This window comes from Micromonospora sp. NPDC057141, from assembly GCF_042670805.1.
Lineage (GTDB): Bacteria > Actinomycetota > Actinomycetes > Mycobacteriales > Micromonosporaceae > Micromonospora.
The window spans coordinates 1-105,731 of the sequence record NZ_JBHUVA010000014.1 but is presented as its reverse complement, the minus strand read 5'-3'; the positions used below and the strand labels follow the sequence as shown (position 1 = coordinate 105,731).

The following is a 105,731-nucleotide window of genomic DNA, read 5'->3' as shown; positions in this document are numbered from 1 at the left end:
CCGGAAGCTAAGCCCTTCAGCGCCGATGGTACTGCACTCGGGAGGGTGTGGGAGAGTAGGACACCGCCGGACATTCTTTCGTTCAGGGCCACCCCGTGAGGGGTGGCCCTGAACCGTTTCCAGGGCGGGATCAGGAGCGCGTCTGGATCTCCTCGCGAATCTGGCGCAGCAGGTCACCGGCGGAATCCACCGGCCGGCTCGGGAACATCGCCATCGCCACGCTGCCGTGGTCCGCCCAGCCGCAGATCGCGAAGTCGCCGCCCTCGCCGCTGGTCGTGCCGCACTTCATCACCCCGCCGAACCGGCCGGGGGAGACCTCCCGCAGGCCGGTGACCTTCCCGGTCTCGTCCGTCAGCAGGCGGAAGAGGGTGTCCAGGTCGCGTTCCGGCTGCCAGAGCAGGGTCGTACCGCCGAAGATGAGCACCGTCCGCTTCTCGTCCGCCGGATCCCGGTAGACGGTGCCGAAGCTGCGGTCCAGGTCGATGTCGGCGGACAGCCCGTCGCGCAGGTACTCGGCGGTGCTGCGGGCGCGTTCGCTGTCGTCCCGCCGCAGCCCGGCAACCGTCTCGGGGCTGGACAACTCGGTGTCCTTCTGCTGCGCCACCCGCCAGCCGGCGACGCCGAGCGCGCCCACCCCCGCGAGGCCGGCCGCCAGCACCACCGCGAGCGCGATCCGCCGGCGCCGGGACCGGGGACCGCGCCCGGGGACGTCCTCCGGGCCCTGGTTGCCCAGCCGGATCGGTTCCTCGGTGAGGTCGATCGGTTCGGGCTCGCGGGCGAGGGAACGCTCGGTGAGATGCGCGTCGGACATAGCCGACACCGTACGCGAACAAACAGGTGGCGCACGTCGGGTCCGCGGAAGCGCTCCGTAGACTTTGAGGGTGACCGAGAGACTGGATGCCCGACGCCCCGACGCCCCGACCCTCTCCGCCCAGTACCAGCCGGGCGAGGTGGAGCAGCGACGGTACGAGCAGTGGGTAGCCGGCGGCCGGTTCCGGGCGTCGACCCAGAGCGACAAGCCCCCGTTCACCGTGGTCATCCCCCCGCCGAACGTCACCGGTTCGCTGCACATGGGCCACGCGTTCGAGCACACGCTGATGGACGCGCTGACCCGGCGCAAGCGGATGCAGGGCTTCGAGGCGCTCTGGCTGCCGGGCATGGACCACGCCGGCATCGCCACCCAGAACCTGGTGGAGCGGCAGCTGGCGGGGGAGGGCCAGTCCCGCCACGACCTGGGCCGCGCGAAGTTCGTCGAGCGGGTGTGGCAGTGGAAGGCCGAGTCCGGCGGCGCGATCCTGGGTCAGATGCGCCGCCTCGGCGACGCCGTCGACTGGGACCGGGAGCGCTTCACCATGGACGCCGGCCTCTCCCGGGCCGTGCAGACCATGTTCAAGAAGCTCTTCGACGACGGCCTGATCTACCGCGCCAACCGGATCATCAACTGGTGCCCGCGCTGCCTCACGGCCCTGTCCGACATCGAGGTCGAGCACACCGACGACGACGGTGAGCTGGTCTCGATCCGATACTCCGCCGACGTGGTGGTCGCCACCACCCGCGCCGAGACGATGCTCGGCGACACCGCCGTGGCGGTGCACCCGGGCGACGAGCGCTACCAGCACCTGATCGGCACCGAGGTCGAGGTGCCGCTGACCGGCCGGCGGATCCCGATCGTGGCCGACGAGCACGTCGACCCGAGCTTCGGCACGGGCATGGTGAAGGTGACCCCGGCGCACGACCCGAACGACTTCGAGATCGGCCAGCGGCACGACCTGCCGGCCCTGACGATCATGGACGAGCGCGGGGTGATCACCGCCCACGGCCCGTTCCAGGGCCTGGACCGCTACGAGGCGCGGCCGGCGATCGTGGCCGCGCTGCGCGAGCAGGGCCTGATCGTGGCCGAGAAGCGGCCGTACGTGCACGCCGTCGGCCACTGCTCCCGGTGCAAGACCACCGTCGAGCCTCGGCTGTCGTTGCAGTGGTTCGTCAACACCGGCCCGCTGGCCAAGGCGGCCGGCGACGCGGTGCGCGACGGCCGCGTGAAGATCGAGCCGGCCGAGCTGGCGAAGCGGTACTTCGCCTGGGTCGACAACATGCACGACTGGTGTATCTCCCGCCAGCTGTGGTGGGGTCACCGCATCCCCGTCTGGTACGGGCCGGACGGCGAGATCGTCTGCGTGGGCCCCGACGACGAGCCGCCGACCGGCGCGGGCTGGCACCAGGACGAGGACGTGCTGGACACCTGGTTCTCCAGCGGCCTGTGGCCGTTCTCCACCCTCGGCTGGCCCGAGCAGACGCCGGACCTGGCGAAGTTCTACCCGACCAGCGTGCTGGTCACCGGCTACGACATCCTGTTCTTCTGGGTCGCCCGGATGATGATGTTCGGCCTGTACGCGATGGACGGCCGGCCGCCGTTCGACGTCGTCGCCCTGCACGGCATGGTGCGCGACGAGCACGGCAAGAAGATGTCGAAGTCGTTCGGCAACGTGGTCGACCCGCTGGACTGGATCGACCGGTTCGGCGCCGACGCGACCCGGTTCACCCTCGCCCGGGGCGCCAACCCTGGCCAGGACGTCCCGGTCAGCGAGGACTGGTGCCAGGGCTCGCGCAACTTCTGCAACAAGCTCTGGAACGCCACCCGCTTCGCGCTGATGAACGGCGCGCACGTCGACGGCCCGCTGCCCGAGGCCGGCACGCTGTCGACCGTCGACCGGTGGATCCTGTCCCGGCTGGCGCACGTCACCGCCGAGGTGGACGAGCAGTTCGAGGCGTACGAGTTCGCGAAGGTCTGCGACCTGCTCTACCACTTCGCGTGGGACGACGTCTGTGACTGGTACGTGGAGCTGAGCAAGCCGGTGCTCGCCGAGGGCGGGCCGGGTGCCGACGCCACCCGCCGGGTGCTCGGGCACGTGCTCGACCAGCTGCTGCGGCTGCTGCACCCGGTGATCCCGTTCGTCACCGAGGAGCTGTGGACCGCGCTCACCGGCGGGGAGACCGTCATGACGGCCGCCTGGCCGGCTGCCGACCGTACCGGAATCGACGATGCCGCGGAGGGCGAGGTCGGCACGGTCCAGCGGGTGGTGACCGAGATCCGGCGCTTCCGGTCCGACCAGGGCCTGCGGCCCACCCAGCGGGTCGTCGCGCGGCTCGACGGCCTGGCCGGCGCGGGTATCGCCGGCCACGAACGGCTGATCCGGTCGCTGGTCCGGCTCGACCCGCCCGCCGACGACTTCCAGGCCAGCGCCACCCTCGCCATGCCCGGCGAGGTGAGCGTCGCGCTGGACACCCGGGGGTCGATCGACGTGGCCGCCGAACGGGCCCGGCTCACCAAGGACCGCGCGGCGGCCGAGAAGGAGGTCGCCCAGGCCCGGGCCAAGCTCGACAACCCGGCGTTCGTGGGGAAGGCCCCGGAGCCGGTGGTCGCCAAGATCCGGGATCGGCTGGCCACCGCCGAGGCCGACCTGGTCCGCATCGACGCCGCTCTGGAGGCGCTACCCTCGTGACCGACCGCACCGACCGCACCGACCGCGCCCGTGGGGGCGACGGCATCGGCCGCACCGAGTTCGCCGAGGTGGAGGCCGCGCTCAACGGGCGCGGCTTCACCCGCATGCACTTCGAGCTGGACCGCATCGAGACGCTGCTCGACCTGCTCGGCAGCCCGCAGCGGGCGTACCCGTCGATCCACCTCACCGGGACCAACGGCAAGACCTCGACCGCCCGGATGATCGACTCGCTGTTGCGGGCGTTCGGGCTGCACACCGGCCGCTACACCAGCCCGCACCTGGAGAGCGTCCGGGAACGGATCAGCCTCGACGGGGAGCCGGTCGGCGAGGACCGCTTCGTGGCCACGTACCGCGAGGTTGCCCCCCTGGCCGAGCTGGTCGACCAGCGCTCCGCCGAGCCGCTGACCTACTTCGACCTGACGACGGCCCTGGCGTTCGCGACGTTCGCCGACGCCCCGGTGGACGTCGCGGTGGTCGAGGTGGGGCTCGGCGGCGCGGAGGACGCCACGAACGTGCTCCAGGCCGGGGTGGCGGTGCTCACCCCGATCGGGCTCGACCACACCGAATGGCTGGGCGACACGCTCCAGGACATCGCCCTGCACAAGGCCGGGATCATCCACAAGGGGGCCACGGTCGTCTGCGCGGCGCAGGAGGAGGAGGCCGCGCGGCCGATCCTGGAGCGCTGCGCCGAGGTCGGCGCGACCGTCGCCCGCGAGGGGTCCGAGTTCGGCGTGCTGCGCCGGTCGGTCGCCGTCGGCGGCCAGGTGCTGAACATCCAAGGGCTCGGCGGGGTGTACGAGGAGGTGTTCGTCCCGCTGCACGGCGCGCACCAGGCGCAGAACGCGGCGGTGGCGCTGGCCGCTGTGGAGGCGTTCCTCGGGGCCGGGGCGAAGCGGCAGCTGGACGTCGAGACCGTACGGGAGGGCTTCGCCACCGCCAGCTCGCCCGGCCGGCTGGAGAAGGTGCGCACGGCCCCGACGGTCCTGCTCGACGGCGCGCACAACCCGCACGGGATGGCCGCCACGGTCACCGCGTTGCAGGAGGAGTTCGCGTTCAGCAAGCTCGTCGGCGTGCTCGCCGTCCTCGGCGACAAGGACGCTGCGGGTCTGCTGGAGCTGCTGGAACCGGTGCTCGACCACCTGGTGGTCACCGGCAACTCCTCGCCCCGGGCGATGCCGGCGGAGGAGCTGGCCGAGCTGGCCCGGGAGGTCTTCGGGCCGGACCGGGTGGAGGTGGCCGAGGAGATGCCCGACGCGATCGAGACGGCGGTGGCCCAGGCCGAGTCCGACGTACCCGGCGAACTGGCCGGCGTCGGCGTGCTCGTCACCGGCTCGGTGGTGACCGTGGCCGACGCCCGCCGGCTGCTCAAGCGATGACGTCCCCCGAGGAGCGGCCCTCGTCGCCGGGCGGTCCGGGGACACGGCGGTCCGGGCTGCGCAACCCCGAGGGTGCCGTGCGTGGCCTGGGCGCGGGGACGCTGGGCCTGGAGGCGCTGGTGCTGCTGCTGGCCATCCAGCCGATCCGGGTGGTCGGCGGCGAGCTCAGCGGCGCGGCCATCGCGGTGATCGTGGCGTTGGCCGTGGCGGCGGTGGTGCTGGCCGGCGTGATGCGCCGCCCGTGGGCGTGGCACGCCGGCACCGTGCTGCAGGGGGCGCTGATGCTCGCCGGGCTGCTGCACTGGTCGCTGCTGGCGCTGGGGATCATCTTCGCGCTGGTCTGGGGGTATGCCCTGCACGTGCGCCGGGTGATCCTCGGCCGCTGAGCCGCACCATCGCCACGGCGGGACGGGTGTCAGGAAGGGCCCCCTGCTCTGCCGAAAGCGTTAACAGGGGCCCTTCCTTGCGCCTCAGGCGTCGGCGCGGGTGCGCCACTGGGTGAGGGCCACTCCGTGGCCGTCCGGGTCGCGGAACGCCGCCGCCCACACCTCCAGCTTGGTGCCCCGGTTCACCACCCGGGGGGCGTAGGTGAAGCGGACGCCGGAGTCGCGCATCCGCTCGTACGCGCCCTGGATGTCGTCGACCTCCAGGTTGACGTGGACGAGGCGGCGGCTCATGGGGGCCGCGCCGGCGACCTCGCGCAGCACCAGCCGGGTTGCCCCGGAGGCGAGCACCGCGTTGCCGGAGCCCCGGTCGACCTCGGTGAAGCCGAGGGTGTCCCGGTAGAAATCCAGCGAGCGGCCCAGGTCGGTGACCAGCAGGGTGATGCCGACGCCGCTGATCGGGGCGGCGGCGTCGGCCGGCCCGGCCTCCGGGTCGTAGCCGAAGATCGCCTCGTCCAGTTCGGCCTGGTCCAGGGGCGCCGACCGGGTGCCCGGGGCGTCCAGCGGCACGTCGATCGGGTCGGCGGACGGGCCCGCGTCGGCGGGGTCGGCGGGCGGTGGGCCCGCGTCGATGGTCTCCACCGGCACGGTCGGGTCGAACCGCTCATCGGCCGTGGCGAACTGTTTCTCGGCCGGGGCGAACCGCTCCTCGGCCGGGGTGCGGGGAGCCGGGGTGGCCCGGCGGGGCAGCTGGCCGGCGGTCGGCTCCACCAGCGTCCCCTCCAGCACGACCGGGCCGCCGGGGCGGTGGTGCACCACGACGGGCTCCCGGTCCTCCGGCAGCGGGCCGAGGTCGTCGCGCAGGGGACGGAGGTCGTCGCGCAGGGGGGCGGGTGCCGGCGCGTCGCGCGGGTCGTCGTGGAAGTCGTCGTCCGGGGCTCGGTCGGCCCACGGCGGCGCCTCCTGCCCGATGAGCACCTCGTCGACGGGGTCGGGCCCGGCGAACTCGGGCGGCAGATCGGCGACCGCCGCGGCGGCGGTCTCCGCGTGGGTGGGCACGTCGTCCCAGAGGACCCGGACGTGGCGCTGGTCGTCCAGGGCCACCCGGATCGGCAGGGACTGGCCGATCGACGGCCACTTCGCCACCGGCACCCGCGGCTCGATGATCTTCTTGGACCGGGGCGGCATCCCGGGTGCGTCGATGACCAGTTGCAGCTCGCACCGGCCGAACGCGTACGTCGTGGGGGGCTCGGAGGCGCTGTGCACGTGCCCGACGCCGACGACCCAGGTGCGCCCGCCGCCGCGCACGGTGGCCAGCGCGATCGCCAGCACCACCAGCGCCACGCCCAACGCCACGATCGCCCAGCTGGTCATGCCCAGCCCGAACAGGACCACGAAGGTCGCCACGGTGCCGAGCACCGCGGCGATGAGCTTGCGTACCGGCGCGATGGGTCGGTTCCCGTTAGCCACAGTGGACCTCCCTGGAGTCAAGGGCCAGGCTAGGCCGGATCGGCGACCCAGGGAAAGAGCAGCCGCCGCGCCGGTGCCGGGACCGGGTCGCTAGGCTGACCGTACCCAGCCGAGCCGTCTTCCGCGCACAGGAGGAACCCAGCGTGTCCAGCAGCAGCCCGGACGAGCGCACCCTCGTCCTGATCAAGCCCGACGCGGTCCGCCGTGGCCTGGTCGGCGAGATCCTCTCCCGCTTCGAGCGCAAGGGCCTGCGGATCGACGCCATGGTGTCCCGGACGATGGACGGCGACTTCGCCGACCAGCACTACGCCGAGCACGTCGACAAGCCGTTCTATCCGCCGCTGAAGGGCTTCATGACCGGCGGGCCCCTGGTCGCCCTCGTGCTCGCCGGCGACCAGGCCGTCGAGGTCGTGCGCGGCATGATCGGCAGCACCGACGGTCGCCGGGCCGCCGCCGGCACCATCCGCGGCGACTTCTCCCTGTCGAACCGGGAGAACCTGGTGCACGCCTCCGACTCGGTCGACAGCGCCAGGCGCGAGATCGCGCTCTGGTTCCCCGAGTTGGCCTGACCACGTCCTCGGCGTCGTGCAGGCTGCCGAGCAGCCGGTACGCCAGCCCGAGCAGCATCGGCCGGTGCGCGTCGAGCGCGCCAGCCGCCCCGGCCGCGTCGGCTGTCGTCGCCCCGGCCGGCTCCGTCACCGGGACCGGCGTTCGGCCCGGGCCAGCCGCGCCCCCGCCGCCGTCACTCGTCCGTTGACGGCCGGCGTCGGGTGGCCGCCACGACCCGGTTCCACACGTTGATGGTGGCGATCGCGACCGTCAGGTCCGCCAGCTCCTTCTCCGACCAGACCTTCGCGGCGGCGTCCCACACGTCGTCGGGCACCCCGTGCTCGCCGAGGCGGGTGAGCGCGTCGGTGAGCGCGAGCGCGGCGCGTTCCCGCTCGTCGAAGAAGGGCGCCTCCCGCCAGGCGGCCACGGCGAACAGCCGCCGGCTGGACTCGCCCGCCGCGAGGGCGTCCCGGCTGTGCATGTCCACGCAGAACGCGCAGCCGTTCAGCATGGACGCGCGGAGCTTCACCAGCTCCAGCACGGTGTGCTCGACGTTGTCCCGGGCGTAGCGCTCCAGCCCGGACACCGCGCGGTACGCGTCCGGCGCCACCGCCATCAGGTCGATCCGGCTCGTCGTGTCCTCCTGTCGTCGAGAGCATGCACCTGTCACGACGGCTGGCGGGGGCCGGATGTGACGGCTCGCGGTGTGACGCGCGTCATCCCGGCGGCGGGCGGGTGCGGCGGTGCCGCGCACGGATGCCGATCCCCAGGCGGGGCCCCGACTGGTCAGCCGGGCTTTCCCCGCCAGCCATCCGGGCCGCCGGAACAGCACACCTGCCCCCGGTACACCACTGGTGACCAACTTTCCGTGGAGGGGACAGATGACTTCTCTCGACCGACGTACCCTGCTGCGCGCCGGCCTCGCGACCGGGGCGGGCCTGGCCGGCGGCGCGCTGTTCGGCGCGGCCGGCGCCCAGGCCACCGGCGCCCAGGCGGCCCCGCCGGCCGGCGCGCCCGCCTGGCGGCCCTCCGGCCGGCCCGTGCTCACCCACGGCGTGCAGAGCGGCGACGTCACGGCCGACTCGGCGCTGGTGTGGACCCGCGCCGACCGGCCGGGCCGGATGTGGGTGGAGGTGAGCCACCGGCCCGACCTGCGCGGCGCGCGGCTGCTGCGCGGCCCGGTGCTCGACCCGTCCGCCGACCTCACCGGCCGGGTGCGGCTGCGCGGCCTGCCGTGCGGCGAGCGGCTGCACTACCGGGTGTCGGTGGAGAGCCTGGACCGGCACGGGGTACGCAGCGCGCCGCTGGTCGGCTCGTTCGCCACCGCGCCCGGCGCGCACGGCCGGCGGGGCGTGCGGTTCGTCTGGACCGGCGACATCGCCGGGCAGGGCTGGGGCATCGCCCCGGACTTCGGCGGGATGCGGATCTTCCAGGCGATGCGGGCCGTCCGTCCGGACTTCTTCCTGTGCAGCGGCGACACCGTGTACGCCGACGGGCCGCTCGCCGAGACGGTGACGCTGCCCGACGGCCGGATCTGGCGCAACCTCGTCACCCCGGAGAAGAGCAAGGTCGCCGAGACCCTCGCCGAGTACCGGGGGCAGTTCGCGTACAACCTGCTCGACGAGCACCTGCGGGCGTTCGTCGCCGAGGTGCCGCAGGTCAACCAGTGGGACGACCACGAGGTGACCAACAACTGGTACCCCGGTGAGGTACTGGCCGACGCCCGGTACACCGAGCAGCGGGTGGACGTGCTCGCCGCGCGGGCCCGGCAGGCGTTCGGCGAGTGGCTGCCCGTGCCGGCGGGCGGGCCGCTGTACCGGAAGCTGTCGTACGGGCCGCTGCTGGACGTGTTCGTGCTGGACATGCGCACCTACAAGGACCCCAACGACGGCAACACGTACGCCGACCCGTTGCGCGGCCTGCTCGGCCGAAAGCAGCGGGACTGGCTGGTCCGGGAGCTGAAGCGGTCCCGGGCGACGTGGAAGGTGATCGCCAACGACCTGCCGATCGGCCTGGTGGTGCCGGACGGGGCGGCGCAGGAGGGCGTGGCGCAGGGCGACCCCGGCGCGCCCGCCGGGCGGGAGCTGGAGTTCGCCGAGGTGCTGGGGTCGGCGCACCGGGCCGGGGTGACCGGGATCGTGTTCCTCACCGCCGACGTGCACTACACGGCGGCGCACCACTACGACCCGGCGCGGGCGGCGGTGGCCGACTTCACCCCGTTCTGGGAGTTCGTCTCCGGCCCGGCGCACGCCGGCGCTTTCGGGCCGAACGCCCTGGACGGCACGTTCGGACCGAAGGCGGTCTTCGTGAACGCCCCGCCGCGGGCGAACACGTCGCCGGCCGAGGGCTTCCAGCACTTCGGCGAGGTGGCCATCGACGGGCAGTCGGGCGCGTTCACGGTGCACCTGCGCGACCGCGACGGCGCCTCGCTCTGGACCATCACCCTGCCCGCCCCGGGCCGCTGACCTGATCTTGGACAGTTGTCGTTCGGCGCGGACGGCAACTGTCCAAGGTCGGGAGGGCGGGGGAGGGGCAGGGCGGGCCCCGATTAGTCGGCGGCGGGCGACGCCGGGGATCGCGTATCCTTGACCCTCGTAAGGCGACGACCCGGCCATCACCGGTGAGCCTCCGGAAGAACGGCCGGCGCAACCCGGCCCAGTAGAACCGGACGGGTCCGGCCCGTCACAGCCGGCAACGAGCGGGCGGTCGATCCTGACCGCCAAGCGGGGTGGTACCGCGGGCCTGCCCCGGGGCGCCGGTGACGGCGTACCGGAGAAGGCTCGTCCTCGCAGACCACACGACCACGTGAGCTGCGCGAGGAGAGCGACCCCCGATGGCCTATCCGTTGCACGACCCGACCGCCGCCGGCGTCCCGGCGAGCCCCGACCTGCCCGCGGTCGAGCGCCGGGTGCTGGAGCACTGGGCGGCCGACAAGACCTTCGAGGCGTCCGTCGAGGCCAGGCCGACCGGCGTCGACGGCAAGAACGAGTACGTCTTCTACGACGGCCCGCCGTTCGCCAACGGCCTGCCGCACTACGGCCACCTGTTCACCGGATACGTCAAGGACGCGGTGCCCCGCTACCAGACCATGCGCGGCCGGCACGTCGAGCGGCGCTTCGGCTGGGACTGCCACGGCCTGCCCGCCGAGGTCGTCGCCGAGAAGCAGCTCGGCATCACCAGCAAGGCGGAGATCCTCGACCTCGGCGTGGCCCGGTTCAACGAGGCGTGCCGCGCCTCGGTGCTGGAGTTTACCCACGACTGGGAGCGGTACGTCACCCGGCAGGCCCGCTGGGTCGACTTCGCCAACGACTACAAGACCCTCGACCTGGACTACATGGAAAGCGTCATGTGGGCCTTCAAGACCCTGCACGACAAGGGCCTGGTCTACGAGGGCTTCCGGGTGCTGGCGTACTGCTGGCGGTGCGAGACCCCGCTGTCGAACACCGAGACCCGGATGGACGACGTCTACCGGGACCGGCACGACCCGACGCTCACGGTGTGGTTCGAGCTGACCGCCGAGGCGTCCGCGCCGGAGCTGCTGCGCGGGCCGGTCAGGCTGGGCGTGTGGACCACCACGCCCTGGACGCTGCCGTCGAATCTGGCGCTCGCCGTCGGCCCCGACATCGAGTACGCGGTGCTGGAGCACCGGGGTTCCCCCGACAGCGCGCGCGACGGCTCCCGCTACGTGGTGGGCGCGGCGCGGCTGGGCGCGTACGCCAAGGAGCTGGAGGGATACGAGCAGGTCGGCACGGTGTACGGCCGGGACCTGGTCGGCCGCCGCTACACCCCGCTGTACGACTTCCTCGTCGACCGGGCCGGCGAGAACGCCTACCAGGTGCTCGGGGCGGAGTTCGTCACCACCGAGGACGGCACCGGGATCGTCCACCTGGCTCCGGCCTTCGGCGAGGACGACCAGAACGTCTGCAACGCCGCCGGCATCCCGACCGTCGTCACCGTCGACGACCACACCCGGTTCACCGCGTTGGTCCCGCCGTACCAGGGTGAGCAGGTCTTCGACGTCAACAAGCCGGTGATCCGGGAGCTCAAGGAGCGGGGGGTGGTGCTGCGGCAGGACACCTACACGCACTCCTACCCGCACTGCTGGCGCTGCGACACCCCGCTGGTCTACAAGGCCGTGTCGTCGTGGTTCGTCGCGGTGACGCAGTTCCGGGACCGGATGGTGGAGCTGAACCAGCAGATCAACTGGACGCCGGGGCACATCAAGGACGGCTCGTTCGGCAAGTGGCTGGCCAACGCCCGGGACTGGTCGATCAGCCGTAACCGGTTCTGGGGCTCGCCGATCCCGGCGTGGAAGTCCGACGACCCGACGTACCCGCGCCTGGACGTGTACGGCTCGCTCGACGAGATCGAGCGGGACTTCGGCGTACGGCTGACCGACCTGCACCGGCCGGCGGTCGACGACCTGGTGCGCCCCAACCCGGACGACCCGACCGGGCGCTCGATGATGCGCCGGGTGCCGGAGGTGCTGGACTGCTGGTTCGAGTCCGGCTCGATGCCGTTCGCGCAGGTGCACTACCCGTTCGAGAACCGCGACTGGTTCGAGCACCACTACCCGGGCGACTTCATCGTGGAGTACATCGGGCAGACCCGCGGCTGGTTCTACACCATGCACGTGCTGGCCACGGCGCTGTTCGACCGGCCGGCGTTCCGCAACTGCCTCAGCCACGGCATCCTGCTCGGCTCCGACGGGCGCAAGATGTCCAAGAGCCTGCGCAACTATCCGGACGTCTACCACGTCTTCGACTCGTACGGCTCCGACGCGATGCGCTGGATGCTGATGTCGTCGCCGGTGCTGCGTGGCGGGGACATGCCGGTAACAGAGGGCGCGATCCGCGACGCCGTCCGGCAGGTGCTGCTGCCGCTGTGGAACGTCTGGTACTTCTTCTCGCTCTACGCCAACGCCGACGGGTACACCGCGAAGCGGCGGGTGGACTCCACCCACCTGCTCGACCGGTACGTGCTGGCGAAGACGAACGAGCTGGTCGCCACGGCGCAGGCGCAGCTCGACGCGTACGACATCTCGGGGGCCTGCGCGACGGTCCGGTCGTTCCTGGACGCGCTGACCAACTGGTACGTCCGCCGGTCCCGCGACCGGTTCTGGTCCGGCGACGCCGACGCGTTCGACACGCTCTGGACGGTGCTGGAGACGCTGTGCCGGGTGGTGGCGCCGCTGGCCCCGCTGACCGCCGAGGAGATCTGGCGCGGCCTCACCGGCGAGCGGTCGGTGCACCTGACCGACTGGCCGGCAGCCGCGGAGTTCCCCGCCGACCACGACCTCGTCGCGGCGATGGACGCCGTCCGGGACGTCTGCTCGGCGGCGCTGTCGCTGCGCAAGGCCAAGGGGCTGCGGGTGCGGCTGCCGCTGTCGAAGCTGACCGTGGCCTCGCCGGTGGCGGCGCAGCTGCGCCCGTTCGCCGACCTGGTCGCCGACGAGGTCAACGTGAAGGTCGTGGAGTTCTCCGAGGAGGTCACCAGCTACTGCCAGCAGGTGCTGACCGTGGTGCCCCGGGCGCTCGGGCCCCGCGTCGGCAAGCAGGTGCAGCAGGTGATCAAGGCGGTCAAGGCGGGGGAGTGGGAGCTGCACGACGGCGCCCCCGTCGCCGCCGGGGTCACCCTCGCCGAGGGCGAGTACGAGCTGCGCCTGGTCGCCGCCGACGCCGAGCACTCCGCGCCGCTGCCCGGCGGCGAGGGCGTGGTCGTGCTCGACACCGAGGTCACCCCGGAGCTGGCCGCCGAAGGGCTGGCCCGTGACGTGGTGCGGGTGGTGCAGCAGGCCCGCCGCGACGCCGACCTGGACGTGTCGGACCGGATCGTGCTGACACTGTCGGCCTCGGCGGAGGTCCGGGCGGCGGTGTCGGCGTACCGGGAATTCGTGGCCCGCGAGGTGCTCGCCGACTCGATCGACGTGACGGAGGAGGGCGCGGACGCCGTGGCCGTGGCCGACCGCGCCGACCGGGCCGGCTTCGCCGGTGAGGTCGGCGACGGCGACCGTGTGACGGTCGTGGTGCGCCGCGCCTGAGCTGGGTGCAAGGAGGGGCCACCTGTCAACGCTTTCTGTAGAGTGGGGGCCCCTCTCAACCGCGTCGGGCCGCGTCGGGCCGCGTCGGGCCGACCGGGGCGCGTCGGGCTGTTGTCGGGCCGGGGCGGTCGCGTCGGGGCCGGCCACGGAGCAGACGCGGCGGCGACCCGTGCGGGCGGACTCGACAGCGTCGGCTAACGTGACAACACCCGTGCCAGCACGACCGCCGGTATCGGCCCGACCGCTGGTTACGGCCACGACCGACTGCCTGTCCCAGCACGACCGCCTGTCCCAGCACGACCCCGGAGGACCAGTGCCGCTGCTCTACACCATCGGCAAGCTCACCGTGGCGCCCACGCTCCGGTTGGCGTTCCGACCGACCGTGGAGGGTCTCGAGCACATCCCGGAGACCGGCGGGGCGATCTTCGCCGGCAACCACCTCTCGGTCGCCGACGAGCTGTTCCTCGGCACGGTCGTGCCCCGGCACCTGGCGTTCTGGGCCAAGTCGGAATACTTCAAGGGCATCGGCGTGAAGGGTGCCCTCTCCAAGTTCGTGCTCACCGGTCTGGGGGCGATCCCCGTCGAGCGGGCCGGCGGCCGGGCCGCGCTGTCCGCGTTCGACGCGGCCATCCCGGCCCTGCGGGGCGGCGACCTGGTCGCCGTCTACCCGGAGGGGACCCGCTCGCCCGACGGCCGGCTCTACCGGGGACGTACCGGCGCTGCCCGGCTGGCGGTCGCGGCCGGCGTGCCGATCGTCCCGGTCGGCATGATCGGCACCGACAAGGCCCAGCCGATCGGTGCCCGGGTGCCCCTGCCCGGCAGGTCGAAGATCATCGTCCGGTTCGGCAAGCCGCTGGACTTCACCGGCCGTCCCGACGACCGGACCTCGCTGCGCGAGATGACCGACGAGCTGATGAGCGAGATCCAGAAGCTCACCGGCCAGGAGTACGTCCCGCGCTACGCCCCGCCGCGCGCCCACCCCCCGGTCGGCGGCGAGCCCTCGACCGGGGCCTGATCCGCCCGAGCGGTCCTGACACCCCGGCCGCGACATGCCGACGCTTCGGGGCCGTCACGGCGCGTCGTTGCCGCGCTGCCTCTCCTGCGCCACGACCCGGTCGACGTCCGCGAGGCGGTCCAGCTGCTTCATCGTCCGGGCCATCCGGGCGTTCGCCGGGATCCGGTCCCGGTTGCGGGCCAGGAACGCCCAGTACCCCGCCGCGTACGGGCACGCGTCCGCGCCGAGACGCGTACGCGGGTCGTACCGGCAGCCGCCGCAGTAGTCGCTCATCCGGTTGATGTACGCGCCGCCGGAGGCGTACGGCTTGGTGGTCATCCGGCCCAGGTCGGCGTACTGGCTCATGCCGACCACGTTGGCGGTCATCACCCATTCGTAGCCGTCCACGAAGCGGGTGTGGAACCACTCCACCAGTTCGGCCGGGCGCCAGCCGCGTTCAGGCAGTGCGCCTCGACCGCGTCGGCGTCCAGCTCCTGGAACCAGCGGGGCACCGGGCGGCGGGCGGCGAGCGCGTTGCTGCGCCGCCACCCGGCACCGAAGTACCAGTACAGGTTCCAGACGAAGTCCCGCCAGCCCAGGACCTGCCGCACGAAGCCCTCCACGCTGGCCAGCGGCGCACCCTGGCTCCGGTACGCCCGCTCCGCGCCCCGGACCGCGTCGAGGGGGTCGAGCAGCCCGAGGTTGAACGAGGAGGAGAGCGCGACACGCCCCGATTGTGGCCCGGGGCGGTGGCCATCCGGCCCGGAAGCGCGAAATCCGAGTGTCGGAGATCACTCGGAGATCACGCCGAACAGGCCGCTCGGCTCGCTGGGACCCGCGCGTCACGTCGCGTTGGTGCCCACCTGTTCCGGGGTGATGATCTGCTCGCGCATCTCGCCGAGCAGCCGGGCGCTGTCGTCCACCGAGAGCTGGGTGAAGATCCCGGTGGTGAGGCTGCCGTGGTCTACCGAGGTGCAGACCACCACGTCGGTGCCGTCGAGCGCGCCGACGGCACAGCGGGCGAACCGCCCCCGTACGTCGGTGTCGACCACCTGTGGATCGCCGAGCTGGTATCGCTGCTTGAGCCGGGTCAGCTCGTCGTCCGCGTCGCTCTCGGGGGTCAACCGGAAGCCCGTGCCGCCGAACACGGCGACGGGCTTGCCGGCCGACGAGGCGTACACGCCGGCGAAGGTGTCCTCGGCCAGCAGGTGCGCCTCGCGCGTCTCGGCTTCCAGCTGCTTCGCGGCGGCCTCGCTGCTGGCGTCCTCGCGCAGCGACAGGTCGGCGATCTGCGCAGGCAGTGCCGCCTTCGCCGGATACTGCTCCCACATCGGCTTCACCCAGTACGCGGGGCAGCCGCAGCAGCAGGCGATGCTCAGCAGCAGCACCCACGGCCAGCGCCGACGGCGCCGACGGGGGGCCTTCGGCGCGGGCGGGGGTGGGGCGGGCCGGCGCTGCTGCGGGGGCGGCGGCGCCGTCGGGCGAGCCACGGGCGGCGGCGAGACCTGTCGGGCCGGGGGCGGCGAGACCTGTCGGGGCGGTGACACCTGTCGGGCGGGTGCCGGCGGCACCGGCTGCGCCATGGGCGGCGGCACCGGCCGGGCGACCGGCGGCGGGCTGACGGGCCGGGCGGCGGGCGAGACGGGCCGGGCCGGCTGCGGCGGGGCCATCGGGTGGGACGCCGCCGGGGTGCCGCGACCGACGACGGGTGCCGAGCCGGCCGCCGGTCCCGGGTACTGCCGGGTGGGTGGCGTCGCGGGGTACGGCGTGGTCGGCGGCAGCGGCGGCAGCTCGGCGGCGTGCAGGTCCCAACTGCCGGTGTCGACGCCGGCCCACGGGTCCACCGGAACCTGGCTCTCCGGGGGCGGCAGCGGCCCGGGCCCGACCGGGGCGGGCGGGGGCGGAGGCGGAGGCGGGGTGAACTCGGCGGACTCGCCCCAGCTCCGCTTGCGCGGGGCCGGCGGCGGGACGGGCGCGGACCCGCTCCACCGGGGCGCGGGCGGCTCGGCGGCGGCGGGGTCGACGGTCGTCCGGTCCGGGCGCACATCGAGCCTCGTGGCGTCGGGGCGCGCGTCGAGTCCCGTGGCGTCGGGGCGCGCGTCGACCTTCGTCGGGTCCGGGGCGGGGGCCGGCCGGGTGGCCTCGGCGTGGTCCGGGGCGGGGGCCGGCGAGGGCGCGCCGGCCCGACCTCGAGCGGGCTGCGGCGGCGTGGGCTCGACCCGGGTGGGATCGAGGCCGGGTTGTGGCGGCGAAGCGGAACCGGCCGGCCGGGGCGGGGCCGTCGGTGCGGGTCGTGCCTCGTGGCCCCGGGCAGGATCGACCCGGGTGGGCTCCGGCCCCGCCGACGACCCGGACTCCGGCAGGTCGTCCGCGACCGGGACGGTCGCGTCGGCGGTCCCGCCGGTCGGGAGCGGGGTGGTTCCGGTCGCGTCGGGGGCGTCACCCGCCGCGACGGTGGTCGCCTCCGTCCCGTCGGCCGTCGCCGGGTCGGTCGTCGGCTCGCCTGCCGTGACCTGCTCGGCGTCGGCCGGCTCGGCGGAGCCGTGCGGGGCCGGCGCGACGGGCGATGGTACGGGGGAGGGGGCCGACTCTCCGGCGACCGCCGGATCATGGTCCCGGTCGACGGCCGGGGTGCCCCCGTCGGCCGGTCGATCTGCTCCCGGCTGCGGGTGCGGCATCGCGGCAATCTCCTCTCGCGCCGGTCCGAGGTTAGTACCGGCGTGCCACCGGCGGCGATCCACCCACGTCCGGCGTGGGCCGGGCGGGCGGCGGGCGCGGCGCGGCGGGCGACGGGTGGCCGCGTACCCTTGGGCATCATGAGCGTTCCGTCCACCACGCCGCGCCCCGCCGTGGAGCCGTCGATCTGGTCCCGTCTGGAGCCGTTGCTGCCCCAGGTGACCAAGCCCATCCAGTACGTCGGTGGCGAGCTGGGCGCGGTGGTCAAGAGCTGGGACGCGGCGGCCGTGCGCTGGGCGCTGATGTATCCCGACGCGTACGAGGTGGGCCTGCCCAACCAGGGCGTGCAGATCCTCTACGAGGTGCTCAACGAGCTGCCCGACGTGCTGGCCGAGCGGACGTATGCGGTCTGGCCCGACCTGGAGAAGCTGATGCGCGCCCACGGCGTGCCGCAGTTCACCGTCGACGCCCACCGCCCGGTGCGCGACTTCGACGTGTTCGGCGTCTCCTTCTCCACCGAGCTGGGCTACACCAACCTGCTCACCGCGATCGACCTGGCCGGCATTCCGCTGCTGGCGGCCGACCGCACCGACGCCGACCCGGTGATCGTGGCCGGCGGGCACGCCGCGTTCAACCCGGAGCCGATCGCCGACTTCGTCGACGCCGCCGTGCTCGGCGACGGCGAGGAGGCGGTCCTGGAGATCACCGCGATCGTCCGGGAGTGGAAGGCCGAGGGCTCGCCGGGCGGCCGGGACGAGCTGCTGCTGCGGCTGGCCCGCACGGAGAGCGTCTACGTGCCGCGCTTCTACGACGTGGACTACCTCCCCGACGGCCGGATCCAGCGGGTGGTGCCGAACCGGGCGGACGTGCCCTTCCGGGTGCACAAGCGCACGACGATGGACCTGGACGCCTGGCCGTACCCGAAGAAGCCCCTCGTCCCGCTCGCCGAGACCGTGCACGAGCGGTACGCGGTGGAGATCTTCCGGGGTTGCACCCGGGGCTGCCGGTTCTGCCAGGCCGGCATGATCACCCGGCCGGTGCGGGAGCGGTCCATCACGACGGTGGGGCAGATGGTGCAGCAGGGGCTGGAGTTCTCCGGCTTCCACGAGGTGGGCCTGCTGTCGCTGTCGTCGGCCGACCACTCGGAGATCGGCGACATGTGCTCGGGCCTGGCCGAGCAGTACGCCGGCACCAACGTGTCGCTGTCGCTGCCGTCGACCCGGGTGGACGCGTTCAACATCGACCTGGCCCAGGAGCTGTCCCGCAACGGCCGGCGCACCGGTCTGACCTTCGCCCCGGAGGGCGGGTCGGAGCGGATCCGCAAGGTCATCAACAAGATGGTGTCGAAGGAAGACCTGATCCGCACCGTCGTCACCGCGTACACCAACGGCTGGCGGCAGGTGAAGCTCTACTTCATGTGCGGGCTGCCCACCGAGACCGACGCCGACGTCCTCGAGATCGCGGACATGGCGCACGAGGTGATCCGGGCGGGCCGGGCCGCCACCGGCAGCAAGGACATCCGCTGCACGGTCTCGATCGGCGGTTTCGTGCCGAAGCCGCACACCCCGTTCCAGTGGGCCTCGATGGAGCGACCGGAGGTCATCGACCACCGGCTGCGGCTGCTCAAGCAGGCGATCAACGCCGACCGTTCGCTCGGCCGGGCGATCGGCTTCCGCTACCACGACGGCGAGCCGTCGCTGATCGAGGGCCTGCTCAGCCGGGGTGACCGCCGGGTCGGCGCGGTCATCCGGCGGGTGTGGGAGAACGGCGGCCGGTTCGACGGCTGGAGCGAGCACTTCTCATACCAGCGGTGGGTGGAGGCTGCCGCCGAGGTGCTGCCGGCCTTCGGCGTGGACCTGGACTGGTATACCACCCGCCAGCGCGACGAGCTGGAGGTCCTGCCCTGGGACCACCTGGACTCGGGCCTGGACAAGGACTGGCTCTGGCAGGACTGGCAGGACTCCCTGTCCGAGTACGAGCAGGACGACTGCCGGTGGACCCCGTGCTTCGACTGCGGGGTCTGCCCGTCGATGGACACCGAGATCCAGATCGGCCCCACGGGCAGGAAGCTGCTCCCGCTGACCCCGATCAACGGTGCCGGGCTGCGGATTCCCGCCCCCACCCCGCAGTGATCCCCCCGCGCGGGATGATCAACCGATCCGAGGAGCACGACGATCAGTAGGAAACCACAGCCGGAGGGCGGGCAGGCGCCGGTCGTCCAGCGCGTCCGCATCCGGTACGCCAAGCGTGGGCCGTTGCGGTTCACCTCGCACCGCGACTTCGCCCGCGCGTTCGAGCGGGCGTTGCGGCGGGCCGGGGTGCCGATCGCCTTCTCCCAGGGATTCACCCCGCACCCCAAGATCTCGTACGCCAGCGCGGCCCCGACCGGGGTGGCCAGCGAGGCCGAATACCTGGAGATCGGGCTGCGGGAGCCGGTCGACCCGGAGCAGCTCAGGGCGGCGCTGGACGCCGCGCTCTCGCCCGGCCTCGACGTGTTGGACGCGGTCGTCGCCGCCGGGGGCGGCCTGGCCGACCGGATCGAGGCGTCGCACTGGCGGATCGAGCTGCCGGAGGTGGAGCCGGCCGTGCTGGAGCGCGCCGTGGCCGCCTTCACCGCGGCCGGGGAGGTTCAGGTCGAGCGGATGACGAAGCAGGGGCGGCGCACCTTCGACGCCCGTGCGGCAGTTATGAAGATCGATGTGATCCGGTCGGCTGAGACGCCTTCCAAGGTCCCGGGCGTGTCGTGTGCGATACTCGAACTGGTCGTCCGGCAGGTCACCCCGTCCGTACGACCCGATGACGTCCTTTCCGGCCTGCGCGCGGTGGCCGACCTGGAGCCGCCGGTCTCCCCGAGGGTGATCCGGCTGGCGCAGGGCACGCTGACCGCACAGGGCGAGATCGTGGATCCGTTGGACGCGGATCGCGACGGGGCAGCCATCGTGTGAGCGTTGACCGACGGTCAGCGTTCTGGCAGGCAGACTTCGGCGGTCGCGCACCTCGCGTGTCCGGCGGAAACACTTTTGCGGCGACCCTGCGTGGCAGCGCTCACCCGCGCCCGGGGCAGCCAGAACTGGAGAACGTCCATGCTCGAGAACGAGCCCGAGGGCGGCGAACGGACCGGTTCACAGCCGGCCGGCGAGACCGCTGACCGCACCACCGACACCGGCCGCGCCGGCGGTGACACCGTCACCGGCACCGCGGACCTCACCGCCGCCGAGGGCGCGGCCCCGGCCGGTGGCCCCACCGCCGCGCAGGGGGAGGCCGTCGCCGAGGCGCCGGCCCCGCCGCCCCGCAAGCGGGCCACCCGTCGCCGGGCCGCCCCGCTGAACCAGCCGGAGCAGACCGAGGCACCGGTGGAGGCGTCCACCTCCGCCGGCTCGGCCAGCGGGGAGGCCCCCCAGGCCGAGGTCTTCGCCCCGGTCGCCGGTGAGCTGGAGGAGGCCCCGAAGACGCCGCGTCGGCGCCGGAAGGCGACCACCGCGAAGGCGGTGGAGGAGCCGATCGTCGCCGCCGCCGCGGAGGAGGCCGCTGCCGAGGTCGTACCCCCGGTCAAGGTCACCCGGACCCGCCGCCGCAAGGCCGCCGCGGCGGAGGTCCCGGCCACCGAGCCGGCCCTCGGCGCGGCGGAGGCCGCCGAGGAGGCGGGCACGCGGGCCGAGGCGCGCGGCGCGGAGACCGGGCCGGCACCGGCCGTGGCCGAGCCGGCCGCCGTCCAGCCGCCGGTGGGTGCGCCAGCCGTCCAGGCCGCCGCCGTCGTCGAGCCGGCCGCAGCCGGCCCTGCCGACCAGACCGTCGCCGACGAGCAGGTTGCCGCCATCGACCAGCCCGCCGTCGCCGGCAGGACGACCGCGGGCAGGACCGCCGGTCGTGGCCGCCGTCGTTCGAGCGGTGCCGAGAACCGCTCCGGGGAGGTGCCGCCCGGGGCGGCTGTCTCCGGCGCCGCCGAGCCGCCGGCCAGGGTCACCGAGCCCGCCGAGATCATCGCGCCCGCCGATGCCGCCAAGGTCAGCGAGCCAGCAGAGGTCGCCGAGCCGGTCGAAGCCGCCGAGGTCGCCGAGCCCGCAGAGCCGAGGACCCGCCGGCGGCGGACCGTCCTCTCCGCGCCGACCGTGCTCTTCATGGCCCCGCAGCCGGACGAGCTTCCGGTCGCCCGGGTCGTGGTGCCGGCCCCGGTCGAGGCCGAGGCGGAGCCGGTCGAGGAGCAGCCCGAGCCGTCCCGCCGGCGGCGCCGCGCCCGGCGCGAGGTCGAGCCGGTCGAGCAGATCGAGCCGCCGGAGGCCGAGGAGGAGCCCGCCGCCGAGGAGGAGGAGGCCGAGGCCGGCGAGGACGAGGAAGACGAGGAGGCCGCCGCCCGTCGGCGTCGTCGCCGGGGACGCCGGGGCCGGGGCCGGGGCAAGGGCGGCGCGGACGAGGCCGACGACGACGAGGCCGAGGAGGCCGCCCAGGCCGAGGAGCCCGAGGCCGAGGGCGACGAGGACGAGGGCGAGACCGACGAGGGCGGGGACGGGTTGACCCGTCGGCGCCGTCGTCGCCGCCGCCGGGGCACCGGGGACACCGACGGGGGCGCCGACGACGGCGTGCCGACCGTCGTCAAGATCCGTGAGCCGCGCAAGGCCGTCGACGAGGTGCAGGGCGTCTCCGGCTCGACCCGGCTGGAGGCCAAGCGGCAGCGTCGTCGGGACGGCCGGGAGCAGCGCCGGACCCGCCCGCCGATCCTGAGCGAGTCGGAGTTCCTGGCCCGCCGGGAGGCGGTCGACCGGGTGATGGCGGTCCGCCAGCGCGGTGACCGTACGCAGATCGCCGTCCTGGAGGACGGCGTGCTGGTCGAGCACTACGTCACCCGCAACTCCTCCGGCACGATGGCGGGCAACGTCTACCTCGGCAAGGTGCAGAACGTCCTGCCGAGCATGGAGGCGGCCTTCGTCGACATCGGGCGCGGACGCAACGCCGTCCTGTACGCGGGCGAGGTCAACTGGGACACCACCGGCCTGGAGGGGCGGGCCCGCTCGATCGAGCAGGCCCTGCGCTCCGGCGACTCGGTGCTGGTGCAGGTCACCAAGGACCCGATCGGGCACAAGGGTGCCCGGCTGACCAGCCACATCGCGCTCTCCGGCCGGCACCTGGTGTACGTCCCGAACGGCAACGCCTCCGGCATCAGCCGCAAGCTGCCGGACAACGAGCGCAAGCGGCTGCGTGACGCGCTCAAGAAGCTGGTCCCGGACGGCGCGGGCGTGATCGTCCGCACCGCCGCCGAGGGGGCGAGCGAGGACGAGCTGGCCCGCGACGTCAAGCGCCTCCAGGCCCAGTGGGAGGACATTCAGGCCAAGGCTGCCGCCGGCGGCGCCCCGGTGCTGCTCTACGAGGAGCCGGACCTGGTCATCCGGGTCGTGCGGGACCTGTTCAACGAGGACTTCCGCGAGCTCGTGATCGAGGGCGACGAGTCGTACGGGATGGTCGAGTCGTATCTCTCGCACGTCTCGCCCGACCTGGTCGACCGGGTACGCCGGCACGTCGGCACGACCGACGTGTTCGCCGCGTACCGGATCGACGAGCAGATCCTCAAGGGCCTGGACCGGAAGGTCTTCCTGCCCTCCGGCGGCTCGTTGGTGATCGACCGTACCGAGGCGATGACCGTCATCGACGTCAACACCGGCAAGTACACCGGCTCCGGCGGAAACCTGGAGGAGACGGTCACCCGGAACAACCTGGAGTCGGCCGAGGAGATCGTCCGCCAGCTCCGGTTGCGCGACATCGGCGGCATCGTCGTGATCGACTTCATCGACATGGTGCTGGAGTCGAACCGTGAGCTGGTGCTGCGTCGGCTCACCGAGTGCCTCGGCCGGGACCGCACGAAGCACCAGGTCACCGAGATCACCTCGCTCGGCCTGGTGCAGATGACCCGCAAGCGGATCGGCGCGGGGCTGCTGGAGGCGTTCAGCGAGCCCTGCGAGTGCTGCAAGGGCCGGGGCCTGGTCATCCACACCGAGCCGGTGCCGGAGAAGCCGCGCTCGGGCGGCGGCGCGGTGGAGAAGGTCAAGGCGGTCGCCTCGGCCGCCCCGGCCACCCCCACCCCCACCCCCGCCCCCGCCCCCGCCGCCGCCGCCGAGCCGACCGGCGGGGCATCGTCGCGGCGGCGGGCGCGCAAGAGCGCGGCACCGGAGCGCACAGTCGTCGAGGTGGTCGAGGCGCCGGCCGATGTCGAGACCGACTACCACGACACGATGGGCTACGACCTGTCCCGGTACGAGGCGGACACCGCTGCCGCGCCCGCCGTGGCGGACAGCCAGCAGGGCGAGTCCGCCCGGCTGGCGGGGGCCGACGACCCGGACGCGCTCGGCGACGACGAGGGCGACACCGACGGCGGCGAGGCCGGCACCGGCCGGCGGCGGTCCCGCCGGGGCGGCGCCCGGCGGCGTACCCGCCCGTGACCGGCTGCCGGCTGACCGGCCCGGCGGTCGGCGCGGCCCCGGTGCCCGGAGCTGCCGGCTGACCGGCGACGCGTTTCGCAGGACCCCTGCCCGGGTGACAGCACCGGGGCGGGGGTCCTGCCGCGTGCCGGGCCCCGGTTAGGATCGGCCACCCCCGGTCAGGAGAAGAAGAATGCGTCGTCTGCTCGCCCTCACCGTCGCCGCGGCCGTTCTGTCCGCCGCGGCGGCCTGCTCCGCCGAGCGCTCCGGCTCCGACCCCGTCGGCGGGCCGGGTGGCTCCCCGCCGGCCGCGGCCGGCGGGACCACCCCGGGCGGCGGGGGTGCGGCCCCGGGCACGCCGGGCGGAGCGCCCGCCGCGGGCGGCGCGGCCGGGGGGAACGCCCCGGAGGTCTGCGCCGCCGCCCAGCAGGCCAGCAGTGCGGCGGTCCGCACGTACGTGGCGGAGCTGGGCAAGATGATCGGGGCGGTCGGCGCGAGCGACAGCGCGACGGCGGAGGCCGCCCGCAAGCGGGCCGAGGCGGCGCTGACCGGCTGGCGCACGGCGCTGCGGGAGCAGTCGGTCCAGGCCACCGACCCCCAGCTGCGTACGCTCCTGGCCGATCTCGCCACCGAGGTCGGGATGCTCGGCACCGACGTGGACGCGATCGACGAGGAGGAGCTGGACGAGCTCCAGCAGCGCCTCGACCAGCTCTGTGCCCGCTGACCAGCTCTGTGCCCGCTGGCCGGGTCGCGCACCCCGGTTTGGGTGTCGTCCCGCCGATGGCGTACGCTATCTTGCGGCGCACTTTGGTGTGCCGAGTTCCCGCGTGCCCGCGCCGCCGCGCTTCTGCTACCCGGCGAGCCGCCGAGGGAACGACCGCCAGCAGCCTCAACGACAGGGAGTCCGCCTCCGATGTACGCGATCGTCAAGACCGGCGGCAAGCAGTACAAGGTCGCCGAGGGCGACGTGATCGAGGTCGAGAAGCTCGCCGGTGCCCCCGGCGACGCGGTGAAGCTCACCGCGGTGCTCCTCGTCGACGGTGACGACCTGGTGACCGACGCGGCAAAGCTTGCCGAGGTCGCGGTGTCCGGCGAGATCGCCGCACACACCAAGGGCCCGAAGATCAAGATTCACAAGTTCAAGAACAAGACCGGCTACCACAAGCGCCAGGGTCACCGCCAGCCGCTGACCCAGGTCAAGGTGACCGGCATCTCCAGCGGGAAGTAGGTCGTCCTCAGATGGCTCACAAAAAGGGTGCGTCCAGCTCGCGCAACGGCCGTGACTCCGCGGCCCAGCGACTCGGCGTGAAGCGCTTCGGTGGTCAGGTCGTCAGCGCGGGTGAGATCCTCATCCGGCAGCGTGGCACCAAGTTCCACCCCGGTGACCTGGTCGGCCGTGGCGGCGACGACACGCTCTTCGCGCTGGCCGCCGGCTCGGTCCAGTTCGGCACCAAGCGCGGTCGCAAGACCGTCAGCATCGTGCCGCAGCAGTAGTTTCGGCGCGTCGCGGGCCGCGGACCGGTTGGTCCCGGCCCGCTTCGCTTTTCTCGTACGCGCGGGGCGTCCACCCGCTGTAGGGCTTGTCCGCGCGGGACGTATCCCGCTGGAAGGATTGACGACGTGACGATGTTCGTGGACCGGGTCGTCCTGCACCTGCAGGCCGGCGACGGCGGGCACGGCTGTGTCTCGATCCACCGGGAGAAGTTCAAGCCGTTCGGCGGCCCGGACGGCGGCAACGGCGGGCACGGCGGCAGCGTGACCCTGGTCGTCGACCCGCAGGTGCACACGCTGCTCGACTTCCACTTCCACCCGCACGTCAAGGGCGAGAACGGCAAGGGCGGCGCGGGCTCGAACCGGGACGGCGCGAACGGGCGCGGCCTGGTGCTCAAGGTGCCCAACGGCACCGTCGTGCAGACCCCCGGTGGCGAGGTGCTGGCCGACATGGTCGGCGCCGGCACCACGTTCGAGGTGGCCCGGGGCGGCCGGGGCGGCCGGGGCAACGCCTCGCTGGCCAACGCCCGGCGGAAGGCCCCCGGCTTCGCCGAGCTGGGCGAGCCCGGTGAGCAGCTCGACGTGGTGCTGGAGCTCAAGAGCGTCGCCGACGTGGGCCTGGTCGGCTTCCCGTCGGCCGGCAAGTCGTCGCTGATCTCGGTCATCTCCGCCGCCAAGCCGAAGATTGCCGACTACCCGTTCACCACCCTCGTGCCGAACCTGGGCGTGGTCCGGGTCGACAACCACACCTTCACCGTCGCCGATGTGCCTGGCCTCATCCCGGGCGCGGCCACCGGCAAGGGCCTCGGGCTGGAGTTCCTCCGGCACGTCGAGCGCTGTGCGGTGCTGGTGCACGTGATCGACACCGCGACGCTGGAGCCGGGCCGGGACCCGCTGGCCGACATCGACGCCATCGAGTCGGAGCTGAGCCAGTACGGCGGGCTGACCGACCGGCCCCGCCTCGTCGCCCTCAACAAGATCGACGTGCCGGACGGCCGGGATCTCGCCGAGATCGTCCGCTCCGACCTGGAGGCCCGTGGCCTGCAGGTGTTCGAGGTCTCCGCGGCGACCCGCGAGGGTCTCAAGGAGCTGATGTTCGCCTTGGCGGAGCTGGTCGAGAAGGCCCGCGCCGCCGCCCCGCCGGCCGAGCCGACCCGCATCGTCATCCGCCCGAGGGCGGTCGACGACACCGGCTTCACCATCGAGGCCGAGCCGGACGGCTCGTTCACCGTCCGGGGCGACCGGCCGGAGCGCTGGGTGCGGCAGACCAACTTCGACAACGACGAGGCCGTGGGCTACCTGGCCGACCGGCTGGCCCGCCTCGGCGTCGAGGACAAGCTGGCCAAGGCCGGGGCCAAGCCCGGCGACCTGGTGCGGATCGGCGAGCGCGAGTTCGACTGGCAGCCCGCCCTCTACGCGGGCGTCGACTTCGTCCCCGGCAACCGGGGCACCGACGTGCGGCTGGAGGAGAAGTCGACCCGCGCCTCGGCCGCCGAGCGGCTCGCCGCGCGCAAGGCCCGCCGGGTGCGGTCCGCCGACGAGCTGGGGGCCGACGTCACCGACGACGAGTCGGCCGCGGACGCCGACCTCGACGACGACGAGGAGTAGGCCGGCCGGCGACCTCGGCGAGGGGCCCGCCCGGCGGCGGGTGGGCCGCCGCTGCGACCACGACCGCTCGCGGGGCCTCCGCCGCCGGGTCGCCCGCCGGAAACCTGCCGGAAAACCTCCGCGCATAGCTTGGCGGGATGCTGATCGAATCGCGGCCCACGACCGACCCGGAGATCGCCACCCTGGTCGTGGCGCAGCAGCGTGAGCTGCGCGAGGCCGACGGCGGGCTGGACGGGCAGGCGACCCTCACCCACGACGACATCCGCTACCTCGCGGTCGTCGACGCCGGCCGGGCCGTCGCGTGCGGCGGCATCCAGGAACTCGACCCGCGCACCGGCGAGCTGAAGCGGATGTACGTCCGGCCCGCGCACCGGGGGCGGGGCATCGCCCGGCAGTTGCTGGCCGCCCTGGAGGAGCTGGCCTTCCAGCAGGGGTACGCCGAGCTGCGGCTGGAGACCGGCAGCTACCTGCCGGTGGCCATCGGCCTCTACACCTCCTGCGGGTACGCCCCCATTCCGGTGTACGGGGAGTACGTCGACAACCCGTACAGCCGCTGCTTCGCCAAGCGCCTCCCCGTGGCCGTCTGACGGGCCGGGCGCACCGGCCGGTGGGCGGCCGGTCAGGGGCGGTCGATCGGGTCGTCCAGCCGGCCGCCCGTGCCCACCCGGTTGGACAGCAGCAGGCCAAGGGCGAGCATGCCGAGGCCGACCAGCAGGTGCAGGAAGTCGTCCGCGCCGTTGAGCGGGATGAAGTTGGCCGCGCCCTGCTCGTTGCCGGCGAACTTGACGAACAGCCCGTAGAGGCAGAGCCCGAGGTAGAGCGCGCCGCCGCCGGCCAGGAAGAGCCGGGCCCCGGCGACGCTGCGGGCCAGGGCCAGCCCGGCCAGTCCGAAGACCAGGTGCAGGGCGTTGTGCAGGACCGAGACCTGGAACAGCCCCAGCAGCTCGGCGCCCGAGTGGTGCCCGGCGAAGGTCAGGTCGTCGTACCCGGTGGTGATCCCGGGGATGAAGCCGAGCACGCCGAGCAGCAGAAAGAGCGCGGCCACCGCGACGGCGGCCACCTGCACCCGGGCCCGTGGGCCCTGCCGGTCACGCGCCATCGATGTCACCTCCGTGGATCAGCAGACCGCACCGATCCTCCATTGTGTGTGCGCGGCGACACGTCCCGCAGAGAAACCGGGAATCAGGTGTGGGCGGCCGGAGCGAGGGTGGGTCAAGAGACGCCGGCGGGATGAACGCCGATCAGGCCCTCCAGGCGGGTCCGGAGGTCGCGCACGCGGGCGGCGCGGTCGCGCAGACCGCCAGGGACCAGGGCCGGGAGGTCGTCGGTGCCGCCGTGCTCGGCGTGCTCGCCGGCCGGCTGGCCAAGGGCCTCTCCGCGGCGTCCGACGGCACCGGCGGCGGCCCGACCGCAGCGTACGGCCCGGAGCGCACCGCCGTCGTCCGGACCCCGCCGGCCCAGCGCGCAGTGCCGGACCAGATCCCTCGGGCGGCCACCTCGACCCGACCCCCGACTCCGGCTACCCCGGCCGGGACACGGGCCCACCCGGCGGGGGCACGACCACCGGGTACGCCGACCCGGCGGACGGCAACGGCGGTCACGCCGTCAGGGACGACACCCGATCGGCCGCGCACGAGGTGAAGGACCACGCCCGTCAGCCCCGCGAACAGGTGCGCTACTGATCGGTGGACGCGTGTCAGGAAGGGCCCCTGTGCAACAGAATGCGTTAACCGGGGGCCCTTCCTTGCACGCCGGTCAGGCGGCGCGTCGCACGTCGGCGACGACGAAGCCGCTCGGCGGCAGGGCGGGCATCCGCCGCAGGTCGATCGCGAGGTCCTGCGGCGGGACCTCGTAGCGCATGGTCGTGGTCAGGTTGGTGACCGCCCGCTTCAGCAGCTCGATGGTGATCCACTCGCCGGCGCAGCGGTGCCCGGTGAGGTGCTCGCCGCCGCCCTGCGGCACCAGCGCGTACGGGTCGCCGCGCCAGCCGGCGAAGCGCTCCGGGCGGAACCGCTCCGGCTCGGGCCAGAGCGCCTCGTGGTGGTTGGTGCCGTACAGGTCGAGCAGCACCCGTCGCCCCTGCGGGAAGTGGTGTCCCTGCCAGTCGAAGGAGCGCCGTACCCGAGCGGCGGCGACCGGGAAGAACGGGTAGTAGCGGCGCACCTCCTGCACGAAGCACTCGGTGGCGTCGTCGTCGCCGCGCACCTGGCCGCGCCACTGCGGGTGGTCGTGCAGGGCGAGGGCGGCGAAGACCACGAAGCGGTCCACGGCGACGGTGGGGCGCAGCACGTTGAGCAGCTCCACGGCGGCGATCCGGCGGCGCAGCAGCCGCCCCCGGTCGTCCCGATGCTCGGCGATCGCCCGCAGCGCGCTGCCCGGCGGGGCCGGCAGGATGCCCGCCCGGGCACGTTCGACGACCTCCCCGAGCCACTGTTGCGCGCGGCAGCGGCCGACCAGCCCCCGCCAGTGCCGGGGGCCGAGCGCGGTGGCCCCCTCGATCATCGCTTGCATCCCGGCGGTGCGCCGGGTCACCTCGGTGTCGGCCAGCGGCACGCCGGCCCAGGCGCAGACCGCCCGGGTGAGCAGCGGGGACACCTCGTCGTGCAGCACCACCCGGCCGGCGCGTTCCCAGGCCGGCACGCGGGCGCGCCATTCGTCGTCGAAGAGTTGGCCGAGCTGCCGGACCGCCGACGGCGTCATGATCGACATGAACATGGCCTTGCGGTCGTGGTGCACCGGCCCGTCGAGGCCCTGCACCCCGCCCACGCCGGTGAGGGTCCGCTGCATCCGCTTCGGCGCCGCGCCTGCCCGGACGAAGCGCTCGGGGTCGTAGAAGAGCTCCGCCGCCGATCGGCCGCGCAGGCAGATGGTCGGCTCCAGCAGCAGCCGGGCCTGGAAGATGTCCGTGCCGAGCCGGTCGCAGCGGTCACCGATGAATCGGTAGCCCTCCCGCAGCAGGGCCAGCGTGCTGTCCGGGCTGCGGTCGGCCGGGGTGCTGGCCATCGGACCCTCCTGATGCTCCCCGCCCGGCGGCACCGCGCGGTGGGGTTCGTCTACCCATCTCGCGGCGGCCGAATCACGCTGGCGCGCCGAACCCGGGCGCCGTCGGCCGCCTGCCGGGCGGCGGCGGGCTGCGCGGCCCGCGCGGCGACCGCCGGCTGGCCCCTCCCAGGGCGGCGGGAACCTGGTTGGCTGGGTGCACGGGCCGGCGGCCGGTCGGTCCGGGGGCGCCCCACCACCGGTGGCCGGGGCGTCCGGGCAGTCACGACGGGGAGGACACATGCGGGAGAACGCGTCGCGATACTGGCGGCAGCGGCGGGCGGTCGACGCGCTGGGCGCGGGCCGGCCCGGCATCGGGGGGCCGGATCGGCCGTTGCTCGCCCGGCCCCGCCGGGAGCAGCGGCCGCCGCGCTGGTTCACCGTGCATCTCGGCTTCGCCGCCGCCGGGCCCGACCTGGCCCGCGAGCTGGCCGTGGCGTACGCCGAAGGGCTGAGCGCCCTGCGCCCCGAGCTGGCCCTCGGGGCCGCCGCGTTCTCCCCGGCCGACGCCTGGCACCGGGCCGAGCGGCTGTTCTGCGGGGCGGTCGGCCCCGACGGCGAGCGCTGCGCCGACGTGGCCGGTCACCCCGGCTTCCACCATGCGCCGGGCCCCGGCGGCCTGGGCTGGGGCGACGGCGACTGACGGGCGGTTCGGTGCCGAGCCGTGATCGTCTGCCGTTCGCGGAGACGCACATCCGCATGTCGTCTCCGGTGCCGGCAGACGATCACGGCCCGGCGAGCCGCCGGTTCAGTCCAGGTCGAACTCGCCGTCCTGGGCGCCGGCGACGAACGCGTCCCACTCGGCCTGGGTGAAGACGAGCACCGGGCCGTCCGGCTCGGCGGAGTTGCGCATGCCGATCAGGTCGTCGACGAAGGCCACCTCGACCGCGCCTTCCGAGGTGTCGCCCTCGGCCCGCTGCCAGACCGCCCGGGACAGGTCGAAGTCGCCCTTGGGGTGCTGACCCATTGTTGCTTCCTCCATCGCATGCCGTGACGGGAAACGAGTGTGGTTCCCCATCGGGCAGGATAAGCGGATGCCGAGCCTGAGCCGTGTAGAGGCGACCGCGCGTGGCGCGTTGATTACCGTCGAGTCCTACCACGTGGACCTCGACCTGACCGCAGGCGACGAGCGGTTCCGCTCGCACGCCACGATCCGTTTCCGGGCGACCCCCGGGGCGGAGACCTTCGTCGAGGTGCTGCCCGCGAAGCTGCTGGGGGCGCGCCTGAACGGGCGACCCCTCGACCCGGCCACGCTCGCCGGCAACCGGCTGCCGCTGACCGGCCTCGCCGAGGCCAACACGCTGGTCGTCGAGGCCGAGATGGCCTACTCGAACACCGGAGAGGGGCTGCACCGGTTCGTCGACCCCGCAGACGACGAGACGTACCTCTACGCCATGTCCTTTTTGGACAATGCGCAGCGCATCTTCGCCGCCTTCGACCAGCCCGACCTGAAGGCTCCGGTCCGGCTCGCCGTCACCGCCCCGCCGCAGTGGACGGTCGCCGCCAACGGCGCGCTGGCCGCCACGCCCCGGCCGGGGCGCTGGGAGTTCGCCCCGACGGCCCCGCTGGCCCCCTATTTCGTCACGCTGATCGCCGGGCCGTGGCACGTGCGTCGCGCCGAGCACGACGGCATCCCGCTGGGCGTCTGGTGCCGGCGTTCCCTCGCCGCCCACCTGGACGCCGACGTCGAGGAGATCCTCACCGTCACCCGGCAGTGCCTGGACCGGTTCCACGAGCTGTTCGCCGAGCGCTACCCGTTCGGCAAGTACGACCAGGCGTTCGTGCCGGAGTTCAACGCCGGCGCGATGGAGAACCCGGGCCTGGTCACCTTCCGCGACGACCTCGTCTTCCGGTCGGCGGTCACCGACACCCAGCGCGAGCTGCGGGCCACCACCATCGCCCATGAGATGGCTCACATGTGGTTCGGCGACCTGGTCACCATGCGCTGGTGGGACGACCTGTGGCTCAACGAGTCGTTCGCCGAGTACCTCGGCACCCGGGTCACCGCCGAGGCGACCCGGTTCGACCGGGCGTGGACGACGTTCGCCCTGCGCCGCAAGGGCTGGGGGTACGCCGCCGACCAGCGCCCGTCCACCCACCCCGTCGCGCCCGAGGAGGTCGCCGACGCGGCCCTGGCGCTGCTCAACTTCGACGGCATCTCGTACGCCAAGGGCGCCAGCGTCCTGCGTCAGCTCGTCGCCTGGCTCGGCGACGACGCGTTCCTGGCCGGGCTGAACGCCCACTTCGCGGCGCACCGGTTCGGCAACGCCACCCTCGCCGACCTGCTCGGCGCACTCTCCGCCGCGGCCGGGCGGGACCTGTCGGGCTGGGCGGAGCGCTGGCTGCGCCGGGCCCAGGTGAACACCCTGCGGGTCGACGTGACGCTCGACGCCGACGGCCGGTACGCGGAGGCGGCGATCGTGCAGACCGCCCCGGCGGGCCACCCGGTGCTGCGCCCGCACCGCGTCGGCGTCGCCCGGTACGCCGCCGACGGCACGGTCACCCGCGACGAGGTCGACCTCGACCCGGACGCCGACGACGGCCGGACCGTCCTCGCCGGACTGCGCGGGCAGCCGCCCGCCCGGCTGCTGCTGCCCAACGCCGGTGACCTCACCTTCGCCAAGATCCGCCTCGATCCCGCCTCCGTCGACGCGGTGCCGCTGGTGCTGCCGGCCCTGGCCGACCCGCTGGCCCGGGCCCTGCTGTGGGGCGAGGGGCTGGACGCGGCCACCGACGGCGAGCGGCCCGTCGTCGCCCTCGTGGAGCTGGTGGCCGCAGCGCTCCCCGGCGAGACCGAGGTGATCATCGTGGAGGACGTGCTGCGCGCCGTCCGGCCGCTGGTCGACCGGTACCTCGACCCCCTCGCCCGGGACGCGGCGCTGCTCCGGCTCGCCGGGGCCTGCCAGCGGCTGCTCGCCGCCGCCGAGCCGGGCGGGTCGCGGCAGCTCGCCGCCGCCCGGGCTCTGATCGGCGCCAGCACCGACGCCGGCCTGCTCGCCGGCTGGCTGGCCGGCGAGGGCGTCCCCGCCGGGCTGGCCGTGGACACCGAGCTGCGCTGGTCGCTGCTCGGCCGGCTGGTGGTGCTCGGCGCGGCCGGGGAGGCCGAGATCGCCACCGAGGCGGCGGCCGACCCGAGCGCCACGGGCGCCGAGCGGGCCGCCCGGTGCCGGGCCGCGCTGCCCGACCCGGGCGCGAAGGCGGCGGCGTGGGAGATCGTGGTGCGCAACACCGAGCTGTCCAACCGGCTGGTCGAGGCCGCCGCGCAGGGGTTCTGGCAGCCCGAGCAGGCCGAGCTGACCCGGCCGTACGTCGAGCGGTACTTCGCCGACATGCCGGCGGCGGCGCGGAGACGTACCCCCTGGGTAGCCGACCAGGTGGCGGCCGACGCCTACCCCCGCTACGCCGTGGCGCAGCGCACCCGGGAGCTGGCCGCGGCGCTGCTGGCCCGCGACGACGTCACGCCCGGCCTGCGCCGCGTGGTCACCGACGCAGACGACGACCTGCGCCGCGCACTGGTGGCCCGCACCGCCGTGGCCGCCGCCTCGGCCTGATCCGCCCCGTTTCCGGCACCTCCCCGGCCCGGGTCGCGTCCGCGACCAGGGTCGGGGCCGGCACCGGTCGGGGCCCGCATACGATCTCCGGGTGCGGGAAGACATCCGGCGGGTCGGGATCATGGGCGGCACGTTCGACCCGATCCACCACGGTCACCTGGTCGCGGCCAGCGAGGTGGCCGACCGGTTCGGGCTGGACGAGGTCGTCTTCGTGCCGACCGGGCAGCCGTGGCAGAAGACGGACCAGCCGGTCACCCCGGCCGAGGACCGCTACCTGATGACGGTGATCGCCACCGCGTCCAACCCGCGGTTCCAGGTCAGCCGGGTCGACATCGACCGGGGCGGGCCGACCTACACCGTCGACACGCTGCGCGACCTGCACGCCGAGTACGGGCCGAAGGTGCAGCTGTACTTCATCACCGGGGCGGACGCGCTGGAGCGGATCCTGTCCTGGAAGGATCTCGGCGAGATCTTCGCGCTGGCCCACTTCATCGGCGTCACCCGCCCCGGGTTCGAGCTGACCGACGAGCACGTGCCCGCCGACACGGTGAGCCTGGTGCAGGTGCCCGCGATGGCCATCTCGTCGACGGACTGCCGCGCCCGGGTGGCCCGGGGCGAACCGGTGTGGTACCTGGTGCCCGACGGTGTGGTGCAGTACATCGCGAAACGGCGGCTCTATCAGCGGTAATCGCGCCGGATACAGGGTGTTTCGTCCCGGAAACCGGCCAGAACCGACAGGTCGTCACGTCGCCGGGTGTGAGACGCTTGGAGGGTCGCACGGTTGATCGAAGGAGAACGGTGACAGTTTCCGAACGCGCTCACGAGCTGGCGATGGCCGCCGCCCAGGCCGCGGCCGACAAGAAGGCGCAGGACATCGTCATCATCGACGTGGGTGACCAGCTCGCCATCACCGACGCGTTCCTGCTCGCCGCCGCCCCCAACGAGCGTCAGGTGCTGGCCATCGTCGACGCCATCGAGGAGCGGCTGCTGGAGCTGCCGGAGAAGGCCAAGCCGGTCCGGCGCGAGGGCGAGCGGGGCGGGCGCTGGGTGCTGCTCGACTACGTCGACATGGTGGTCCACGTCCAGCACACCGAGGAGCGCGAGTTCTACGCCCTCGACCGGCTCTGGAAGGACTGCCCGCAGATCCCGTTCGTCGACCGGGACCTGGTCGAGGCCGACGCCACCGCCGGCACCGCACCGGCCGAATGACCCGACTGATCGTCTGGCGGCACGGCAACACCGACTGGAACGCCGCGAGCCGGGTACAGGGCCAGACCGACGTACCGCTGAACGACCTCGGCCGCGAGCAGGCCGCCGCCGCCGCGCCGCTGCTCGCGGCGCTGCGCCCCGACGCGATCGTGGCCAGCGACCTGCGCCGTGCCGCTGACACCGCCGCGGCCCTCGCCGCGCTCACCGGCCTGCCGGTGCGCGCCGACGCCCGGCTGCGCGAGCGGCACTTCGGGCGGTGGCAGGGGCTGGAGCTCACCGAGGCGGCGCGGCGCCACCCCGACGAGCACGCCCGCTGGCGGGCCGGGGACCCCGACCCGGGTGCCGACATCGAGAGCCTCGACGATCTCGGCAAACGGGTCGGTGCCGCCCTGCAGGACGCGGCCGACGCCGCGCCCGGCGGGACGATCGTGGTCGCCACCCACGGCGGCGCGGCCCGGCAGGGCTGCGGACACCTGCTCGGCTGGGATCATGCGGTGCTGCGGGCGATCGGTTCCCTGCGCAACTGCCACTGGACCGAGCTGCGCGACAGCGGCGTGCGGGGCTGGCATCTGCGCGCGCACAACGTCGGCGTGCTGGGCGCACCGGCGGCGGCCGAGGCGGTCTGAGCCGGCGGCGTCCGGGGCAGTCGGGCCAGGTGGCCCCGGCGGTTCGAGCCCGCATCGGCTACGGTGCCGGAATGCCCGTCGCGGTCGTCACCGACTCCACCGCCTACCTTCCGCCCGAGCTGGTGCGTCAGCGCCGGCTCACCGTCGTCCCGCTGACCGTGGTGCTCAACGGCGCGGAGGGGCTGGAGGGCGTCGAGACGTTCCCCGACGACGCCACCCGGGCACTCAGCGGCCGGCGGGTCTCGGTCAGCACCTCCCGGCCGTCGCCGGAGCAGTTCGCGCGGACGTACCGTGAGCTGCTCGACGCCGGTGCCGACGCGGTGGTCTCGGTGCACCTGTCGGCCGAGCTGTCCGGCACCGTCGAGGCCGCCCGGCTGGCCGCCGCCGAGGTCGGCGGCGACCGGGTCGCGGTCGTCGACAGCCGCTCCACCGGCATGGGCCTCGGCTTCCCGGCGCTCGCCGCCGCCGAGGCCGCCGCCGGGGGCGCCGACCTTCCGGGGGTACGCCGCGCGGCGGCCGACGCGATCGACCGCACCACGATCTACTTCTACGTCGACACGCTGGAGTTCCTGCGCCGGGGCGGCCGGATCGGCGCGGCCGAGGCCCTGCTCGGCACCGCCCTGTCGGTGAAGCCGATCATGCACATGCCGGACGGGGCGATCGTGCTCAAGGACAAGGTGCGCACCGCCAGCCGGGGCGTGGCCCGCCTGGTCGACCTCGCCGTCGAGGCGGCCGGCGACAGCGACGTCGACCTCGCCGTGCACCACCTCGCCGCCCCGCACCGCGCCGAACAGCTCCTCGCCGCGCTCACCGACCGGCTCGGCGGCCGGGTCCGCTCGGCGTACGTCACGGAGGCCGGCGCGGTGGTCGCGGCGCACGCCGGCCCGGGGCTGGCCTGCGTCGTCGTGCACCGCCGCCCCGGCCCGGCCGAGGCGGGTCCCGGCACGGGCCGGGCCGGCGTGGGTTCGGCTGGTGAGCCGGAGGCCCGCTGATGGGCGGCTCCTTCGTGCTGACCGGCGGGGGCCAGGGGATCGGCCGGGCGATCGTCGAGCGGCTGCTCGCCCCCGGCGACACGGTGGTGGCGCTGGAACGCGACCCGGCGACGACGGAGTGGGCCCGGGCGCACCCCGCCGGGTAACGGGTGCGCGCCGTGGCCGGCGACGCCGGCGACGAGGTCGGCGCCGCGACGGCCGACCGCCGGTTCCGGGCCGCTGGCCGGGCCGGGGCGGCGCCCGGTGGACCGAGCTGTTGCCCCCTGAGGGCTCAGGAGGCGGGCCTTGGACGTTGTGGCCTCGCCGTAGCACACGGTGGGCATGATCAGGCGGTTGTCCACAGGGGTCCTCCTTGTCCACAGTCGGCGATCGGCGGGTCCCGGAAGGTCCGCGTCCCGGCCTAACCTCGCGCCGTGTCAGACGACGAGGAGACGGTCGTACGGCGGCGGCTGCGATGGTTGGCGGACGGCCCGCCGTCGGCTGGGACCCCGGTACGCCCAGCCGTGCCGGCTGCGCCGGTCGTGCCACCGGCGGTCGAGCGGCCCGAGGCGGCCGGATCGCCGCTGGGGCCGGGGCCGATGGGCGGGCGGGCCGTCGTGGTGCCGCCTGAGGACCGGTGGCCGCTCGCCGGTGAGCCGGTGGTCGAACGGCCGGTGCCCTGGCCGGGGGAGCGGCACCCCGGCTCGGGGCGACGGGTCGCCCGCGCGTCGTCTCCCGTCCCCGGTCTGCTCCCGGGCGACGGCCCGGCACGTGCTGCGCTGATCGGGGGCGACGATCCGGGGCGGGCTGCGCTGCTCGCGGGCGACGATCCGGCGCGTACCGGCGAGCCGATGCCCGGCCCCGACGGCGATCCGGGGTCCGGGTCGTGGCCGTCGCGGCTGCCGGGGCCCGGCGCGTTCGATCCCGGCCGGCGGGGAGTGCGGGCGCTGGCGGCAGTCGCCGTCGCGGTGGTGCTCGCCGCCGGCTTCTGGGCGTGGCGCTCCCGCCCGCAGGCCGAACCGGTCCGGGCCGAGCCGTCCGCCGCCGCCGGCCACGGGGTGACACCGGAGGCCGGAGCGCCGGCCGCCGGCCCGAGCCCGGGCAGCGAGTTGGTGGTGGCGGTCGCCGGCAAAGTGCGCCGCCCCGGGCTGGTCCGGGTGCCGGCGGGCGCGCGGGTCGGCGACGCGGTGCAGGCGGCCGGCGGCGCGCTGCCCGGCGTCGACGTGGCGTTGCTCAACCCGGCCCGCAAGGTCGTCGACGGCGAGCTGATCCTGGTCGGCGTCACCGCCCCGCCGGGCCAGCCCGGTGCCGCCCCGGCCGTCCCCGGGCAGCCTGCCGGCGGGGGTCCGGCGGCCCCCGCCGGGCCGATCAACCTGAACACGGCCACCCTCGCCCAGCTCGACACGCTGCCCGGGGTGGGGCCGGTGCTGGCCCAGCGCATCCTCGACCACCGCGACCGCACCGGCGGGTTCCGTTCGGTGGGCGACCTGCGCCAGGTGGAGGGCATCGGCGACTCCCGGTACGAGCAGCTCAAGGAACTGGTGACGGTGTGAGTGGGAGCGCGGGGTCGCCCGACGGGCCCGTCGACCGGATCGCCGGTGCGGTGGACGGGCCTGACCTGCGGCTGGCCGGGCTGGCCGTGGCCGCCTGGTTGGCCGCGCTGGCGAGCCTGCATCTGAGCGCCCGGTCGGCGGCGTTGCTCGCCGCCGGGGCGGCCGGGCTGGCCGCACTCGTCGCGGCGCACCTGCTCGGCCGGTTGGGGCGCCCGGCGGACTCCGTCCGGCGGCACGGGTGGATCGCCGTGGCCGTGCTGCTCGGCGTGGTGTGCGGGGCGACGGCGACAGCCGCCCGGCTCGGCGTCCGGGACGCCCCCGCCGTCCGAGCGCTCGTCGACGAACGGGCCATGGTCAGTGCCGACCTGGTCGTACGGGACGACCCGCGCCCGATCCGGGGCGTCGCGGGTCGGCCCGCGACCCTACTGGTACGGGCCGAGCTGGTCGCCCTGACCGGGCCCGACGGTGCGCGCGTCGCCGCACCGCTGCGGGTCCTGCTGCTCGCCACCGACCCGGCGTGGCGGGCACTGCTGCCCGGGCAGCGGCTCACCGCCGAGGGGCGACTCGGCGCGCCGCGCGGCGGCGATCTGACCGCCGCGGTGCTCACGGTGCGCGGCCCGCCGACGCCGAACGGGCCGCCGCCGTGGTCGCAGCGGGCCGCCGGCACCCTCCGGGCCGGCCTGCAACGCGCCTGCGAGCCGCTGCCCGACGAGCAGGGCGGGCTGCTGCCCGGCCTCGTGGTCGGCGACACCAGCCGACTGCTCCCGACCGTGGAGGAGGATTTCCGAACGACGGGAATGACCCATTTGAACGCTGTTTCGGGGAGCAACGTGGCGATTGTCGTCGGTGCGGTGCTGCTGCTGGCCCGGTGGGCCAGGGCCGGTCCCCGGCTGGCCGCCGGGCTCTGCGTACTGGCCCTGGTCGGGTTCGTCATCCTGGTCCGCCCCTCGCCGAGCGTGGTGCGCGCCGCCACCATGGGCGCGATCGGCCTCGCTGCGCTGGCCGCCGGCCGGCCCCGGGCGGCCCTGCCGGCGCTGGCCGCGGCGGTGGCCGCGCTGGTGCTGTTCGACCCGGACCTGGCCGGCGACCCGGGGTTCGCCCTGTCCGTGCTGGCCACGGCCGGGCTACTGCTGCTCGCCCCCGGGTGGCGCGACGGGCTGCGCCGGAGGGGCGTGCCGCCCGGGTTCGCGGAGGCCTTGGCCGTGCCGGCCGCCGCGCAGCTCGCCTGCGGTCCGGTGGTCGCCGGGATCTCCGGCACGGTGAGCCTGGTGGCGGTCCCGGCGAACCTGCTGGCCGTCCCGGCGATCGCGCCCGCCACGGTGCTCGGCGTGGCGGCGGCGGTGCTCTCCCCGGCCTGGCCCCCAGGTGCGGAGTTCGCGGCGTGGCTGGCGAGCTGGCCGGCCTGGTGGCTGGTCACGGTCGCCCGCTACGGTGCCCGGCTGCCTGCCGGCACGCTGCCCTGGCCGGACGGGGCGCCCGGCGCGCTGCTGCTGGCCGGGCTGACAGTGGCGCTGCTGATCGCCACCCGGCGGCCGGTGGTGCGCCGGTTGGTGGCGGTGGTCGCCGTCGCGGTGGTCGCCGGCACCCTGCCGGTCCGCCTCGTCGCCGGCGGCTGGCCGCCGGAGGGCTGGGTGGCGGTGGCGTGCGCGGTGGGCCAGGGGGACGCGCTGGTGCTGCCGGTGGCCGCCGGCCGGGCGGTGGTGGTCGATGCCGGACCGGACCCGGCGGCGGTGGACGGCTGCCTGCGGCGGCTCGGCGTACGCGAGGTGCCGCTGCTGCTGTTCAGCCACTTCCACGTCGACCACACCGGTGGGGTCGCCGGGGTGTTCCGAGGGCGCCGGGTCGCGGCGGTACGCACCCCGCAGTGGCCCGAGCCCGCCGCCGGGCGGGACCTGGTGCGGGCCGCCGCTGCGGCGGGCGGGGCGGCGGTGGCTCCGGCCGCGGCCGGGTGGGCGTACCGGGACGGCGGGGTGGAGCTGGTCGTGCTCGGGCCGCCGTACCCGCTGCGGGGCACCCGGTCCGACCCGAACAACAATTCGCTGGTGCTGCGCGCCACGGTTGCCGGGGTGCGGATCCTGCTCGCCGGGGACGCCGAGACGGAGGAACAGCGGGCGCTGCTCGACCGCATGCCGCCCGACGGCGTACGGGCCGACGTGCTGAAGGTCGCCCACCACGGGTCGGCCTACCAGGAGCCGGCGTTCCTGGACGCCGTCCGGCCGAGCGTGGCGCTGGTGCCGGTCGGGGTCGACAACTCGTACGGGCACCCGAACGAGGCCGTGCTCGCCAGGCTGGTGCGGGGCGGGGCCCGGGTGCTGCGCACGGACACCGACGGGGACGTGGCGGTGGTGCGTGGTGGCGACGACGGCATGGCCGTGGTGGTCAGAGGCGTGCCGCCCGGACGACGCCCGGGATGACCCGTAGGTATTGGTGGCATTGGTGATGGAGAGCGTTGAATGTCTAGATTTGCGTTGAGTGCGGGCTCTGCGTCACGGGGCTCGACGAGCAGGCACGCGTGGCGGAGCGGACGTGCGAACATGGGCGGCGTGACCGCGCCCGACCTCGCCCCCATTCTGCTGGTCCTCGGTGACGAGGAGCTGCTCGCCACGCGCGCGGTGACCGAAGCGGTGGCCCGGGTCCGCGCCGTCGACCCCGAGGTGGACGTCCGGGAGTACCAGGCCGGCGCACTGACCGTCGGCGAGATCGCCGAGATGCTCAGCCCGTCGCTGTTCGGCGGCCGGCGGGTGCTGGTCCTGCGCGCCGGTCAGGACGCCCGCAAGGACCTGGTCGCCGCCCTGCTGGCGTACGCGAAGAACCCCGACCCCGAGGTCCACCTCGTGGTGCTGCACCTCGGGGCGGCCAAGGGCAAGGCGTTCGCGGACGGGCTGCGCGCGACCGGCGCGACCGTGGTGCCGGCGGCGAAGCTCAAGGGGCACCGCGAGCGGGTGGCCTTCGTCCGCGACGAGGTCCGCCGGGCCGGCGGCAGGTGCACCGACGACGCGGCGGAGGCCCTCATCGCGGCGGTCGGCACCGATCTGCGTGAGCTCGCCGCCGCCTGCTCGCAACTGGTCGCCGACACCGACGGCCGGATCGGAGCCGACACCGTGGCCCGCTACTACAAGGGGCGGGTGGAGGTGAGCGGCTTCACCGTCGCGGACGCCACCATGATCGGCGACGTCCCGGCGGCGCTCGAGGCGCTGCGCTGGGCGCTGCACGTCGGCGTCGACCCGGTCCCGATCGCCGACGCGCTGGCCGACGGGGTCCGCACCGTTGCCCGGGTCGCGGCGGCGGGGCGGGGCGACCCGTACCAGCTGGCGAGCAGCCTCGGCATGCCGGCCTGGAAGATCAAGAGCGCCCAGCAGCGGGCCCGGGGCTGGACGCCGGAGGGGCTGGTACGGGCGATGCAGGCAGCCGCCGAGTGCAACGCGGCGGTCAAGGGTGGCTCGGACGACCGGGCGTACGCCCTGGAACGGGCCGTGTTCTCGGTCGCTGCGGCCCGGCAGGGCGGCACCCGGTGAACCGGCCGGTCCGGGCGTCGTGGGCGACCGTGCCCACCGAGGAGGAACGGTACCGCCCCCTCTACGCCCGGGCCCTCGGCCTGCGGTTCGTCAACCCCGGCGGGGTGCTCTGCTTCCTCTTCTTCGAGGGGGCCGTATCGCTGGCCGCCCTGCTCGCCCTGGCCGAGCTGGTGACCTGGTGGGCGGTGCTCGTCCTGCCCGCCGCCGTGGCCGTGATGGTCAAGCTCAACGACATGGTGGCCGAGGTGGTGGTCCGGACGGCCGCCCTGGTGCCCGAGCAGGAACGGGATCGCTTTCGCCGGCAGCTGGAGCCCGTTGTCGGCCGCGCCACGGTGCGGAGTGTGGCTGCCCCGTCCGGCAGTGCTGGTGCTCCGGGCCGGAGTGCCGGTGCCACTGTGCGCAGTGCCGGCGGCCACGCGGGCGCGACCGGTGCCCGGGGCCGGGTCGCCATCAGCGGCGTACGTGCCGGTGGACAGCGCGGGACGCCGGGCATGGACCCCGGCGCCCTCGTCGGCTCCGAGTTTGTCGGCTCCGAGTTCGTCGGATTTGAGTCGAAGCCCCGCGTGGAGGAGAACCGACCCGGCGGTTGATCCGGCTTCCGCCCCGGGACGCACGATCCTCGTTGGGCCGGTGGTGGCCGGGTGATCGACTCCATGTCGCCGACATGGCGCTATCAGCGGTGCCGGAAGGCCCCATGTCGCCGACATGGCAGCGCTACCCTGCGGCAGACCGGCGAGATCCGGCCACGCGAAACCAGGTCACGCGAAACCAGGTCACGCGAGATCCGACCTGGTGGAGTATCCGGGCACGCGGAAAGCCGGAAGCCCCGGGGATCCCGGGGCTTCCGGCCAGGTCTGTGTTCGCCGCGTCAGGCGGAGAGTGAGACCACGCGCTTGGCGATCGCCGACTTGCGGTTGGCCGCCTGGTTGGAGTGGATCACGCCCTTGCTGACCGCCTTGTCCAGCTTGCGCGAGGCGTCCTGCATGAGAGCGGCAGCCTTCTCGGCGTCGCCGGCCTCAGCGGCCTCGTGGAACTTCCGGATGGCGGTCTTCAGCGACGACTTGACCGACTTGTTACGCAGCCGGCGCTTCTCGTTCTGCCGGTTGCGCTTGATCTGGGACTTGATGTTCGCCACGCGACAGCCTCGTCTTGATAGCTCGGGTTGGTCTGCTTGTACGCGCGACGAGAATGCGTCGTCGCTGCGCGAAGAGCCAGGCTACCAGGTCCGCCGGGACGAGCCAAAACGGCCCTCCGCCATCCGCCGGTCCTCGACGCCGGCCGGCGAGGTCCCACGCCTGTCCGGCCGGCGAGGCCCGCCCCGGTCCCGGCGGTGCGCCCGCCCCGGTCAGGTGGCGAGGTCCCACCCCTGCCGGGCAGCGAGCCAGCCGAGGGCCTGCGCACCGCTCCAGCGCTGGTGGGCCCGCAGGTGCGGGGACGCGTCCGTGGGGCCGGAGGACGCCGAGGTGAGCAGGTATCCCGAGAGCGCGGCGAGCGTCACGTCGAGGGCGTCCAGGGGTGCCCCGCCAGCCGCCGGATGCCCCGCGAAGAGCGCGTCGGCGTCCAGGCCGCTGGCGTGGGCGGTGATCAGCAGGCTGACCAGGTCGAACCAGGCCGGCCCGTGGCAGAGCCAGTTCCAGTCGCAGAACCAGGCCCGCCCGGCCGGGTCGACGAGCACGTTGTCCAGTCGCAGGTCGCCGTGGGCTAGGCCGCCGTGTTCGGCGTACCCGGGTAGGCGGGACTCCAGCGCGACCAGCTCGGACAGCCGACTTCGCGCCCCGGGCGGCAGGTCCGGGGTCGGCTCCCGGCCGGCGGCCACCTCACCCCACCAGAGGATGTCCTCCCGGGCCAGGTCGGCCAGTCGGGGCAGGCCGAGCGCGACCAGTTCGGGCGGCGGGTCGGCGAGGGCCGCCGCCACCTCGGCGTACCCGGCCAGGGTGGCGTCGAGATCGGCGCGGGTCCAGGGCAGCGCGGGCGTCCGGCCGTCGATGGCGTCCAGGCCGATGGCGTACCAGCCGGCCGCCGCGACCGTCCAGCGCGGGCGGGGGACCGGCAGGCCGGCGGGGAGCCGGTCGAGCACGGCGGCCTCCCGGGCGTACCAGTCGACGAGGTGACGCTGCTCGGTCAGCGACGCCGCCTTGACGAACACGCGCCGGCCGTCGGCGCACTCCAGCACGGCGGCGAAGCCCCGGGTGAACCCGGCGCCGGCCACCCGGGCCACCGACACCGGCGCGCCCAGCCGGGCGATCACCGCCGCCCGCAGCGCCGCCGGTAGTTCCGCCCAGCCGGGCCGGCTGGCGGTGGCGTCGTACGACACCGGGGGTGGCGAGAACGGGGTCACCCGCCCATGCTGCCCCACTCCGCCCGCTCCCGCCGTACCGTGTCGCCCGCCGGCGTCGGACGGCTCTGCCAGACTGCGAGACCATGAGGACCGACGACTTCTGGCAGTTGATCGACCGGGCCCGGGCCGGCGGGGGCGGTGCGGCCGGCACGGTCGCCGCGCGGGCGGTCGCGCTGCTGGCCGAGCGCGACGCCGCCGACATCATCGGGTACGCGCGGCACCAGCGCCGGGTGCTGGCGGCGTCCTACCGGGCCGAGCTCTGGGGCGCCGCCTACCTGATCAACGGCGGCGCGTCCGACGACGGGTTCGAGTACTTCCGGGGTTGGCTGATCACCCAGGGTCGGCAGGTCTTCGCCCGTGCCGTGGCCGACCCGGACTCGCTGGCCGAGCTGCCGAAGATCCGTCAGGCGGCGCACACCGGCGAGGAGTTCGAGGCCGAGGCGATGCTGACGGTCGCCCAGGAGGCGTACCGGAAGGCGACCGCCGCCGAGCTGCCGCCGGTGGAGCAGGTCCCTTACCCGGAGCTGGGCGAGTTCTGGGATTTCGACGACGAGGACGAGGCCCGTCGCCAGTTGCCGAAGCTCGCCGCGCTGTTCGTCGAGGCCCCGCAGGAGTGACGGGCCCTGGGGGAGTGACAGCCCCGCAGGAGTGACGGGCGGGGGCAGGGGCCGGCGGCCGGTGGGACGCCGGGAGGAGTGATCCGACCGCCGCCGGGGCGACGTGGGAGCATAGAGGGGGCTGGCGTCCACGCCGGCCCGCTCACGTCAGCCGACCAGAACGGACCGATGTGCCACCGACGCTCGATTCCGGCGCGAACGCTCCTGGTGCCACCGACCCGGCGCGCATCCGGAACTTCTGCATCATCGCCCACATCGACCACGGGAAGTCGACCCTGGCCGACCGGATGTTGCAGCTCACCGGCGTGGTCGACCCCCGGCAGATGCGCGCGCAATACCTGGACCGGATGGACATCGAGCGCGAGCGCGGCATCACCATCAAGAGCCAGGCCGTGCGGATGCCGTGGACGATCCGGGAGGGCGACCGGGCCGGCGAGCAGGCCGTCCTCAACATGATCGACACCCCGGGTCATGTCGACTTCACGTACGAGGTGTCCCGGTCCCTGGCCGCCTGCGAGGGCGCGCTGCTGCTGGTCGACGCCGCCCAGGGCATCGAGGCGCAGACCCTGGCGAACCTCTACCTGGCGCTCGAGAACGACCTGAAGATCATCCCGGTGCTCAACAAGATCGACCTGCCGGCCGCCCAGCCCGAGAAGTACGCCGAGGAGCTGGCCCACCTGATCGGCGGCGACCCGGAGGACTGCATCAGGGTCTCCGGCAAGACCGGCGACGGCGTGCCGTACCTGCTCGACGAGATCGTGCGGCAGTTCGTCCCGCCGGTCGGCGACGCCGCCGCGCCCGCCCGCGCGATGATCTTCGACTCGGTGTACGACGTCTACCGGGGCGTGGTCACCTACGTCCGGGTGATCGACGGCCGGATCAGCGCCCGGGACCGGATCAAGATGATGTCCACCGGCGCCGTCCACGAGCTGCTGGAGATCGGCGTCATCTCCCCGGAGATGGTGAAGGCCGACGCGCTCGGCGTCGGCGAGGTGGGTTACCTGATCACCGGCGTGAAGGACGTCCGCCAGTCCCGGGTCGGTGACACCGTCACCATCAACACCCGACCCGCGACGCAGGCCCTGGGCGGCTACAAGGACCCGAAGCCGATGGTCTACTCCGGCCTCTACCCGATCGACGGGTCCGACTACCCCAACCTGCGCGAGGCGCTGGACAAGCTCAAGCTCAACGACGCCGCGCTGGACTACGAGCCGGAAACCTCGGGCGCGCTCGGGTTCGGCTTCCGCTGCGGCTTCCTCGGCCTGCTGCACCTGGAGATCATCCGGGAGCGGCTGGAGCGGGAGTACAACCTCGACCTGATCTCCACCGCGCCGAACGTGGTCTACCGGGCCATCACGGAGGAGGGCCAGGAACTGGTGGTGACCAACCCGAGCGAGTACCCCACCGGCAGGATCGCCGAGGTGTACGAGCCGGTGGTGCGGGCCACCGTCCTGACCCCGAACGACTACGTCGGCGCGGTCATGGAGCTGTGCCAGGGCCGCCGGGGCAGCCTGCTCGGCATGGACTACCTCTCCGCCGACCGGGTCGAGCTGCGCTACACCCTGCCCCTGGCCGAGATCATCTTCGACTTCTTCGACCAGCTCAAGAGCCGCACCAAGGGGTACGCCTCCCTGGACTACGAGCCCTCCGGCGAGCAGGCGTCCGACCTGGTGAAGGTGGACATTCTGCTGCACGGCGAGCCGGTGGACGCGTTCAGCGCCATCGTGCACAAGGACAAGGCGTACAACTACGGCGTCACCATCGCGGCGAAGCTGCGCAACCTGATCCCGCGTCAGCAGTTCGAGGTGCCGATCCAGGCGGCCATCGGCAGCCGGGTGATCGCCCGGGAGACCATCCGGGCGATCCGCAAGGACGTGCTCGCCAAGTGCTACGGCGGTGACATCAGCCGCAAGCGCAAGCTGCTGGAGAAGCAGAAGGAAGGCAAGAAGCGGATGAAGATGGTGGGCCGGGTCGAGGTCCCCCAGGAGGCGTTCATCGCCGCCCTCTCGTCCGACTCCGGCGACGGCAAGGCCGCCGGCAAGAAGTGAGCCACGGTCGGCTCGGCGCGGAGCGGATCCGTGCCGAGCCGACCGCGTCCGCGGGCGTACGGCAGGTGATTTCTCGTTGCGCGCCAGGGCGCGGTGCCACGCCCGGGTTTGGATTTTCGGGCCCTCGGGAACTTAGCGGTCACGACAGCTTCAACCCGCCGTTGTGACACTTCTTGAGGAGGAGGGCGACCATGGAGTTCACCGTTTGGGGCATCATCACCGCCATCGTCGTTGGTCTCATCGTCGGCGCTCTGGGCCGCCTGGTCGTCCCGGGTCGGCAGAACATGCCGATCTGGCTGCACATGCTGATCGGCGTCGGCGCCGCCCTGCTCGGCACCGTGCTCGCCCGGGCCATGGGCATCGCCACCGAGACCGCCGGCGTCGACTGGGCGGAGCTGCTGGTCCAGGTCGTGCTGGCTGCCATCGCCGTGGCCCTGGTCGCCGGTGTGGGCCGTCGCCGCAGCGTCACCCACCGGTAAGCACCCCGCAGCGTACGAACGGGCGTCCGACCTCCGCGGTCGGGCGCCCGTTCGCGTGTGTACGCCCGGTTTTGCCCTGATGTCGGGCTGCCCCCGGGTCTCTCGCCTGCGGTACGGTCGCCTCGCCCCCGTCCGACCCCTGTCGTAAAGGAATTTTTCCTACTAGGGTGCGGCAGAGAAGGTTAGTGCCAGGACGGCGCGAGGGAGATGTGGCGTGAACAGGTGGAAACGGCTGGCCCCGGTCACCGCCGTGGTGGCGTCGGCCGCGATGGTGCTTGTCGGATGTGGTGGCTCGGGCGACGACGCGGCCGCCGACAACGGCAAGCTGACGGTCTGGATGATGGGCGAGGGCAGCGAGGCGCAGACCGCGTTCCTCGACGGCGTCGAAACCGAGTTCAAGAAGAAGCACCCCGACACCGACGTCGTCGTCCAGTACATCCCCTGGCTCGAGGCGCCGAAGAAGTTCCAGGCGGCCCTCGCGGGCGGCGAAGGCCCCGACGTGACCGAGCTCGGCAACACCGAGACCCAGGGCTGGGCAGACCAGGAAGCGCTCGCCGACGTCACCGCCAAGTTCGCCGCCTGGCCCGAGGGCAAGGACATCCTGCCCGACCTCGTCCGCAACGCCCAGCTCGACGGCAAGCAGTACGGCGTGCCGTGGTACGCCGGCGTCCGCGCGCTGTACTACCGCACCGACTGGTTCGCCGAAGCCGGCGTCAAGCCGCCGACGACCTGGGACGAGCTGGTCGCCGCCGCCAAGGCCGTGCAGGCCAAGAAGCCGGGCACCTACGGCATCGCGCTGCCGGGCAACTCGGAACTGCCGTTCTACTCGTTCCTCTGGGGCGCGGGCGGCGAGATCGCCACCCAGCAGGGCGACACCTGGAAGTCCGGCTACACCACCCCGCAGGCCCAGCAGGCGGTCAAGTTCTGGACCGACCTCGTCACCGTGCACAAGGTCGCCCCGCCCGCCGCCGCCGGCTGGAACGAGATCGACGCCCGCACCCAGTTCGCCACCGGCAAGGCGGCCATGGCCTTCGCCGGCAGCTGGCAGGCCGGCGCCATCAAGAAGGACAACCCCGAGATCGAGAAGGTCTGGGGCACCTTCCCCATCCCCGGCCCGGACGGCAAACCGGCCCCGGCCTTCGCCGGCGGCTCCGACATCGCACTGTGGCAGGACAGCAAGAAGCAGGACCTCGCCTGGGACTACCTGACTGTGCTGCTGAGCAAGCAGAAGGACAAGGAGTTCGCCAGCAGCCTCGGCTTCTTCCCGGTCTACTCCGACCTCGTCGGCGGCGGCGAGTACGCCAACGACAAGATCATGGCGGCGTTCGCCACCTCGTTGCAGAACACCAGGCTGACCCCGCTCACCCCGAAGTGGGTCGAGGCCAGCCGCACCAAGACGGTGACCCAGGCCATGAACAGCTCGGTCATCAAGGGTCAGAAGACGGTCGAGCAGGCCACCGCCGACGCGGCCGCCGAGATGGAAAGCATCCTCAACGCGAAGTGACCACGCTGACCCAGGCGCCGGAGACGCCCGCCGCGCGGGAGACCCCCGCGCGGCGGCGTCGCCGGGTCGACCGCCTGCCCTACCTGCTGCTCCTGCCCTGCCTGGTGATCATCGGCGTCCTGCTGCTGTGGCCCCTCGGCCAGGTCGTGGCGATGTCCTTCTTCCGGCTCGACAACGTCCGGCAGTTGCGCGGCGACCGGGAATGGCCGTGGGTCGGGCTCGGTAACTACGCCGAGATCCTCGGCGACCCGTTCTTCCGCACGGTGCTGCGCAACACGGTGCTCTTCGCCGTGGCCAACGTCGCTCTCACGATGATCCTCGGCACACTGGTCGGGCTGCTGCTCAACCGGCTCGGCAGGCGGATGGCCACCTTCGTGGCCAGCTGCGTGATGCTGGCCTGGGCCACCCCGGCCCTGACCGGCACCATCGTGTGGAAGTGGCTGTTCGACGACACCTCGGGCCTGGTCACCTGGCTGTTCAACGCCCTGCCCGACGGGCTGTCGAACGCGCTGTTCGGCCACACCGACTGGACCGGGTACGGCTGGTTCAACTCGCCGCTGATGTTCTTCGCCATCCTCACCCTCGTGGTGGTCTGGCACTCGTTCCCGTTCATCGCGGTGAGCGTGCTGGCGGGGTTGAAGAGCGTGCCGAGCGAGCTGCACGAGGCCGCCCGGGTCGACGGGGCCGGCCCGTGGAAGGTCTTCTGGAAGATCACCTTCCCGCTGCTGCGGCCCGTCTTCGGCATCCTCGTGGTGCTCTCCACCATCTGGGACTTCAAGGTGTTCACCCAGCAGTTCGTGCTGGCCGGCGGCACCCAGGACCGGCCGACGTTCATGCTGTCGATCTACTCGTACGCCGAGGCGTTCTCCCCGCCCCCCAAGTACGGCCTGGGCGCGGCGATCGCCGTCCTCCTCACGCTGATCCTGCTGGTGGTGACCGGCCTCTACGTGCGGATGGTGCTCAAGCAGGAGGAGGAGTCGTGAAGCGCGGCGCGGTGGTGAAGCGGGTCGCCCTCAACGGCGCGGGCCTGCTGGTGGCGCTCTTCGCGGCGTTCCCCGTCTACTGGATGATCGCGACGTCGCTCAAGCCGAACCGGGAGATATTCTCGGCCACGCCCCGGCCGGTGCCGACCGCGCCGACGCTGGAGCACTACCGGGAGATCCTCACCGGCAACCTCATCCCCGGCGTGACGTTTCTGGACTTCTTCCTCAACTCCGTGCTCGTGGCGGTGTCGACCGTGGTGCTCAGCGGCCTGGTCGCGCTGCTGGCGGCGACCGCGGTGGCCCGGTTCCGGTTCAAGCTGCGCACCAGTTTCCTGATCATGCTGCTGGTCGTGCAGATGATCCCGTTGGAGGCGCTGGTCATCCCCCTGTTCCTGATGATCCAGCGGCTGGGCCTCTACAACACGCTGCCCAGCCTGATCCTGACGTACCTCGGCTTCTCGCTGCCGTTCGCGGTCTGGATGCTGCGCGGCTTCGTGGCCGCCGTGCCGAAGGAACTGGAAGAGGCTGCGGCGATCGACGGCGCGAGCCGCGCGCAGACCTTCCGCCGCATCCTGTTCCCGCTGGTCGCGCCAGGCCTGGTGGCCACCAGCATCTTCTCCTTCATCACCGCCTGGAACGAGCTGATCTTCGCGTTGACCTTCGTCAACGACCAGGACCGGTACACCTTGCCGGTGGCGATGACGTTCTTCTTCGGCCGCGACGACACCGCCTGGGGGCCGGTGATGGCGGCCTCGACGCTGTTCACCCTGCCGGTGATCATCTTCTTCCTGCTGGTGCAGCGCCGGATGGTCTCCGGCCTGGTGGCGGGCGCCGTCAAGGGCTGAGGTGTGCAAGGAGGGGCCCCTTGTTAACGCATTCTGTCGAGAAGGGGCCCCTTCTCACACCCCGTCGGGCGGAGCGGGCCGCGTCGGGCGGGGGTCGGCGGGCCTGGGTCGGGCGGGGCATTGGCGGGCCGCGATGTCGCCGTAGGCTGACGCCATGACGGGCAGGCTGGTGACGGTGAACCTCGGTGTGATGACCGAGGCGGAGTGGGCGGGCGACGCGAGCGGCCGCAGCGGGATCGACAAGCGGCCGGTGGACGGGCCGGTGCTGCTGCGCGTCGACGGGGTGGCCGGCGACTTCATCGGCGAACGGGCCCATCACGGCGGGCCCGACCAGACGGTCTACGCGTACGCCGAGGAGGACGCGGCGTGGTGGGCGGCCGAGCTGGCCCGCGACATCGGGCCGGGGGCGTTCGGCGAGAACCTGACCACGTACGCGGTGGACGTGACCGGGGCGGTCGTCGGCGAGCGGTGGCAGATCGGGTCGGCCCTGCTGGAGGTGACCAAGCCGCGCACGCCGTGCGTGACGTTCGCCGGGTTCTGGGGCGTACCGGACCTGACCAAGCGGTTCACGGCGCGGGCCGCCCCGGGGGCGTACCTGCGGGTGCTGCGGGAGGGCGAGGTCGGCGCGGGCGACCCGGTGGAGGTGGTGGAGCGGCCGGTGCACGGGGTGACCGTCGGTGAGGTGTTCCGGGCGACCACCCTGGAGCCGGAGCTGCTGCCCCGGCTGCTCGACGTCCCCGGCCTGCCCGAGCCGCTCCGGCGGAAGGTCGAGCGCCGGCTCGCCACACCGGACGCCTGACCGCCCCGGCGCCGCCGCACGTTCAGCTCGACCGCGTTCAGCTCCGCTGGGGACCGCCGCACCCGGGCGTTGAGAAGGGCCCCCTGCTATGCAGAAAGCGTTAACAGGGGGCCCTTCCTTACATCGTCAGCGGAGCCAGGGGATGCTGCGGTCGAGCAGGCCGCGCTCCTTGAGCTCCTTGCGGAGCGGGATCTCGTCGTCGACGTACCCGTTCCAGTTGATGCCCCAGTAGTTGGCGGTGTGGGTGCCCTCGCCGCAGAGTTGGCGCTGCACCGGCGTGCGGTTGGCCCACCACTCGCCCTCGGGGTCGATGTGCAGCTCGTCCAGCGGGCGGATCCACCGGTACGTGTAGCCCACGAAGAGCATCTTGCGGGTGATGTTCGACAGGTTCGTCGATCGGGAGTGCCACTGGCGGCGGTCGAAGATGAACGCGTCGCCCGGGTTCGCGGTGATCTCCACCGTGCCCTCCGGGTCCGGGTTGTGCACCGTCAGGTCCGCCGGGCGGGGCAGCGAGTTCCACAGGTGGCTGCCCGGGATCACCTTGGTGGCGCCGCGGCCGGTCTCCGACAGGTCGGAGAGCACGTACGCCACCTTCAGCGAGAACATCGGCCGGGGCAGGTTCGGGTCCATCGTCTCCGGGTCGGAGTTCTGCCGGTACCCGTCCTGGTGCCATCCCCAGTACGGCTTCTCCGGCTCCGCCGCCGGCGGGGTGACGTCGAGGTGGTTGTGGTGGGTGTAGATGTTCCACCCGGCCAGCCCCCACATGTACGGGAAGGCGATCGGGTGGGTCAGCAGCTGGCCGAAGAGCTCGTCGCGCTCCAGGAATCCCAGCAGGTGCAGGGTGCCGTCCTTGGTGGTGGTGCCCTTGGCCTTCTCCTCCGCGTACACGCGGTCGACGGCCTCTTCCAGGGCAGCCCGGTGGTCCTCCGTCAGCACGTTCCGCAGCAGGAGGAAGCCCTGCTCGTGGAACTCCTTGCGGTCGGTGTCGCTGATCGGTTCGTAGCCGGTCCGGCCGTCGTAATCGAACACCGCGTCGTACCCCTCCCCATGAGGTGAAACTATCTCTGGCACAGCCACGCCGATGCTACTGCGACCGCTCGGGCGGGTACGGAGCGCGCCCGGCAGTGTCAAGAGCCCGGTTGGCCGTTGGCAGTCGGTCGATCGCGGAGAGTGATATCAGGTGCTCTTTGCTGGGCATTTGCCGGATATAGAGGATTGCGCGGTAACTGTCGGTGGAGAGAACGAGGGCGCGAGGGCTGAGTGCCGAGGCGACTCAGGCGTCGGCGAAGACCTCGGCGAGCACCTGCTCGTCGGTCGCCGAGGCGTCGGCCACCCGGCTCCACGTGCCGCCCTTCGCGGTCCACTCCAGGCCGGCGAAGCGCACCCGCTTCACGCCGTGGTCGGAGGCGTGCGAGACCAGCCAGTGCGCGTACCGCCAGCCGTCGCGCCGGTCGTCGGCCGGCACCGCGAGGCCGGTCAGCTCCGCCGGGGACGCCGCCTCCGGCAGCCCCCAGTCCAGGCTCAGGCCCCGGGTCAGCGCGGCGGCGGCGGCCGTGCCCCGCATCGCCGGCGTCGAGCCGACCGTGCAGGCCACCGCGCCGGTCGCCTCACCGAGCAGCGCCCGGGTCAGCACCTGCGACTCGTCCGCCCACTTCTGGTACGCCTCGGGGAACGCCGAGCGCTGCACCTTCTGCGCCGCGTCGGTGACCCGCATCTTCTCCCAGCCGCGCACCCGCTTGAGCGCGGCGTAGAACTTCCTGGTCGCGTACCGGGGGTCGGCGATCTGTGTCTCGGTGCCCCAGCCCTGGCTCGGTCGCTGCTGGAACAGGCCCAGCGAGTCCCGGTCGCCGCCGGAGAGGTTGCGCAGCCCCGACTCCTGGTAGGCCGTCGCGAGGGCGACCACCACGGCCCGCTCGGGCATCTTCCGCTGGACGCCGATCGCGGCGATCGTGGCGGCGTTGGCCATCTGGTCGGCGTCCAGGCGCACCTGGCCGTCGGCCTGGACCGTGCAGGTGCGGCTGGTCAGGGACAGGGGCAGGCGCAGCTGCCCGCCGGCCTGCCGGACGACGAGCCAGATTCCCACCACGGCGACCACGGCGATGACGACACCGGCCGCGACAACTGCCCGACTTCGCACCCGCACCCCCTGTCCGACGGCGTCCGCCAAGAGTACGTCCCCTGCGCCGCCGCCCGGCTCGTCCGACCGATTCGTTCCGTTCCGTTGCGGGTCGACCGCATTGCGTGTTCGGCTGGTGAGCGGCGGCAGCGACCGACGGCAGGTGGTCGGCCAGCCGTGACCGGCTTCCCCGCGCCCGGGCCCGGAAACCGGCGGGCCTGGAAACCGGCGGGCCCGCCGACCCGGCAACCGGTCAGTCCGTCGGCACCCAGCTCGCGTCGCGCTTCTCCCGGAACGCCAGCACGCCCTCGCGCCCCTCGTCGGACAGGAAGTATCCGGTCGACAGGGCGGCCAGCTCGGCGATCCCGGCCCGCAGGTCGGCCGCCGGCGGGCGGCGCAGCAGTTCCTTCGCCCCGGCCAGCGCGTGCGGCGCCCCCCGCACCAGCGAGGCGCAGGCCCGCGCCACCGCCGCGTCGAGGCCGTCCGCCGGCACGGCCGTGGTGACCAGGCCGATCTCGGCGGCCCGCCGCCCGTCGAAAGTGTCACCGGTGAGGTACAGCTCGGCGGCGGCCCGGGGCGCCAGCCGGGGCAGCACGGTCGCCGAGATCACCGCCGGGATCACCCCGATCCGCACCTCGGTGAACGCGAACGTCGCCTCCTGCGCGCAGATCGCCAGGTCGGCCGCCGCGATCAGGCCCAGCCCGCCGGCCCGCGCCGGCCCGGCGACCCGGGCCACCACCGGCTTCGGGCATTCCCAGACCGCCGCGAGCACGTCGCCGAGCAGCCCGGCCGGGACCGTCCCGCTGGCGTACGCGGCGGCGGTCTCCTTCAGGTCCGCGCCGGAGCAGAAGACCGGGCCGGTGTGGTCGAGCACCACCACCCGGACCGTGTCGTCGGCGACCGCGGCGGCCAGCCCGGCCAGCAGCTCGGTCATCAGCGGCGTGGAGAGCGCGTTGCGGTTGTGCGGGCTGTCCAGGGTGAGGGTGGTCACCCCACGGGCCGTGGCGACCCGCACGAGCGCGGCGGTGGAGGTCATGCCGGGCACACTAGTGGCCATGCCCGGCGTCCTTCCAGAAGGCGAGCCCGTCCCGGCCGACGGCTCGCTGCCCGCCACCGCCACCCGCGCCGTCGGCGCGCGCGGCTTCGGCGTTTACGTGCACGTGCCGTTCTGCGCCAGCCGCTGCGGCTACTGCGACTTCAACACGTACACCGTCGACGAGCTGGGCGGCGGCGCGAGCCGCGAGTCGTACGCCGACACGGTGCTCGCCGAGCTGGCGCTTGCCGGCCGGGTGCTCGGCGACTTCCCGCCGCCGAGGGTCGACACCGTCTTCGTCGGCGGCGGCACCCCCACCCTGCTGCCCGCCGACGACCTGGCCCGGATCCTCGACGGCATCGACCGCACCTGGGGGTTGGCCGCCGACGCGGAGGTGACCACCGAGGCCAACCCCGAATCGGTGACGCCGGAGTCGCTGAAGACCCTGCGGGCCGCCGGGTACACCCGGATCTCGCTGGGCATGCAGTCGGCCGCGCCGGGGGTGCTGGCGATCCTCGACCGCCGGCACCGCGCCGGCCGGGCCACCGAGGCCGCCCGGGAGGCCCGCGACGCCGGGTTCGACCACGTCAACCTCGATTTGATCTACGGTACGCCGGGGGAGAGCGCCGAGGACTTCGCCGCGTCCCTGGCGCAGGTGGTGGCCGCCGGGGTGGACCACGTCAGCGCGTACGCCCTGATTGTGGAGGACGGCACCCGGCTGGCCGCGCGGATGCGGCGCGGCGAGCTGCCGTACCCCTCCGACGACGTGGCGGCGGACCGCTACCTGGCTGCGGAGGCCGCCCTCGGCGCGGCCGGTTTCTCCTGGTACGAGGTGTCCAACTGGGCCCGCACGCCGGGCGGGCGGTGCCGGCACAACCTGCTGTACTGGACGGGCGGCGACTGGTGGGGCCTCGGGCCGGGGGCGCACAGCCACGTCGGCGGGGTGCGCTGGTGGAACGTCAAGCACCCGGCCGCGTACGCGAAGCGCCTCGCGGCGGGGTGCTCGCCCGGCCTGGCCCGGGAGGTGCTCACGCCCGACGAGGCCCACACGGAGGACGTCATGCTGCGGCTGCGGCTCGCCTCGGGGCTGCCGCTGGCCGTGCTGGACGACGCGGGTCGGGCCGGCGCCCAGCGGGCGCTGGCCGGCGGCCTGCTCGACCCGGCCGGGTACGCGGCCGGCCGGGCGGTGCTCACTCTGCGCGGCCGGCTGCTGGCCGACGCGGTCGTGCGCGACCTGCTGCCCTGACGGGGTGACCCGGCCGGCCGGGGGAGCGGCCGGCCGGGGTCACTTGATCAGGTTGACGGTCATCGGGTAGCGGTAGGGGGTGCCCTCGTTCGCCTTGATGCCGGCGATGATGCCGAAGATGATCCCGATGATCATGGCGGCGAACCCGATCAGGAGGCCGACCAGGATGCAGGTCAGGATCCAGCCGATCAGGGCGATGACGGACCAGAGGAGCTGGAAGTTCAGCGCCGCCACCGCGTGGGCGCGGACCGTCGGCGACTGGCTGCCCCGGGCGACGAGCGCGATCAGCGGCGCGAGCCAGCCGAGCACGCCACCGCCGAGGAACATCCCCGCCGCGCCACCGAAGTGGGCGACCAGGACCCAGGTCTTGTCCTCGTTGTTGGCGTAGCCGCCGGAGGGCGTGCCGTACGCGCCGCCGGCCGGGTAGCCGCCGCCGGGCGGCGGATAGCCACCGGGCGGCGGGTAGCCGGCCGACGGCGGCTGGTCGCCGGTGGGTGGCGGATAGCCACCGGGCGGGGGATAGCCGCCTGCCCCGGGGGCCCCGGACAGTGGTGCGGTGGGGGGCTCGTGCCCCGGCGAGCCGTACGGTGCCGACGGGTTCGGCTCCGGCGGGTAGCCGCCGGGGTCGCCCGATCCGGGAGGGCGAGGTGGTTCAGTCATGCATGTCACGGTAGGGGCTGCGGGCAAGCGGGCACCAGAGCGACACCGGTCGGGCGTGGCGGATGATCGGTCAGCGTGCGCAGGTGGCGGCCCGCTCCGGGCGGCGGTCGACCGGCCGGCGTGCGCCCGACGGGGCTCCCGGCGCGGCGGCTGCCGCGCCCGTGGTCCGTCGTTGATCTTACCGATGACGGGGCAGCCGACGTAGACTGGCACTCGTTACAGTCGAGTGCCAGGCGTCGACGCACCGGCGGAGCGCCGGCCTGCGGTGCCGCCGCGCCGCCAGGGCCGACGTGCGACAGGAGGTGGCAGGGGTGGGTCTGGACGACCGCAAGCTCGCCGTGCTCCGCGCGATCGTCGAGGACTACGTCGCCACCCAGGAGCCGGTCGGCAGCAAGGCGTTGGTCGAGCGGCACCAACTCGGCGTCTCCCCGGCGACGGTCCGCAACGACATGGCGGTGCTGGAGGAGGAGGGCTACATCCGGCAGCCGCACACCAGCGCCGGCCGGGTCCCCACCGACCGGGGCTACCGCCTCTTCGTCGACCGGTTGTCCCGGGTCAAGCCGCTCAGCCCGGCCGAGCGCCGGGCGATCGAACGCTTCCTGGTCGGCGCGGTCGACCTCGACGACGTGGTGCACCGCACGGTGCGGCTGCTGGCCCAGCTCACCCGCCAGGTCGCCGTGGTGCAATATCCCTCGCTGGCCCGCTCCTCGGTGCGGCACCTGGAGCTGGTGCCGATCTCCACCACCCGGCTGATGCTGGTGATGATCGCCGACACCGGCCGGGTCGAGCAGCGGTTGGTCGAGCTGCCCGCGCCCGTCTCCGCCGACGACGTCACCGACCTGCGCCGGCTGGTCAACGAGAAGCTGGTGGGCAGCCGGCTGTCGGAGACCCCGCCGCTGGTGCAGGCGCTGGTGGAGGAGTCGACCCCGCACCTGCGTGGCGCGATGACCACGCTCTCCACCGTGCTGCTGGAGACGCTGGTCGAGCGGCACGAGGAGCGCATCGCACTGGCCGGCACCGCCAACCTGACCCGGGGCGGCCTGCTCGACTTCCAGGGGTCGCTGCGGCCCATCCTGGAGGCGCTGGAGGAGGAGGTGGTGATGCTCAAGCTGATCGGCGAGGCCGAGTCGACCACCACCCGCGTGCTGATCGGCGACGAGAACGAGATCGACAACCTGCGGGCCGCCTCGGTGGTGAGCACCGGGTACGGCCCGGGGGTGACCGCGCTCGGCGGGCTGGGCGTGGTCGGCCCCACCCGGATGGACTACCCCGGCACCATCGCCACCGTGCGGGCCGTGGCACGCTACGTGGGCGAGCTGCTGGCCCAGAACTGACCAGTCAGGGCCGACGGCCGGCTCCGGCCGACGACCGGCGCAACGCGACAAGAACATGAGGACACGGGACGCAGTGGCCAGGGACTACTACGGCATCCTCGGCGTGAGCCGGGAGGCCTCCGACGACGAGATCAAGCGCGCCTACCGCAAGCTGGCGCGGCAGTTCCACCCGGACGTGAATCCGGACCCGGAGGCACAGGAGAAGTTCAAGGACATCAACGCCGCGTACGAGGTCCTCTCGGACGACCGGAAACGGCAGATCGTCGACCTGGGCGGCGACCCGCTCGCCCCCGGCGGCGGGGGCATGGGCGGCCCGGGCGGGCCCGGCGGGGCCGGCCCGTTCGTCGGCTTCCAGGACATCATGGACGCCTTCTTCGGTGGCGCGGCCGGCGGCTCCCGGGGCCCGCGCCCGCGCACCCGGCCGGGCGCGGACGCGATCCTGCGCCTGGAGCTTGACCTGCACGAGACGGCGTTCGGCGTCGAGGCCCCGATCACCGTCGACACGGCCGTGCTCTGCACCACCTGCTCCGGTGCGGGCACGGCGGCCGGCACCCACCTGGCCACCTGCGAGGCGTGCGGCGGGCGGGGCGAGGTGCAGTCGGTGCAGCGGACCTTCCTCGGCCAGGTGGTCTCCGCCCGGCCGTGCACGGTCTGCCAGGGCTACGGCACCACCATCCCGCACCCCTGCCCGACCTGCACTGGCGACGGGCGGGTGCGCACCCGCCGCTCGCTGACCGTCAAGATCCCGGCCGGGGTCGAGGACGGCATGCGCATCCGGCTCGCCCAGCAGGGCGAGGTCGGTCCGGGCGGCGGCACCGCCGGCGACCTCTACGTCGAGATCCACGAGCGCCCGCACGACGTCTACTCCCGCAAGGGCGACGACCTGCACTGCCGGGTCACCGTCCCGATGACCGCCGCCGCGCTCGGCACCCGGCTGACCATCAAGACCCTCGACAGCGAGGAGACGGTCGACGTCAAGGCCGGCACCCAGCCGGGCAGCACCCTGCGGCTGCGCGCCCGGGGCGTGCCGCACCTGCGCGGCACCGGCCGGGGCGACCTCTACGTCCACCTCGACGTGCGGACCCCGACCAAGCTCGACCCCGACCAGGAGAAGATGCTGCGCGACTTCGCCAAGACCCGGGGCGAGGAGGTCGCCGAGCTGAGCAAGCAGGGCGGCTTCTTCTCCCGGATGCGCGACGCCTTCAACGGGCACGCCTGAGGTGTCGGCGCCGCTGTTCCTGGTCGACACGCTGCCCACCGGCGACGGGCTGACCCTCGGCGGCCCGGAGGGGCACCATGCCGCCACCGTGCAGCGGCTACGCGCCGGTGAGGAGCTGCTGCTGGCCGACGGCCGGGGCGGCACCGCCGCCGCCGTGGTCACCGCCGTCGGCCGGGGCACCCTCGACCTGCGGGTCACCTCCCGGGGGTACGTCGACGCGTCCGTCCCCCGGCTCGTCGTGGTGCAGGGCATCGCCAAGGGCGACCGGGGCGAGCTGGCCGTGCAGGCGATGACCGAGGTCGGGGTGGACGAGATCGTCCCGTGGGCGGCGTCCCGCTCGGTGGCGCAGTGGCGCGGCGAGCGGGGCGTGCGGGCCCGGGAGAAGTGGGCGGCGACCGCCCGGGAGGCGGCGAAGCAGGCCCGCCGGGCGTGGCTGCCGGTGGTGGCGGGTGCCCCCGACGAGTCCACCGCCACGGTGGCCCGCCGGATCGCCGGGGCCGCCGCCGCGTTCGTCCTGCACGAGGAGGCGCAGGAGCGGCTGGCCGTCGCCGAGCTGCCCGACGCGGGCGAGATCGTGCTCGTCGTCGGCCCCGAGGGCGGCATCACCGACGCGGAGCTGACCGCGTTCGTCGGGGCGGGCGCCCGCCCGGTGCGCCTCGGCCCGAACGTGTTGCGCACCTCCACCGCGGGTGTCGCCGCCCTCAGCGCCCTCTCCCCCCGCCTCTCCCGCTGGTAACCCCCTCCCACCGGTCCCCGCCCCTCCAGCCCCGCCAGCCCCTCCCGCGCCCTCTGCGCGCCGATCTTGCACTTTGGGCCCCGACGAAGGTTGTAAATCGGGTATAGCGGGGGCCGTAACTGCAAGATCGCCGGGGCCGGGGCCGGGGCCGGGGCCGGGGCCGGGGCTCGGGTCGGGGCCGGGGCGCGGGCCGGGGTCGGGGACGGCAGTCGCCCGGCAGCTGCGCGCGCAGCTGCCCGGCACGACTTACCATGCCCCGATGGGATCCGACTGCCTGTTCTGCCGCATCGTCGCCGGGGAGATCCCGGCCACCGTCGTCCGGGAGACCGCCACCACCCTCGCCTTCCGCGACATCGACCCGAAGGCCCCGGTGCACGTGCTGGTCATTCCGAAGGAGCACTACGCCGACGTGGCGACCCTGGGCCAGGGCGATCCCGCGCTGGCCGGCGAGCTGCTGGCCGCGGCCGCCGCCGTGGCCGAGGACGAGGGGCTGCTCGGCGACGGTTTCCGGCTCATGTTCAACACCGGGGCGTACGGCGGCCAGGAGGTCTTCCACGTGCACGCGCACGTGCTCGGCGGCGCGCCGCTGGGCCCGATGCTCTGCCGCTGAGATGTGAGCGCCTGCGCCGAGGTGTTAGGAGGGGCCCTTGTACAACAGAATGCGTCAACAAGGGGCCCCTCCTTACACTGCGGGAGTGAGTGGAATCGATGAGCGGTTCGGGCGGATGGTGCGGCGGGTCCAGGCCGAGGGGCGGGTGCCGGCGGTCGCGGCGGCCCTGCACCGGGCGGACCGCCCGCTCTGGACCTGCGAGGTCGGCGGCACCGGCAACGACACCGCGCTCGGCCCGCAGACGCTGTTCCGGATCGGCTCGGTGACCAAGACGTTCACCGCCGTGCTCGTCATGCAGTGCCGCGACGCCGGCCTGCTCGACCTGGACGACCCGGTCGGTGCGCACCTCGACGTGCCCGCGCACGGCGAGCTGACCGTACGCCGGCTGCTGTCGCACACCTCGGGCCTGCAACGGGAGCCGCACGGCGACGTCTGGGACACCCTGCTCGCCCCCGGGGCGGACGAGCTGCTGGCCGACCTGGCCCGCGCCGAGCGGGTGCTGCCGCCGGCCCGCCGCTTCCACTACTCCAACCTCGGCATGGCGCTGCTCGGCCAGCTCGTCGCCCGGCTGCACGGCGGCACCTGGGCCGAGGCGCTCGCCGAGCGGGTGCTCGCCCCGCTGGGCCTGACCGCCACCACCGACCGCCCGGGCCCGGCGGCGGCCACCGGGTTCCTCGTCGACGCGTACTCCGACGAGGCGCACCCGGAGCCGCCGGCCGACTTCGGCGCGGTCGGCCCGGCCGCGCAGCTCTGGAGCACCGCCGCCGACATGGCCCGCTGGGCGGCGTTCCTGGCCGATCCGGCGGCGCTCGACCCCACCGGCGCGGTGCTCGCCCCGGCGACCCTCGACGAGATGCGCTGGCCGCTGACCGTCACCGACGAGACGTCCTGGGGCGCCGGCTTCGGGCTGGGGCTGATCCTGCTGCCGCAGGGGGACCGGGTGGTGCACGTCGGGCACGACGGGGCGATGCCCGGCTTCCTCGCCGCCGTCTACGGCCGCCGGGGCGGCGACGGCACCCCTGGCGCGATGGGCGCGGCGGCGCTCGGCTCGTCCGGGACCGGCGTGCAGGTCATGGAGCTGCCGCACCGGCTGCTCGCCGCCGCCGTCGAGCACGACCCGGCCGACGTCGAGCCGTGGCGGCCGGGCCCGCCGGCCCCGGCGCACCTGCGCGGCATGCTGGGCCGGTGGTGGGGCGAGGGCTTCGCGTACGTCTTCAGCTGGCACGACGGCACGCTGCGGGCCCGCGGCGCGGACGACCCGGCGGGGAAACCCCCGGCGGTCTTCGCCCCGCTGCCGGACCGGCCGGACGTGTTCCGCACCGTCTCCGGGCGGGAGGCCGGCGAGCTGCTGCGGCTGACCCGCGACGCGGCCGGGGCGGTGGTCCGGCTGCACTGGGCGACGTACCGTTTCACCCGGGGGCAGGAGACCTTCGACGGGTACGACTTCCGGCGCTGACGCCCGCCGCGCCACCAGGCCGGCGGCCCGGGGAAATGGGCGAGGTGCCGCCGAGCGGGAAACGTTACGATGGGGGTAACGTCCGATCGCCGCGCCAGCAGGGCCCGGCGCCGAGATCGAGAGCAGGTGCGCAGGGCCCCTCGGCCCGACCCATGACCGGCACCCCACCTCCCGGCCCGCCCCGGGTGCAGACCAGGATCACCGTCCCCGACTCGAAGATCATGGTCAACCTGCTGGGCGCGGGCGACGAGATCCTGCGACTCGTCGAGCGTTCGGTCGACAGCGACGTGCACGTCCGCGGCAACGAGATCACCATCACCGGTGCTCCGACGGACAACGCCATCGCCGAGCGCCTCTTCAGCGAGCTGCTCGAACTGATCGAGAAAGGCGAGACCCTGACCACTGACGCCGTGCGGCGCACCGTCGGGATGCTGGAGCAGGGCGGCACGGAGCGGCCCGCCGAGGTCCTGACCCTCAACATCCTCTCCCGGCGCGGGCGCACCATCCGTCCCAAGACGCTCGGGCAGAAGAAGTACGTCGACGCGATCGACGCCCACACCATCGTCTTCGGCATCGGCCCCGCCGGCACCGGCAAGACCTACCTGGCGATGGCGAAGGCCGTCCAGGCGCTCCAGGCCAAGCAGGTCAGCCGGATCATCCTGACCCGGCCGGCGGTCGAGGCGGGGGAGCGGCTGGGCTTCCTGCCCGGCACGCTCAACGAGAAGATCGACCCGTACCTGCGCCCGCTCTACGACGCGCTGCACGACATGCTCGACCCGGAGACGATCCCGAAGCTGATGGCGGCGGGGACGATCGAGGTCGCGCCCCTGGCATACATGCGGGGCCGGGCGCAGCCGTACGACGCCCGGGTCCTGACCCCGGAGGGGTTCCGGCCGTTCGGGTCGCTGCGGGTCGGCGACCTGGTCATCGGCTCGAACGGCACGCCCACGCCGGTGATCGGCGTCTACCCGCAGGGGCCGAAGCAGGTCTACCGGGTCACCACCCAGGACGGCGCGTCCACCCTCGCCTGCGGCGAGCACCTGTGGACCGTCGCCACGCCCGACGACAAGCGGCGCGGGCGTCGGCGCACCCTCGAAACGCAGGAGATGATCGGCAAGGAGCGGCGGGGCCACACCCGGCGGTACGAGCTGCCGGTCGTGGCGCCCGTGCAGCTGGAGCCGCAGGACGTTCCGCTCGACCCGTACGCGCTCGGCCTGCTCCTCGGCGACGGCTCGATCTCGTGCCGCACGACGCCGGCCTTCTGCACCGCGGACCCGGAGCTCGCCGCCGCGCTCGAAGAGGCACTGCCCGACATCGCCCTCGTTCGCAAGGGTGAATACGACTACGTGCTCCGGCACGTCAACGGTCACCGGGGCGGGGTGATCGTCGCGAACCCGGTGACGGCCGTGCTGCGCGAACTGCGCCTGGCCGGGGCGACCTCGGGCACCACGTTCGTGCCCGAGGTCTACCAGAACAACAGCCTCGACGTCCGGCTGGCCGTGCTCCAGGGGCTGTTGGACACCGACGGCGGGCCGGTCGTCCAGGCGGGGCGCACCTGCCGGGTGCAATACTCGACGACGTCGCCGCGGCTGCGGGACGACGTGGTCTACCTGGTCCAGTCGCTCGGCGGGGTGGCCACCTGGCGGGTGCGGGAGGCCGACGGGCGCAAACCCGGCCTGGTCAACGGCCGCCCGGTCCCCTACCGCGCCGACGCCTACGTCGTGGAGATCAGGCTTCCTGCCGGCGTCCCGCCGTTCCGCCTGTCGCGCAAGCGGCGGCTGTACGACGAGCACGGCGGTGGCCGGCCGATGCGGTTCATCGACTCGATCATCCCGGCCGGGGTGCAGGAGACGATGTGCATCCAGGTCGCGGCGGAGGACTCGCTGTACGTGACCGACGACTTCCTGGTCACGCACAACACCCTCAACGACGCGTTCATCATCCTCGACGAGGCGCAGAACACCACGCCCGAGCAGATGAAGATGTTCCTCACCCGGCTCGGCTTCGGTTCCAAGATCGTGGTCACCGGCGACGTCACCCAGGTGGACCTTCCCGGCGGGACGACCAGCGGCCTGCGGGTGGTCCGGGAGATCCTGGAGAACGTGGAGGACGTGCACTTCGCGCAGTTGTCCAGCTCCGACGTGGTGCGCCACCGGCTGGTCGGGGAGATCGTCGACGCGTACGCCCGCTGGGACGCCGAGCGGGAGAACCAGCAGGCGCAGGGCGTGCACGCCGTGCCGGGGCACACCGCCCAGGGCGGCCGGGCCGGCCGGCGCCGACAGACCTAGGGAACCCAGTTGTCCATCGAGATCGCCAACGAGTCCGGTGTCGACGTCGACACCGACGCCGTGCTCGCCGTCGCCCGGCACGCCCTCGACGAGATGGGGGTCAATCCCCTCGCCGAGCTGTCCGTGCTGCTGGTCGACATCGACTACATGACCGAGTTGAACCATCGCTGGATGGGCGGCGACGGCCCGACCGACGTGCTCGCCTTCCCCATGGACGAGGGCAGCGTCGACCACGGGCCGGGCGAGTCGAGCGCGGCCGGCGGCGAGCCGGCGCTGCTGGGCGACATCGTGCTCTGTCCGGAGGTGGCGGCCAAGCAGGCCGCGACGGCCGGCCACTCCTCTGCCGACGAGCTGCACCTGCTCACCGTGCACGGCGTGCTGCACCTGCTCGGCTACGACCACGCCGAGCCGGAGGAGGAGCGGGAGATGTTCGAGCTCCAGGCCCGGCTGCTGGCCAGCTGGCGGTCGACCCGGTCCTCGTGATGCCCGTCCAGGTGTCGGCGGCCGGCGCGGCGGCCGGCCTGCCCGACCTGCAACTGCTCGTCTTCGCGGCCGGGCTGGTGGTGCTCGCCGGCGTGATCGCGATGACCGAGGCGGCGCTGGCCGCCGTGTCACCGGCCCGCGCGGCCGAGCTGGCTCGCGACGGGGCCCGGGGCGCGCGCACGCTCCAGGCCGTCGCCGGTGACGTGGTACGCCACCTCAACCTGTTGCTGTTGCTGCGGCTGCTGGCCGAGCTGACCGCCACGACGCTGGTCGCGCTGGTGGCGGTCGACACGTTCGGCGCGGGCTGGCGGGCGGCGCTGGTCACCGCCGGCGCGATGACCGTGATCAGCTTCGTGGTGGTCGGGGTCGGCCCGCGTACCCTCGGCCGGCAGCACGCGTACGCGGTCGGCCGCGCCGTCGCGCCGCTGGTGCGCTGGCTCGGCCGGGCCCTCAACCCGCTGGCGTCGCTGCTGATCCTGATCGGCAACGCGGTCACCCCGGGGCGCGGCTTCCGGGAGGGGCCGTTCGCCACCCAGGTGGAGCTGCGCGAGCTGGTCGACCTGGCCGAGCAGCGGGGCGTCGTCGAGCATGGCGAGCGGCAGATGATCCACTCGGTGTTCGCGCTCGGCGACACCATCGCCCGCGAGGTGATGGTGCCGCGCACCGAGATGGTGTGGATAGAGGAGAGCAAGACGCTCTCCCAGGCACTTGCCCTGTTCCTGCGCTCCGGCTTCTCCCGCATCCCGGTGATCGGGGAGAGCGTCGACGACGTGCTCGGCGTGCTCTACCTGAAGGACCTGATCCGGCGTACCCGGGGCGGCGACCCGGCCGCGGCCCGGCTGCCGGTGTCGGAGCTGATGCGTCCGGCGACGTTCGTCCCGGAGTCCAAGCCGGTCGACGACCTGCTGTCGGAGATGCAGGCCGCGCGCAACCACCTGGTCATCGTCGTCGACGAGTACGGCGGCACCGGCGGCCTCGTCACGATCGAGGACATCCTGGAGGAGATCGTCGGCGAGATCACCGACGAGTACGATGTCGAACGCCCGCCGGTCGAACGGCTGGCGGACGGCGCGGTGCGGGTCACCGCCCGGCTGCCCGTCGAGACCCTCGGCGAGCTGTTCGACGTCGAGTTGCCCGCCGACGAGGTCGAGACGGTCGGCGGCCTGCTCGCGCAGGCCCTGGGCCGGGTCCCGATCCCCGGCGCGGAGGCCGAGGTGGCCGGGCTCCGCCTGGTCGCCGAGGGCACCACGGGCCGGCGCAACCGGATCGACACCGTGCTGGTGAGCCGGGTCGAGCCGACCGGCCGCCCTGACACCACCCCCGTGCGCGGCGAGCCCGCCGAGGCCCGGGGCACCCAGAACCGAGCCGAGGAGAGGCAACCCGCCGATGCCTGAGTCACCCGCCGCGCCCGCCGCCCTGCCCACCCCGTCCGCGCCGGTCGAGCTGAGCGCCGAGGACGGCAAGCTGGTCATCCTCGCCCGGGGGGCCCGGGGCCGGGTGGGCGCCGTGGAGGGAGCCGCGGTACGCGACCAGGACGGCCGGACGTACGCGGCGGCGAGCGTGTCGCTGCCCTCGCTGACTCTCACCGCCCTCCAGCTCGCGGTGGCCTCCGCCGTGGCGGCCGGGGCGACCCGGCTGGAGGCCGCCGTCGTGGTGACGGAGGCGTCGACCCTGGACGGGGCGGGGCACGCCGCCGTCCGCGACCTTGCCGCCGACGCGCCGATCCACGTGGCCGCGCCGGACGGCACCGTCCTCGGCACGGTGGTCGAGTGAGCGGCGTGCACGATGGTCGGGTGAGCGACGTCGGTGCCGGCGTCGGGGGAGTGCGCCCGTACCGGGCGGGGTTCGCCTGCTTCGTAGGCCGGCCGAACGCCGGCAAGTCGACGCTGACCAACGCCCTCGTCGGCACGAAGATCGCGATCACCTCGAACAAACCGCAGACCACCCGGCACATCATCCGGGCCGTGCTGCACCGGCCGGACTCGCAGCTCGTGCTGGTCGACACCCCCGGTCTGCACCGCCCCCGCACCCTGCTCGGCGAGCGCCTCAACGACCTGGTCCGCTCCACCTGGAGCGAGGTCGACGTGATCGGTTTGTGTATCCCGGCCGACGAGCCGGTGGGCCGGGGCGACCGGTTCATCACCGGCGAGCTGGCCGAGCTGAAGGCCACGGTGCTGGCGGTGGTGACCAAGACCGACCTGGTGGACAAGCGGCGGCTGGCCGAGCAGCTGCTCGCGGTCAGCAAGCTGGGCGAGTTCGCGGCCGTGGTGCCGGTCAGCGCCGTCTCCGGCCACCAGCTCGACACGCTGGTCGACGTGATGACCGGCTATCTGCCCGAGTCGCCGCAGCTCTATCCGGACGACATGCTCACCGACGACCCGGAGCAGGTGCTGGTCGCCGAGCTGATCCGGGAGGCGGCCCTGGAGGGGGTCCGCGACGAGCTGCCGCACTCCATCGCCGTGGTGGTGGAGGAGATGATCCCCGAGGGCAACCTCATGAAGATCTATGCCGACGTGTACGTCGAGCGGCCCAGCCAGAAGGCCATCGTGATCGGCCACCGGGCCGGCCGGCTCAAGGAGGTCGGCACCACCGCCCGCCGGCAGATCGAGGAGCTGTTGGGCACCCGCGTCTACCTGGACCTGCACGTCCGGGTGGCAAAGGACTGGCAGCGCGACCCGAAGCAACTCCGCAAACTCGGCTTCTGACCCGCCCGTCACACCTCCGCCCGCCCGGGCCCCGCGACTGCCCCGCCCCGCCCCGGTGATCAAGAGGAGAACGTCAGAGTTGATCTCGGCGATGACGCAAACTTCTTGATCACCGGGGCGGGGTGAGCCATTCCCGCTCACACCCGGTCTGTGATGTGGCTCAGGCGGTGCGCTTTGCCAGGGCGAGGAAGCCGCGCCAGGCGGACGGCGAGAAGGTGAGAGTGTCGCCGTCGCGGTTCTTGCTGTCGCGGACGAGGATGATGCCGGGAAGATTGTCGGCGACCTCGACGCAGTTGCCGCCGCTGGTGCCGCTACGGGTGGACTTCTTCCACCGAGCGCCGGTCAGGTCCATTGGCTCGCCACCTTTTTGATCAGATCCAGGGACTGTCGCCGCGACAGTCCCTCGCTGCGGACGCTCTCCCACCGCTCAAAAAGCGTAGCCAGACCGTCTGGGCGGTCCACGACGTCGCCGCCCAACTGGTTCTCAAGGTGACCCAGCCAACGGCCGTCGGGTAGGTGCGCCAGCGACAGCGGACCGGACAGTCCAGCATGGAGCCCCACCTCCGCAGGAACGACATGAACGCTGGTCGTGGGGCGTTCGGCGCAGGCTACGAGCTGGAATAGCTGCTCCGACATCATTTTCTCCGAGCCTTCGCTGATGCGACGGACCGCAGATTCGTCGACCACCACGACAACTTGTGGCGGGTCCTCCCGAGCGAGGACGGCTTGGCGCTCGATACGCGTTGAGACCCGGTGTTCGACTTCGCCTTCGGTCAGTCGCGGATCAAGTCGCAGCACTGCGCGGGCGTACTCCTCGGTCTGGAACAGCCCTGGAATCAGATTCGGCTCGAAGTAGCGAAGTTGCGTTGCCCCACGCTCGGCGTCGAGCCAGGGCAGGAACCAGGACGCGGCCCCGAGTTGAGTCACCAGGCGTTCGAACAGCCCACCGTTGTTGAAGGCGCGGTCGGCACCCCTGATGAAGTCCATGGTGAGCGCCCGCGTGCCGCCTTCCACCGAGCTGACATGGGACGCGCTGAATCCGGCGGCCCGGCCGAAGGCCTCCTGTGTCATCCCGGCGGCACCGCGAGCACGCCGGATCTCGGCAACGACGAGGTTGGCGACCGGACTCGGTACGTCAGCCATTCACAGCCCTTCAATCCAAAGATCGATTACTCGCCGGGCCACGCCGAGGATGTCCCTTCGCCCAGCCCCACCCGTTGGGCGGTAGCACCTCCCGAGAGTAGTGGAACGCGCAGCAGAGTGTCATCAGGACGGTGCGGGTCGGTGAAGGAGTTCCCGATTCGCCCCGGTCGGGGCCGCCCGGTCGTGGACTACCCACCACTCCGCCGGGCGGTCCTTCCAGTCTCGACAGACGGGGGAGAGCAATGTCGCACAGCGGAGAACCTCATCCGCCCCGCGCCATCAAGGGCGGCGACGTCCTGCACCTGACGAGGGCAGCGAGTCCGCAATTCGTCACGCCGGTGACGGTTCGTGTCGTCCGCGAGGTGCCGGGCTGCCATCCGCCGTACGGTTGGACGTGGATCGAGGCATACGTGCTCGACGCTCGTGGTCAGGCCGTCGCGAAACGCGAGCTGTTCGTCCTGCGGGAGGGGCTGCGCTGGCTCGCTGCGTACTCACGAACTCGGGCCCCGGCCCGTCACGGACCGGTCGGGAGCGCGCGGCGGGCCAGGGTGTCCTGATGTGCCACCCGCATCTGCCGATCCGTCCGCTGTGGCGCTGCCGACGTTGCGGGGCCCCGTGGCCGTGCGGGCCGGCCCGGCTGTCGCTGCTGGCCGAGCACCAGGGCAACCGGGCTGCCCTGGTCGCCCGCCTGGCGTCGCTGCTGGAGGAGGCGACCGAGCACCTGACGGCACTGTCCCCGTCGACCCCGCCGGGCGATTTGACCGACCGGTTCCTGTCCTGGGTCCGCGCGCCGCTGCCGCCCACGAGGGGAGCCGCGGTCCGCGTGCCGCTGCCGCCCACCGGGGAGGTGGACCCGCAGAGCGGTCGTAGTTCCCGATTCTCGACAGAGAATGGCATTCCTCACTTTTTTGGCGCCTCGCTGGTCGTTTGGTGGGGCTGGGTCGGAGGGTAGGGGTCGGTAGCTCCCCCTGCCCCCGACCGGAAGCCGGCTGATGCGAAACCGGTACCTGGACCTGCTCCGTGCCCTGGCGATCGTCCGCGTCGTCGTCTACCACGTGACCGGATGGGCCACGCTCACCCTGGTCTTCCCGGCCATGTCGGTGATGTTCGCGCTCGCCGGGTCGCTGATGGCGGCGTCGCTGGACCGGTCCGGCCCGTCGGCGGCCCGTCGGCGGCTGCGCCGCCTGTTGCCGTCGCTGTGGGTGCTGGCCGTCGTCTTCGTGCCCGCCATGCTGCTCACCGGGCTGCCGCTGACGCCGAAAGTGCTGCTCTGGGCGTTCCCGGTCGTCGACCCGCCGGCCAACTACTGGGGGGCGCTGGCGCTCAGCGTGATCTGGTACCTGCGGGACTACCTGTGGTTCGTGTTCGCCTCGCCCGTCGCGCTGTGGCTGTTCCGGCGGGCACCGTGGCCCACCCTGCTCGCCCCGTACGCGCTGCTGGCCGCCATCGAGTTCGGCCTGCTCCCCGCCGCGCCCACCGCGCTGCGGGAGTTCGGCCTCTACTTCGGCGCGTGGCTGCTCGGCTTCGCCCACCACGACGGCCTGCTGCACCGCACCGCCAACCGGGTGCTGCTCCCGGCCGCGCTGGCCCTGGGGGCGACCGGGGCGGCGTGGATCCTGACCCATCCCGGCCCGCGCGGGTACGACCTGAACGACATCCCGCTGGGCAACGCGCTCTGGTCGGCGGCGTTCATCCTGGTGGCGATCGGCCGGGCCCCGGCGTCGGCGGCCTGGGTGGACCGTTCCGCCGTGGCCGGCCGGGCGGTGACGGTGCTGAACCGGCGGGCGCTCACCGTCTACCTGTGGCACATGCCGTTCGTGGTGGCGCTCACCCCGCTGGTCGACGTGGTCGGCTGGTCCCATCAGGACCCGGTGGGCCTGGCGGTCCGGGTGGCGCTGGTCTTCGCGCTGGTCGGCGTGGTCACCGCGCTGGTCGGCTGGGTGGAGGACGTCGCCGCCCGACGGCCCCCGCAGCTGTTCCCCGGCGGCGCCCGCCCCGTGCCGGCCCGCGTGCCTGTCGCCGGCCGCCCCGTGCCGGCCGGCGACAGCCCCGTGCCGGTCAGTCCCGCGCCGGCCGGCTACGGCCGGGCGGTGCTGCCCGCGCCCCGGGCCCCCGAGGAACACACCCTCAAGCTCAGCGCGCGGTGACCGACACGTTGCCGCTCTCCGTGGCCACGTCGAGCAGCAGCGACGCGCCCGGGTCGTCCACGATGCCCAGCTCGGCCTCGCCGGAGTCGACGTCCGAGCGCACCCGGTACCGGCCGGCGGGCACGACGAGATCCACGTCGCCGCTGGCGGCGTGCGCCCGCACCGAGGCCGGGGCGGCCAGCTCGACGGTGACGTTGCCGGAGTCGGCCTCGGCGTCCACCTGGCCGCCCAGGCGGCTGCCCGTGACGTCGCCCGACGAGGCGCGCAGGGTCGCCGGGCCGCGTACGTCGTCGACTTCGACGTTGCCGGAGCTGGCCTCGGCGCGTACGGGGCCGGTCGCCCGGGTGATCTCCAGGTTCCCCGAGTCGAGCCGGAAGTCCACCTCGCCGACCCGGCTCAGCACGACGTTGCCGGATCCGGTCTCGCCGCTCACGGCGACGCCCTCCGGGGCGGTCACCTCGTAGGAGATCGAGCAGCGGTCACCGCAGTCGGTGTCCAGCACCAGCTCGTCGCCGCGGATCTCGTACCGGGCCTCGGGCTGGTCGCCGTGGTAGCGCAGCACCCGCTTGATCCGCACCTGGCCGGCGGGGCCGCTGCCGACGACCGTCACGTCGCCCGATCCCGGCAGCACGGTGACCCGGGCGATCCGCGTCGACTCGACGTCGTCGAAGTCGAGCCGGCGCAGCGACAGGTTGTCGCATCCGGCGAGGAGGATCAGGGCGGCGGTCGTCCCCACGGCGACGGCGCGGGCGGGGACGGCGCGGGTGGCGCGGGCAGGGCGGGTGGCATGGACGGTCCGGTGCGAGGCCATGGCGGGCACGCTACGGCCGGCCCGGCCCGCCGCGCATCGGGGATCACCCGCCGGGCACCCCGATTCGACCCTGATTTCGTACGCCGGGGGAGAATGGCCGGATGGCCGGATACCGCCGACAGCTCTACCGCGACGACGCGGTGGTCCTGCGCGTGCAGAAGCTCGGCGAGTCCGACCGGATCATCACCCTGCTGACCCGCCGACACGGGCGGCTGCGCGCGGTGGCCCGGGGGGTGCGCCGCACCACCAGCAAGTTCGGCGCCCGGCTGGAGCCGTTCGGCCACGTCGACGTGCAGCTCGCCGGCGACCCGAAGGGCAACACCGGCAGCTCGCTGCACAGCGTCAGCCAGGTCGAGGGGATCGACCTGTACGGCAAACGGTTCCTCGGCGACTATCCGCGCTACACGGCGGCCAGCGCGATCGCCGAGACCGCCGAGCGGCTCACCCCGGTCGAGCGGGAGCCGTCGCTGCGGCTGTTCCAGCTCACCCTCGGCGCGCTCAAGTCCCTCGCCCGGGGCGAGCACGCCACCACGCTGGTGCTCGACGCGTACCTGCTGCGGGGGATGGCCCTCGCGGGCTGGGCGCCCGCGCTGACGGCCTGCGCGGTCTGCGGCACCCCCGGGCGGCACCGGGCGTTCTCCGTGCCGGCGGGCGGCGCGGTCTGCCCGGACTGCCGGCCGCCCGGCGCGGCCCACCCCGCGCCGGCGACCGTCGACCTGATGTCCGCGCTCACCACCGGCGACTGGGTGCTCGCCGACGCCACCGAGACCGGCGTCCGCCGGGAGTGCAGCGGCCTGGTCGCGGCGCACCTGCAGTGGCACCTGGAGCGCGCGCTACGCTCGCTGCCGCTGGTCGACCGGGGCGGTCCGACGGCCGGCGGTGCCGCCGCCGTGAACAGGGAGAAGACCGAGTGATCCGATCGATGAGGGCCGGCCGGCGTGCGCCGGTGCCGCCGACTCCGCACCCGTCGGGTGCCCGGCCCCCGGCGTTGCCGGCCGACGCGCTGCCGAAACACGTCGCGATCGTCATGGACGGCAACGGCCGGTGGGCCAAGGAGCGGGGGCTGCCCCGCACGAAGGGCCACGAGCAGGGCGAGCACAGCCTCTTCGACACCGTCGAGGGCGCGATCGAGCTGGGCATCCCCTACCTGTCGGCGTACGCGTTCTCCACGGAGAACTGGCGGCGCTCCCCGGACGAGGTCCGGTTCCTGATGGGCTTCAACCGGGACGTCATCCGCCGCCGCCGCGACCAGCTCGTCGACCTGGGTGTGCGGGTGGTCTGGTCCGGCCGGGCCGGTCGGCTGTGGAAGAGCGTCATCTCCGAGTTGCAGACCGCCGAGGAGATGTCCCGGGGCAACTCGACGCTGACCCTCCAGTTCTGCGTCAACTACGGCGGGCAGGCCGAGATCGCCGACGCCGCCGCCGCGATCGCCCGCGACGTGGCGGCCGGCCGGCTAGACCCGGGCAAGGTCACCGAGAAGACCGTGGCGAAATACCTCTACCACCCGGAGGTCCCCGAGGTGGACCTCTTCCTCCGCCCGTCCGGCGAGGAGCGGATCTCCAACTTCCTGCTCTGGCAGACCGCGTACGCGGAACTGGTGTTCCTCGACACCCTCTGGCCCGACTTCGACCGCCGCCACCTGTGGTACGCCTGCGAGCTGTACGCCCAGCGGGACCGCCGGTTCGGCGGCGCGCTGCCCAACCCGGTCGCCCCGCCGCAGACCTGACCGGCCTGCGCAACGGGCGGAGCGTCGCCGGTTCTGACCCGCACGTCGGCGCCGCCTCCGTGCCTCGGGGGCGGCGCCGATCGGTTGCGGCTCAGGCCTCCACTTCGGAGCGTCCCTCGGTGGCCCACAGGGTGTGGAACGAGCCGTCCCGGTCCACCCGGCGGTAGGTGTGCGCGCCGAAGTTGTCCCGCAGCCCCTGCAACAGCGCGGCGGGCAGCCGCTCGGCGCGCAGCCCGTCGAAGTACGCCAGCGAGGACGAGAACGCCGGCGTCGGCACCCCGGCCCGGGCCGCGTCGACGACGACCCGCCGCCAGCTCGGCACGCCGGCGCTGACCGCCTCGGCGAAGTACGGCGCGACCAGCAGCGACGGCAGCTCCGGCTCGGCGTCGTACGCCTCCTTGATCCGGTCGAGGAAGCGGGCCCGGATGATGCAGCCGCCCCGCCAGATGGTGGCGGTGCCGCCCAGGTCGATGTCCCAGTCGTACTCGCTGCTGCCGGCGCGGATGTGGTCGAAGCCCTGCGCGTACGCGACGATCTTGCTGGCCAGCAGCGCGCGCCGCACGTCCTCGACGAAGGTGTCGCGGTCCTCGACCTGCCACTTCTCCCCGGCGTCGCCGAAGGCGCGGCGGGCGGCCTCGCGCTGGCCGGCGTGCCCGGACAGCGACCGGGCGAACGTCGCCTCGGCGATGCCCGTGATCGGGATGCCCAGGTCCAGCGCGCTCTGCACCGTCCAGCGGCCGGTGCCCTTCTGCTCGGCCTGGTCGAGCACGATGTCCACGAAGGCCCGGCCGGTCGCCGCGTCGGTGTGCCCGAGGACCTCGGCGGTGATCTCGATGAGGAACGACTCCAGCTCGCCGGTGTTCCACTCCCGGAAGATCTCCGCGATCTCCGCCGGGCTCGCCGACAGCCCGGCCCGCAGCAGGTCGTACGCCTCGGCGATGAGCTGCATGTCGGCGTATTCGATGCCGTTGTGGACCATCTTCACGAAGTGCCCGGCGCCGTCGGGGCCGATGTGCCGGCAGCACGAGGTGCCGTCCACCTGCGCGGCGATCTTCTCGAACATCGGGCCGAGCTTCGCGTACGACTCGGCGGAGCCGCCCGGCATGATGCTCGGCCCGAGCAGCGCGCCCTCCTCGCCGCCGGACACGCCGGTGCCGGAGAAGTGCAGCCCCTTGGCCCGCAGCGCCTCCTCCCGCCGCCGGGTGTCGGCGAAGTGGGCGTTGCCGCAGTCGACGATGATGTCGCCCTCGTCGAGCAGCGGCACCAGCTCGTCGATCACCGCGTCGGTGGGTGCGCCCGCCTTGACCATGATGATCACGGCGCGGGGGCGCTCCAGCGAGCCTACGAAGTCCGTCAGGGACTCGGACGGCACGAACGTCCCCTCGTCACCGTGCTCGGCGACCAGGCTGCGGGTCCGCTCCGGCGACCGGTTGTGCACCGCCACCGTGAACCCGTTCCGGGCCAGGTTCCGGGCCAGGTTCCGGCCCATCACCGCCAGCCCCGTCACGCCGATCTGCGCCGTCGCCTGTTGCGTCATCCGTACCCGCCACCTCTCGCGTCGCCTGTAGTGCTGCGACGGTATCGCGCCGCCCGGCGGTCCGGGACCGGCGGGCGACGCGGTGTCACAGTGTGGTTGCGTCGCCGCAGGCGGGCGTGCGCCCCGCCCTCGGGCCCGCAGGCCAGGCGGTGGGTCAGCCGATCAGCGGGCGGAACGTGCCCAGCGTGACGCTGACCGCCAGCGCCGCACCGGCCACCGCCGCCGCCCCGGCGATCAGCAGCCAGTCGGCGAGGACGAACCGTTGCCGCCGGGCCACCGTGCGCGGGGTGGCCGCGTCGAAGCCCCGGGCGTCCATCGCCACGGCCAGCCGGGTGCCCCGCCGGATCGCACCGACCAGCAGCGCGAACGCGGTCGAGACGAACAGCCGCAGCCGGGCCACCGGGTTGCGCCCGGCGTCCACCCCGCGCGCCCGCCGGGCCATGCTGATCATCTGCCACTCCTGGCCGAGCAGCGGCACCAGCCGGAACGCCGCCAGCGCGCCGATCGCGAAGCGGGTCGGGGCCTTCGCGTTCTGGACCAGCGCGTCGGCCAGGTCGGTCGGGTCGGTGGTGGCGAAGACGATCACGCCGGGCAGCGCCACCGCGAGCATCCGCAGCGCCAGCCCGAGCGCGGTCAGCAGTACCCCGCTGGTGACCACCACCGGCCCCGCCTCGACCAGCGTCCGGCCGGTGCGCTCGGCGGCGAACAGGACCAGGGTGACCACGATCCCGGCGGCGCTGAGCAGCAGCGGCGCGGCCCGGCGGGCGAGCACCCCGTACCGGATGCCGAACAGCGGCAGCACCGCCAGCTCGACCCCGATGGCGATGGCCGGCGCCACCGGGTCCAGGGTGGCGAGCAGGGCGAACGAGAAGACCAGCGCGGCGGCGACCTTCGCCACGGGGTTGCGCCGGGCCAGCGGCCCGCCGGGCGCGGCGACCGGCGCGATGCTGATCACGCCGCCACCGCCGGCCCCCTGCTCGTGTCGGTGCCGGTGCCGGTGCCGGTCACGCCGCCACCGCCGCCGGGTCGCGGGTCAGGGTGATCCGGCGGTCGGCCAGGGCCGCCACGAAGTCGGTGTCGTGGGTGACGGTGACGACGCCGTGCCCGCCGTCGCGCAGCTCGGCGAACAGGTCGACCAGCTCCAGCCAGGTGCGTCGGTCCTGGCCGAAGGTGGGCTCGTCGCAGACCAGCAGGCGGGGTGCGGTGGCCAGCGCCGTCGCCACGCTCAGCCGCCGCGCCTCCCCACCCGAGAGGGTGTACGGGTTGGCGCGCGCCAGCCGCGTCAGGCGCAGCCGGTCCAGCAGTCCGTCCACGGTGGCCCGGACGTCGGCCTCGCTGCGGCCGGTGCGGCGCGGCCCGAGGGCCAGCTCGTCGTGGACCGTCCCGGTGACGAACTGGTGCTCCGGGTCCTGGAAGACCGACCCGATCCGGCGGGCCAGGGCGGGCGCCCGCCAGCGGTGCGGTGCGGTGGCGGCGTCCCGCCCGGCCAGCTCCCGGGTCGCCGACACCCGCCCGGCCCCCGGCCGGAGCAGGCCGCCGAGCAGCAGCGCCAGGGTGGACTTGCCCGCGCCGTTGGGGCCGAGGACGGCGAGCGCCTCGCCGGCGCGTACCGCCAGGTCGGTCGGGGTGAGGCGGGGCGGCAGGGCGACCCCGTCGGCGGTGAGTAGCGGGTCGCCGGCGGCGGCGGTGGCCCGCCGGGGCGGCACCGTCCGGCCGGGCACCCAGACCCCCTCGGCGGCGAGCGCGTCGCCGTGTACGGCGAAGACGGCCTCCGGCGGCCCGTCGGCGCGGACGCCGCCGCCCGGCTCCAGCACCACCACCCGGTCGACCAGCGGCAGCGCCTCGGCGACGCGGTGCTCGACCAGGATCAGCGTGGTGTCGGCGGTCACGGCGTCGGCCAGGGCCCGGCGGACCAGCGCCGCTCCGGCCGGGTCGAGGTTGGCGGTCGGCTCGTCGAGCAGCAGCAGCCCCGGCCGCGGGGCGAGCGCCCCGGCCAGCGCGAGCCGCTGCTGCTCGCCGCCGGAGAGGGCGGCGGTCGGGCGGTCCCGGTCGTACGGGAAGCCGACCCGTTGCAGCGCCTCGTCCACCCGGGGCCAGATCTCACCGGCGGGCACGCCCCGGTTCTCCAGCCCGAACGCGACGTCGTCGCCGCAGCGGGCCATCACGAGCTGGCTCTCCGGGTCCTGGAAGACGATGCCGACCCGGTCGCGGTCGGCGCGGGGGTCGACGCCGTCGACCTCGACGGTGCCCTCCTGTTCGCCCGAGTCGTCGGAGAGCAGCCCGGCCAGCGCGGCCAGCAGCGTGCTCTTGCCGGCCCCGGACGGCCCCAGCAGCAGCACCCGCTCGCCGGCCTCGACGCGCAGGTCGACCCCGCGCACCGCCCACGCCCGTCGCCCGGCATGCCGCCACCCGAACCCCCGCACCAGCACCGTCATGCGTCCTCGCCCCTCCGCCCGCCGTCGGTGATCAAGAGGTTTGCGTCAGGAGAGCCCGCTCGGCTGACGCAAACCTCTTGATCGACATGTGGAACGCTCGCGCTAGATGGGGGTGCGGGTACGGGCGGCGGGGAAGCGGTCCAGGGCGCCCGTGGTGACCAGGGCGCGGGTCAGGGACCAGGCGCCCGCGCCCGCGATGACCGTGGCGCTGACCACGGTGAGCAGGGCGTACGGGAGGCGGTAGCCGGTCAGGTCGTACTCGGCGTTCCAGACGAAGAAGTCGAACAGGGCGGCGCTGACGCCAGTGAGCGCCCCGGCGAGCAGCGCGGTCGGCAGCCGGAACGAGCGGTAGCGGAACGCGGCGAACGCCAGCTCCGCGCCCAGCCCCTGGATCATGCCCTGCGGGATCACCGTGCCGGCCCACTGGCTGCCCAGCAGGGCGGACAGGACGGCGGCGACGGTCTCGCAGTACAGGGCCGCGCCCGGTTTGCGGATCACCAGGCCGCCGAGCACGGCCGGCATCAGCCAGACGCCGTAGAGCAGGGTCTGCGCGGGCGGGAAGAACGCGAACGCCCCCTCGGTGGCGCTCCAGACCAGGCCCCAGGCCCAGAAGATGACGCCGAAGGCGACGGCGATCACCGAGGCGACCACGATGTCGATCGTGCGCCAGCGGTTGCTGTCGGTGTGGTTCATGGTGGCTCCCAGTCCTTGACGAACCAGGAGAAGACGCACGCCGAGCCCGGTGGAACCGGACGTCGACGCGGCTGGAGGTCGACCGAACTCCCTGCGCTGGCATTACCCAGATCAGGTTCGAGGGTCTGCGGGCGGTGCCCGCACTCTCAGCGCTGTGCGCTCCCCTGTCGGATGTGAAGTTGTCCCGCCGACGCTAACACCCGGGAAGATCACCGGGCAAAGTGATCTTTCCGCAGCTCACCGGGAGCATCCGGATCCTCGCCGGCATCCGGATACCGCCATCTCGGCGTAGTCCATCGACCTGGCCCGCTGGGCGCGATAGTGTCGCCCCGCCGCACCGTTGCACCGAGAGTCCGCCGCAAGCGTTGCACCGAGAGTCCGCCGAACCGTTCACGCCCCGAGGGAGCGCGCCCGTGCCGTCGACGACCGACAGCTCCGCCCCGCCCGTCGGGCCCGACGGGGGAGCCACCGGCCCGCCCGTGGACGGCGGGCCGGTCGACGTCTCCCACGGGCGGGCCCCGGCGACGGGGTCGGCCGGCGGGGACAGGCCGGACGTACCGGAGGGGGAGGCGGCGTCGGGCGGGCCGCGACGGTCGGTCGGCGGCTGGTTCGGTTCGGTCGAGGTGCTGGCCGCGCTGCTGGTCCTGCTGATCGTGTTCCGCGAGCAGCTCGCCGGTGCGCTCGCCGCGCCCCGGTTGCAGACCTGGACGACGGTCTTCGTCTCGGTGCTCGTGCAGGCCGTGCCCTTCCTGGTCTTCGGGGTGCTGCTCTCGGCGGTGATCGCGGTCTTCGTGCCGCGCTCGTTCTGGGCCCGGGCGCTGCCCCGGCACCCGGCCCTCGCGGTGCCGGTGGCCAGCGTCGCCGGCGTGGTGCTGCCCGGCTGCGAGTGCGGCTCGGTGCCGATCGCCGGCTCCCTGATCCGGCGCGGCGTCACCCCGGCGGCGGCCCTGGCGTTCCTGCTCGCCGCCCCGGCGGTCAACCCGGTCGTGCTCGCCGCCACCGCCGTCGCCTTCCCCGGCGCGCCGGAGATGGTGCTCGGTCGGGCGGTGGCCAGCCTGATCGTCGCCATGGTCATGGGGTGGCTCTGGCTGCGGCTCGGCCGCGCCGACTGGATCCGGCTGCCGCGCCGGCCCGAGCTGGACGGTGCGTCTCGGGGCGCGGCCTTCTGGGGGGCCGTGCGGCACGACGTCGTGCACGCCGGGGGTTTCCTGGTCGTCGGCGCGATGGCCGCCGCCAGCATCAACGTGCTGGTGCCCGAGCGCTGGTTGCAGACCCTCGCCGACAACCCGGTGCTGTCGGTGCTCGCCCTGGCCGTGCTCGCCGTGCTGCTGTCCATCTGCTCGGAGGCCGACGCCTTCGTCGCGGCGTCGCTGTCGCAGTTCTCCCTCACCTCCCGTCTCGTCTTCCTGGTGGTCGGGCCCATGGTCGATCTCAAGCTGATCTCGATGCAGGCCGGTGTCTTCGGCCGTCGGTTCGCGTTCCGGTTCGCCCCGGCGACGTTCGTCGTCGCCGTCGGGGTGGCCAGCCTCGCCGGGACGGTGCTGCTGTGAACCGGCAGGCGCAGGCGGTCGTCCTGCTGCTGCTCGGCGGCGCGGTGGTCCGGGCCAGCGTCACCGACCTCTACCTGCGGTACGTCAAGGAGGGGCTGCGGCCGTTCCTGATCGCCGCCGGGCTCGTGCTGATCGCCGCCGCGATCATGACCCTCTGGTACGACCTGCGCCCCGCCCCACGCGGCGACGCCCCCGCGTCCGGCGACGGGCCCGGGTCCGGCGGGCATGTGGAGGACGACGACGGGCACGGGCACGCCCACCACGGGCCGCGCATCGGCTGGCTGCTCCTGCTGCCGGTGCTCGGGCTGCTGCTGGTCGCCCCGCCGGCCCTCGGCTCGTACGCGGTGGGCCAGGCCGGCACCGCCCTCGCCGGGCAGCAGCAGTCGGACTACCCGCCGCTGCCGCCGGGCGACCCGGCCCCGGTCACCGTCCTCGACTATGCCTCCCGGGCCCTGTTCGAGCGGGGCGCGTCGATCGGCGAGCGGCGGGTCCGGCTCACCGGGTTCATCGCGCCCGGCCCCGACGGGCAGCCGATCCTGGCCCGCATGGTGCTCTCCTGCTGCGCGGCCGACGGCCGCCCGGTCAAGCTGGGGATGAGCGGCGACGTGCCGCTGGGCCTGCCGCCCGACACCTGGGTCGAGGTCACCGGCCGCTACAGCGACCGGGTCGGGCGGGACCCGGTCAACGACGCCGAGATCCCGTACCTGGCCGTGGAGTCCTGGCGGGAGGTGCCCGCCCCGAGAAACCAGTACGAGTGAGCGGCCCCGCCCTGGGTAGGCTGCCGATCATGCAGGTCGACGCGCGAGGGCTGACGTTCGAGGTGCGCACGGGCGGTCCGGCCGCCGGCGAGCCGGTGCTGCTGCTGCACGGCTTCCCCCAGCACAGCGGCGAGTGGGACGGGGTCGTGCCGGCGCTGCACGCCGCTGGGCTGCGCACGTACGCGCTCGACCAGCGCGGCTACTCGCCCGACGCCCGGCCGGCGGCGGTGGAGGCGTACCGCATTCCGGAGCTCATCGCCGACGCGGCGGCGGTGCTCGACGCGCTGGGCGTCGACGCGGCCCACGTGGTGGGGCACGACTGGGGCGCGATCGTCGCCTGGGGGCTGGCCGCCGCCCACCCCGGCCGGGTGCGCACCCTCACCGCCGTGTCGGTCCCGCACCCCGCCGCGATGGCGCACGCACTGGCCACCGACACCGAGCAGAAGGCCCGCTCGTCGTACATCGCCCTGTTCCGTAAGCCGGGCAAGGCCGAGAAGGTGCTGCTGGCGTTCCGGGCCGCCGCCCTGCGTCGGCTGCTCGGCGGGGTCGGCGACGCCGACCGGGTCGCCCGGTACGCCGACCCGATGCGCGCCCCGGGCGCGCTGACCGCCGCCCTGAACTGGTACCGCGCGATGTCCCGGCGGGACCTCGCGGCGGTCGGGCCGGTGCCGGTGCCGACCACGTTCGTCTGGAGCGACCGGGACGTGGCGATCGGCCGCGCCGCCGCCGGGGCGTGCGTCGCGCACGTCACCGGCGACTACCGCCTCGTCACGCTGTCCGGGGTGTCGCACTGGATCCCCGACGAGGCGCCCGGCGCGCTGGCCGAGGCGGTCCTGGCCCGCACGGCCCCGGCCCGATGACGCCGGCACCGACCACCCAGCCGCACACCCGCGCCTCCCTCGCCGCGCAGCTCGCCGACCTGGGGGTACGCCCCGGCGGGGTCGTGCTCGTGCACGCCGGGCTGAAGGCGCTCGGCTTCGTCTGCGGCGGCGCGCAGGCGGTGGCCCTCGCCCTGCGGGACGCGCTCGGCCCGCAGGGCACGATCGTGGTGCCCACCCACACGCCGGAGAACAGCGACCCGGCCGAATGGACCAACCCGCCGGTGCCGGCGCACTGGTGGCCGATGATCCGGGCCGAGACCCCCGGCTTCGACCCGGCGGTCACCCCGAGCCGGTTCATGGGGGCGTTGGCCGAGACCGTCCGGGGCTGGCCGGGAGCCCGGCGCAGCGATCATCCGCAGGTCTCCTTCGCCGCCCTCGGGCCCGCCGCCGAGCGGGTCGTGGCGGGGCATTCCCTGGCCGGCATGCTCGGCGCCGACTCGCCGCTGGGCCGGCTGTACGACGCCGACGCCGAGGTGCTGCTGCTGGGCGTTGGCCACGACTCGAACACGTCGCTGCACCTGGCCGAATACCGGCAGCCCGCCCCGCCGGTACGGCGGGAGGGCGCGGCGGTGCGCACCCCGGACGGCGGCCGGCGTTGGGCGCAGTGGGACGACATCGTGCTCGACGAGAGCGACTTCCCCCGGCTCGGGGCGGGGCTGGAGGCGACCGGCGCGGTGCGGGTCGGCCCGGTCGGCGACGGGACGGGGCGGCTGATGCGCCAGCGGGCGGCGGTCGACTTCGCGGTGGGCTGGCTGGCCCACAACCGACGCACCGGAGGCGCAGCACGGCCCGGGAACGCATGACGGACGGAGGACGCATGACGGTGAGCGCCGAGGACTACCTGGCGGTGGTGACGGAGACGATCGGCCGGGTGTCGGCCAACCAGCGGGAGGCGGTGGGCCGGGCGGCGGACCTGATCGCTGACGCGTTGCGCGCCGACGGGGTGGTCCACGCGTTCGGCACGGGCCACTCGGAGGCCCTCGCCATGGAGATCGCCGGCCGGGCCGGCGGCCTGGTGCCGACCAACCGGATCGCGCTGCGTGACGTGGTGCTGCGCGGCGGGGCACCGGCCGACGTCCTGGGCCCGCTGCTGGAGCGGGACCCGGCGGTGGCCCACCGCCTCTACGAGCTGGCCCCGGTCCACCCGTCCGACGTGTTCGTGGTGGCCTCCAACTCCGGGGTCAACGGGGCGATCGTGGAGTTCGCGGCGCTGGTGACCGGGCGGGGGCACCGGCTGGTCGCCATCACGTCGGCGCAGCACTCGGCGCGGATGGCGTCCCGGCACCCGTCGGGGCGCAAGCTGGCCGACTTCGCCGACGTGGTGCTGGACAACGGCGCCCCGTACGGCGACGCGACCCTCCCGCTGCCCGGGGGCGGCGCGGTCGGCGCGGTCTCCTCGATCACGGCGGCCCTGCTCGCGCAGCAGATCACGGTCGAGGTGGTGGCCCGGCTGCTCGCGGCGGGGGAGCGGCCCCCGGTCTACCTGTCGGCCAACATCGCCGGCGGCGACGAGCACAACGACGCCTTGGAGGCCCGGTACGCGGGCCGGATCCGCCGGGGTTCCTGACCGCGCCCGGGCGGGGTTCCGACCGGGCCCGAACCGCCCCGCCATTCCATGCGGGCAGGGGGGTGAATCGGTTTCGCCGCTGATCCGATCGGGCAATGGCGATGCTGCCGGCGGGCCGCCCCTGCCGGCGCTACCGTCGCCCCCGGAGGTAACACGTGTCGAAGGAAACCGAGCGGCAGCGCTGGCAGCGCAACTTCGCCGACCTGCTTCAGGAGCTGCGGGTCGCGCAGACGGGCGTGCAGATCCTCTTCGCGTTCCTGCTGACCCTGCCGTTCAGCAACGGGTTCACCCGGACCAGCGACTTCCAGAAGGACGTCTACATCGTCGCGCTGCTGTCGGCCGCCGCCGCCACCGCGATGATCATCTCCCCGGTGGCCTTCCACCGGGCGCTGTTCCGGCAGGGGCGCAAGCCGGAGCTGGTCCGCTTCGCCCACCGGATGGCCAGCGGCGGGCTCGCGTTCATGCTCGTCTCGATGGTCAGCGCGGTCCTGCTGATCACCGACTTCGTGCTGGACCGGGGCATCGCCTTCGTGCTCACCGCGGTCACCGCCGGGTGGTTCCTGACCTTCTGGGTGTTCCTGCCGTTCGCCCGCCGCAACTGGGGCGAGGATGACATCGACGACGACGATGACGACCCGCAGACGCTGACCGGCGACTGACCGGTGTGAAAGGAAGGGCCCCCTGTCAACGCTTTCTGCATAGCAGGGGCACCTGTTGACCATCGGGCCGGCGGTCAGCGGGCGACCGCCCAGGCCAGCACGGCCGCCAGGATGAGCCCGTTGAGCAGCGCCAGCACCAGGTACGCCTGCGGCGGGATCTTGCGGCCCCGCCGGACGAAGCTGACCAGCACGACGGCGTACGCCAGCAGCAACACGGCGACGACGATCAGGAAGTAGAGCACCGCCCCACCCTAGACGAGCGGCTGCGGAGCGGACCGGCGGTCGTCGACGCCCATGGGGCGGTGACGGGCGCGCCGACAACCATCTACATTGAAGGGATTCGATTGATTCGGTTCAAGGAGTGGGCATGAGAGCATTGCGACGACGCACAGGTGGATTCATCGCGATCGCGCTGGCGGTCCTGGCGGGCGGGGTGGCCGTCGCGGCCGGGGCCGCCACCGCGGCGGCGACCGGGTGCCGGGTCGACTACAAGGTCACCAGCGAGTGGCAGGGCGGCTTCGGCGCGGACGTCACCATCACGAACCTCGGCGACCCGGTCTCTGGCTGGACGCTCACCTGGGCCTTCGCCGCAGGGCAGCGGGTCACCCAGGCGTGGAACGCCACCGTCACCCAGAACGGGACGGCGGTCAGCGCCAGGGACGCCGGCTACAACGGCTCCATCGCCACCAACGCCGGCGTCAACTTCGGCTTCAACGGCGCGTGGACCACCGCCAACCCGGTGCCGACGGCGTTCTCGCTCAACGGGGTGTCGTGCACCGGCATCCCGACCGCCACGCCGTGCGCGCCGCCGTCCACCCCGTCGTCGCCGTCGGCCACCCCATCCCGTACGCCGACCCCGACCCCCTCGACGCAGGCTCCGGTGACCGTCTGGCTGGCCGGCGACTCCACCGTCGCCAACCCGTCCTCCAGCGGCGCCTGCCCGGTCGGCTGGGGCAACCAGTTCGGCCAGTACCTCAACAGCAACGCCACCGTGGTGAACAGCGCGGTCGGCGGGCGCAGCATCCAGACCTGGCTGTACGACCCGAACGTCACCACCACGAAGAACTCGGCCGGTGAGTGCGTGATCAGCCCCGAGACGTACTCGACCCGTTGGCAGGCCATGCTGAACTCCAGCACCGGGATGAAGGCCGGCGACTACCTGTTCATCCAGTTCGGCATCAACGACGGCGACCCCAACTGCAACCGGCACGTCGGCTCCGCGCGGTACAAGCAGCTGCTCGGCGTGATGGCCGGCGCGGCGAAGCAGCGCGGCGCGCGTCCGGTCTTCCTCACGCCGGCCGCCGCGATCACCTGCTCGGGCAGCACCGCCACCGGCAACCGGGGCTTCCTCGCCGAGACGTTCGACGCGGGCACGGCGAACAACGTGCCGGTCATCGACCTGCACAGGCTGAGCTACACGCTGTACAACAGGCTCGGACTGTGCCCGAACAACGGTGACTACACCTCGGGTGCGGTGGGCGCGTTCTTCTGCAACGACCACACGCACTTCGAGGCGGCGGGGGCCCGGCAGGTCGCCGGCGTGGTGGCCACCGCGCTGCGCGACCAGCAGATCGGCCTTGCGGCCTACCTGCGCTAGCGACCGCGGCCGGTGGGTCAGGAGATTGCGCAGGCGGTCCCGTTGAGGGTGAACGCGGTCGGCCGGTTGTTCGCGCCGGGGGCGTCGGCCAGGAAGCCGAAGCTGGCCGTGCCGCCGGCCGCGATCGTGCCGTTCCAACCCGCGTTGGTCGCCCGCACGGTGGCGCCGCTCTGCGTGTAGCCGGCGTTCCACGCCTGGTTGACCCGCTGGCCGTCGGCGAACGTCCACTGCACGGTCCAGCCGTTGACCGGCGCGGTGCCGGTGTTGCGGATCGTGACGTCGCCCTGGAAGCCGCCCTGCCACTGGCCGGTGATCGTATAGCCGACGGAACAGCCGGTCGTGCCGGCCGGTGGCGTGGTGGCCGGTGGCGTGGTGACGGGCGGGGTGGTGGCCGGCGGGGTGGTGGTGCCGGGCGTCGGGGTGGTGCCCAGCTTCGCGGCGACGACCGGGGCGAGCCGGGCCGTGATCGCCCGGTGGCCGGCGTCGTTCGGGTGCACCGAGTCGCTCAGCCCGTCGGGCGGCAGCCAGCCGGTGGTGTCCACGTAGAACACGTTGCGGTCACCGCCGTCGGTCACCGCCGCGACGGCCGCGGCGGTCTCCGCGGCGTACCGGCCGCTGAAGGTACGCAGGGCGAAGATCGCCGCGCGCGGGTACTTGCCCCGCACCGTACGGATGAACGTGGCGTACTGGCTCTGGAAATGCGCGCCGCTCACCCCGTGGCTGCGGTCGTTGGTGCCTAGGTTGATCACGACGGCGTCGGCCTGGTAGCGGGTGAAGTCCCAGTTCGGGCTGGTGGCCGCGTATCCGGTCTTGAGGAACTGCGCGGCCACGCTGACGCAGCCGTCGGCGGTGGCCACCAGGCAGCCGCCGCCGTAGCCGAGCTGGGTGTGCTCGGTGCCGAGCTGCTCGCCGGTCAGCCACCCGTATGCGGTCAGCGCCACCCGCGACGACGTGGTGCCGAGCGTGATGGAGTCGCCGACGAACTCGATCAGCCGGGGCCGCGCCGGGGTCGGCAGGGTGGTCGCGCCGGCGTCGAGGGTCAGTCCCTGGAACACCGCGTCCCCCGTGTACGAGCCGCCGACCACCCGGTACGACACCAGCAGCGTGTGGTTACCGGCGCGCAGCGGGGTCGGGGTCAGGTTGACGGTGCCGCTGACGTTGGTCAGGTACGTGAAGTCGGCCCCGTCGATGCTGTAGTAGAGGTCGATGGTGCGGCGTTGCCGCAGCTTGACCGTGGTGCCGGTGAATCCGGTCCGGAGGTAGGCGCCGGCCCAGTTCGGCACGTACGCGGTGCTGTTGCTCCTGTCCCAGCGGCCGACGAACGCGATGTTCGGATCCGTGGGTGAGCCGTCGCCGGTCGCCGCCTGCGCCGGCGGCAGCCCGATGAGCGTGGCGGCGAGCATCGCCGCCACGCCGGCAGCCCCGGCTGCGACGATCGACCGCCTGCGGGACATGGACATGGGTCGCTCCCTTCCGGCGCCCCGGCACCGGCGTAGGGCAGGCGCTCCCAGGCGCAACGCATCGAGACTTATCTAATCCTCTTCCTGTGGTGCGCACAACCTGCGGCGGACGCGACGGTCGCGGCGGTGATGGCGGTGATGGCGTGGCGGGTCCGCGTGATGGTTGCCCTCCGTGACGATCACGGTTCCCTTGTGATCATCGACCAATCTGACTCTGCGTTACGGCCTTGCCTGCACCCAGCACATCTCGTCGCCTCTTTGCTCTGCACCTACCAACGCAGCACCTGGGTTGAGCAGTCGGTCTGCAAGATCGCGGCTGGTGTGGGGGATGTGACGTGCGGTTGCGCTGCGTGAGCGCTGCGTATTTGGGTGCAGAGCAAAGGGGCCGGAGGGGATGGTGGCGTCGAGGCGGTGAGTTACGCGGCGTCACGAGCCGCCGGGGTGTGGGCGGGACAGGCCGCCGCCCGGCGGTCCGGCGACTCGCTGGTCCGGTCGGCTGCCTGGCCCGGCTGCCTGGTCAGCGGCCCGTTCGTAGGCCGAGTCGGCGCAGCTCCAGCGCGGCGAGCGCGTCGACGGTGGCGTCGTCGCCGCGCCGCCACGCCTCGGCCACGTCCGGGGCGATCCGGGTCAGCTTCCCCAGCGGCTGCCCGGCCAGCGCCCGTAGGGCCAGCAGGTCTCGCCCGGCGGGGACCGTGGCCAGCGCCTTCGCCGAGGCGGCCCGGCGCATCCAGCGCAGCCGCAGCGGCAGCCAGCCGAACAGCACCAGGCCGAGCGGGAAGACCAGCACCGCGATGCTGAGCGCCAGGGCGAGCTGACCGACCAGCTCCTGCTGGTCGCGGCCCGCCTCGGCGACGGCCCGCGCCGCCTCGGCGGCCTTCGTGAACGGGGCGGTCAGCTCGTCGCCGACCAGCGGCACCCGGCCCACCTTGCCGCCGGCCTCGGCCAGGCTGTCGGCCAGGCCACCGCCGGCACCCTCCAACTTCTGCCCGGGCACGGCGAGCTTCTGCACCAGGTCGTGCACCCAGAGCGCGAAGCGAATCGCGGCGTACACCCAGGCGAGGACGAGCAGGTCGGTGAGCAACTGGCGGACGGCGGTCGGGAGGCGATCGGCGTAGATCTTCACGCCGCACAGCGTCCCATGGCCGGACCGACCCGGCAGGGGCCGGAACTGTCAGCCGGCGCAGGCCGGGCAGGTGCCGAAGATCTCCAGGGTGTGGCTGACGTCGGCGTACCCGTGCTGCGCCGCCACCCGCTCCGCCCAGGTCTCCACGGTCGGCCCCGCGACCTCGACCGTACGCCCGCAGACCCGGCAGACCAGGTGGTGGTGGTGACCCTCGCTGCACCGCCGGTAGAGGTGCTCGCCGCCCGGTGGGCGCATCACGTCGATCTCGCCGGCGTCGGCCAGCCCCTGGAGGGTGCGGTAGACGGTGGTCAGCCCCACCCGCTCGCCGCGCTCGCGGAGCATGGCGTGCAGGTCCTGCGCGCTGTGGAAGCCCTCCAGCTCGCCCAGCAGCGCGCTCACCGCGGAGCGTTGCCGGGTGTTCCGGACGGCGGTGCTTTCGGTCATGATGCCTCCCCGGCGTGGCTGACCGCGTCGGCCACGATGTGCGCGACGTGCTCGTCGACCAACGCGTACGCGATCTCGCGGCCACGCCGGGAGCCCCGGACCACGCCGGCCCCGCGCAGCACCCGCAGGTGCTGGGAGACCAGCGGCTGGGCGGCCCCGAGCTTCTCCACCAGCTCGTGCACGCACCGTTCACCGTGCGCCAGCTCGCTCACGATCGCCAGTCGGATGGGGGCCGAGAGCGCGCGCAGCAGCTCACCGGCGCCCTCGTAGGCCTCGTACCCTGATCCGCTGGTCACTCTGTAACGGTAACCAATCCCGCCGACACGCCGGGGCGCAGGATCAACGAAGCACCACCTCGTGGGGTTCCGGGGCCGGGGCGCCGGCCTCCGCACGCCGGCGGCGCAGCGCCCGCCAGGCCGCCGCCACGACCGCCACCGCGAGGAAGGAGGCGATCGCCAGCAGCACCACGGAGGCGCCGGGCGCGGTGTCGGCGTTGGCGGCCACCCAGACGCCGGAGCCGGCGGCGAACAACCCGAGCGCCATCGCCGCCGTCATCGTGGCGCGGAACCCCCGGGTCACCTGCTGGGCGGTGGCCACCGGGACCACCATCAGCGCGCTGATCAGCAGCACTCCCACGGCCCGCATGGCGATCGTCACGGTGACCGCCGTGCCGACCGCCAGCAGCAGGTTCAGCGCCCGCACCGGCAGGCCGGCGACCCGGGCGTACTCCTCGTCGTGGCAGACCGCGAACAGCGCCGGGCGCAGCGCCAGCATGGTGACCAGGAGCGCCGCGCCGAGCACCACGATCGTGGTCAGGTCCTGCGGCGAGATGGTGGTCAGCGACCCGAAAAGGTAGGCGTTGAGGTTGGCGCTGGTGGCGTCGGAGAGCCCGACCAGCATCACCCCGCCGGCGATGCCGCCGTAGAACAGCAGCGCCAGCGCGAGGTCGCCGGAGGTGCGGCCCCGGGCCCGGACCAGCTCGATGGCGACCGCGCCGAGGGTCGCCACGACCACCGCCACCAGCACGGGGGAGCGGTTGAGCAGCATCCCCGCGCCGACCCCGGTGAGCGCCACGTGCCCGACCCCGTCGCCGATCAGCGCCAGCCGGCGCTGCACCAGGTAGATGCCGAGCGCCGGGGCGGCCAGGCCGATGACCAGCGCGCCGATGAGGGCCCGCTGCATGTACGGGTACTGGAAAAGCTCCATGCTCAACTGCTCCACAGCCCTGCGGGCTCGTTGGGTGCGTGCGGGTGCACGTGGTCGTGGTCGGGGTCGGCGTGGTGGCCGGCCGGCTCGGGGACCGCGCCGTCGTGCGCGATCCCACCCTGGTGCACCACCACGGCCCGGCTGATCAGCGGGCGCAGCGGCCCCAGCTCGTGGGCCACCAGCAGCACCGTCCCGCCGCCGCCGAGGAAGCCGCGCAGCGCCCCGGCGAACGCCTCCTGGCTGGCCGCGTCGACCCCTGCGGTCGGCTCGTCGAGGACCAGCAGCTCCGGCTCGCCGGCCAGCGCGCGGGCGATCAGGGTGCGCTGCTGCTGGCCGCCGGAGAGGGTGGCCACCGGGTCGCCGGCCCGGTCGGCCAGGCCCACCGACGCCAGCGCGGCGTCGACCGCCACCCGGTCGGCCCGGCCCGGCGGGCGCAGCACGCCCCGGCGGGCCAGCCGGCCGGAGGCGACCACCTCGCGGACCGTGGCGGGGACCCCGCCGCTCGCGCCGAGCCGCTGCGGGACGTACCCGATGCGTTTCCACTGCCGGAACCGCCGCAGCGGGGTGCCGAACAGCGCGACGGACCCGGCGTGCAGCGGGACCAGCCCGAGCACCGCGCGGATCAGGGTGGACTTGCCGGAGCCGTTGGCGCCGAGCACGGCGACGACCTCGCCGGCATCGACGGCGAGGGAGACGTCCCGCAGCACGGGGCGGCCGTCGTAGCCGACCACCCCGTGCGCGATGGTGATGACAGATTCGGTCACGAGCAGCTCAACGCCGTCCTCAGGGTCTGCAGGTTGGTGCGCATCACCGAAAGGTAGTCCTGCCCGCCGCCGTCGGCCGACAGCCCCTCCAGTGGGTCGAGCACCGCCGTCTTCGCCCCGACCTCGCGGGCAATGGTCTCGGCGACCTTCGGGCTGACCAGGGTCTCGAAGAAGATCGTGGTGGCGCCGTGCTCGCGGGCCTCCTTTGCGACCTCGGCGAGGCGCTGCGGGGAGGGCTCGGTCTCCGGGGTGAGCCCGGTGATGCCGACCTGCTCCAGCTGGTAGCGCTCGGCCAGGTAGCCGAACGCGGTGTGGCTGACCACGATCTCCCGCCGCTGGCAGGTCTTCAGCCCGGACGCGTACTCGGCGTCCAGCTTCTCCAGGTCGGCGCGCAGCGTCTTCGCCCGCGCGGTGTAGTCGGCCGCGCGCTCCGGATCGGCCTTGCCGAGCCGTTCGGCGAACTGGTCGGCGACGCCGGCCAGCCGGGTCGGGTCGAGCCACAGGTGCGGGTCCTTGCCGCCGTTCTCCTCCTCCTCGGCGTGCTCCTCCTGGCCCGCGCCTTCGCCCTCGTGGTCGTGCCCGCCGGCGCTCGCCGCCAGCAGCGGCTGCACCCCGGACACGTCGAAGGCCCGGTCGCCGCCGCTCTGCGCGACCGCCTCGTCCACGGCCGGCTGGAAGCCCTTGAGGTAGACGACCAGCTCGGCCTGGTTGACCTCGCCGACCTGGCTCGGGGTCAGTTCCAGGTCGTGCGGCTCCGCGCCGGGCTTGGTCAGGTTGGTCACCCGGACCGCGTCGCCGCCGACGCGCTCGGCGACGAACTGGAGCGGGTAGAAGGCGGCGGCCACGTCGACCCGCTGTGGGTCGGTGCCGGTCGTGCCGCCGTCGGAGCAGGCGGACGCGGCACCGAGGGCGACCAGGGCGGTCGCGGTGGCCAGGACACGGGCGGTGGGGTGGCGGAGCATCATGCCCCCAACTCTCCGCGATAACGAAATTGATTGTCAAAAACGCATGCTTGCATGCGAGCGGCGCGTCTGCTAGGGATCTTCGGGTGGCTCAGAGTAGCTTCGCCAGCGCCACGGTCACCAGCAGGGCCAGCATCACCAGCCGGATCACCCGGGTCGCCGGGGACTGCACCGGCCAGGTGGTGAGCAGCAGCGCCACCAGCGCGGCGGCGAGCACCAGCAGCAGCGCCCCGCCGACCACCCCCGGGGCGAACAACCCCACCAGCACCAGCACCAGGGTGACCAGGAAGACCGTCGTCGGGTTCGCCCGGGCCAGCCGGACCGGCAGGGAGCGCTGCGTACGCTGCATCCCACAGACTCTACGAGGAGGACCCCGGGTGCTGGTCACCAACCGGTTCGTGGTGGACGAGGACGTCGCCCCCGCCTTCACCGAACGCGCGCACGCCGCCCTCGCCGCGCTCGCCGCCCGCCCCGGCTACCTGCGCGGGGAGCTGCTGCGGGCGCTCGACGACCCGCGCCACTGGTGCCTGGTCACCGAGTGGGAGTCCGTCGGGACGTACCGGCGGGCGCTCGGCGGGTTCGACGTGAAGGTGCACGCCACGCCGCTGCTGGCCGAGTCGCTGGACGAGCCGTCCGCGTACGAGACGCTGGCCGGCGCGGCCCCCGGCGGCGCCGTGGAGGTCAACCCCAGTGATCGGGCCGCGGATCCGCTGCACTGAGCCGGCGGGCACTACCCTGCACCTATGACCGCACCCGGACCGTCCGGTCCACCCCCGTACCCCGTGGCGCCCGGGCCCGACGGCCCGCCGGCCCCCGGCGTGCCGCCGACGCCCCCGGAGCCGCAGGTCCCCGCGCCCCCGGCGGGCCCCGGGGTGGTTCCGCCGTTCGCGGCGCCCCCCACCGAGGGGCGCAGCGCCCGCCTGTGGCTCGGCCTCGGCGCCGGGGCGATCGCCGTGCTGATCTGCTGCGGCGGGGGCGGCACGGCCGTGGTGGGCCTCGCGGTCAGCAACGTGCAGGCGGTACGCGAGCAGGGCCGCTCGGTCACCGAGGACTACTACCGGGGGCTGGCCGAGCGCAAGTACGAGCAGTCCTACGACGCGCTCTGCGACGACGCGCAGCGGCGCGAGTCCCGGCAGGAGTTCGAGCGGCGGGTCTCCGCCGAGCCGCAGATCGACTCGTACCGGGTGGGCGACGTCGACACCACTGATCTCACCGTGCCGGTCTCGGTCACCTTCAGCGGCGGCGACCGGGGCGACCAGGAGGTCACCCTCGCCCCCGACGGGCAGACCGGCGCCATGGAGGTCTGCGGGGTGAGCTGACCACCGCCCCCGGTATTCTGCTGGGCTCGGGGCCCCTGCGGTCGTACCGTGGGTCCCGAACCGACCGTTCCATCCACCACGCGCCCCCGCCGACCGCCAGCCGGCGTAGGAGGAAACAACATGCCAGCCGACCGTATCGACGCCGTCGTCAGCCTCGCCAAGCGCCGGGGCTTCGTCTTCCCCTCCAGTGAGATATACGGGGGCACCCGGTCGGCGTGGGACTACGGTCCGCTCGGCGTGGAGCTGAAGGAGAACGTCCGCCGGCAGTGGTGGCGGACCATGGTCCAGCAGCGCGACGACGTCGTCGGCCTGGACTCGGCGGTCATCCTGGCCCGCAAGGTCTGGGAGGCCAGCGGCCACATCGCCGAGTTCGTCGACCCGCTGACCGAGTGCCAGTCCTGCCACAAGCGGTTCCGCGCCGACCACCTGGAGGAGGCGTACGAGGCCAAGCACGGCAAGCCGCTGACCTCGCTGACGGAGCTGAACTGCCCCAACTGCGGCAACAAGGGCACCTTCACCGAGCCGAAGATGTTCAACGGCCTGATGAAGACCTACCTCGGCCCGGTGGAGAGCGACGAGGGCCTGCACTACCTGCGCCCGGAGACCGCCCAGGGCATCTTCGTCAACTACAAGAACGTCGAGACGGTCGCCCGCAAGAAGCCGCCGTTCGGCATCGCGCAGACCGGCAAGTCGTTCCGCAACGAGATCACCCCGGGCAACTTCATCTTCCGTACCCGGGAGTTCGAGCAGATGGAGATGGAGTTCTTCGTCGAACCCGGCTCCGACGAGCAGTGGCACGAATACTGGCTCCAGGAGCGCTGGAACTGGTACCTCGACCTCGGCCTGTCGGAGGAGAACCTGCGCTTCTACGAGCACCCCAAGGAGAAGCTCTCCCACTACTCGAAGCGCACCGTCGACATCGAGTACCGCTTCCAGTTCGGCGGCAGCGAGTTCGCCGAGCTGGAGGGCATCGCCAACCGCACCGACTTCGACCTGTCCACGCACAGCAAGCACTCCGGCGTCGACCTGTCGTACTTCGACCAGGCCAAGGGCGAGCGCTGGATGCCGTACGTGATCGAGCCCGCCGCCGGCCTCACCCGCGCGGTGCTCGCGTTCCTGCTGGAGGCGTACGACGAGGACGAGGCCCCGAACACCAAGGGCGGGGTGGACAAGCGCACCGTCATGCGCTTCGACCCGCGCCTGGCCCCGGTGAAGGTGGCCGTGCTGCCGCTGTCGCGCAACGAGGCGCTCTCGCCGAAGGCCAAGCAGCTCGCCGCCGACCTGCGTAAGCGCTGGGTGGTGGAGTTCGACGACTCCCAGGCGATCGGCCGCCGCTACCGCCGCCAGGACGAGATCGGCACCCCGTTCTGCGTGACGGTCGACTTCGACACCCTCGACGACAACGCGGTGACGGTGCGCAACCGGGACACCATGGCCCAGGAGCGCATCGGCCTGGACCAGGTGGAGCGCTACCTGATCGAGCGCCTCCCCGGCTGCTGACGCGGCTGTCCCGCCCGACCGCCCCGCCTGTGGACGACGACCGGCCCTGTGGACAAGCCCCGCCAGCTCGGCGGATGTGCTACGGGTGGTGGTTAACAGGGGGCCCCTGCTATGCAAAAAGCGTTAACAGGGGCCCCTCCTTACACTTGGTGGGTGAGTGGGAGCGGAAGGCGCGGGAGCGGGCCGGGCGGCGCGTCCGAGGGCGGCGGGCTGCGCATCGGGCGGCACGAGGTGTGGCCGCCGGTGGTGCTCGCCCCGATGGCCGGGATCACCAACGTCGGGTTCCGCCGGCTGTGCCGGGAGCAGGGCGGCGGCATCTACGTCTGCGAGATGATCACCACGGTCGCGCTGGTCGAGCGGAACCCGAAGACGCTGCGCATGATCGCCTTCGGCGCCGACGAGCGGCCGCGCAGCCTCCAGCTCTACGGCACCGACCCGGTGACCACCGCTGCCGCCGTGCGGATCGTGGTGGAGAAGGACCTCGCCGACCATGTCGACCTGAACTTCGGCTGCCCCGTCCCGAAGGTCACCCGCAAGGGCGGCGGGTCGGCCCTGCCGTGGCGACGCCGGCTCTTCGCCCGGCTGGTCAGGGCCGCCGTGGACGCCGCGTCGCCCGCCGGGGTGCCGGTCACCGTGAAGATGCGCAAGGGCATCGACGACGACCATCTGACGTACGTCGAGGCGGGGCTCGCCGCCCAGGACGCCGGCGTCGCGGCGGTGGCCCTGCACGGGCGTACGGCCGCGCAGCGCTACTCGGGCACCGCCGACTGGGACGCCATCGCCACCCTCAAGCAGGCCCTCGACGTGCCGGTGCTCGGCAACGGCGACATCTGGGAGGCCGACGACGCGCTGCGGATGGTCGCCCACACCGGCGTCGACGGCGTGGTGATCGGGCGCGGCTGCCTGGGCCGACCGTGGCTCTTCGCCGACCTGGAGGCCGTGTTCGAGGGCCGGCCCGAGCGGCGGCTGCCCACCCTCGGCGAGGTGGCGACGACCATGCGTCGGCACGCCGAGCTGTTGGTCGACCAGTTCACGGCAGGCGCACGCAACCCGGCCCGGGGCGAGCGGGACGGCTGCACGGACTTCCGCAAGCACGTGGCCTGGTATCTCAAGGGCTTCCCGGTCGGCAGCGAGCTGCGCCGCGAGCTGGCGATGATCGACAGCCTGGCGCAGCTCGACGACCTGCTCGGCAAGCTCGACCCGGCCGAGCCGTTCCCGGTGGCGACGCTGGGCCAGCCGCGTGGCCGGACGAACTCGCCGGGCAAGGTCTTCCTGCCCGACGGGTGGCTGGCCAGCCGGGACGACGACACGGTCCCGGAGGGCGCCGAGCTGGCCGACTCGGGCGGCTGACCGCCGGCGGGGCATGACGTTGGGCCCGACCCCGGTAGGGGTCGGGCCCGACGTGTCGCGTTCGGTCAGGAGGCGTAGCCGCGGCTGGCGATCCAGTGCGCCAGGGCGTCGACGTCGATGCGGTAGCTGGCCTGGTCCGGGTTGGCCGAGTCGGCGATCGTCACGGTCTTCCCGCCGTCGTCGTAGCCGACGACGCTGATGTAGTGGCCGCCCTCGAAGGAGTGGCTGACGCCGTCGGTGTCGGTGGCGGTGCCGGCGATGTTGGCCACCACGGCCCGGCCGTCGTCGACCGCGCGGACGATGTCGGCCCGCAGCTTCTCGACGTGCTTGCCGTCGACCTTGTCGGCCGGCATCTCCGTGCTGTGGTACGCCTTGCGGCCGGTCTCCTTGTTGAGTACGGGGGTGATGTCGTTGATGGAGTTGGTGCCGGCCTCGGTGGTGCCCATCTCCTCGGCCATGGTGTCCACGTCGATGTTCTTGCCCTGCACGCTCAGCGCGTTACGGGCCGCGGCCGGGCCGCAGTAGTAGAAGTTGGGCTGCGCCTCGTAGCGCACGTCGAGCTGGCGCTCGCCGGCCGGGCGGCGCTCGGCCTGCACCGACGCGACCCGCTCGGCGGGGGTGGCCTGCGCGGCCAACGCGGGACCGGCGATCCCACCCGCGGTCGCGGCGACACCGGCAACGGTCAGGGCGGTACGACGAATCAGATCGGTACGCATGACAGCGTGCTCCTCTGCTCGGGGGAAAAGACACGGCACCACCAGGGAAGACACACACGGCGGCACCGCGGGAAGACTCGGGGGACGAACACCCGGCGGCCAGGGGGCCTGCACGGGGCGTCGGGAGGGTGTAACGACCCCGGCCCGCCCGCCATTCCCCGACCCGGATCCGGGCCCGTAGGGAGTGGGGTGACCAGGGCACCGACCAGGCGGCAGAGCCCCGGTCGCATGCCAGATGCAACGCCCCCACCCCCGACCCGATTCCACCCACGAGGTGACCCGGGTCACCGGACACAACGGCGCAAAGCGGGCATCCCTCGGATCGTGGCCGGCCGGATGGCTGGCCGGATCGGCGACACGACACGCCGAGGCGGTTCCACCGCAGCCGGCCACGAACCGCCGAGGTCCGCCCGGGTCGGGGCGGGCGGCCGGCGTCAGGGCAGGTCGGCCGTGGGGGCGGTCGGCTGGGGCGCCGGACGAGGGCTGGGGAGCCCGGTGGGGACTGCGGTCGGCCAGGGGATCTCCGGGGTGGGGTGGAAGGCGATGCCGGCGGTGCTCCAGCGGGGGCCGTGCCCGGCGAGGCGACGGCGGAAGGACGCCCAGTCGTGGGTGTGCCGGGGCGACCAGCCCAGCTCGGCGAGGGCGGGCAGCCGGGGCAGCAGCATGAACTCGATCTCGGCCAGCGAGGTCACCGACTCGGTCCAGAGCGGGGCCTCCACGCCGAGCACCGCCTCCACCGGCACGCCGGTCAGGTGCGTCCCCGGATCCCAGTCGTACGCCCGTTCCACGTCGATGAGGCCCGCCCAGTCGTGCCCGATCGGGGTGTCCGGGCCGTACTTCATGTCCAGGTATGCGCGGTTGCCGGGGGAGAGGATCACCCGCGCACCGCGCCGGACCGCCTCGGCCACAACGGGGTCGTCGCCCGAGGTGCCCCACCATTGCAGGACCCGGCCGTCGGTGTGCCCGGCCGGGGCGATCTGGTGCCAGCCGACGACCGTCGCACCGGTGGCGGCGACGATGTCCTGCGTCCGCTCGACGAAGCGGGCGTACGCGTCGGCCGGGACCTTGAACGCCTCGTCCCCGCCGATGTGCAGCCACGGCCCGGGGGTGAGCGCGGCGACCTCGCCGAGCACGTTGGCCACGAAGGCGTACGTGCGCTCGTCGGTCGGGTCGAGGTAGCTGAAGCCGACCTCGGCGCCCGTGTACGGCGGCGGCGCGACCCCGTCCGGCGCGAGCTGCGGGTACGCGGTCAGCGCCGCGTTGGTGTGGCCGGGCAGGTCGATCTCCGGGACGACGGTGACGTGCCGGCGGGCGGCGTAGGAGACGATGCGCCGGTAGTCGGCCCGGCTGTACGCCCCGCCGGGGCCGCCGCCCACCTGGGTCGCCCCGCCGACGGCGGCCAGCCTCGGCCAGCCCTCGACGGCGATCCGCCAGCCCTGGTCGTCGGTGAGGTGCAGGTGCAGGTGGTTGAGCTTGTAGCGGGCCAGGTGGTCGATCACCCGCAGGACGTCGGCGACGCCGAAGAAGTGCCGCGCCACGTCGAGCATCGCGCCCCGGTAGGGGAACCGGGGCCGGTCGACGATCACGCCGCCGGGCACCGCCCACCGGGCGGCCACGGGGGTGGGGCGCTCGATCGCGGGCGGTAGGAGCTGGCGCAGGGTCTGCACGCCGTGCAGGAGGCCGGCCGGGGTGGCGGCGGTGATCCGTACCGCGTCGGGGGTGACGTCGAGCCGGTAGCCCTCCGCGCCGAGCGCCGCGACGCCGGGGGCCGGGTCGGGGCCGCCGGGTGCCGGGGCGGTCCCGGCGGAACCAGCGCCGGGGACGCGGGGGAGGCCCGTGGCCCCGGAGAGCCGAGGGGCGCCGGAGAGCTGGAGGGCCAGGCCCTCGGCCGGCGGTGCGGCGTCGGTCACCGGGAGCGGGTAGCCGGTGGCCGGCCGCAGCAGGGCGGCGAGCTGCTCGGCGACGTCCCGGGCGGCCGGGTCGGGGCTGACCCGGACGGCCGCGTCGGCGGGCAGCGTGAAGTCGGCGGCCGGGTCGGGCTCGACCCGCTCCGGGGCGGGGACCACGTCGCCCAGCCGGACGGGGGGCGGCGGGGCGAGCCGGCCGGCGGCGGCGCGGGCGGCGGCACCGGCGAGGTCGGCGGCGGCCGGCTCGGGGCCGGTCGGGTCGGTCGGTCTCCGGCCGGTCTCGGGGGTGCGGGGCGGGGTGGGCGGCACGGTGCGGGCTCCGGGGGTGTATTCGCGAGGGATATGGCAAAGGTGAAGTTCGGCTGAACCGGTGCGGTCAAGAGTACGAGGGGAGCCGAGAATTGCGTGATCGTGCGCATGGAAGCGTTCCCAAAAACCGGTACGGACGCGGATAGTCGTGATGACTGTGCCGATTGTCACCAAGTAGTCCCAGGTCACGCGATGTTCGCTTAGCCTTCGCCCACCGATCGGCGATGGCACCGGATTAGCGGTGGTCGGCCCTGGGGTATCGGCAAACTGAACCTTCGTTAAGTGTCAGTCCGGCGCGTGGGAGGCTCTGGTGGCAGCGCAAGAGACGGTCGATCACAAGTACGTCTACGACTTCGCCGAGGGCAACAAGGAACTCAAGGACCTGCTCGGCGGCAAGGGGGCGAACCTGGCCGAGATGACGAATCTCGGCCTGCCGGTGCCGCCCGGCTTCACCATCACCACCGAGGCGTGCAAGGCGTACCTCGCCACCGGGGAGGAGCCGGCCGGGCTCGCCGGCCAGATCGAGGCGCACCTGGAGTCGCTGGAGCGGGGGATGGGCCGCCGCCTCGGCGACCCCGACGACCCGCTGCTGGTCTCCGTACGCTCCGGGGCGAAGTTCTCCATGCCGGGCATGATGGAGACCGTCCTCAACGTCGGCCTCAACGACCGCAGCGTCGTCGGGCTCGCCGCGCGGGCAGGCGGCAACGAACGGTTCGCCTGGGACTCCTACCGACGGCTGATCCAGATGTTCGGCAAGACGGTCTGCGAGGTGCCGGGCGAGGAGTTCGAGCACGCGCTCGACGAGGCCAAGCACGCCCGGGGCACCACCGACGACCTCGGCCTGGACGCCGACGACCTGCGCGGGCTGGTCGACGCGTACAAGAAGATCTTCCTCAAGCACACCGGGCGAGACTTCCCGCAGGAGCCGCGCGAGCAGCTCGACCTGGCCATCCGGGCGGTCTTCGAGTCGTGGAACGCCGAGCGCGCGGTGCTCTACCGCCGCCAGGAGCGCATCCCCGCCGACCTCGGCACCGCCGTGAACGTGGTGGCCATGGTCTTCGGCAACCTCGGCCCGGACTCCGGCACCGGCGTCGCGTTCACCCGCGACCCGGCCAGCGGCGCGCAGGGCATCTATGGCGACTACCTGGCCAACGCGCAGGGGGAGGACGTCGTCGCCGGCATCCGCAACACCGTGCCGTTGCAGGAGCTGGAGCGCATCGACAAGCGCTCCTACGACGAGCTGCTCGGCATCATGGCCCGGCTGGAGGGGCACTACCGGGACCTCTGCGACATCGAGTTCACCATCGAACGCGGCAAGCTCTGGATGCTCCAGACCCGGGTCGGCAAGCGCACCGCCGCGGCGGCGTTCGTCATCGCCGGCCAGCTCGTCGACGAGGGCCTGATCGACCTCGACGAGGCGCTGCACCGGGTCAACGGCGCACAGCTCGCCCAGCTGATGTTCCCCCGGTTCCAGCTCGACCACGACTTCGAGCCGGTCGCCAGGGGCGTCGGCGCGTCGCCGGGCGCGGCGTCCGGCAAGGTGGTCTTCACCTCCGCCCGCGCCGTCGAGCTGGCCGGCGAGGGCCAGGCGGTCATCCTGGTCCGCCGGGAGACCAACCCCGACGACCTCAACGGCATGATCGCCGCGAAGGGCATCCTCACCTCGCGCGGTGGCAAGACCAGCCACGCCGCCGTGGTCGCCAGGGGCATGGGCAAGACCTGCGTGTCCGGCGCCGACGAGATCGACGTCAACGTGCCCGCGAAGCGGTTCAGCGTCGCCGGGCAGACCGTCGACGAGGGCGACGTCATCTCCGTCGACGGCACCACGGGCAAGGTCTACCTCGGCGAGGTGCCGGTCACGCCGTCGGAGGTGGTGCGCTACTTCGAGGGCACGCTCGACCCGGAAGAGGCCGACGACGCGCTGGTGAAGGCCGTACACCGGATCATGACCCACGCCGACGCGGCCCGGCGGCTGGCGGTGCGGGCGAACGCCGACACCGGCGCGGACGCCGCCCGGGCCCGCCGCTTCGGCGCGCAGGGCATCGGGCTGTGCCGCACCGAGCACATGTTCCTCGGCGACCGGCGTGAGCTGGTCGAGCGGCTGATCCTGGCCCGCACCGACAGCGAGCGCTCCGACGCCCTCGCCGCGCTGCTGCCGTTGCAGCGCGACGACTTCGTGGAGATCTTCCGCGAGATGGACGGCCTGCCGGTCACCGTGCGACTGATCGACCCGCCGCTGCACGAGTTCCTGCCCCCGCTGGAGCAGCTCGCGGTCGACGTCGCCGTCGCCCAGGAACGCGGCGAGGACGTGGCGAAGGAGGAGGCGCTGCTCGCCGCCGTCCGGCGGATGCACGAGGAGAACCCGATGCTCGGCCTGCGCGGCGTGCGGCTCGGCCTGGTCATTCCCGGCCTGTTCGCCATGCAGGTGCGGGCGATCGCCGAGGCCGCCGTCCGGGTCACCCGCGAGGGCGGGTCGGCCTGCCCGGAGATCATGGTCCCGCTGGTCGGGGCGGTCCAGGAGCTGGAGACGGTACGCGCCGAGGCGGAGCGGATCATCGCGGAGGTGGTCGGGGACAGCGGTGTCGAGGTGCTGATCGGCACGATGATCGAGGTGCCCCGGGCGGCGCTGACCGCCGGCCAGATCGCCGAGGCGGCGCAGTTCTTCTCCTTCGGCACCAACGACCTGACCCAGATGGGCTGGGGCTTCTCCCGCGACGATGTCGAGGGGGCCTTCTTCTGGCGCTACCTGGAGCTGGGCATCTTCGGCATCTCCCCGTTCGAGTCGATCGACCGCGACGGCGTGGGCCGGCTGGTGCGGATCGCCGCCGAGGAGGGCCGGGCGGCCCGGCCGGGGCTGAAGCTCGGCGTCTGCGGCGAGCACGGCGGCGACCCGGAGTCCGTCCACTTCTTCCACGAGGTCGGCCTGGACTACGTCTCCTGCTCGCCGTTCCGCGTGCCGGTGGCCCGGCTGGAGGCCGGTCGCGCGGCGATCGAGACGGCCGGCTCCGACAGCCGCTGAACCGATGGAGCCGCTGAACCGACGGAGCGGGCGGCGGCCCGGGCGCACGCCGGGTTGGCGGTGGCCGCGGTCGGGCCGGCGGTGGGCGCGCCCGACGCCGGCCCCGGTGGGGAAGCCGCACGCATCCGCACCGGGGCCGGCGGGCTCAGATCGGCGGGCGCCGCCAGCCGGTCGCGCGGGACGCGTTCGGCGCGCGCCCCGGCAGGGTCGCCATCGGGGTCCGCATGGCCAGGGGCGCGTGCGGGTCGGGCACCGGCATGCTGGTGGGCGCGCTGCGCTCCTGGTCGAAGACCGAGCCGGTCCGGGCGGCCACCTCCCGGGCCTCCCGGTGCAGGGTCTCCAGGTCGGTGCGGGCCCCGGTGACCAGGGTCAGCAGCGCGTGCCGGCCGGCCGGGTAGGTCACCACGCAGCCCCGGGCGGTGAACACGACCGACTCCTGGAACTCGCCGTGGCGGACCGTGTCGGCGACCCGGTGGCCGAGGCCGAAGCTGGCCGCGGCCAGGGCCGCCAGGTGGGTGGCGTCGGTCGTCGGCAGGTCGCTGGAGATGAGCAGGCCGTCGGTGCCGGCGAGCACGCCACCGGCGACCTCCGGCCGGCGCTGGCGCAGCCCCCGTAATTCCGTTCCCAGCACCGTGTCAGCGTCCACGAGCGTCACTTCCCGTCGTCCGATTCAGGGTTTCGGATCTGATTCAGGTGTGCGGATCATCGGTAACGTTCTGCTCTGGGAACGCTACCGGTCGCCATGGTGGACCGCGACCCGTCACGGTCGGCAATTAGCCGACAACTCTCGACTGATCGGCTGTTGCGCGCCGCCGGGCGAGGACTCGTCGCCGCGCTGCCGGCAGCCGTCGGGCGTAGCCTGAGGGCTCGCGCGAAGGATGTCGTATCGCCGGTGGAGGGTGGACCGCATGACCAGCGTCTGGGCCGCGGGCGCCTGCGACGGCGCGCGCTGGGTCGACGAGCAGGCCAAGGACACCGGCGCCGGCCGCTCGCCGTACGAGCGGGACCGGGCGCGGGTGCTGCACTCGGCCGCGTTCCGTCGGCTCGCCGCGAAGACCCAGGTGCACACCGCCGGCACCGACGACTTCCTGCGTACCCGGCTGACCCACTCGCTGGAGGTGGCGCAGATCGCCCGGGAGATGGGGGCCCGGCTGGGCTGCGACCCCGACGTGGTGGACACCGCGGGACTGGCCCACGACCTCGGCCACCCGCCGTTCGGGCACAACGGCGAGGCCGCCCTGGACCAGTTGGCCGCGACCTGCGGTGGCTTCGAGGGCAACGCCCAGACGCTGCGGGTGCTCACCCGGCTCGAGGCCAAGGTGCTCGACCCGGGCGGTGGGTCCGCCGGGCTCAACCTGACCCGGGCGTCGCTCGACGCCACCGCCAAGTACCCGTGGCCGCGCCGGCCGGCGGGCGGCAAGTTCGGGGTGTACGCCGACGACCGCCCGGTCTTCGACTGGCTGCGCGCCGGTGCCCCGCCCGAGGAGCGGCGCTGCCTGGAGGCCCAGGTGATGGACTGGGCCGACGACGTCGCGTACTCGGTGCACGACGTCGAGGACGGCGTCCACGGCGGATACGTGGGCCTCGGCCCACTGCTGGCCGACCCCGACGAGCGGGCCGCGCTCTGCGCCGACGTGGCCGCCACGTACTCCGGGGAGTCCCCGGCGGACCTGGGCGCGGTGCTCGTCGAGCTGCTCGCCGACCCGGTGCTCGCCCCCCTCGCCGGCTACGACGGCAGCCACCGGGCCCAGGTCGCGCTGAAGGCGACCACCAGCGTGCTCACCGGCCGGTTCGTCTCGACCGTGGTGGCCGCCACCCGCGAGCGCTGCGGGCCCGGCCCGCTGCGCCGGTACGCGGCCGACCTGGTGGTGCCGCGCCGGGTCCGGGCCGAGTGCGCGCTGCTCAAGGGGTTGGCGCTGCGCTACGTGATGCGCCGCCCCGGCGCCCGGTGCCGCTACGAGCGGCAGCGGCAGATCCTCGCCGAGCTGGTCTCCGTCCTGACCCGACGGGCCCCCGACGCGCTGGACCCGGTCTTCGCCCCGCTGTGGCGGGACGCCCCGGACGACGCCGCCCGGCTGCGCGTGGTGATCGACCAGGTCGCCTCGCTCACCGACCCGGCCGCCGTCGCCTGGCACGGGCGGCTGCTGACTGACTGAACACCGAGGCCCGGGGCGGGAACGGCCGGTGGGCGGCCGGTGGGCGGCCGGTGGGCGGCCGGTGGGCGGCCGGGCGGACTTAGGCTAGCCTAAGCGCATGACGGAGCGCCCGAAGAAGGTCACCACCGCCCGGGTCCTGCGGACCTGGCGGCCCACCCCGCACGTGATCCGGCTGGTGCTGGGCGGGGAGGAGCTGACCGGCCTCCCGGTGGGCGAGCACACCGACCACTACGTGAAGCTGGTCTTCCCGCCGGACGGGGTGACGTATCCGGAGCCGGTCGACCTCGCGGCGATCCGCCGCCTGCCCGCCGCGCAGTGGCCGCGGCTGCGGGCGTACACGGTGCGGGCCTGGGACGCGGCGGCCGGCGAGCTGACCATCGACGTGGTGCACCACGGCGACGAGGGGGTGGCCGGCCCGTGGGCGGCCCGGCTGCGGCCCGGCGACCCGGTGCGGTTCGTCGGCCCCGGCGGGGCGTACGCGCCGAGCCCGGACGCCGACTGGCACCTGCTGGTGGGCGACGAGAGCGCGCTGCCGGCGATCGCCGCCGCCCTGGAGCGGCTCCCGGCCGGCGCCCCGGCGCGGGTCTTCCTGGAGGTGGCCGACGCCGCCGAGGAGCAGCCGCTGCCCAGCAAAGGCGACGTCGCGCTGACCTGGCTGCACCGGGGCGACCGGCCGGTCGGCGAGGCGTTGGTGGCGGCGGTGCGGGCGCTGGACTTCCCGCCCGGCGCCGTGCACGCCTTCGTGCACGGCGAGGCGACCTTCGTCCGCGAGCTGCGCCGGCTGCTGCGCGTCGAGCGCGGCGTGCCCCGGGAGCGGCTGTCGATCTCCGGCTACTGGCGTCGGGGCATGGACGATGAGGGGTGGCGCTCGACGAAGCCCGACTGGAACCGGCAGGTCGAGGCGGACGAGTCCACCGCAACCGTCTGAACCGTCCGAAGTGCCGACCCGGGACCGCGCCCGTCCGCCGTCCCCCCGACGCCGTGAGGGTCACCCCGGCAGGGCAGGATGTAGGGCCGAGGGGGGTGGCGAATGGCTGGGCGGATCCGCGACGAGGACATCGCGCTGGTCCGGGAGCGCACCTCGATCGCCGAGGTCATCTCGGACACGGTGACGCTCCGGTCGGCCGGCGGCGGCAACCTCAAGGGGCTGTGCCCGTTCCACGACGAGAAGAGCCCCTCGTTCAACGTCTCGCCCGCCCGCAACGTCTGGTACTGCTTCGGCTGCGGGGCCGGCGGCGACGCGATCAAGTTCCTGATGGACGCCGAGCATCTCAGCTTCGTCGAGTCCGTCGAACGGCTCGCCGCCCGCGTCGGCCTCCAGCTCCGGTACGTCGAGAACGACCAGGCCACCCCGCGCGCCGCGCGCCCCCAGCAGGGGCAGCGGCAGCGCCTGGTGGCCGCGCACGCCGCCGCCGCCGAGTTCTACCAGGCGCAGCTCGGCACGGCCGGTGCCCGCCCGGCCCGGGAGTTCCTCGCCCAGCGCGGCTTCGACCGGGCCGCCGCGCAGCGGTACGCCTGCGGCTTCGCCCCGGACGCCTGGGACCTGCTCACCAAGCACCTGCGCCAGCAGGGCTTCACCCACGACGAGCTGGTCACGGCCGGGCTGTCCCGCCCGTCGCGCTCCGGCACGCTGATCGACCGGTTCCGCCGCCGGCTGATGTGGCCGATCCGGGACATCACGGGCGACCCGATCGGCTTCGGCGCGCGCCGGCTGTTCGACGACGACGACGGCCCGAAATACCTGAACACCCCCGAGACGCCGATCTACAAGAAGTCGCACGTCCTCTACGGCATCGACCAGGCCAAGCGGGAGATCGCCAAGCAGGGCAAGGTGGTCGTCGTCGAGGGCTACACCGACGTGATGGCGTGCCACCTGGCCGACGTCCCGACGGCGGTGGCGACCTGCGGCACGGCGTTCGGCGCGGACCACATCTCGGTGCTGCGCCGGCTGCTGCTGGACACCGACGACGTGGCCGGCGAGATCATCTTCACCTTCGACGGTGACGCCGCCGGGCAGAAGGCGGCGCTGCGTGCGTTCGACGACGACCAGCGCTTCGTCGGGCGTACCTTCATCGCGGTCAGCCCCGACAACATGGACCCGTGCGACCTGCGCCTGGCAAAGGGCGACCTGGCGGTGCGCGACCTGGTCGCCCGCCGCGAGCCGCTGGTCGACTTCGCGCTGCGCCACGTGATCAACCGGTACGACCTGGACACCGTCGACGGCCGGGTGGAGGCGATGCGCCGGGCCGCCCCGATCGTCGCGAAGATCAAGGACCGGGAGAAGCGCCCCGAGTACGTCCGCAAGCTCGCCGGTGACCTCGGCATGGAGATCGAGCCGGTGCAGCGGGCCGTGCTCGCCGCCGCCTCCGGCCAGCCCGCCGGGGGCGCGGCACCCGCACCGGCCCGTGCCGCCCGGCCCGCGCCCGGCGCGGACAGCCCGATGTCGCTGGTCGAGCGGGAGGCGCTGAAGCTCGCCCTCCAGGAGCCGGTGCTGGCCGGTCCGATGTTCGACGCGGTCGAGGCGTCGGAATACCACCACCCGGTGCACGTGGCCGTGCGGGAGGCGATCGCGGCGGCCGGCGGTGCCGCCACGGCCACCCAGGGCGCGGTCTGGGTCGAGGCGGTCCGCGACGCCTGCGCCGACCTCGTCGCCCAGGCGCTGGTGGGCGAGCTGGCCGTGGAGCCGCTGCGCATCGACGGCGAGCCCGACCCCCGGTACGTCTCGGTGACCATCGCGCGGTTGCAGTGGGGCTCGGTGACCGGCCGGATCCGGGACCTCAAGTCGAAGATCCAGCGGATCAACCCGGTCAGCAACAAGGACGAGTACTTCGCGCTGTTCGGGGAGCTGCTGTCGTTGGAGCAGCACGCGCGGGCGCTGCGCGAGCAGGCCGCGGGAGGGCTGTGATGGGGCTGTTCAGTCGCAAGCCGAAGCTGCCCCCGGCGGCCCGCCCGCCGCTGGCCGACGCCGAGCGGGTGCTGGCCTGGGCCGCCGACGGTGACGCCGGCGCGGGCGGCGGGGTGCTGGTCGCCAGCAACCTGGGGCTCTGGCTGCCGGGGCGGGACGCCAGGCTGGGCTGGCACGACGTGCTCAAGGCAGGCTGGTCGGGTCGGGAGCTGACGGTCACCCCGGCCGAGCGGGTCGCCGAGCGCGCCGGTTACGCGGTGGTGGCCGACGGCCCCGTCGAGACGTACCTGCTGCTCGACCCGGGTGAGCTGCCGCACCAGGTGCGGGCGCGGGTGACCCGTTCGGTGGCGTACACCCAGCACCACCCGGTGCCCGGCGGCGCCGGCCGGCTCGCCGCCCGCCGGGTGTCCGGGGTGGACGGCCTGACCTGGACGGTCCGCTACGACCCGGGCACGCCCGCCGACGACGAGCCGGTGGTCGCCGAGACCGATCGCCTGGTCGCCGCCGCCCGTGCCGCCACGGCCCCCGCCGACCTCTAGTGCAGCCCCGCAGAAGTCTTGTCAGGGTTGTATCGGCTTTGGTGGGGTGTTGGCTAGGTGTACTCGGCATGCGCAGTCGAGGATGTCTTGA

98 protein-coding genes, 3 pseudogenes and 1 riboswitch are annotated in these 105,731 nt (G+C 73.7%); of the genes and pseudogenes, 67 read left to right on the top strand and 34 right to left on the bottom strand.

The window, feature by feature from the left end:
• Window positions 1-130 precede the first annotated feature (130 nt).
• A complete protein-coding gene (locus ACFT41_RS11565; RefSeq protein ID WP_377589992.1) occupies window positions 131-811 on the bottom strand; it encodes a hypothetical protein in 681 nt (226 codons plus the stop codon).
• A gap of 70 nt (window positions 812-881) precedes the next feature.
• Here ACFT41_RS11565 and ACFT41_RS11560 point away from each other — a divergent pair, with 70 nt between their 5' ends.
• The 3 genes from ACFT41_RS11560 to ACFT41_RS11550 all read left to right on the top strand — a co-directional run bounded on the left by ACFT41_RS11560 (window position 882) and on the right by ACFT41_RS11550 (window position 5,262).
• Complete coding sequence (locus ACFT41_RS11560; protein ID WP_377589991.1) at window positions 882-3,500, top strand: valine--tRNA ligase; 2,619 nt, start codon at window positions 882-884, stop codon at window positions 3,498-3,500.
• A 104-nt stretch (window positions 3,501-3,604) separates the two neighbouring features.
• Window positions 3,605-4,876, top strand: a complete 1,272-nt coding sequence (locus ACFT41_RS11555; RefSeq protein ID WP_377589993.1) for a bifunctional folylpolyglutamate synthase/dihydrofolate synthase — start codon at window positions 3,605-3,607, stop codon at window positions 4,874-4,876.
• Window positions 4,873-5,262 (top strand): DUF4233 domain-containing protein, encoded by a 390-nt coding sequence (locus ACFT41_RS11550; RefSeq protein ID WP_377589990.1) that lies wholly within the window; start codon window positions 4,873-4,875, stop codon window positions 5,260-5,262. The genes ACFT41_RS11555 and ACFT41_RS11550 overlap by 4 nt, the downstream gene beginning before the upstream one ends.
• A gap of 84 nt (window positions 5,263-5,346) precedes the next feature.
• Here ACFT41_RS11550 and ACFT41_RS11545 read toward each other — a convergent pair whose 3' ends face one another.
• On the bottom strand, window positions 5,347-6,729 hold the full coding sequence (locus ACFT41_RS11545) for a VOC family protein (protein ID WP_377589989.1): 1,383 nt from the start codon (window positions 6,727-6,729) through the stop codon (window positions 5,347-5,349).
• A gap of 143 nt (window positions 6,730-6,872) precedes the next feature.
• Between ACFT41_RS11545 and ndk the strand changes: the two genes are divergently transcribed.
• Entirely contained in the window at window positions 6,873-7,298 is a 426-nt protein-coding gene (gene ndk, locus ACFT41_RS11540) for a nucleoside-diphosphate kinase (protein WP_377589988.1), read from the top strand.
• A gap of 173 nt (window positions 7,299-7,471) precedes the next feature.
• On the opposite strand, the gene ACFT41_RS11535 is transcribed toward ndk, so the two are convergent.
• Window positions 7,472-7,894: a carboxymuconolactone decarboxylase family protein gene (locus tag ACFT41_RS11535; protein ID WP_377589987.1), complete on the bottom strand. Its 423-nt coding sequence runs from the start codon at window positions 7,892-7,894 to the stop codon at window positions 7,472-7,474.
• A 265-nt stretch (window positions 7,895-8,159) separates the two neighbouring features.
• Here ACFT41_RS11535 and ACFT41_RS11530 point away from each other — a divergent pair, with 265 nt between their 5' ends.
• The 3 genes from ACFT41_RS11530 to ACFT41_RS11520 all read left to right on the top strand — a co-directional run bounded on the left by ACFT41_RS11530 (window position 8,160) and on the right by ACFT41_RS11520 (window position 14,333).
• Window positions 8,160-9,743, top strand: a complete 1,584-nt coding sequence (locus tag ACFT41_RS11530) for an alkaline phosphatase D family protein (protein ID WP_377613807.1) — start codon at window positions 8,160-8,162, stop codon at window positions 9,741-9,743.
• Window positions 9,744-10,111: 368 nt separating this feature from the next.
• Window positions 10,112-13,318 (top strand): isoleucine--tRNA ligase, encoded by a 3,207-nt coding sequence (gene ileS / locus ACFT41_RS11525; RefSeq protein WP_377589683.1) that lies wholly within the window; start codon window positions 10,112-10,114, stop codon window positions 13,316-13,318.
• Window positions 13,319-13,631: 313 nt separating this feature from the next.
• Window positions 13,632-14,333 carry a lysophospholipid acyltransferase family protein gene (locus ACFT41_RS11520; RefSeq protein ID WP_377589682.1) on the top strand — a complete coding sequence of 234 codons (702 nt, stop codon included), beginning with the start codon at window positions 13,632-13,634 and terminating at the stop codon, window positions 14,331-14,333.
• A 54-nt stretch (window positions 14,334-14,387) separates the two neighbouring features.
• On the opposite strand, the gene ACFT41_RS11515 is transcribed toward ACFT41_RS11520, so the two are convergent.
• From ACFT41_RS11515 to ACFT41_RS11505, 3 genes are all read right to left on the bottom strand, one after another.
• On the bottom strand, window positions 14,388-14,699 hold the full coding sequence (locus ACFT41_RS11515; RefSeq protein WP_377589681.1) for a hypothetical protein: 312 nt from the start codon (window positions 14,697-14,699) through the stop codon (window positions 14,388-14,390).
• The gene (locus ACFT41_RS11510; protein ID WP_377589680.1) at window positions 14,699-14,923 is read right to left on the bottom strand and encodes a hypothetical protein; all 225 of its coding nucleotides are present in this window, start codon (window positions 14,921-14,923) and stop codon (window positions 14,699-14,701) included. Before ACFT41_RS11510 ends, ACFT41_RS11515 begins: the two co-directional genes overlap by 1 nt.
• Before the next feature lie 231 nt (window positions 14,924-15,154).
• Complete coding sequence (locus ACFT41_RS11505) at window positions 15,155-16,990, bottom strand: hypothetical protein (RefSeq protein WP_377589679.1); 1,836 nt, start codon at window positions 16,988-16,990, stop codon at window positions 15,155-15,157.
• A gap of 138 nt (window positions 16,991-17,128) precedes the next feature.
• Here ACFT41_RS11505 and ACFT41_RS11500 point away from each other — a divergent pair, with 138 nt between their 5' ends.
• The 8 genes from ACFT41_RS11500 (at window position 17,129) to ACFT41_RS11465 (ending at window position 27,081) form a co-directional block, all read left to right on the top strand.
• A complete protein-coding gene (locus ACFT41_RS11500) occupies window positions 17,129-19,120 on the top strand; it encodes a TIGR03960 family B12-binding radical SAM protein (RefSeq protein WP_377589677.1) in 1,992 nt (663 codons plus the stop codon).
• Window positions 19,121-19,219: 99 nt separating this feature from the next.
• A complete protein-coding gene (locus tag ACFT41_RS11495; protein ID WP_377589685.1) occupies window positions 19,220-19,933 on the top strand; it encodes a TIGR03936 family radical SAM-associated protein in 714 nt (237 codons plus the stop codon).
• 138 nt (window positions 19,934-20,071) lie between these two features.
• On the top strand, window positions 20,072-23,416 hold the full coding sequence (locus tag ACFT41_RS11490; RefSeq protein WP_377613806.1) for a ribonuclease E/G: 3,345 nt from the start codon (window positions 20,072-20,074) through the stop codon (window positions 23,414-23,416).
• 172 nt (window positions 23,417-23,588) lie between these two features.
• Window positions 23,589-24,119, top strand: coding sequence for a hypothetical protein (locus ACFT41_RS11485; protein WP_377613805.1), 531 nt, complete (start codon window positions 23,589-23,591; stop codon window positions 24,117-24,119).
• Window positions 24,120-24,308: 189 nt separating this feature from the next.
• A complete protein-coding gene (rplU, locus tag ACFT41_RS11480; protein WP_007072512.1) occupies window positions 24,309-24,623 on the top strand; it encodes a 50S ribosomal protein L21 in 315 nt (104 codons plus the stop codon).
• Between the two features lie 11 nt (window positions 24,624-24,634).
• Window positions 24,635-24,889: a 50S ribosomal protein L27 gene (gene rpmA, locus ACFT41_RS11475; protein WP_013288010.1), complete on the top strand. Its 255-nt coding sequence runs from the start codon at window positions 24,635-24,637 to the stop codon at window positions 24,887-24,889.
• Between the two features lie 126 nt (window positions 24,890-25,015).
• The gene (obgE, locus tag ACFT41_RS11470; RefSeq protein WP_377589503.1) at window positions 25,016-26,494 is read left to right on the top strand and encodes a GTPase ObgE; all 1,479 of its coding nucleotides are present in this window, start codon (window positions 25,016-25,018) and stop codon (window positions 26,492-26,494) included.
• A gap of 137 nt (window positions 26,495-26,631) precedes the next feature.
• Entirely contained in the window at window positions 26,632-27,081 is a 450-nt protein-coding gene (locus ACFT41_RS11465) for a GNAT family N-acetyltransferase (protein ID WP_377589502.1), read from the top strand.
• Between the two features lie 32 nt (window positions 27,082-27,113).
• Here the strand turns inward: ACFT41_RS11465 and ACFT41_RS11460 are convergent, their stop codons facing one another.
• Window positions 27,114-27,593, bottom strand: a complete 480-nt coding sequence (locus ACFT41_RS11460) for a DUF4383 domain-containing protein (protein ID WP_377589501.1) — start codon at window positions 27,591-27,593, stop codon at window positions 27,114-27,116.
• 131 nt (window positions 27,594-27,724) lie between these two features.
• On the opposite strand from ACFT41_RS11460, the gene ACFT41_RS11455 reads away from it, so the two are divergent.
• A complete protein-coding gene (locus ACFT41_RS11455) occupies window positions 27,725-28,135 on the top strand; it encodes a hypothetical protein (RefSeq protein ID WP_377589500.1) in 411 nt (136 codons plus the stop codon).
• A 114-nt stretch (window positions 28,136-28,249) separates the two neighbouring features.
• Here ACFT41_RS11455 and ACFT41_RS11450 read toward each other — a convergent pair whose 3' ends face one another.
• A complete protein-coding gene (locus ACFT41_RS11450) occupies window positions 28,250-29,497 on the bottom strand; it encodes a cytochrome P450 (protein WP_377589499.1) in 1,248 nt (415 codons plus the stop codon).
• 277 nt (window positions 29,498-29,774) lie between these two features.
• Between ACFT41_RS11450 and ACFT41_RS11445 the strand changes: the two genes are divergently transcribed.
• Entirely contained in the window at window positions 29,775-30,176 is a 402-nt protein-coding gene (locus ACFT41_RS11445) for a hypothetical protein (RefSeq protein WP_377589498.1), read from the top strand.
• Window positions 30,177-30,281: 105 nt separating this feature from the next.
• Here the strand turns inward: ACFT41_RS11445 and ACFT41_RS11440 are convergent, their stop codons facing one another.
• Window positions 30,282-30,500 (bottom strand): DUF397 domain-containing protein, encoded by a 219-nt coding sequence (locus ACFT41_RS11440; protein ID WP_013287999.1) that lies wholly within the window; start codon window positions 30,498-30,500, stop codon window positions 30,282-30,284.
• A 67-nt stretch (window positions 30,501-30,567) separates the two neighbouring features.
• Between ACFT41_RS11440 and pepN the strand changes: the two genes are divergently transcribed.
• From pepN to ACFT41_RS11390, 10 genes are all read left to right on the top strand, one after another.
• Window positions 30,568-33,084 (top strand): aminopeptidase N, encoded by a 2,517-nt coding sequence (gene pepN / locus ACFT41_RS11435; protein ID WP_377589497.1) that lies wholly within the window; start codon window positions 30,568-30,570, stop codon window positions 33,082-33,084.
• A 91-nt stretch (window positions 33,085-33,175) separates the two neighbouring features.
• A complete protein-coding gene (gene nadD / locus ACFT41_RS11430) occupies window positions 33,176-33,772 on the top strand; it encodes a nicotinate-nucleotide adenylyltransferase (RefSeq protein WP_377589496.1) in 597 nt (198 codons plus the stop codon).
• Between the two features lie 110 nt (window positions 33,773-33,882).
• Window positions 33,883-34,293: a ribosome silencing factor gene (gene rsfS / locus ACFT41_RS11425; protein ID WP_377589495.1), complete on the top strand. Its 411-nt coding sequence runs from the start codon at window positions 33,883-33,885 to the stop codon at window positions 34,291-34,293.
• On the top strand, window positions 34,290-34,919 hold the full coding sequence (locus ACFT41_RS11420; protein WP_377589494.1) for a histidine phosphatase family protein: 630 nt from the start codon (window positions 34,290-34,292) through the stop codon (window positions 34,917-34,919). The genes rsfS and ACFT41_RS11420 overlap by 4 nt, the downstream gene beginning before the upstream one ends.
• A gap of 71 nt (window positions 34,920-34,990) precedes the next feature.
• Window positions 34,991-35,911 (top strand): DegV family protein, encoded by a 921-nt coding sequence (locus ACFT41_RS11415; protein WP_377589493.1) that lies wholly within the window; start codon window positions 34,991-34,993, stop codon window positions 35,909-35,911.
• Complete coding sequence (locus ACFT41_RS11410; RefSeq protein WP_377589492.1) at window positions 35,911-36,057, top strand: SDR family NAD(P)-dependent oxidoreductase; 147 nt, start codon at window positions 35,911-35,913, stop codon at window positions 36,055-36,057. Before ACFT41_RS11415 ends, ACFT41_RS11410 begins: the two co-directional genes overlap by 1 nt.
• A 492-nt stretch (window positions 36,058-36,549) precedes the next feature.
• The gene (locus ACFT41_RS11405; RefSeq protein WP_377589505.1) at window positions 36,550-37,443 is read left to right on the top strand and encodes a helix-hairpin-helix domain-containing protein; all 894 of its coding nucleotides are present in this window, start codon (window positions 36,550-36,552) and stop codon (window positions 37,441-37,443) included.
• The gene (locus tag ACFT41_RS11400; protein ID WP_377613804.1) at window positions 37,440-39,857 is read left to right on the top strand and encodes a ComEC/Rec2 family competence protein; all 2,418 of its coding nucleotides are present in this window, start codon (window positions 37,440-37,442) and stop codon (window positions 39,855-39,857) included. Before ACFT41_RS11405 ends, ACFT41_RS11400 begins: the two co-directional genes overlap by 4 nt.
• A gap of 120 nt (window positions 39,858-39,977) precedes the next feature.
• Window positions 39,978-40,958: a DNA polymerase III subunit delta gene (holA, locus tag ACFT41_RS11395; RefSeq protein WP_377589196.1), complete on the top strand. Its 981-nt coding sequence runs from the start codon at window positions 39,978-39,980 to the stop codon at window positions 40,956-40,958.
• Window positions 40,955-41,548, top strand: coding sequence for a hypothetical protein (locus ACFT41_RS11390; RefSeq protein ID WP_377589197.1), 594 nt, complete (start codon window positions 40,955-40,957; stop codon window positions 41,546-41,548). Before holA ends, ACFT41_RS11390 begins: the two co-directional genes overlap by 4 nt.
• Before the next feature lie 278 nt (window positions 41,549-41,826).
• On the opposite strand, the gene rpsT is transcribed toward ACFT41_RS11390, so the two are convergent.
• A complete protein-coding gene (rpsT, locus tag ACFT41_RS11385) occupies window positions 41,827-42,093 on the bottom strand; it encodes a 30S ribosomal protein S20 (protein WP_377589198.1) in 267 nt (88 codons plus the stop codon).
• A gap of 210 nt (window positions 42,094-42,303) precedes the next feature.
• Window positions 42,304-43,296, bottom strand: a complete 993-nt coding sequence (locus ACFT41_RS11380) for a phosphotransferase family protein (protein WP_377589199.1) — start codon at window positions 43,294-43,296, stop codon at window positions 42,304-42,306.
• A gap of 83 nt (window positions 43,297-43,379) precedes the next feature.
• On the opposite strand from ACFT41_RS11380, the gene ACFT41_RS11375 reads away from it, so the two are divergent.
• The 7 genes from ACFT41_RS11375 to ACFT41_RS11345 all read left to right on the top strand — a co-directional run bounded on the left by ACFT41_RS11375 (window position 43,380) and on the right by ACFT41_RS11345 (window position 50,571).
• Window positions 43,380-43,913 (top strand): DUF4240 domain-containing protein, encoded by a 534-nt coding sequence (locus ACFT41_RS11375; RefSeq protein ID WP_377589200.1) that lies wholly within the window; start codon window positions 43,380-43,382, stop codon window positions 43,911-43,913.
• Between the two features lie 170 nt (window positions 43,914-44,083).
• Complete coding sequence (gene lepA, locus ACFT41_RS11370) at window positions 44,084-45,961, top strand: translation elongation factor 4 (RefSeq protein WP_377589201.1); 1,878 nt, start codon at window positions 44,084-44,086, stop codon at window positions 45,959-45,961.
• A gap of 191 nt (window positions 45,962-46,152) precedes the next feature.
• Window positions 46,153-46,440 (top strand): GlsB/YeaQ/YmgE family stress response membrane protein, encoded by a 288-nt coding sequence (locus ACFT41_RS11365; protein WP_377589202.1) that lies wholly within the window; start codon window positions 46,153-46,155, stop codon window positions 46,438-46,440.
• Window positions 46,441-46,654: 214 nt separating this feature from the next.
• A complete protein-coding gene (locus tag ACFT41_RS11360; protein ID WP_377589203.1) occupies window positions 46,655-47,944 on the top strand; it encodes a sugar ABC transporter substrate-binding protein in 1,290 nt (429 codons plus the stop codon).
• Window positions 47,941-48,927 carry a carbohydrate ABC transporter permease gene (locus ACFT41_RS11355; protein WP_377589204.1) on the top strand — a complete coding sequence of 329 codons (987 nt, stop codon included), beginning with the start codon at window positions 47,941-47,943 and terminating at the stop codon, window positions 48,925-48,927. Before ACFT41_RS11360 ends, ACFT41_RS11355 begins: the two co-directional genes overlap by 4 nt.
• An 11-nt stretch (window positions 48,928-48,938) precedes the next feature.
• Entirely contained in the window at window positions 48,939-49,772 is an 834-nt protein-coding gene (locus tag ACFT41_RS11350; RefSeq protein ID WP_377589209.1) for a carbohydrate ABC transporter permease, read from the top strand.
• A 154-nt stretch (window positions 49,773-49,926) separates the two neighbouring features.
• The gene (locus ACFT41_RS11345) at window positions 49,927-50,571 is read left to right on the top strand and encodes an MOSC domain-containing protein (protein ID WP_377589205.1); all 645 of its coding nucleotides are present in this window, start codon (window positions 49,927-49,929) and stop codon (window positions 50,569-50,571) included.
• Window positions 50,572-50,697: 126 nt separating this feature from the next.
• On the opposite strand, the gene ACFT41_RS11340 is transcribed toward ACFT41_RS11345, so the two are convergent.
• The 3 genes from ACFT41_RS11340 to ACFT41_RS11330 all read right to left on the bottom strand — a co-directional run bounded on the left by ACFT41_RS11340 (window position 50,698) and on the right by ACFT41_RS11330 (window position 53,723).
• Complete coding sequence (locus tag ACFT41_RS11340; RefSeq protein WP_377613803.1) at window positions 50,698-51,648, bottom strand: phytanoyl-CoA dioxygenase family protein; 951 nt, start codon at window positions 51,646-51,648, stop codon at window positions 50,698-50,700.
• A gap of 196 nt (window positions 51,649-51,844) precedes the next feature.
• Window positions 51,845-52,714, bottom strand: coding sequence for a hypothetical protein (locus ACFT41_RS11335; protein WP_377589207.1), 870 nt, complete (start codon window positions 52,712-52,714; stop codon window positions 51,845-51,847).
• A gap of 226 nt (window positions 52,715-52,940) precedes the next feature.
• Complete coding sequence (locus ACFT41_RS11330) at window positions 52,941-53,723, bottom strand: enoyl-CoA hydratase-related protein (protein ID WP_377589210.1); 783 nt, start codon at window positions 53,721-53,723, stop codon at window positions 52,941-52,943.
• Between the two features lie 19 nt (window positions 53,724-53,742).
• Here ACFT41_RS11330 and hemW point away from each other — a divergent pair, with 19 nt between their 5' ends.
• A complete protein-coding gene (gene hemW, locus ACFT41_RS11325; RefSeq protein WP_377589208.1) occupies window positions 53,743-54,966 on the top strand; it encodes a radical SAM family heme chaperone HemW in 1,224 nt (407 codons plus the stop codon).
• A 39-nt stretch (window positions 54,967-55,005) separates the two neighbouring features.
• Here hemW and ACFT41_RS11320 read toward each other — a convergent pair whose 3' ends face one another.
• Window positions 55,006-55,626 carry a DUF4870 domain-containing protein gene (locus ACFT41_RS11320; RefSeq protein WP_377613802.1) on the bottom strand — a complete coding sequence of 207 codons (621 nt, stop codon included), beginning with the start codon at window positions 55,624-55,626 and terminating at the stop codon, window positions 55,006-55,008.
• A 311-nt stretch (window positions 55,627-55,937) separates the two neighbouring features.
• On the opposite strand from ACFT41_RS11320, the gene hrcA reads away from it, so the two are divergent.
• The 12 genes and pseudogenes from hrcA to era all read left to right on the top strand — a co-directional run bounded on the left by hrcA (window position 55,938) and on the right by era (window position 66,457).
• Window positions 55,938-56,960: a heat-inducible transcriptional repressor HrcA gene (gene hrcA / locus ACFT41_RS11315; protein ID WP_377586753.1), complete on the top strand. Its 1,023-nt coding sequence runs from the start codon at window positions 55,938-55,940 to the stop codon at window positions 56,958-56,960.
• Window positions 56,961-57,033: 73 nt separating this feature from the next.
• Window positions 57,034-58,179, top strand: a complete 1,146-nt coding sequence (gene dnaJ, locus ACFT41_RS11310; RefSeq protein WP_176734063.1) for a molecular chaperone DnaJ — start codon at window positions 57,034-57,036, stop codon at window positions 58,177-58,179.
• Between the two features lies 1 nt (window position 58,180).
• On the top strand, window positions 58,181-58,915 hold the full coding sequence (locus ACFT41_RS11305; protein WP_377586752.1) for a 16S rRNA (uracil(1498)-N(3))-methyltransferase: 735 nt from the start codon (window positions 58,181-58,183) through the stop codon (window positions 58,913-58,915).
• Between the two features lie 259 nt (window positions 58,916-59,174).
• Window positions 59,175-59,525, top strand: a complete 351-nt coding sequence (locus tag ACFT41_RS11300; protein WP_377586751.1) for a histidine triad nucleotide-binding protein — start codon at window positions 59,175-59,177, stop codon at window positions 59,523-59,525.
• A 115-nt stretch (window positions 59,526-59,640) separates the two neighbouring features.
• Window positions 59,641-60,981 carry a serine hydrolase domain-containing protein gene (locus ACFT41_RS11295; RefSeq protein ID WP_377586758.1) on the top strand — a complete coding sequence of 447 codons (1,341 nt, stop codon included), beginning with the start codon at window positions 59,641-59,643 and terminating at the stop codon, window positions 60,979-60,981.
• A 152-nt stretch (window positions 60,982-61,133) separates the two neighbouring features.
• Window positions 61,134-61,829: pseudogene (locus ACFT41_RS11290) on the top strand (PhoH family protein); the annotation flags it as partial.
• A pseudogene (locus ACFT41_RS11285) lies at window positions 61,818-62,636 on the top strand (LAGLIDADG family homing endonuclease); the annotation flags it as partial. The pseudogenes ACFT41_RS11290 and ACFT41_RS11285, both read left to right, overlap by 12 nt.
• Before the next feature lie 264 nt (window positions 62,637-62,900).
• A pseudogene (locus ACFT41_RS11280) lies at window positions 62,901-63,269 on the top strand (PhoH family protein); the annotation flags it as partial.
• A 9-nt stretch (window positions 63,270-63,278) separates the two neighbouring features.
• Window positions 63,279-63,752, top strand: a complete 474-nt coding sequence (gene ybeY, locus ACFT41_RS11275) for an rRNA maturation RNase YbeY (RefSeq protein ID WP_007072473.1) — start codon at window positions 63,279-63,281, stop codon at window positions 63,750-63,752.
• Complete coding sequence (locus tag ACFT41_RS11270; protein WP_377586757.1) at window positions 63,728-65,146, top strand: hemolysin family protein; 1,419 nt, start codon at window positions 63,728-63,730, stop codon at window positions 65,144-65,146. The genes ybeY and ACFT41_RS11270 overlap by 25 nt, the downstream gene beginning before the upstream one ends.
• Window positions 65,139-65,525, top strand: coding sequence for a hypothetical protein (locus tag ACFT41_RS11265; protein WP_043966794.1), 387 nt, complete (start codon window positions 65,139-65,141; stop codon window positions 65,523-65,525). The genes ACFT41_RS11270 and ACFT41_RS11265 overlap by 8 nt, the downstream gene beginning before the upstream one ends.
• A 20-nt stretch (window positions 65,526-65,545) precedes the next feature.
• Window positions 65,546-66,457, top strand: a complete 912-nt coding sequence (era, locus tag ACFT41_RS11260; protein ID WP_377586750.1) for a GTPase Era — start codon at window positions 65,546-65,548, stop codon at window positions 66,455-66,457.
• 160 nt (window positions 66,458-66,617) lie between these two features.
• Here the strand turns inward: era and ACFT41_RS11255 are convergent, their stop codons facing one another.
• Window positions 66,618-66,809, bottom strand: coding sequence for a DUF397 domain-containing protein (locus tag ACFT41_RS11255; protein WP_377586749.1), 192 nt, complete (start codon window positions 66,807-66,809; stop codon window positions 66,618-66,620).
• Window positions 66,800-67,600 carry a helix-turn-helix transcriptional regulator gene (locus tag ACFT41_RS11250; protein ID WP_377586748.1) on the bottom strand — a complete coding sequence of 267 codons (801 nt, stop codon included), beginning with the start codon at window positions 67,598-67,600 and terminating at the stop codon, window positions 66,800-66,802. The genes ACFT41_RS11255 and ACFT41_RS11250 overlap by 10 nt, the downstream gene beginning before the upstream one ends.
• A gap of 556 nt (window positions 67,601-68,156) precedes the next feature.
• Between ACFT41_RS11250 and ACFT41_RS11245 the strand changes: the two genes are divergently transcribed.
• Entirely contained in the window at window positions 68,157-68,552 is a 396-nt protein-coding gene (locus ACFT41_RS11245; RefSeq protein ID WP_377586747.1) for a hypothetical protein, read from the top strand.
• Between the two features lie 40 nt (window positions 68,553-68,592).
• Window positions 68,593-69,747, top strand: coding sequence for an acyltransferase (locus tag ACFT41_RS11240; RefSeq protein WP_377586746.1), 1,155 nt, complete (start codon window positions 68,593-68,595; stop codon window positions 69,745-69,747).
• Here ACFT41_RS11240 and ACFT41_RS11235 read toward each other — a convergent pair.
• Window positions 69,734-70,558: a DUF4097 family beta strand repeat-containing protein gene (locus ACFT41_RS11235; protein ID WP_377586745.1), complete on the bottom strand. Its 825-nt coding sequence runs from the start codon at window positions 70,556-70,558 to the stop codon at window positions 69,734-69,736. The two genes, ACFT41_RS11240 and ACFT41_RS11235, sit on opposite strands and share 14 nt — an antisense overlap.
• 101 nt (window positions 70,559-70,659) lie before the next feature.
• On the opposite strand from ACFT41_RS11235, the gene recO reads away from it, so the two are divergent.
• Complete coding sequence (gene recO / locus ACFT41_RS11230) at window positions 70,660-71,472, top strand: DNA repair protein RecO (RefSeq protein WP_377586744.1); 813 nt, start codon at window positions 70,660-70,662, stop codon at window positions 71,470-71,472.
• 8 nt (window positions 71,473-71,480) lie between these two features.
• A complete protein-coding gene (locus tag ACFT41_RS11225) occupies window positions 71,481-72,284 on the top strand; it encodes an isoprenyl transferase (RefSeq protein WP_377586756.1) in 804 nt (267 codons plus the stop codon).
• 91 nt (window positions 72,285-72,375) lie between these two features.
• Here ACFT41_RS11225 and gndA read toward each other — a convergent pair whose 3' ends face one another.
• The 4 genes from gndA to ACFT41_RS11205 form a co-directional block, all read right to left on the bottom strand.
• The gene (gndA, locus tag ACFT41_RS11220) at window positions 72,376-73,821 is read right to left on the bottom strand and encodes an NADP-dependent phosphogluconate dehydrogenase (RefSeq protein ID WP_377586743.1); all 1,446 of its coding nucleotides are present in this window, start codon (window positions 73,819-73,821) and stop codon (window positions 72,376-72,378) included.
• Window positions 73,822-73,975: 154 nt separating this feature from the next.
• Window positions 73,976-74,776, bottom strand: coding sequence for an energy-coupling factor transporter transmembrane component T family protein (locus tag ACFT41_RS11215; RefSeq protein ID WP_377586742.1), 801 nt, complete (start codon window positions 74,774-74,776; stop codon window positions 73,976-73,978).
• Window positions 74,777-74,825: 49 nt separating this feature from the next.
• A complete protein-coding gene (locus ACFT41_RS11210; protein WP_377586741.1) occupies window positions 74,826-76,256 on the bottom strand; it encodes an ABC transporter ATP-binding protein in 1,431 nt (476 codons plus the stop codon).
• A gap of 102 nt (window positions 76,257-76,358) precedes the next feature.
• Window positions 76,359-76,949 (bottom strand): ECF transporter S component, encoded by a 591-nt coding sequence (locus ACFT41_RS11205; RefSeq protein ID WP_377586740.1) that lies wholly within the window; start codon window positions 76,947-76,949, stop codon window positions 76,359-76,361.
• Window positions 76,950-77,019: 70 nt separating this feature from the next.
• A riboswitch (TPP riboswitch) is annotated at window positions 77,020-77,125 on the bottom strand.
• 237 nt (window positions 77,126-77,362) lie between these two features.
• Between ACFT41_RS11205 and ACFT41_RS11200 the strand changes: the two genes are divergently transcribed.
• From ACFT41_RS11200 to ACFT41_RS11175, 6 genes are all read left to right on the top strand, one after another.
• On the top strand, window positions 77,363-78,499 hold the full coding sequence (locus tag ACFT41_RS11200; protein ID WP_377586739.1) for a permease: 1,137 nt from the start codon (window positions 77,363-77,365) through the stop codon (window positions 78,497-78,499).
• Window positions 78,496-79,257 (top strand): TIGR03943 family putative permease subunit, encoded by a 762-nt coding sequence (locus tag ACFT41_RS11195; RefSeq protein ID WP_377586738.1) that lies wholly within the window; start codon window positions 78,496-78,498, stop codon window positions 79,255-79,257. Before ACFT41_RS11200 ends, ACFT41_RS11195 begins: the two co-directional genes overlap by 4 nt.
• A 29-nt stretch (window positions 79,258-79,286) precedes the next feature.
• Window positions 79,287-80,117 (top strand): alpha/beta fold hydrolase, encoded by an 831-nt coding sequence (locus ACFT41_RS11190; RefSeq protein WP_377586737.1) that lies wholly within the window; start codon window positions 79,287-79,289, stop codon window positions 80,115-80,117.
• Window positions 80,114-80,941, top strand: coding sequence for an aminoglycoside N(3)-acetyltransferase (locus ACFT41_RS11185; protein ID WP_377586736.1), 828 nt, complete (start codon window positions 80,114-80,116; stop codon window positions 80,939-80,941). The genes ACFT41_RS11190 and ACFT41_RS11185 overlap by 4 nt, the downstream gene beginning before the upstream one ends.
• Window positions 80,942-80,955: 14 nt before the next feature.
• Window positions 80,956-81,705, top strand: a complete 750-nt coding sequence (locus ACFT41_RS11180; RefSeq protein ID WP_377586735.1) for a sugar isomerase domain-containing protein — start codon at window positions 80,956-80,958, stop codon at window positions 81,703-81,705.
• Between the two features lie 155 nt (window positions 81,706-81,860).
• On the top strand, window positions 81,861-82,364 hold the full coding sequence (locus ACFT41_RS11175; RefSeq protein ID WP_377586734.1) for a DUF6328 family protein: 504 nt from the start codon (window positions 81,861-81,863) through the stop codon (window positions 82,362-82,364).
• A 74-nt stretch (window positions 82,365-82,438) separates the two neighbouring features.
• Here the strand turns inward: ACFT41_RS11175 and ACFT41_RS11170 are convergent, their stop codons facing one another.
• Window positions 82,439-82,606 (bottom strand): hypothetical protein, encoded by a 168-nt coding sequence (locus ACFT41_RS11170; protein WP_377586733.1) that lies wholly within the window; start codon window positions 82,604-82,606, stop codon window positions 82,439-82,441.
• Window positions 82,607-82,731: 125 nt separating this feature from the next.
• On the opposite strand from ACFT41_RS11170, the gene ACFT41_RS11165 reads away from it, so the two are divergent.
• On the top strand, window positions 82,732-83,961 hold the full coding sequence (locus ACFT41_RS11165; protein ID WP_377586732.1) for a cellulose binding domain-containing protein: 1,230 nt from the start codon (window positions 82,732-82,734) through the stop codon (window positions 83,959-83,961).
• A 17-nt stretch (window positions 83,962-83,978) separates the two neighbouring features.
• Here ACFT41_RS11165 and ACFT41_RS11160 read toward each other — a convergent pair whose 3' ends face one another.
• The 8 genes from ACFT41_RS11160 to ACFT41_RS11125 form a co-directional block, all read right to left on the bottom strand.
• Window positions 83,979-85,421 (bottom strand): cellulose binding domain-containing protein, encoded by a 1,443-nt coding sequence (locus tag ACFT41_RS11160; RefSeq protein ID WP_377586731.1) that lies wholly within the window; start codon window positions 85,419-85,421, stop codon window positions 83,979-83,981.
• 517 nt (window positions 85,422-85,938) lie between these two features.
• Window positions 85,939-86,544, bottom strand: a complete 606-nt coding sequence (locus ACFT41_RS11155) for a hypothetical protein (protein ID WP_377586730.1) — start codon at window positions 86,542-86,544, stop codon at window positions 85,939-85,941.
• A 48-nt stretch (window positions 86,545-86,592) separates the two neighbouring features.
• Complete coding sequence (locus tag ACFT41_RS11150) at window positions 86,593-86,988, bottom strand: Fur family transcriptional regulator (protein ID WP_377586729.1); 396 nt, start codon at window positions 86,986-86,988, stop codon at window positions 86,593-86,595.
• Entirely contained in the window at window positions 86,985-87,284 is a 300-nt protein-coding gene (locus tag ACFT41_RS11145; protein WP_377586728.1) for an ArsR/SmtB family transcription factor, read from the bottom strand. The genes ACFT41_RS11150 and ACFT41_RS11145 overlap by 4 nt, the downstream gene beginning before the upstream one ends.
• A gap of 43 nt (window positions 87,285-87,327) precedes the next feature.
• Complete coding sequence (locus ACFT41_RS11140) at window positions 87,328-88,194, bottom strand: metal ABC transporter permease (RefSeq protein ID WP_377586727.1); 867 nt, start codon at window positions 88,192-88,194, stop codon at window positions 87,328-87,330.
• Window positions 88,195-88,196: 2 nt separating this feature from the next.
• The gene (locus tag ACFT41_RS11135; protein ID WP_377586726.1) at window positions 88,197-88,958 is read right to left on the bottom strand and encodes a metal ABC transporter ATP-binding protein; all 762 of its coding nucleotides are present in this window, start codon (window positions 88,956-88,958) and stop codon (window positions 88,197-88,199) included.
• Window positions 88,955-89,923, bottom strand: a complete 969-nt coding sequence (locus ACFT41_RS11130; RefSeq protein WP_377586725.1) for a metal ABC transporter substrate-binding protein — start codon at window positions 89,921-89,923, stop codon at window positions 88,955-88,957. The genes ACFT41_RS11135 and ACFT41_RS11130 overlap by 4 nt, the downstream gene beginning before the upstream one ends.
• A gap of 88 nt (window positions 89,924-90,011) precedes the next feature.
• A complete protein-coding gene (locus ACFT41_RS11125; RefSeq protein WP_377586724.1) occupies window positions 90,012-90,269 on the bottom strand; it encodes a DUF6703 family protein in 258 nt (85 codons plus the stop codon).
• 28 nt (window positions 90,270-90,297) lie between these two features.
• On the opposite strand from ACFT41_RS11125, the gene ACFT41_RS11120 reads away from it, so the two are divergent.
• The 4 genes from ACFT41_RS11120 to dusB all read left to right on the top strand — a co-directional run bounded on the left by ACFT41_RS11120 (window position 90,298) and on the right by dusB (window position 94,089).
• Window positions 90,298-90,639: an antibiotic biosynthesis monooxygenase family protein gene (locus ACFT41_RS11120; protein ID WP_377586723.1), complete on the top strand. Its 342-nt coding sequence runs from the start codon at window positions 90,298-90,300 to the stop codon at window positions 90,637-90,639.
• A 24-nt stretch (window positions 90,640-90,663) separates the two neighbouring features.
• Complete coding sequence (locus ACFT41_RS11115) at window positions 90,664-91,239, top strand: hypothetical protein (protein ID WP_377586722.1); 576 nt, start codon at window positions 90,664-90,666, stop codon at window positions 91,237-91,239.
• Between the two features lie 120 nt (window positions 91,240-91,359).
• Entirely contained in the window at window positions 91,360-92,739 is a 1,380-nt protein-coding gene (locus ACFT41_RS11110) for a glycine--tRNA ligase (protein WP_377586721.1), read from the top strand.
• Window positions 92,740-92,949: 210 nt separating this feature from the next.
• The gene (gene dusB, locus ACFT41_RS11105; RefSeq protein WP_377586755.1) at window positions 92,950-94,089 is read left to right on the top strand and encodes a tRNA dihydrouridine synthase DusB; all 1,140 of its coding nucleotides are present in this window, start codon (window positions 92,950-92,952) and stop codon (window positions 94,087-94,089) included.
• Between the two features lie 65 nt (window positions 94,090-94,154).
• Here the strand turns inward: dusB and ACFT41_RS11100 are convergent, their stop codons facing one another.
• Entirely contained in the window at window positions 94,155-94,805 is a 651-nt protein-coding gene (locus tag ACFT41_RS11100; protein WP_377586720.1) for a C39 family peptidase, read from the bottom strand.
• A gap of 434 nt (window positions 94,806-95,239) precedes the next feature.
• Window positions 95,240-97,054: a beta-N-acetylhexosaminidase gene (locus tag ACFT41_RS11095; RefSeq protein WP_377586754.1), complete on the bottom strand. Its 1,815-nt coding sequence runs from the start codon at window positions 97,052-97,054 to the stop codon at window positions 95,240-95,242.
• A 277-nt stretch (window positions 97,055-97,331) separates the two neighbouring features.
• Between ACFT41_RS11095 and ppdK the strand changes: the two genes are divergently transcribed.
• Entirely contained in the window at window positions 97,332-100,040 is a 2,709-nt protein-coding gene (gene ppdK / locus ACFT41_RS11090; protein ID WP_377586719.1) for a pyruvate, phosphate dikinase, read from the top strand.
• A gap of 145 nt (window positions 100,041-100,185) precedes the next feature.
• Here the strand turns inward: ppdK and ACFT41_RS11085 are convergent, their stop codons facing one another.
• On the bottom strand, window positions 100,186-100,686 hold the full coding sequence (locus tag ACFT41_RS11085) for a roadblock/LC7 domain-containing protein (RefSeq protein ID WP_377586718.1): 501 nt from the start codon (window positions 100,684-100,686) through the stop codon (window positions 100,186-100,188).
• Window positions 100,687-100,948: 262 nt separating this feature from the next.
• Here ACFT41_RS11085 and ACFT41_RS11080 point away from each other — a divergent pair, with 262 nt between their 5' ends.
• From ACFT41_RS11080 to ACFT41_RS11065, 4 genes are all read left to right on the top strand, one after another.
• A complete protein-coding gene (locus tag ACFT41_RS11080) occupies window positions 100,949-102,196 on the top strand; it encodes a deoxyguanosinetriphosphate triphosphohydrolase (RefSeq protein WP_377586717.1) in 1,248 nt (415 codons plus the stop codon).
• A gap of 97 nt (window positions 102,197-102,293) precedes the next feature.
• Window positions 102,294-103,124, top strand: coding sequence for a siderophore-interacting protein (locus ACFT41_RS11075; protein WP_377586716.1), 831 nt, complete (start codon window positions 102,294-102,296; stop codon window positions 103,122-103,124).
• A gap of 102 nt (window positions 103,125-103,226) precedes the next feature.
• A complete protein-coding gene (dnaG, locus tag ACFT41_RS11070) occupies window positions 103,227-105,101 on the top strand; it encodes a DNA primase (protein WP_377586715.1) in 1,875 nt (624 codons plus the stop codon).
• Complete coding sequence (locus tag ACFT41_RS11065) at window positions 105,101-105,640, top strand: hypothetical protein (protein ID WP_377586714.1); 540 nt, start codon at window positions 105,101-105,103, stop codon at window positions 105,638-105,640. Before dnaG ends, ACFT41_RS11065 begins: the two co-directional genes overlap by 1 nt.
• The last annotated feature ends 91 nt before the right edge of the window (window positions 105,641-105,731 follow it).

Excerpts from the sequence above, each read along its gene's own strand:
- ACFT41_RS11415 (WP_377589493.1), top strand. The coding sequence starts at position 34,991 with ATGCCCGTCGCGGTCGTCACCGACTCCACCGCCTACCTTCCGCCCGAG.
- recO (WP_377586744.1), top strand. The coding sequence starts at position 70,660 with ATGGCCGGATACCGCCGACAGCTCTACCGCGACGACGCGGTGGTCCTG.
- dnaG (WP_377586715.1), top strand. The coding sequence starts at position 103,227 with ATGGCTGGGCGGATCCGCGACGAGGACATCGCGCTGGTCCGGGAGCGC.
- ACFT41_RS11265 (WP_043966794.1), top strand. The coding sequence starts at position 65,139 with ATGCCTGAGTCACCCGCCGCGCCCGCCGCCCTGCCCACCCCGTCCGCG.
- ACFT41_RS11550 (WP_377589990.1), top strand. The coding sequence starts at position 4,873 with ATGACGTCCCCCGAGGAGCGGCCCTCGTCGCCGGGCGGTCCGGGGACA.
- ACFT41_RS11450 (WP_377589499.1), bottom strand. The coding sequence starts at position 29,497 with ATGGCCAGCACCCCGGCCGACCGCAGCCCGGACAGCACGCTGGCCCTG.
- ACFT41_RS11245 (WP_377586747.1), top strand. The coding sequence starts at position 68,157 with ATGTGCCACCCGCATCTGCCGATCCGTCCGCTGTGGCGCTGCCGACGT.
- ACFT41_RS11460 (WP_377589501.1), bottom strand. The coding sequence starts at position 27,593 with ATGGCGCGTGACCGGCAGGGCCCACGGGCCCGGGTGCAGGTGGCCGCC.
- ACFT41_RS11420 (WP_377589494.1), top strand. The coding sequence starts at position 34,290 with ATGACCCGACTGATCGTCTGGCGGCACGGCAACACCGACTGGAACGCC.
- rplU (WP_007072512.1), top strand. The coding sequence starts at position 24,309 with ATGTACGCGATCGTCAAGACCGGCGGCAAGCAGTACAAGGTCGCCGAG.
- ACFT41_RS11225 (WP_377586756.1), top strand. The coding sequence starts at position 71,481 with ATGAGGGCCGGCCGGCGTGCGCCGGTGCCGCCGACTCCGCACCCGTCG.
- rpmA (WP_013288010.1), top strand. The coding sequence starts at position 24,635 with ATGGCTCACAAAAAGGGTGCGTCCAGCTCGCGCAACGGCCGTGACTCC.
- ACFT41_RS11110 (WP_377586721.1), top strand. The coding sequence starts at position 91,360 with ATGCCAGCCGACCGTATCGACGCCGTCGTCAGCCTCGCCAAGCGCCGG.
- ACFT41_RS11080 (WP_377586717.1), top strand. The coding sequence starts at position 100,949 with ATGACCAGCGTCTGGGCCGCGGGCGCCTGCGACGGCGCGCGCTGGGTC.
- ACFT41_RS11555 (WP_377589993.1), top strand. The coding sequence starts at position 3,605 with ATGCACTTCGAGCTGGACCGCATCGAGACGCTGCTCGACCTGCTCGGC.
- ACFT41_RS11440 (WP_013287999.1), bottom strand. The coding sequence starts at position 30,500 with ATGGGTCAGCACCCCAAGGGCGACTTCGACCTGTCCCGGGCGGTCTGG.
- ACFT41_RS11235 (WP_377586745.1), bottom strand. The coding sequence starts at position 70,558 with ATGGCCTCGCACCGGACCGTCCATGCCACCCGCCCTGCCCGCGCCACC.
- ACFT41_RS11150 (WP_377586729.1), bottom strand. The coding sequence starts at position 86,988 with ATGACCGAAAGCACCGCCGTCCGGAACACCCGGCAACGCTCCGCGGTG.
- ACFT41_RS11065 (WP_377586714.1), top strand. The coding sequence starts at position 105,101 with ATGGGGCTGTTCAGTCGCAAGCCGAAGCTGCCCCCGGCGGCCCGCCCG.
- ACFT41_RS11205 (WP_377586740.1), bottom strand. The coding sequence starts at position 76,949 with ATGAACCACACCGACAGCAACCGCTGGCGCACGATCGACATCGTGGTC.
- gndA (WP_377586743.1), bottom strand. The coding sequence starts at position 73,821 with ATGACGCAACAGGCGACGGCGCAGATCGGCGTGACGGGGCTGGCGGTG.
- ACFT41_RS11455 (WP_377589500.1), top strand. The coding sequence starts at position 27,725 with ATGAACGCCGATCAGGCCCTCCAGGCGGGTCCGGAGGTCGCGCACGCG.
- ACFT41_RS11180 (WP_377586735.1), top strand. The coding sequence starts at position 80,956 with ATGACGGTGAGCGCCGAGGACTACCTGGCGGTGGTGACGGAGACGATC.
- ACFT41_RS11075 (WP_377586716.1), top strand. The coding sequence starts at position 102,294 with ATGACGGAGCGCCCGAAGAAGGTCACCACCGCCCGGGTCCTGCGGACC.
- ACFT41_RS11140 (WP_377586727.1), bottom strand. The coding sequence starts at position 88,194 with ATGGAGCTTTTCCAGTACCCGTACATGCAGCGGGCCCTCATCGGCGCG.
- ACFT41_RS11295 (WP_377586758.1), top strand. The coding sequence starts at position 59,641 with ATGGTGCGGCGGGTCCAGGCCGAGGGGCGGGTGCCGGCGGTCGCGGCG.
- ACFT41_RS11375 (WP_377589200.1), top strand. The coding sequence starts at position 43,380 with ATGAGGACCGACGACTTCTGGCAGTTGATCGACCGGGCCCGGGCCGGC.
- ACFT41_RS11210 (WP_377586741.1), bottom strand. The coding sequence starts at position 76,256 with ATGACGGTGCTGGTGCGGGGGTTCGGGTGGCGGCATGCCGGGCGACGG.
- ACFT41_RS11500 (WP_377589677.1), top strand. The coding sequence starts at position 17,129 with ATGAGCGTTCCGTCCACCACGCCGCGCCCCGCCGTGGAGCCGTCGATC.
- ileS (WP_377589683.1), top strand. The coding sequence starts at position 10,112 with ATGGCCTATCCGTTGCACGACCCGACCGCCGCCGGCGTCCCGGCGAGC.
- ACFT41_RS11445 (WP_377589498.1), top strand. The coding sequence starts at position 29,775 with ATGCGGGAGAACGCGTCGCGATACTGGCGGCAGCGGCGGGCGGTCGAC.
- ACFT41_RS11320 (WP_377613802.1), bottom strand. The coding sequence starts at position 55,626 with ATGACTGAACCACCTCGCCCTCCCGGATCGGGCGACCCCGGCGGCTAC.
- ACFT41_RS11490 (WP_377613806.1), top strand. The coding sequence starts at position 20,072 with ATGCTCGAGAACGAGCCCGAGGGCGGCGAACGGACCGGTTCACAGCCG.
- ACFT41_RS11345 (WP_377589205.1), top strand. The coding sequence starts at position 49,927 with ATGACGGGCAGGCTGGTGACGGTGAACCTCGGTGTGATGACCGAGGCG.
- ACFT41_RS11190 (WP_377586737.1), top strand. The coding sequence starts at position 79,287 with ATGCAGGTCGACGCGCGAGGGCTGACGTTCGAGGTGCGCACGGGCGGT.
- ACFT41_RS11410 (WP_377589492.1), top strand. The coding sequence starts at position 35,911 with ATGGGCGGCTCCTTCGTGCTGACCGGCGGGGGCCAGGGGATCGGCCGG.
- ACFT41_RS11130 (WP_377586725.1), bottom strand. The coding sequence starts at position 89,923 with ATGATGCTCCGCCACCCCACCGCCCGTGTCCTGGCCACCGCGACCGCC.
- ACFT41_RS11515 (WP_377589681.1), bottom strand. The coding sequence starts at position 14,699 with ATGACCGCCAACGTGGTCGGCATGAGCCAGTACGCCGACCTGGGCCGG.
- ACFT41_RS11125 (WP_377586724.1), bottom strand. The coding sequence starts at position 90,269 with ATGCAGCGTACGCAGCGCTCCCTGCCGGTCCGGCTGGCCCGGGCGAAC.
- ACFT41_RS11300 (WP_377586751.1), top strand. The coding sequence starts at position 59,175 with ATGGGATCCGACTGCCTGTTCTGCCGCATCGTCGCCGGGGAGATCCCG.
- ACFT41_RS11485 (WP_377613805.1), top strand. The coding sequence starts at position 23,589 with ATGCGTCGTCTGCTCGCCCTCACCGTCGCCGCGGCCGTTCTGTCCGCC.
- ACFT41_RS11365 (WP_377589202.1), top strand. The coding sequence starts at position 46,153 with ATGGAGTTCACCGTTTGGGGCATCATCACCGCCATCGTCGTTGGTCTC.
- ACFT41_RS11565 (WP_377589992.1), bottom strand. The coding sequence starts at position 811 with ATGTCCGACGCGCATCTCACCGAGCGTTCCCTCGCCCGCGAGCCCGAA.
- ACFT41_RS11160 (WP_377586731.1), bottom strand. The coding sequence starts at position 85,421 with ATGTCCATGTCCCGCAGGCGGTCGATCGTCGCAGCCGGGGCTGCCGGC.
- ACFT41_RS11250 (WP_377586748.1), bottom strand. The coding sequence starts at position 67,600 with ATGGCTGACGTACCGAGTCCGGTCGCCAACCTCGTCGTTGCCGAGATC.
- ACFT41_RS11465 (WP_377589502.1), top strand. The coding sequence starts at position 26,632 with ATGCTGATCGAATCGCGGCCCACGACCGACCCGGAGATCGCCACCCTG.
- ACFT41_RS11330 (WP_377589210.1), bottom strand. The coding sequence starts at position 53,723 with ATGACCTCCACCGCCGCGCTCGTGCGGGTCGCCACGGCCCGTGGGGTG.
- ACFT41_RS11165 (WP_377586732.1), top strand. The coding sequence starts at position 82,732 with ATGAGAGCATTGCGACGACGCACAGGTGGATTCATCGCGATCGCGCTG.
- ACFT41_RS11255 (WP_377586749.1), bottom strand. The coding sequence starts at position 66,809 with ATGGACCTGACCGGCGCTCGGTGGAAGAAGTCCACCCGTAGCGGCACC.
- ACFT41_RS11100 (WP_377586720.1), bottom strand. The coding sequence starts at position 94,805 with ATGCGTACCGATCTGATTCGTCGTACCGCCCTGACCGTTGCCGGTGTC.
- ACFT41_RS11115 (WP_377586722.1), top strand. The coding sequence starts at position 90,664 with ATGACCGCACCCGGACCGTCCGGTCCACCCCCGTACCCCGTGGCGCCC.
- ACFT41_RS11530 (WP_377613807.1), top strand. The coding sequence starts at position 8,160 with ATGACTTCTCTCGACCGACGTACCCTGCTGCGCGCCGGCCTCGCGACC.
- pepN (WP_377589497.1), top strand. The coding sequence starts at position 30,568 with ATGCCGAGCCTGAGCCGTGTAGAGGCGACCGCGCGTGGCGCGTTGATT.
- ACFT41_RS11240 (WP_377586746.1), top strand. The coding sequence starts at position 68,593 with ATGCGAAACCGGTACCTGGACCTGCTCCGTGCCCTGGCGATCGTCCGC.
- ACFT41_RS11505 (WP_377589679.1), bottom strand. The coding sequence starts at position 16,990 with ATGCCGCACCCGCAGCCGGGAGCAGATCGACCGGCCGACGGGGGCACC.
- hemW (WP_377589208.1), top strand. The coding sequence starts at position 53,743 with ATGCCCGGCGTCCTTCCAGAAGGCGAGCCCGTCCCGGCCGACGGCTCG.
- ACFT41_RS11185 (WP_377586736.1), top strand. The coding sequence starts at position 80,114 with ATGACGCCGGCACCGACCACCCAGCCGCACACCCGCGCCTCCCTCGCC.
- ACFT41_RS11535 (WP_377589987.1), bottom strand. The coding sequence starts at position 7,894 with ATGGCGGTGGCGCCGGACGCGTACCGCGCGGTGTCCGGGCTGGAGCGC.
- holA (WP_377589196.1), top strand. The coding sequence starts at position 39,978 with ATGGGCGGCGTGACCGCGCCCGACCTCGCCCCCATTCTGCTGGTCCTC.